General features: G+C 53.7%; 103 protein-coding genes and 2 pseudogenes (1 of these 105 only partly in view). 41 read left to right on the top strand and 64 right to left on the bottom strand.

What is annotated here, in order from left to right; all coding sequences use genetic code 11:
* Positions 1–915 carry the 3' portion of a serine/threonine protein kinase gene (locus tag LK04_RS09275; RefSeq protein WP_059109790.1) on the top strand. It extends 498 nt beyond the left edge of the window, so the window shows 915 of its 1,413 coding nt (coding positions 499–1,413); the start codon falls outside the window, past its left edge; its stop codon occupies positions 913–915.
* A gap of 1 nt (position 916) precedes the next feature.
* Here LK04_RS09275 and LK04_RS09280 read toward each other — a convergent pair whose 3' ends face one another.
* From LK04_RS09280 to LK04_RS09290, 3 genes are all read right to left on the bottom strand, one after another.
* Complete coding sequence (locus LK04_RS09280) at positions 917–1,315, bottom strand: hypothetical protein (protein WP_039334262.1); 399 nt, start codon at positions 1,313–1,315, stop codon at positions 917–919.
* Positions 1,312–2,115, bottom strand: coding sequence for a glycoside hydrolase family protein (locus LK04_RS09285; RefSeq protein WP_039334260.1), 804 nt, complete (start codon positions 2,113–2,115; stop codon positions 1,312–1,314). The genes LK04_RS09280 and LK04_RS09285 overlap by 4 nt, the downstream gene beginning before the upstream one ends.
* 284 nt (positions 2,116–2,399) lie before the next feature.
* Positions 2,400–3,038 carry a hypothetical protein gene (locus LK04_RS09290; protein WP_039334258.1) on the bottom strand — a complete coding sequence of 213 codons (639 nt, stop codon included), beginning with the start codon at positions 3,036–3,038 and terminating at the stop codon, positions 2,400–2,402.
* Positions 3,039–3,147: 109 nt separating this feature from the next.
* On the opposite strand from LK04_RS09290, the gene LK04_RS09295 reads away from it, so the two are divergent.
* A complete protein-coding gene (locus tag LK04_RS09295) occupies positions 3,148–3,780 on the top strand; it encodes a LysE family translocator (RefSeq protein ID WP_039334267.1) in 633 nt (210 codons plus the stop codon).
* Positions 3,777–4,331: an AAA family ATPase gene (locus LK04_RS09300; protein ID WP_231568884.1), complete on the top strand. Its 555-nt coding sequence runs from the start codon at positions 3,777–3,779 to the stop codon at positions 4,329–4,331. The genes LK04_RS09295 and LK04_RS09300 overlap by 4 nt, the downstream gene beginning before the upstream one ends.
* A gap of 340 nt (positions 4,332–4,671) precedes the next feature.
* Here the strand turns inward: LK04_RS09300 and LK04_RS09305 are convergent, their stop codons facing one another.
* Positions 4,672–7,032: a membrane-bound PQQ-dependent dehydrogenase, glucose/quinate/shikimate family gene (locus LK04_RS09305; RefSeq protein ID WP_039329063.1), complete on the bottom strand. Its 2,361-nt coding sequence runs from the start codon at positions 7,030–7,032 to the stop codon at positions 4,672–4,674.
* A gap of 368 nt (positions 7,033–7,400) precedes the next feature.
* Here LK04_RS09305 and LK04_RS09310 point away from each other — a divergent pair, with 368 nt between their 5' ends.
* The 3 genes from LK04_RS09310 (at position 7,401) to LK04_RS09320 (ending at position 10,854) form a co-directional block, all read left to right on the top strand.
* On the top strand, positions 7,401–8,330 hold the full coding sequence (locus LK04_RS09310) for an aliphatic sulfonate ABC transporter substrate-binding protein (RefSeq protein WP_039329065.1): 930 nt from the start codon (positions 7,401–7,403) through the stop codon (positions 8,328–8,330).
* A complete protein-coding gene (locus tag LK04_RS09315) occupies positions 8,327–9,649 on the top strand; it encodes an NtaA/DmoA family FMN-dependent monooxygenase (RefSeq protein ID WP_081998072.1) in 1,323 nt (440 codons plus the stop codon). Before LK04_RS09310 ends, LK04_RS09315 begins: the two co-directional genes overlap by 4 nt.
* 257 nt (positions 9,650–9,906) lie before the next feature.
* The gene (locus LK04_RS09320; RefSeq protein WP_039329067.1) at positions 9,907–10,854 is read left to right on the top strand and encodes a GT-D fold domain-containing glycosyltransferase; all 948 of its coding nucleotides are present in this window, start codon (positions 9,907–9,909) and stop codon (positions 10,852–10,854) included.
* Between the two features lie 54 nt (positions 10,855–10,908).
* On the opposite strand, the gene LK04_RS09325 is transcribed toward LK04_RS09320, so the two are convergent.
* Complete coding sequence (locus LK04_RS09325) at positions 10,909–12,201, bottom strand: Fic family protein (RefSeq protein ID WP_039329068.1); 1,293 nt, start codon at positions 12,199–12,201, stop codon at positions 10,909–10,911.
* A gap of 177 nt (positions 12,202–12,378) precedes the next feature.
* On the bottom strand, positions 12,379–13,011 hold the full coding sequence (locus LK04_RS09330) for a DapH/DapD/GlmU-related protein (protein ID WP_039329070.1): 633 nt from the start codon (positions 13,009–13,011) through the stop codon (positions 12,379–12,381).
* A gap of 135 nt (positions 13,012–13,146) precedes the next feature.
* On the opposite strand from LK04_RS09330, the gene LK04_RS09335 reads away from it, so the two are divergent.
* Entirely contained in the window at positions 13,147–14,049 is a 903-nt protein-coding gene (locus LK04_RS09335) for a ParB/Srx family N-terminal domain-containing protein (RefSeq protein ID WP_039329072.1), read from the top strand.
* Here the strand turns inward: LK04_RS09335 and LK04_RS09340 are convergent.
* A complete protein-coding gene (locus LK04_RS09340) occupies positions 14,039–14,953 on the bottom strand; it encodes a LysR family transcriptional regulator (protein WP_197063310.1) in 915 nt (304 codons plus the stop codon). The two genes, LK04_RS09335 and LK04_RS09340, sit on opposite strands and share 11 nt — an antisense overlap.
* A gap of 75 nt (positions 14,954–15,028) precedes the next feature.
* On the opposite strand from LK04_RS09340, the gene LK04_RS09345 reads away from it, so the two are divergent.
* A complete protein-coding gene (locus tag LK04_RS09345) occupies positions 15,029–16,267 on the top strand; it encodes an MFS transporter (protein WP_039329076.1) in 1,239 nt (412 codons plus the stop codon).
* Positions 16,268–16,453: 186 nt separating this feature from the next.
* Here the strand turns inward: LK04_RS09345 and LK04_RS09350 are convergent, their stop codons facing one another.
* Positions 16,454–17,548 (bottom strand): NADH:flavin oxidoreductase, encoded by a 1,095-nt coding sequence (locus tag LK04_RS09350; RefSeq protein ID WP_039329077.1) that lies wholly within the window; start codon positions 17,546–17,548, stop codon positions 16,454–16,456.
* A gap of 105 nt (positions 17,549–17,653) precedes the next feature.
* On the opposite strand from LK04_RS09350, the gene LK04_RS09355 reads away from it, so the two are divergent.
* On the top strand, positions 17,654–18,535 hold the full coding sequence (locus LK04_RS09355; RefSeq protein ID WP_039329079.1) for a LysR family transcriptional regulator: 882 nt from the start codon (positions 17,654–17,656) through the stop codon (positions 18,533–18,535).
* Between the two features lie 71 nt (positions 18,536–18,606).
* The gene (locus LK04_RS09360) at positions 18,607–19,152 is read left to right on the top strand and encodes an NUDIX domain-containing protein (protein WP_039329081.1); all 546 of its coding nucleotides are present in this window, start codon (positions 18,607–18,609) and stop codon (positions 19,150–19,152) included.
* Positions 19,153–19,359: 207 nt separating this feature from the next.
* Here LK04_RS09360 and LK04_RS09365 read toward each other — a convergent pair whose 3' ends face one another.
* Positions 19,360–21,753 carry a TIM-barrel domain-containing protein gene (locus LK04_RS09365; RefSeq protein ID WP_039329082.1) on the bottom strand — a complete coding sequence of 798 codons (2,394 nt, stop codon included), beginning with the start codon at positions 21,751–21,753 and terminating at the stop codon, positions 19,360–19,362.
* Between the two features lie 15 nt (positions 21,754–21,768).
* Positions 21,769–23,070, bottom strand: a complete 1,302-nt coding sequence (locus LK04_RS09370) for an MFS transporter (RefSeq protein ID WP_039329084.1) — start codon at positions 23,068–23,070, stop codon at positions 21,769–21,771.
* A gap of 377 nt (positions 23,071–23,447) precedes the next feature.
* Between LK04_RS09370 and uxuA the strand changes: the two genes are divergently transcribed.
* The 4 genes from uxuA (at position 23,448) to uxuR (ending at position 28,495) form a co-directional block, all read left to right on the top strand.
* A complete protein-coding gene (gene uxuA, locus LK04_RS09375) occupies positions 23,448–24,626 on the top strand; it encodes a mannonate dehydratase (protein WP_039329086.1) in 1,179 nt (392 codons plus the stop codon).
* A gap of 104 nt (positions 24,627–24,730) precedes the next feature.
* A complete protein-coding gene (locus LK04_RS09380; protein WP_039329088.1) occupies positions 24,731–26,212 on the top strand; it encodes a fructuronate reductase in 1,482 nt (493 codons plus the stop codon).
* Complete coding sequence (gene uxaC / locus LK04_RS09385; RefSeq protein WP_039329090.1) at positions 26,209–27,627, top strand: glucuronate isomerase; 1,419 nt, start codon at positions 26,209–26,211, stop codon at positions 27,625–27,627. Before LK04_RS09380 ends, uxaC begins: the two co-directional genes overlap by 4 nt.
* Positions 27,628–27,712: 85 nt before the next feature.
* On the top strand, positions 27,713–28,495 hold the full coding sequence (uxuR, locus tag LK04_RS09390; RefSeq protein ID WP_039329091.1) for a Uxu operon transcriptional regulator: 783 nt from the start codon (positions 27,713–27,715) through the stop codon (positions 28,493–28,495).
* Here uxuR and LK04_RS09395 read toward each other — a convergent pair whose 3' ends face one another.
* The 3 genes from LK04_RS09395 to LK04_RS09405 form a co-directional block, all read right to left on the bottom strand.
* On the bottom strand, positions 28,496–29,683 hold the full coding sequence (locus tag LK04_RS09395; RefSeq protein ID WP_039329092.1) for a PLP-dependent aminotransferase family protein: 1,188 nt from the start codon (positions 29,681–29,683) through the stop codon (positions 28,496–28,498).
* A 207-nt stretch (positions 29,684–29,890) separates the two neighbouring features.
* The gene (locus LK04_RS09400; RefSeq protein WP_039329095.1) at positions 29,891–30,994 is read right to left on the bottom strand and encodes an NADH:flavin oxidoreductase/NADH oxidase; all 1,104 of its coding nucleotides are present in this window, start codon (positions 30,992–30,994) and stop codon (positions 29,891–29,893) included.
* Positions 30,995–31,754: 760 nt separating this feature from the next.
* The gene (locus tag LK04_RS09405) at positions 31,755–32,870 is read right to left on the bottom strand and encodes an ABC transporter substrate-binding protein (RefSeq protein ID WP_039329096.1); all 1,116 of its coding nucleotides are present in this window, start codon (positions 32,868–32,870) and stop codon (positions 31,755–31,757) included.
* Positions 32,871–33,194: 324 nt separating this feature from the next.
* Here LK04_RS09405 and LK04_RS09410 point away from each other — a divergent pair, with 324 nt between their 5' ends.
* The 6 genes from LK04_RS09410 (at position 33,195) to LK04_RS09435 (ending at position 39,559) form a co-directional block, all read left to right on the top strand.
* Positions 33,195–34,349: a mandelate racemase family protein gene (locus tag LK04_RS09410; protein ID WP_039329098.1), complete on the top strand. Its 1,155-nt coding sequence runs from the start codon at positions 33,195–33,197 to the stop codon at positions 34,347–34,349.
* Between the two features lie 129 nt (positions 34,350–34,478).
* Entirely contained in the window at positions 34,479–36,041 is a 1,563-nt protein-coding gene (locus tag LK04_RS09415; protein WP_231568841.1) for an ABC transporter substrate-binding protein, read from the top strand.
* Positions 36,038–37,063, top strand: a complete 1,026-nt coding sequence (locus tag LK04_RS09420; RefSeq protein ID WP_039329100.1) for an ABC transporter permease — start codon at positions 36,038–36,040, stop codon at positions 37,061–37,063. The genes LK04_RS09415 and LK04_RS09420 overlap by 4 nt, the downstream gene beginning before the upstream one ends.
* 74 nt (positions 37,064–37,137) lie before the next feature.
* A complete protein-coding gene (locus LK04_RS09425) occupies positions 37,138–37,965 on the top strand; it encodes an ABC transporter permease (RefSeq protein WP_418903649.1) in 828 nt (275 codons plus the stop codon).
* Positions 37,937–38,803, top strand: a complete 867-nt coding sequence (locus LK04_RS09430) for an ABC transporter ATP-binding protein (protein ID WP_039329102.1) — start codon at positions 37,937–37,939, stop codon at positions 38,801–38,803. The genes LK04_RS09425 and LK04_RS09430 overlap by 29 nt, the downstream gene beginning before the upstream one ends.
* Positions 38,804–38,821: 18 nt before the next feature.
* Positions 38,822–39,559, top strand: a complete 738-nt coding sequence (locus tag LK04_RS09435; protein WP_039329138.1) for an ABC transporter ATP-binding protein — start codon at positions 38,822–38,824, stop codon at positions 39,557–39,559.
* 59 nt (positions 39,560–39,618) lie between these two features.
* Here the strand turns inward: LK04_RS09435 and LK04_RS09440 are convergent, their stop codons facing one another.
* From LK04_RS09440 to LK04_RS20650, 8 genes are all read right to left on the bottom strand, one after another.
* Positions 39,619–40,254 carry an RpiB/LacA/LacB family sugar-phosphate isomerase gene (locus LK04_RS09440; protein ID WP_039329105.1) on the bottom strand — a complete coding sequence of 212 codons (636 nt, stop codon included), beginning with the start codon at positions 40,252–40,254 and terminating at the stop codon, positions 39,619–39,621.
* 213 nt (positions 40,255–40,467) lie between these two features.
* Positions 40,468–40,971 (bottom strand): protein disulfide oxidoreductase, encoded by a 504-nt coding sequence (locus LK04_RS09445; RefSeq protein WP_039329107.1) that lies wholly within the window; start codon positions 40,969–40,971, stop codon positions 40,468–40,470.
* On the bottom strand, positions 40,968–41,693 hold the full coding sequence (locus LK04_RS09450; RefSeq protein ID WP_039329109.1) for a DsbA family protein: 726 nt from the start codon (positions 41,691–41,693) through the stop codon (positions 40,968–40,970). Before LK04_RS09450 ends, LK04_RS09445 begins: the two co-directional genes overlap by 4 nt.
* A complete protein-coding gene (locus LK04_RS09455) occupies positions 41,690–43,690 on the bottom strand; it encodes a protein-disulfide reductase DsbD family protein (RefSeq protein WP_081998073.1) in 2,001 nt (666 codons plus the stop codon). Before LK04_RS09455 ends, LK04_RS09450 begins: the two co-directional genes overlap by 4 nt.
* Before the next feature lie 48 nt (positions 43,691–43,738).
* Positions 43,739–44,089, bottom strand: a complete 351-nt coding sequence (locus LK04_RS09460; protein ID WP_039329113.1) for a hypothetical protein — start codon at positions 44,087–44,089, stop codon at positions 43,739–43,741.
* A gap of 200 nt (positions 44,090–44,289) precedes the next feature.
* The gene (locus LK04_RS09465; RefSeq protein WP_039329115.1) at positions 44,290–45,084 is read right to left on the bottom strand and encodes an SDR family NAD(P)-dependent oxidoreductase; all 795 of its coding nucleotides are present in this window, start codon (positions 45,082–45,084) and stop codon (positions 44,290–44,292) included.
* A gap of 94 nt (positions 45,085–45,178) precedes the next feature.
* On the bottom strand, positions 45,179–46,348 hold the full coding sequence (locus LK04_RS09470; RefSeq protein ID WP_039329116.1) for an MFS transporter: 1,170 nt from the start codon (positions 46,346–46,348) through the stop codon (positions 45,179–45,181).
* A complete protein-coding gene (locus LK04_RS20650) occupies positions 46,345–46,485 on the bottom strand; it encodes a hypothetical protein (protein WP_156138044.1) in 141 nt (46 codons plus the stop codon). Before LK04_RS20650 ends, LK04_RS09470 begins: the two co-directional genes overlap by 4 nt.
* 111 nt (positions 46,486–46,596) lie before the next feature.
* On the opposite strand from LK04_RS20650, the gene LK04_RS09475 reads away from it, so the two are divergent.
* Together LK04_RS09475 and LK04_RS09480 are read left to right on the top strand one after the other, a co-directional pair.
* Complete coding sequence (locus LK04_RS09475; RefSeq protein WP_039329118.1) at positions 46,597–47,487, top strand: LysR family transcriptional regulator; 891 nt, start codon at positions 46,597–46,599, stop codon at positions 47,485–47,487.
* Between the two features lie 86 nt (positions 47,488–47,573).
* Positions 47,574–48,431 carry an NAD(P)-dependent oxidoreductase gene (locus tag LK04_RS09480; protein ID WP_039329120.1) on the top strand — a complete coding sequence of 286 codons (858 nt, stop codon included), beginning with the start codon at positions 47,574–47,576 and terminating at the stop codon, positions 48,429–48,431.
* Here LK04_RS09480 and LK04_RS09485 read toward each other — a convergent pair.
* The 7 genes from LK04_RS09485 to LK04_RS09515 all read right to left on the bottom strand — a co-directional run bounded on the left by LK04_RS09485 (position 48,404) and on the right by LK04_RS09515 (position 53,260).
* Positions 48,404–48,988, bottom strand: a complete 585-nt coding sequence (locus LK04_RS09485; protein WP_039329122.1) for an AAA family ATPase — start codon at positions 48,986–48,988, stop codon at positions 48,404–48,406. The genes LK04_RS09480 and LK04_RS09485 overlap by 28 nt on opposite strands.
* Entirely contained in the window at positions 48,985–49,422 is a 438-nt protein-coding gene (locus tag LK04_RS09490) for a PTS sugar transporter subunit IIA (RefSeq protein WP_039329123.1), read from the bottom strand. The genes LK04_RS09485 and LK04_RS09490 overlap by 4 nt, the downstream gene beginning before the upstream one ends.
* 9 nt (positions 49,423–49,431) lie before the next feature.
* Positions 49,432–49,701 (bottom strand): hypothetical protein, encoded by a 270-nt coding sequence (locus LK04_RS09495; RefSeq protein ID WP_039329124.1) that lies wholly within the window; start codon positions 49,699–49,701, stop codon positions 49,432–49,434.
* 63 nt (positions 49,702–49,764) lie between these two features.
* Positions 49,765–50,607, bottom strand: coding sequence for a class II fructose-bisphosphate aldolase (locus LK04_RS09500; protein ID WP_039329126.1), 843 nt, complete (start codon positions 50,605–50,607; stop codon positions 49,765–49,767).
* Positions 50,594–51,961, bottom strand: a complete 1,368-nt coding sequence (locus LK04_RS09505) for a PTS sugar transporter subunit IIC (protein WP_039329128.1) — start codon at positions 51,959–51,961, stop codon at positions 50,594–50,596. The genes LK04_RS09500 and LK04_RS09505 overlap by 14 nt, the downstream gene beginning before the upstream one ends.
* On the bottom strand, positions 51,954–52,268 hold the full coding sequence (locus LK04_RS09510; protein ID WP_039329129.1) for a PTS sugar transporter subunit IIB: 315 nt from the start codon (positions 52,266–52,268) through the stop codon (positions 51,954–51,956). The genes LK04_RS09505 and LK04_RS09510 overlap by 8 nt, the downstream gene beginning before the upstream one ends.
* 11 nt (positions 52,269–52,279) lie before the next feature.
* Positions 52,280–53,260, bottom strand: a complete 981-nt coding sequence (locus LK04_RS09515) for a 6-phosphofructokinase (RefSeq protein WP_039329131.1) — start codon at positions 53,258–53,260, stop codon at positions 52,280–52,282.
* Between the two features lie 435 nt (positions 53,261–53,695).
* Here LK04_RS09515 and dld point away from each other — a divergent pair, with 435 nt between their 5' ends.
* Complete coding sequence (gene dld / locus LK04_RS09520; protein ID WP_039329133.1) at positions 53,696–55,390, top strand: D-lactate dehydrogenase; 1,695 nt, start codon at positions 53,696–53,698, stop codon at positions 55,388–55,390.
* Positions 55,391–55,672: 282 nt separating this feature from the next.
* Here dld and LK04_RS09525 read toward each other — a convergent pair whose 3' ends face one another.
* Positions 55,673–56,257, bottom strand: a complete 585-nt coding sequence (locus LK04_RS09525; protein ID WP_039335716.1) for a YceI family protein — start codon at positions 56,255–56,257, stop codon at positions 55,673–55,675.
* Between the two features lie 220 nt (positions 56,258–56,477).
* Between LK04_RS09525 and LK04_RS09530 the strand changes: the two genes are divergently transcribed.
* Together LK04_RS09530 and LK04_RS09535 are read left to right on the top strand one after the other, a co-directional pair.
* Positions 56,478–56,828, top strand: coding sequence for a type II toxin-antitoxin system RelE/ParE family toxin (locus LK04_RS09530; protein ID WP_039335714.1), 351 nt, complete (start codon positions 56,478–56,480; stop codon positions 56,826–56,828).
* Position 56,829: 1 nt separating this feature from the next.
* Complete coding sequence (locus LK04_RS09535; RefSeq protein ID WP_039335712.1) at positions 56,830–57,129, top strand: helix-turn-helix domain-containing protein; 300 nt, start codon at positions 56,830–56,832, stop codon at positions 57,127–57,129.
* Here the strand turns inward: LK04_RS09535 and pqqF are convergent.
* From pqqF to LK04_RS09570, 8 genes are all read right to left on the bottom strand, one after another.
* Positions 57,120–59,438: a pyrroloquinoline quinone biosynthesis protein PqqF gene (gene pqqF / locus LK04_RS09540; RefSeq protein ID WP_039335709.1), complete on the bottom strand. Its 2,319-nt coding sequence runs from the start codon at positions 59,436–59,438 to the stop codon at positions 57,120–57,122. The genes LK04_RS09535 and pqqF overlap by 10 nt on opposite strands.
* Entirely contained in the window at positions 59,438–60,577 is a 1,140-nt protein-coding gene (gene pqqE / locus LK04_RS09545) for a pyrroloquinoline quinone biosynthesis protein PqqE (protein ID WP_039335707.1), read from the bottom strand. Before pqqE ends, pqqF begins: the two co-directional genes overlap by 1 nt.
* On the bottom strand, positions 60,564–60,842 hold the full coding sequence (gene pqqD / locus LK04_RS09550; protein WP_039335705.1) for a pyrroloquinoline quinone biosynthesis peptide chaperone PqqD: 279 nt from the start codon (positions 60,840–60,842) through the stop codon (positions 60,564–60,566). Before pqqD ends, pqqE begins: the two co-directional genes overlap by 14 nt.
* A 4-nt stretch (positions 60,843–60,846) precedes the next feature.
* Positions 60,847–61,602, bottom strand: coding sequence for a pyrroloquinoline-quinone synthase PqqC (gene pqqC / locus LK04_RS09555; RefSeq protein ID WP_039335724.1), 756 nt, complete (start codon positions 61,600–61,602; stop codon positions 60,847–60,849).
* Positions 61,596–62,522: a pyrroloquinoline quinone biosynthesis protein PqqB gene (gene pqqB, locus LK04_RS09560; protein WP_039335703.1), complete on the bottom strand. Its 927-nt coding sequence runs from the start codon at positions 62,520–62,522 to the stop codon at positions 61,596–61,598. The genes pqqC and pqqB overlap by 7 nt, the downstream gene beginning before the upstream one ends.
* A 55-nt stretch (positions 62,523–62,577) precedes the next feature.
* Positions 62,578–62,649, bottom strand: coding sequence for a pyrroloquinoline quinone precursor peptide PqqA (gene pqqA / locus LK04_RS20100; protein WP_010617686.1), 72 nt, complete (start codon positions 62,647–62,649; stop codon positions 62,578–62,580).
* Between the two features lie 150 nt (positions 62,650–62,799).
* Positions 62,800–63,819: a dipeptidase gene (locus tag LK04_RS09565; protein ID WP_231568903.1), complete on the bottom strand. Its 1,020-nt coding sequence runs from the start codon at positions 63,817–63,819 to the stop codon at positions 62,800–62,802.
* Between the two features lie 84 nt (positions 63,820–63,903).
* A complete protein-coding gene (locus tag LK04_RS09570) occupies positions 63,904–64,851 on the bottom strand; it encodes an ABC transporter substrate-binding protein (RefSeq protein ID WP_418903650.1) in 948 nt (315 codons plus the stop codon).
* Between the two features lie 393 nt (positions 64,852–65,244).
* Here LK04_RS09570 and leuA point away from each other — a divergent pair, with 393 nt between their 5' ends.
* Complete coding sequence (gene leuA / locus LK04_RS09580; protein WP_039335695.1) at positions 65,245–66,930, top strand: 2-isopropylmalate synthase; 1,686 nt, start codon at positions 65,245–65,247, stop codon at positions 66,928–66,930.
* Here the strand turns inward: leuA and LK04_RS09585 are convergent.
* Both LK04_RS09585 and LK04_RS09590 read right to left on the bottom strand, forming a co-directional pair.
* Complete coding sequence (locus LK04_RS09585; RefSeq protein ID WP_039335693.1) at positions 66,881–67,663, bottom strand: AraC family transcriptional regulator; 783 nt, start codon at positions 67,661–67,663, stop codon at positions 66,881–66,883. The two genes, leuA and LK04_RS09585, sit on opposite strands and share 50 nt — an antisense overlap.
* Position 67,664: 1 nt before the next feature.
* Positions 67,665–68,528, bottom strand: a complete 864-nt coding sequence (locus LK04_RS09590; RefSeq protein ID WP_039335691.1) for an NAD(P)-dependent oxidoreductase — start codon at positions 68,526–68,528, stop codon at positions 67,665–67,667.
* Between the two features lie 218 nt (positions 68,529–68,746).
* Between LK04_RS09590 and pqqU the strand changes: the two genes are divergently transcribed.
* Positions 68,747–70,858, top strand: coding sequence for a TonB-dependent receptor PqqU (gene pqqU / locus LK04_RS09595; RefSeq protein WP_197063368.1), 2,112 nt, complete (start codon positions 68,747–68,749; stop codon positions 70,856–70,858).
* Positions 70,859–71,206: 348 nt separating this feature from the next.
* On the opposite strand, the gene LK04_RS09600 is transcribed toward pqqU, so the two are convergent.
* The 3 genes from LK04_RS09600 to LK04_RS09610 all read right to left on the bottom strand — a co-directional run bounded on the left by LK04_RS09600 (position 71,207) and on the right by LK04_RS09610 (position 72,962).
* The gene (locus LK04_RS09600) at positions 71,207–71,761 is read right to left on the bottom strand and encodes an isochorismatase family protein (RefSeq protein ID WP_039335689.1); all 555 of its coding nucleotides are present in this window, start codon (positions 71,759–71,761) and stop codon (positions 71,207–71,209) included.
* Positions 71,762–71,778: 17 nt separating this feature from the next.
* Positions 71,779–72,204, bottom strand: a complete 426-nt coding sequence (locus LK04_RS09605; protein ID WP_039335687.1) for a MarR family winged helix-turn-helix transcriptional regulator — start codon at positions 72,202–72,204, stop codon at positions 71,779–71,781.
* Between the two features lie 212 nt (positions 72,205–72,416).
* Positions 72,417–72,962 carry a helix-turn-helix domain-containing protein gene (locus tag LK04_RS09610; RefSeq protein WP_039335685.1) on the bottom strand — a complete coding sequence of 182 codons (546 nt, stop codon included), beginning with the start codon at positions 72,960–72,962 and terminating at the stop codon, positions 72,417–72,419.
* Between the two features lie 98 nt (positions 72,963–73,060).
* Here LK04_RS09610 and LK04_RS09615 point away from each other — a divergent pair, with 98 nt between their 5' ends.
* The 4 genes from LK04_RS09615 to LK04_RS09630 all read left to right on the top strand — a co-directional run bounded on the left by LK04_RS09615 (position 73,061) and on the right by LK04_RS09630 (position 81,217).
* Positions 73,061–74,239, top strand: a complete 1,179-nt coding sequence (locus LK04_RS09615; protein ID WP_081998144.1) for a benzoate/H(+) symporter BenE family transporter — start codon at positions 73,061–73,063, stop codon at positions 74,237–74,239.
* 278 nt (positions 74,240–74,517) lie between these two features.
* Positions 74,518–75,873, top strand: a complete 1,356-nt coding sequence (locus tag LK04_RS09620) for an SrfA family protein (RefSeq protein WP_039336995.1) — start codon at positions 74,518–74,520, stop codon at positions 75,871–75,873.
* Positions 75,874–75,875: 2 nt separating this feature from the next.
* Complete coding sequence (locus tag LK04_RS09625; protein ID WP_039336993.1) at positions 75,876–78,848, top strand: virulence factor SrfB; 2,973 nt, start codon at positions 75,876–75,878, stop codon at positions 78,846–78,848.
* The gene (locus tag LK04_RS09630) at positions 78,845–81,217 is read left to right on the top strand and encodes a virulence factor SrfC family protein (protein ID WP_039336990.1); all 2,373 of its coding nucleotides are present in this window, start codon (positions 78,845–78,847) and stop codon (positions 81,215–81,217) included. The genes LK04_RS09625 and LK04_RS09630 overlap by 4 nt, the downstream gene beginning before the upstream one ends.
* Here the strand turns inward: LK04_RS09630 and LK04_RS09635 are convergent.
* The 3 genes from LK04_RS09635 to LK04_RS09645 form a co-directional block, all read right to left on the bottom strand.
* Positions 81,214–81,480, bottom strand: a complete 267-nt coding sequence (locus tag LK04_RS09635; RefSeq protein ID WP_039336989.1) for a barstar family protein — start codon at positions 81,478–81,480, stop codon at positions 81,214–81,216. The genes LK04_RS09630 and LK04_RS09635 overlap by 4 nt on opposite strands.
* A 2-nt stretch (positions 81,481–81,482) precedes the next feature.
* Complete coding sequence (locus tag LK04_RS09640; RefSeq protein WP_039336987.1) at positions 81,483–81,917, bottom strand: ribonuclease domain-containing protein; 435 nt, start codon at positions 81,915–81,917, stop codon at positions 81,483–81,485.
* An 88-nt stretch (positions 81,918–82,005) separates the two neighbouring features.
* On the bottom strand, positions 82,006–82,353 hold the full coding sequence (locus tag LK04_RS09645) for a helix-turn-helix domain-containing protein (RefSeq protein ID WP_039336985.1): 348 nt from the start codon (positions 82,351–82,353) through the stop codon (positions 82,006–82,008).
* Positions 82,354–82,648: 295 nt separating this feature from the next.
* Here LK04_RS09645 and LK04_RS09650 point away from each other — a divergent pair, with 295 nt between their 5' ends.
* Together LK04_RS09650 and oqxB are read left to right on the top strand one after the other, a co-directional pair.
* Positions 82,649–83,803: an efflux RND transporter periplasmic adaptor subunit gene (locus LK04_RS09650; protein WP_039336983.1), complete on the top strand. Its 1,155-nt coding sequence runs from the start codon at positions 82,649–82,651 to the stop codon at positions 83,801–83,803.
* Positions 83,804–83,821: 18 nt separating this feature from the next.
* Entirely contained in the window at positions 83,822–86,974 is a 3,153-nt protein-coding gene (gene oqxB / locus LK04_RS09655; protein WP_039336981.1) for a multidrug efflux RND transporter permease subunit OqxB, read from the top strand.
* Positions 86,975–87,023: 49 nt separating this feature from the next.
* On the opposite strand, the gene LK04_RS09660 is transcribed toward oqxB, so the two are convergent.
* On the bottom strand, positions 87,024–88,466 hold the full coding sequence (locus LK04_RS09660) for a sensor histidine kinase (RefSeq protein ID WP_039336979.1): 1,443 nt from the start codon (positions 88,464–88,466) through the stop codon (positions 87,024–87,026).
* The gene (locus LK04_RS09665; RefSeq protein WP_039336999.1) at positions 88,466–89,182 is read right to left on the bottom strand and encodes a response regulator transcription factor; all 717 of its coding nucleotides are present in this window, start codon (positions 89,180–89,182) and stop codon (positions 88,466–88,468) included. Before LK04_RS09665 ends, LK04_RS09660 begins: the two co-directional genes overlap by 1 nt.
* 152 nt (positions 89,183–89,334) lie before the next feature.
* Here LK04_RS09665 and LK04_RS09670 point away from each other — a divergent pair, with 152 nt between their 5' ends.
* Genes LK04_RS09670 through LK04_RS09680 form a run of 3 tightly spaced genes read left to right on the top strand, consistent with a single transcriptional unit; the run spans position 89,335 to position 90,995 of the window.
* A complete protein-coding gene (locus LK04_RS09670; protein ID WP_039336976.1) occupies positions 89,335–89,934 on the top strand; it encodes a cytochrome b/b6 domain-containing protein in 600 nt (199 codons plus the stop codon).
* A 2-nt stretch (positions 89,935–89,936) separates the two neighbouring features.
* Positions 89,937–90,725: a molybdopterin-dependent oxidoreductase gene (locus tag LK04_RS09675; RefSeq protein ID WP_039336972.1), complete on the top strand. Its 789-nt coding sequence runs from the start codon at positions 89,937–89,939 to the stop codon at positions 90,723–90,725.
* A gap of 30 nt (positions 90,726–90,755) precedes the next feature.
* A complete protein-coding gene (locus tag LK04_RS09680) occupies positions 90,756–90,995 on the top strand; it encodes a pentapeptide MXKDX repeat protein (RefSeq protein ID WP_039336970.1) in 240 nt (79 codons plus the stop codon).
* Between the two features lie 45 nt (positions 90,996–91,040).
* Here LK04_RS09680 and LK04_RS09685 read toward each other — a convergent pair whose 3' ends face one another.
* Together LK04_RS09685 and LK04_RS09690 are read right to left on the bottom strand one after the other, a co-directional pair.
* Positions 91,041–91,526, bottom strand: a complete 486-nt coding sequence (locus tag LK04_RS09685) for an RrF2 family transcriptional regulator (protein WP_039336968.1) — start codon at positions 91,524–91,526, stop codon at positions 91,041–91,043.
* Positions 91,527–91,700: 174 nt separating this feature from the next.
* A complete protein-coding gene (locus LK04_RS09690; protein ID WP_039336964.1) occupies positions 91,701–92,885 on the bottom strand; it encodes an MFS transporter in 1,185 nt (394 codons plus the stop codon).
* 156 nt (positions 92,886–93,041) lie between these two features.
* Between LK04_RS09690 and tus the strand changes: the two genes are divergently transcribed.
* Complete coding sequence (tus, locus tag LK04_RS09695) at positions 93,042–93,968, top strand: DNA replication terminus site-binding protein (protein WP_039336963.1); 927 nt, start codon at positions 93,042–93,044, stop codon at positions 93,966–93,968.
* Between the two features lie 328 nt (positions 93,969–94,296).
* Here the strand turns inward: tus and fumC are convergent, their stop codons facing one another.
* Entirely contained in the window at positions 94,297–95,694 is a 1,398-nt protein-coding gene (fumC, locus tag LK04_RS09700; protein ID WP_039333599.1) for a class II fumarate hydratase, read from the bottom strand.
* Between the two features lie 197 nt (positions 95,695–95,891).
* On the opposite strand from fumC, the gene manA reads away from it, so the two are divergent.
* Positions 95,892–97,067, top strand: coding sequence for a mannose-6-phosphate isomerase (gene manA / locus LK04_RS09705; RefSeq protein WP_039333597.1), 1,176 nt, complete (start codon positions 95,892–95,894; stop codon positions 97,065–97,067).
* Positions 97,068–97,195: 128 nt separating this feature from the next.
* The gene (locus LK04_RS09710) at positions 97,196–98,695 is read left to right on the top strand and encodes a YdgA family protein (protein ID WP_039333595.1); all 1,500 of its coding nucleotides are present in this window, start codon (positions 97,196–97,198) and stop codon (positions 98,693–98,695) included.
* Positions 98,696–98,821: 126 nt separating this feature from the next.
* Here LK04_RS09710 and malI read toward each other — a convergent pair whose 3' ends face one another.
* The gene (gene malI, locus LK04_RS09715) at positions 98,822–99,847 is read right to left on the bottom strand and encodes a Mal regulon transcriptional regulator MalI (RefSeq protein WP_039333594.1); all 1,026 of its coding nucleotides are present in this window, start codon (positions 99,845–99,847) and stop codon (positions 98,822–98,824) included.
* 179 nt (positions 99,848–100,026) lie between these two features.
* Here malI and LK04_RS09720 point away from each other — a divergent pair.
* Positions 100,027–100,230: pseudogene (locus LK04_RS09720) on the top strand (PTS sugar transporter subunit IIBC); the annotation flags it as partial.
* Between the two features lie 1,671 nt (positions 100,231–101,901).
* Here the strand turns inward: LK04_RS09720 and LK04_RS09725 are convergent.
* The 6 genes and pseudogenes from LK04_RS09725 to LK04_RS20760 all read right to left on the bottom strand — a co-directional run bounded on the left by LK04_RS09725 (position 101,902) and on the right by LK04_RS20760 (position 105,279).
* Complete coding sequence (locus LK04_RS09725; protein WP_039333592.1) at positions 101,902–102,102, bottom strand: hypothetical protein; 201 nt, start codon at positions 102,100–102,102, stop codon at positions 101,902–101,904.
* 511 nt (positions 102,103–102,613) lie between these two features.
* Positions 102,614–102,855: pseudogene (locus LK04_RS20340) on the bottom strand (DUF4113 domain-containing protein); the annotation flags it as partial.
* Between the two features lie 56 nt (positions 102,856–102,911).
* Positions 102,912–103,151 carry a hypothetical protein gene (locus LK04_RS09735; RefSeq protein ID WP_039333606.1) on the bottom strand — a complete coding sequence of 80 codons (240 nt, stop codon included), beginning with the start codon at positions 103,149–103,151 and terminating at the stop codon, positions 102,912–102,914.
* Positions 103,152–103,385: 234 nt separating this feature from the next.
* Entirely contained in the window at positions 103,386–103,568 is a 183-nt protein-coding gene (locus tag LK04_RS20655; protein WP_039333590.1) for a hypothetical protein, read from the bottom strand.
* Positions 103,569–103,873: 305 nt separating this feature from the next.
* Entirely contained in the window at positions 103,874–104,329 is a 456-nt protein-coding gene (locus LK04_RS09745) for a tail fiber assembly protein (protein WP_231568879.1), read from the bottom strand.
* A gap of 2 nt (positions 104,330–104,331) precedes the next feature.
* On the bottom strand, positions 104,332–105,279 hold the full coding sequence (locus LK04_RS20760; protein WP_052206124.1) for a gp53-like domain-containing protein: 948 nt from the start codon (positions 105,277–105,279) through the stop codon (positions 104,332–104,334).
* Between the two features lie 132 nt (positions 105,280–105,411).
* Here LK04_RS20760 and LK04_RS20350 point away from each other — a divergent pair, with 132 nt between their 5' ends.
* A complete protein-coding gene (locus tag LK04_RS20350) occupies positions 105,412–105,666 on the top strand; it encodes a hypothetical protein (RefSeq protein WP_231568878.1) in 255 nt (84 codons plus the stop codon).
* On the opposite strand, the gene LK04_RS20355 is transcribed toward LK04_RS20350, so the two are convergent.
* Genes LK04_RS20355 through LK04_RS09780 form a run of 7 tightly spaced genes read right to left on the bottom strand, consistent with a single transcriptional unit; the run spans position 105,655 to position 115,171 of the window.
* Positions 105,655–106,629, bottom strand: coding sequence for a hypothetical protein (locus LK04_RS20355; protein ID WP_081998113.1), 975 nt, complete (start codon positions 106,627–106,629; stop codon positions 105,655–105,657). The genes LK04_RS20350 and LK04_RS20355 overlap by 12 nt on opposite strands.
* Positions 106,629–109,763: a host specificity protein J gene (locus tag LK04_RS09755; RefSeq protein WP_052206122.1), complete on the bottom strand. Its 3,135-nt coding sequence runs from the start codon at positions 109,761–109,763 to the stop codon at positions 106,629–106,631. The genes LK04_RS20355 and LK04_RS09755 overlap by 1 nt, the downstream gene beginning before the upstream one ends.
* A 9-nt stretch (positions 109,764–109,772) precedes the next feature.
* Positions 109,773–110,297, bottom strand: a complete 525-nt coding sequence (locus LK04_RS09760; protein WP_039333588.1) for a tail assembly protein — start codon at positions 110,295–110,297, stop codon at positions 109,773–109,775.
* Positions 110,240–110,965: a C40 family peptidase gene (locus LK04_RS09765; RefSeq protein WP_059109791.1), complete on the bottom strand. Its 726-nt coding sequence runs from the start codon at positions 110,963–110,965 to the stop codon at positions 110,240–110,242. The genes LK04_RS09760 and LK04_RS09765 overlap by 58 nt, the downstream gene beginning before the upstream one ends.
* Positions 110,965–111,669: a phage minor tail protein L gene (locus tag LK04_RS09770; protein ID WP_039330920.1), complete on the bottom strand. Its 705-nt coding sequence runs from the start codon at positions 111,667–111,669 to the stop codon at positions 110,965–110,967. Before LK04_RS09770 ends, LK04_RS09765 begins: the two co-directional genes overlap by 1 nt.
* Entirely contained in the window at positions 111,666–112,019 is a 354-nt protein-coding gene (locus tag LK04_RS09775; RefSeq protein WP_039330922.1) for a phage tail protein, read from the bottom strand. The genes LK04_RS09770 and LK04_RS09775 overlap by 4 nt, the downstream gene beginning before the upstream one ends.
* 8 nt (positions 112,020–112,027) lie before the next feature.
* Complete coding sequence (locus LK04_RS09780; RefSeq protein ID WP_052206037.1) at positions 112,028–115,171, bottom strand: tape measure protein; 3,144 nt, start codon at positions 115,169–115,171, stop codon at positions 112,028–112,030.
* Between the last annotated feature and the right edge of the window lie 172 nt (positions 115,172–115,343).

Below are 115,343 nucleotides of genomic sequence, written 5' to 3' on the forward strand. Positions count from 1 at the left end.
CCCGATAACATCCTGATCCAGCAAGATGGTGCGCCGGTACTGCTCGACTTTGGCTCCGCCTGTAAGACCATCGGTCACCTGACTGATAAAACCGAGATCATGCTCAAACCAGGCTACGCGCCGATTGAGCAGTACAGCGAAGGGCGCGATGGGGATCAGGGACCCTGGACCGATATCTATGCGTTAGGCGCAGTACTGCACACGTTGATTTGCGGTGAAGCACCGCCGGTCAGCGTGGTGCGGTCGTTGAGTGACAACTACCTGCCGCTGGCAGAGCGGGGTCTGAGTGACTATTCCAGTGGTTTACTGCGCACCATCGACCAGATGCTGGCCTGCGAACCCGATCAACGTCCGCAGTCGATTGCTGAATTGCGTGACAGACTGATAGAAAACGACCGTGGCACTGAGGCTGATGCGCCGCTGCTTACGCCCGCACAAGAAGAGCGATTTTTACCGATGGTGGTGCCAGAGCAGACGGATTCGGTCCCCGCGGCCCTATCACCGCGCAAAAGTCGCACTGTGATCATCGGCGGTGGCATCGCTGCGGCGGCCCTGCTGGTGCTGGTCGCGGTGCATCAGTTCACGGCTGAACGCACACCTGATGTGGCCGTGGTTCCGGTAAAGGCTACAGCCAATAACGTGACACCGTCACCTAAACCCACCCCGGCGCCTGCCCCAGTCACACCGGCTGAAATCTACTTGCGTGCCTCGGATGCAACGCAACTTAGCCAGCTTGAGATCAATGGCAAACCACAGGATACCGTGGATCAGGATGGCATGAAGCGACTCAGTTTAGCGCCCGGAGATTATCAGTTGCAGATTACACGCAAAGAAGGCGGGGTCTGGCAGCACTCACTGCATATTGATGACGGGAGCGGCACCTGGCTGATTAATGTGCCTACCCCCAGTAGTTGATTTACTCGACGACGTTACCATTCTCGCTAAACAGCACCTTGTCACCCTGCGCGTGGTGCTGTGACACCTGTAACGTCCAGATATGGTTATCATCGTTGCCCGCACCGGCCGCCGGTGACAACACGTAGCTGTAGTCACCGTTACGGAAGATGTAGCCACGAAAATCGTGCGAAGGCCCGATGTTCAAGGTCGAGCCTTTCAACGTTAATTCGTGGTGGTTCTTTTTATTGATCGAGTGGTAGACAATCCCATCGCACTCCACGTCGCCTTCCACGCATTTACTGGTATCAAGAAAGACCTGGTAGCTTTTACTGTCGAAAAACGGCTTTTTCGCGGCAGGCGTCTGCGCCATCGCGTGGAGTGAAAAACAGACCAGTGATAAGGCAAGTAGCTTTTTCATAGTTTGATATAAATTCCTTTATGATAAACGTTCAACTCGCTTTTTCTGCGATTCACCAATCCCTTCATACGTACCCCACGCGAATAGACAAACTGCATCCACGCCCGGTCCAAATCTTCGGGTGACTCACCATTAATCACCTTCAAGGCTGTCGAGTAATATAAACCTTTATGATTCAGGTTATCCCGGGTACCAATATTAAACGCCAGCATCACTAAAGCATCAAATTCATTTTGCGTCAGCGACACTTTGACATATTTTCGCACCGCATCGACAAACTTTTTTAAATCCTGCGAAAAGAGTGTTTCCGCTGCCTGCTCAGAGATGCCGTCTTTGAACTGATCAAATTCACTTTGACGGCTAATCCAATGCCCATAGCCAATGGTCGCACCCGCCGTCCAGTTACTGATCGTGGTTGAGGTGTGGTCATCATAAGGCAGTGTATGCAGTTGCTCGTACTGCATCATCAACTTAAGCACCTGATAACTCGGGTACATTGTCATGGGGTTTTTGCGCGCGCCGTTAGGATTACTCCCGGTCGATCCATGCGCACGCGGCAGTCCACTGCGTTGACCGGAGGTTAACTGCGTTAGCGTTTTTTTACCCGGAGACACCAGCCCATCGGGATGCTGATAAAAATGCTTTTGGTAGGTGATAATCGCTTTAGTGGTATTATTTCCGCAAATGCCGTCTATTTGTAATTGTGGAAAACCATTTTGGCTTAATAACTTCTGTACTAATTTGACATCTTGCGGCCGGTTGGTTCCGCGTAATCCAACACTGTCCTGTATCGTTTCCATTATTCGCCTCAAAAATTCTTTTATGAGTAATTTTATTGACGCCTGAATGCACGTAGCAGGTAATTATGCCGCATTAATGCTCAGCCTATTTCATTATTCATGATCAGATTGTTCTTAAAGTCCTGCATGACATTTTCGTGACAACCTATTTAAGAGGAATATATTGCGTAACGCGCAGAAGATAAATATTTCTGTTAATGATCAGCCTAATTCAGGACCAATAATGCGTAGCAGCGAAAGCGATCGCGCCACGCATAAGTGACGGGCGGCCTGAAGGCCAAACCCTACAAAGAAGTAACGGCTTTGAGTGCCAGTTGCGGAATCGTTAAGGGGCGTATTTCTGCGCGCATGCTGTTGGCCGCTGCCGCCATGGAGACCTGTGCTAACGCGACCTGCTGGGCGCCCTTCATGCGTCCCTGCTCTACGGCCTCACCAATCAGCGCATGGTAACGCTGATGGTCACCGGCTTTGAAGGCGGTCCAGGCGTGTGGGATCAGTTCAACCTGTGGCTGTCTCTCTGCCGCTAGTCCAGGTGGGCAGAACAACGCACGGGTCGCCGCCAGCGTGGATTCAGCTGCGCACAGCACCAAAGATGGCCCCGTCATTTGATGTAGATGGTCGGCCAACATCCGGTCGGTGCGATACACCGGGCAGCGATGACTATCCGCTTTAAAGCTGTCGGCAACCGGGCCTAGAGTGGAACAGGTGATGAGAATGGCGTCAAACCACGGCGTCAGGCTGTGCAGCAACCGATCCAAACGCTGCTGCTGTGCGGCCGTCATCCCTCCGCTCAGTTCCGCCTCGGCGAGCAAGTGTGGCATCACAATATGGCTGAGTGCGGTGGCGGGCAATCCCAGTGTCTGTGCAGCTTCATCGAACAGAGCGATATTACTGGCGGCCGTATGCAGGCAGGCGATGGTCATGATAATCCTTTATGTTATTTCATGGGTTTAGGCGAAAGCTTCCGCAACCATATTGCTTTACACCATAATTATATTCAAAATTATTAAACCTTTTTTCGTTGTTAAGCCGATGAATCTGCACCTGCTGGCCTTTATTATTGCGATCCTACCGGTGGCCCTGTCACCGGGGGCGAGTTTTACTCTGGCGATGAATAACACCCTGGTTGCTGGCTCTCGTGGGCTGGCATCGATCATCATCGGTACGGCGCTTGGCATCTATACGCATGCGCTGTTAATCGGCCTTGGCATCAGCGCCCTGCTGTTACGTTCACCGATCATTTTTAATTTGATGAGCGTGGCCGGCGCGGTGTATTTACTGTGGCTGGGTCTTCAGTTGTTGCGGCGCGGGGGCCACATTGCCCGGCCTGTTGCCTCACATCGCAGCACCCGCATCGGAATCAAAGATGCATGGCTGGCAAATGTGCTCAATCCAAAAGCCGTGATGCTTTATCTCACCGTGGTGTCGCAATTTGCCGGTCGTGAACATGCCTTAGCGCACTACCTGCTATTGGCATCCATTCATGTCGCCATTATGAGCCTGTGGCTGATGATTATCTGTTTTACGCTGATGACGTCGGCACGGTTGATCAATATGCGCAAACTCACCATCGCTATTAATCTTGGCGGCGGCATCGTGCTGATTTTCTTCGCCATCAGTAATTTGGTGCAGCTGGCCATGACCTTAAAGGGATTTTCAACATGATTTCATTAAATGAATTGGGCCCACGCATTTGTATTCTTGGACCTTCAAACAGCGGAAAGTCGACACTGGCCCAAGCTATTGCCAGCAAAGTGAAGCGGCCCATCATTCACCTTGATCAGCTTTATCACTTTCCTGATACGCAGTGGCAAGCGCGCGAAGAAGCTGAATTTCGCGAACTACATCTTAACGCTATCTCCGGAGAAAGCTGGGTAATGGACGGGAATTATGTTCGCACCCTTCCCGAACGATTAACCCGTGCCAGCGGCCTTATTCTGCTTGACCTCCCACCCACCCAGCGATTTGTGCGCTACCTGCGTCGCACTTTGTTTGATGCCCAACGCATCGGTGGCGTTGTGCCCGCTAACCAGCGTGAGCATTTGACTTGGGAAATGACGCGCTACCTGCTTCTGACTGCGCGCAGTCATCGTCAACGCAATCAACAGATGTTCAACGAATGGACGCTGCCTAAGCTGCTACTGAGCTCCTCATTGGAGATCACGCGAGCCTATAGATATTGGGAACTTATCGACCCACAGGGTTCATCACGCTGAAATTAACCACCGTTCCTCGCGCAAAACGCTAAACAAAAAAAGGGCGCACTCAGTGTGTAATGCTTGTCAGTTAAGCGACTGGCGATAACGCCGTCTGGAGCCGCATCGGGGCTGGCGTGGGGCAGTTCGCGGCAGACCATGGATGGTCATCCGCGAACGGCCCGTCCGGCACGACGTGGAAGTCGAAGGTACCGCTTTAGCGGCGCGAGGACGGCCCAGAGGGGGCAGTAGTGGCGGCAGAGCCCGCACAGAAAAGAAAGGCCACTTATTAATAAGTGGCCTGAATTCTTAGCTGATGAGCATGACGCACCGGAGTGCGCCCTGGTTCAATGTTGCTTTATTACTTTAGACGGAACGCGACCACGCTGTCACCCGCTTGGGTACCGAGCGAGCCGTGACCACCTGCTGCAATCACCACATACTGCTTACCATCTTTACCCATAAAGGTTGATGGCGTGGCTTGTGCGCCAGCGCTGAGTTCAGTCTGCCACAACAGCTCACCGGTGGTGCTGTCGTAGGCGCGGAAGAAGTTATCCGCGGTAGCGCCATGGAACACCAGATCACCCGCGGTGAGCAGAGGACCACCGTGCGCAACCATGCCCATTGGGAAACCAATTGGGAAACGGCCCGGCAGGAAGCTGGTTTTCAGGTTTTTGGTGACGCCAACACGACGTAACCACTCGGTTTTAGCGGTTTTCAGATCCACACCCACCATACGACCCCAAGGTGGCGCGATGCACGGAATGCCGAGGCCAGAAGCCAACTGCTGAATGTGAATGGCGTAATCACCCTGGAAGTTTTCGTTCCAGTAAGGCTGGCCATCTTTGGTGAACATGCGCTGAGTTTCGGTCTGCGGCGTACGTTTGATCAGGTTGTACTTGTAAGCCAAACGTACCGGTGCAGCAATCAACATCTGGCGCTGCGGATCAACCGCAACTGAACCCCAGTTGAACACACCAATGTTGCCAGGGAAGATCAGCGAACCGGCTTCGGTTGCTGGCGTCCACGGGTTGCCATCATAACGCAGCGAACGGAAGTCCATGCGGCATGACATCTGGTCAAACGGTGTGATGCCCCACATGGATTTCTCAGTCAGCGCATCAGGAATGAAGTTCAGGCTGGACACCGGCTGTGTGGCGGCAAATTTCTCACCGGGTACACCACCTTCAGTCGAAACCTTGACTTGATTCACCGGATACACCGGCTGCCCTGTCAAACGGTTCAGCACAAACAGGTTGCCGGTTTTGGTCGGCAGGATCACCACAGGCTGTTTTTGGCCTTGGTAATCGATATCCAGCAAGGACGGCTGTGATGGGTTATCACGGTCCCACAGATCGTGGTTAGAACTCTGATAACGCCATTTGAAGGCACCGGTTTGCAGATCCAGTGCCACTAAGGCATCACGGAACTTCTCGGTGTTGCTGTTGGCATCACGCTCGATACCCACTTCATCCGGAGACGCGTTACCAAATGGTACATAGACCAGACCATTTTTCAGGTCTGCACTCAGCGTACCCCAGGCAACTGGCGTATCTTGCGGATAGTTCTGTCCTGCCGCAACAGGCGCCGTATTCTCCGGGTTGGCCGGATCGAAGTTCCAGACCAAACGCCCGGTTTCAGCGTCATAAGCACGGATCACGCCCGAAGGGTTACCACTGTTGAAGCCGTTGTCCATCACGGAACCACCGACAATCACCAGCTTACCTGCCACCAGCGGTGCTGCAGTCTGCATCAGCGCATGTGGACGCACTTCACCCATATTGGCATGCAGGTCAACGACACCATTTGCGCCAAAATCAGCGCAAGGCTTGCCAGTATCAGCATCCAGCGCAATCAGCTGTGCATCCGTGGTGGCATTGAAAATACGCTTACGGCAAATTGCCGGTGTCGCAGTGGAATCTTGTGCTGCAACCGGGCTTTGCTCGTAATAGCTCACGCCCCGGCAGGTTTGGTGCTGCTGCAGATAAGAACGATCTTTGTTGGGCGTGTATTTCCACTTCACGGCGCCGGTTTCTGGGTCAAGCGCGTGAACCTCATTGTGCGGGGTGCAGAAATAAAGCATGCCATTGGCTTTCACCGGCGTGGCTTCGAAGGTGTACTCCGTCGCATCCGCATCCTGACGCAGATCGCCCGTGTGATAAGTCCAGGCTACCTCAAGGTCTTTCACGTTGTCTTTAGTGATTTGATTCAGCGAAGAGAAACGCTGGCCATCTGTGGTGCCACCGTATGCGCTCCAGTCATTGGCTGCGCCCTGCTCGCTGGTCTGCTCACGCGCATTCGTGATAGTGCCTGCCTGCGGCAGCGGGTCGTAGAAACAAAGGCCGATCACGACGACAATCATCACGATCACCGTGCCACCCAGGAAGGTGTGGAAACGGCGCTGACCTTGATACAGCGGTTTGACCACCCACGGCATAGCCAGCCACAGGCCGATGACACCAAACAGATCGCCACGCGGGATCCATTGCCATTTATCAAAGCCCACTTCCCAGATAATCCAGGCCAGTGTAATCCACATCAGCACCGCGTACAGTGCCAACGCGCTGCGCTGGTTTCTGAACAGTAAAATCGCGGTAATCAGTAAACCCACCGCCATCAGCGCATAGAACGCACTCCCGCCTAACATCAGCAATTTCCCACCCATATAAAGCAGCGCTAATGCCAGAATCGCAAGCACGATGCTGGTTAGTTTGTTAACCATGCCAATCCCTCAACGTTTTTCATCATTAACCACCCAAAATAAACCTACACAGTTTCAACAAAATTTTAACGTACGTTATCGAACAGTAAAAACCCGTTGCTGAGTGTGTCGTTAGCTTCGCTTATGAATGTAGCCTGGCTTATCACTGACGAATCGCGCTGCGGCCATAGTGTGATTGAAATCACGTTTTATTTTTTGTAGAGAGAATTAATCATTAGTGAGGATAAATCGCATTTTTTGATAACGCCGCACGGTCAGTTTCGCAGCAACCCCGGTTTTTGCGTGTTACGCATATCGATGTGCGGAATTGTTACTACGCCTGCTGTAGTGGAAAACTTACGCTGTTTTCTTTTTCTCAGGGAAACATCATGAAATTTACGTTTATCGCCAGTGCATTGCTTGCCATCACTATGACTGCACATGCCGCCAGTACCGAACTGGTGATCGGTGACCAAAAAGGAAACGCGCGCGCCGTGATGTCTGCAGCAGGCGAACTTAACAACCTGCCTTATGAAATCAAATGGTATGAGTTCCCCAACGCTGCTCCACTGCTGGAGTCGCTGAACTCACAACATCTGGACGCAGGATTGGTCGGTGATGGCCCACTGGCCTTCGCGGTGGCCGCAGGGGCAAAAATTCGCGCGATACAAGCTTCGCAATATTTAGGCAACGGTCTGCTTGTGAAGGCAAACAGTGCAATCCATACCGTTGCCGATTTAAAAGGAAAGAAAGTGGCCACGGTCAAAGGCTCGTCGGGGCAAAATATGGTGCTCAGCGCGCTACATCAGGCGGGATTGCCGGATGACAGTGTGAACTTTGTCTTCACTACCCCAGCAGAAGCCACACTGGCACTGGATAATGGGGCTGTCGATGCCGTCGCAACCTGGGAACCGTACGTCTCCTTTGCCGTGGCGCAATCAGGTGATCGCATCGCCATTGACGGCAAAGATGCGCCCGTGTCGAACTATCTGGTGGCAACCGATAGCGCCATCAACAGTAAGCGTGCCGCATTGGTCGATTTTCGCCAGCGCTTGATTCGTGCACGTGCGTGGGGCGTTGCACATCCGCAAGCCTATGCCAGCGGAATTGCCTCACTGCTGCGTCTGCCAGACGCGGTAGCACTGAGCAAAGTACAACGAGAGAATAATGCGCCGGTGGAAGATTACGCGCTGATTGCACAGCGCCAACAAGCCGCCATAGATACCTTTGCGCGCAGTGGATTGATTAAACCGGGCTTGCAAGCCAGCACCCTGGTTGATGCATCGTTTTTTAATCCACAGGGAGCGGCTCGACCATGATGAACCTGGCGCTGTATCTGGATTCCGGTATTCATCAGGGCGGCTGGCGACATCCGCGCGCAGCCACCACCGGGGGAAGTAACTGGCCGCTGTACCGTAAAATCGCGCAGCGTGCGGAGGCGGCAAAACTCGATATGATTTTTGTTGCCGACAAGCTGGCAATCGATAATGTCTATGGCGGGCATCTGGCGCACACCGTGCAACACCGACAGGTTGGCTGGTCGGAGCCGCTGACACTGTTGGCGGCGTTGGCGGCAGTCACCGATCGCATCGGCCTGGGCGGTACGGTCTCCTCCTCCTATTCCGATCCCTACACTACCGCGCGCCAACTGGCCAATATCGACCACATCAGCGGTGGGCGCGCCGCATGGAATGTAGTGACGTCATTAACGCATGCTGAAGCGCGTAACTTTGGTCGCAGCCAGCATTTTAGCCATGAGGATCGCTACCGCCGTGCGGCAGAGTTCATCGATGTGATGAAAGCGCTGTGGGACAGCTTTGAAGAAGATGCGCTGGTGGTGGAGAAAAACAGTGCACGCTTTGCCGATCCCGCCCGCTTTCATCGTGTCGACCATCGGGGCGAATCCTTTGAGGTACAGGGGCCGCTCAATCTTCCCCGCCCGCCGCAGGGGCATCCGGTGGTGATCCAGGCGGGCGTTTCCGATGCCTTTATTGATTTGGCCGCGCAGCACGCAGAAATGCTGTTTGTGGTGCAACCCAACCGTGAGCGTGCGCAGCAGTTCTATCAAACCCTCAAGCAACGCGCAGAACATTATCAGCGCCAACGCGGTCAACTCCGCATTCTGCCGGGATTAGTGCCGATTGTCGGTTACAACAAAGATGATGCCCGCGATCGTGCTGAGTATCTGAAATCCCTGATCACAGTGGAATCAGGGCTGAGTTTTGTCTCCGCCAGCATGAATATCGATTTATCACAGTATCCAGTCGATGGACCGGTGCCAGACCTACGCGAGCAGATCACTGGCAGCAAAGGCCGTTTCCAGTATGTGATAGCCAGCGCCATTGAGCAGAATCTGACCTTAGGTGAAATGGCTAAACGCTATGCTGAGAGTTTGTCGTTCCCTTCACCGACAGGTACTGCTGATGACATCGCGCAACAGATGATTGACTGGTATCAACAGCAAGCCTGTGATGGCTTCGTTATTCTCCCGACTTACATTGATGAAAACGAAGACCTGTTCCTCAGCGAAGTGGTACCGCGTTTACAGGATGCCGGGGTGTTCAGACAGGATTATTCCGCAGGCACATTGCGCGATCGCTTGGGATTGGCTAAACCCGTCAATCGCTTTCATCAATAAGATCTAATGAAATGATTTAACCTTTTATTAGACCGCCACTGCGATTATTCCTGGCAAAAATCGACGCAGTGGCGCTAATAACGCGCTTTTAATAACCTTTTCATTTCACACCAACAAATTTCACTCCCCTCATATTGATTAGCAGCTTCCAAGTCGATTTATTTTAAGAATTTACCCAGCCTGATATTGCCAATAGAGCGTGATATAAATCACGCGACTGCACTGCGGCAAGGCCGCTAATAACAAGAAGGCTTATTATGATCAGCGCAGAAAATTTTTATCAAAAATTACGCTTCACTTTCAAACTCTCACATGCAGCATTGATGTTTCCAGCCGCCAATGCGCGGGCTAAGCAGTATAAGGTCTTATCCGCGGAACAGACCATTGACCTGCTGCTCAGCAATGACAAACTCTCATTAAGCCGCTATGGTGCAGGGGAACTGGAGATGACGCTATTTAACAGCCAAAGTTATCAGCCCTGGGATGAAAGATTGTCAATTCGCCTAAAAGAGATACTGCGTCGGGCAACGCAACCGAATAATCCTTGTTTAGTTTGTTTACCGGATGCGTTACGTGGTTCAGATAATATTGGCTTCGGTTCGGCCCTGTTTTGGTTTTTCCATAAAGCCTTTTTCTTCCGCCACTATGAAAACTTATTAAAAAAAGAGTACCAATACGGTAATACCTCGGTAACAGGTTCTTATACCCTGCTTAAAGGTCAAGACCAAAACCCGATATTCAATAAGTTTAAAAAGCTATTCAAAAATAAGAAAATACTGATCGTTGAAGGCAAACATTCACATTTGGAACCTGGAAACGAATTACTGGCAGATGCGCTGGAAGTCAAACGCATTACCACGCTGAATCGTCATGCCTTTTCTGTTTATAACGATCTCTATTGTTCCGTGCTATCTCATGCGCGTGATTTCGATATGGTGTTGATGTCACTGGGCCCAACGGCGACAGTATTGGCCTACGATCTCAGCCAGCATGGCATCCGCTGTATCGATATGGGGCAAATGGAGGGTGAGCACGACACGATGCGTCTTTCATCGCTCAATAACCTGACTTACGTGGACAAAAATAGTGATTTAGTGGGGCATCAGGAACCCGACGCACTGTATCGAAGCCAGGTATTGCTGCACGTCGGTTTGCCCGTCGAAGCAGAGCTGAGTGCCCCTATGCTCCAACAGCCTTTGATGTAAATCAGATCGCAAGAAATCTCAAAAATGCATATTTTTGCGATTGCTTGCGTTATCTCAGCGTTTCTTCAGCCACTCTTTGAGTTTTCGCAGTGAAACGGGGGCTTGATACACCGTCCCTTTTCCCTCTTTGATTGGCCTCAACAGCCCTTGCTCGGCGAGACTTTTTAACCGACTGCGCGCTGTGTTATCAGCAATACCTAACCGTGATTTCACCGCCGCCGCACTCAATAACGAACCTGGCGCGTGCAATGCAATCGCCATAATATCCAGTTCGCCCTTGGCCAAGGCTTTGTTTTCTTCTACCCATTTCACCAGCAGAGCACGTTCCTGATGCAGTGTGGTGATTTGCTCAGTAAAGGCCTTAACCGCGCGCATCACCACATCACACTGGAATTGCACAAAATAGGTGAGATCAAGTTCATCCGTTTCGCTGTAAAGGTAGGACATCCCGTATTTAATCGCTGCCGCTTTAAGCAGTTTACTGATCGAGATATAGCGAAAAGCGTGATACCCACGGCGAATGAGATGGTGATAGAACAAGCCGCGCGCGGTACGTCCATTGCCATCATAGAAAGGATGAATGTAACCAATGGCAAAATGCATGATGCAAGCGACCAGCAAGGGATGGGTGCCCTGCTGTTCAAGAAATTCAACTTCAGCACAGAGGGCATGCAGCATGCCATCGACCAAAGAGTAATCCGGTGGTTGATGGATGATTTCACCGTCCCGACCGGCGACAAAAATATCGTTGTTTCTGCGCACCTCCCCAGGCCGATATTTTTCATCATTGATGCCCGCGCACGCGATATGGTGCATGTCCAAAATATCATCGCGCGTTAGCGGCCCATCCCCCATGGCCGTAATGTGCTGCATGAGACGCCAGTTGCCCATGATCATGCTTTCATCTTCATTGCGCGGTTCACGCCCCACCGCCAGCAGTTCCATCGCAACCCGGGAAGTCGTAGCAGCCCCCTCTAGCTGACTGGAGGAGATCGCCTCCTCCATGATTAATTGCGACATTAAGTAGGACGCCGCATCCTCATCCGTAAGCTCTCCGTTGCGTGCAAAGGTCGTGCGATCAACCAACGAGATTGCCGCGTTAATACGCGTGGTGAAATTGACGCTCACTTCCTGAGAGGCAATCACAAAATGGTGAGCCGTACTGCGCCGTTTGAACTTCAACGCACTCCACAGCGCCAGCCGTTCATCCGCATCACTGATACGGCGGTATAACTCATCAAAGTGAAGGTAGCGGGCATCCCACTCGCTGTAACGGCTGAGCAGAGCAGCTATGTCATTGCTGCTCTGTTGATCCATGAGTTGTGTCGGCGGGCGGCGCAGTTTCATCGCAAGAAATCTCAAAAATGACGTTTTTTGAGTTTACTTGAGATTCCGCTGGGTGACAAATCTCAAGGAAAATAATTTAACCATATGAATTTATTGATTTTACATAGAGACTGTAACAGCCAAAAAAAAGCCTGCAGGCCGCTCCCCCTGCGGTGGCGGCACAACAGGCGATGTAAGCTATACCGCGTGCCGCTGGCAGAACGCCGCAATATCGGGTGACTGAAAATCAGCCAGATGCGCCATCAGCTTCTCCAGCGGCCAGTTCCACCACGCAATCGCCTGCAGTTGCAGAGCGATATCCGGCGTAAAACGACCACGAATCACTTTCGCCGGAATACCGCCAACGATGGTATAGGGTGCCACATCTTTTGTGACCACCGCGCCTGCTGCCAGCACCGCGCCATCGCCAATGGTCACGCCGGGTAGCACAATCACGCCGTGGCCGATCCACACATCGTTCCCGATAATGACGCGGTCGGCTCGGCGGTCAGCAAAAAATCCCGCATCCCGTTCCGCCTGGTTGTCGTAATATTCCGGGCAGTAGGTGAAACGGTGCTGGGAAGCGCGGTCCATCGGATGATTAGGCGCACCGATACGCACCTGGTTGGCGATAGCGGTAAAACGGCCAATCTGCGCATCAGCAACACAACAGTGCTCACCGAGGTAGGAAAAATCACCCAGTTCGCTGTATTCCAGATAACTCTCTGCCAGGATTTCACATTGCTGACCAATGTGGGTTTCGCGCATACGCACGCTGGGATCGATAACAGTGTGTTGCAGTTTTGCCGGTTGAACAGCAGTGAGTGCCATAGAGAACTCCAATGTGGTCAGATGTCTGGATAACGGGTTGTACCAGGTCAACCGCGAAGCACAACACTAAAGCGGGAAGATGACAGAAATGCTATCGTAACGCCTCTGATGCAGGCGATGGATAAAGGAAAGGGAATGAGAACACCGTGGTCACTGCTGGCACTGTTGTGGTCAGCCGGGCAGGCAACTGCCGCCCTGCCCGCTGATATTAAAGCGGGCGATATTGTGCAGGTCCAGTTATCACAATTGCATCCCACTCAGGCGGCGATTGGGTATCGGCAGTTGGATTACAAACTGCACCGTTATCAGGCCGATCCCAAAAAGCTGTTTGATGATTTCTGTGAAAGTATGGGACAGAAAGGCGTGGACAAATTCAGCAGTAAATCGCGCATCTCTGACCTCGACAGTTTCACCTGTAAAGCGTCAGTTGGTTCGCATCCTGGCCCGATGAAGACAGCGGTGATTGCACCGGATAATGCGCTCTATCTCACCGATGGTCATCACACCTTCAGTAACTTTGCCGACATTGGCGGTTTGAAAACGCATGTACAGGTGCGCATCACCAATGACTTCCGCAACCTGACCAGCATGAAAGCATTCTGGCAACAGATGGAAGCTGCGCATCTGGTCTGGCTGGATACGCCAAAAGGGAAAATCACACCGGATGATTTACCGAAAGAGTTAGGCCGCAAGCATATGCAGGATGACGAATACCGTTCACTGGTATACTTCGTGCGCGATATTGGCTTCGAGAAAGAAGAGAACCCGCCGCCTTTCCTGGAATTCTACTGGGGACAATGGCTGGAAACCCAGCTACCGCTGACTTCCTTCGATTTGCATGACCGTAAAGGCTATGGCGCCGCCATCACCGCGATTGCCGAGAAAATCACTGATGTGCCGAAAGACACGGTGATTGCCCAGAGCGATGCCGGCCCGCTTACCGCTGAAAAACTGGGTGCCATGAAGAAAGTGAACGAGAAGAAACTCGACAAGCTGATCTCTGCTGAAGGCAAATTAGGCTGGGCGTTTAAACAATAACTTCGCTGGTTTTCACCAGCGCCAGAAAGTTCTGCGCCGTTGCCGTAAACGCATGGTCATTCCATGCCACCGCTAATCCGGTGGTGGGTATCGGCGCTTTAATCTGCTTAAACACCACGCCCGCCAGGCTGAATTGCCGCATCGATTCGGGTACCAGCGACACCCCTAACCCCGCCGCAACCACCGATAGTATCGAGACAATGTGCGGCGCGGGTTGCCCCTCCATCGGCGTAAAACCTTGCTGGCGGCAGGCCAGCAACACTGACTCACGCAAACTGGTGCCACTCTCTTTCGGCGTAAGAATAAAGTGTTCCTCACGCAGTGAAGGCAGGGCAATCTTCCCGCGCAGACGTGCCTGCGGATGGCTAGCAGGCAGTGCAGCCACCAGCGGCTCCTGTAACAATAGTTGCATCGTCACGTTATCGGGGATGGCATTTTCCTGCCGCAACAGCGCAATATCCAGCTGCTGATTCGCCAGCGCCTGCAACAGCACAATCGAGTTGGCTTCCATGACGTTAAGAAACACGTCTGGATGCGCCTGACGAAAGGCGCGAATGCAGCCTGGGATCAGTGGATTCATGCCAGCCGTTCCGGTAAAACCCAAACGCAACGTTCCGGTGTCACCTTGTGCCGCGCGACGAGCCGACGCAATGGCTTCTCCGGCCAGAGCGGGCAGCGGTTGGATCGCTTGTAAAAAAGCGTGCCCGGCTTCAGTGAGTGCTACACCCTGCGCAGTGCGGTTAAACAATGCGTATCCCACTTCAGCCTCCAGATCTTTAATCTGCATGCTGAGCGGGGGTTGTCCGATTCCCAGTCTGGCTGCCGCGCGTGTGAAGTTACGCTCGGTGGCCACCGCGAGAAAATAGCGAATATGGCGCAATTCCATCTGTTTTATAGATACCATTATGCAGTGCTATATATTGGACAGATAATAAGTGGCGCGGTAGCGTTGTGCAATCTTCGTTACGCTGGAATCACCATGAGTCGCTTGTTAGAAACTGCTTTACCCGCCACCTCGGTGCCCCCTGCCACCTGTAGCATTGCCCGCGGCAGCAGCGAATATCGCCGCGCAGGCATCGCCTTTTTCATGCTGGGACTGGCGAGTTTTTCGCTGATCTATTGTGTACAACCGCTGCTGCCCGCATTTACTCACTCGTTTGGTGTGACTCCAGCGCAGAGCTCGCTGGCACTGTCACTCACCACCGGGTTATTGGCGATCTCCATTCTGCTGGCGGGGGCGTTTTCTCAAGCGGTGGGGCGCCGTGGATTGATGTTCACCTCGATGGCGCTGGCCTCGATCTGTAATTTTATCGCGGCAGTGCTGCCAGACTGGCACATGTTGCTGGTGGCACGTGCGGTGGAAGGCGTGGTGTTGGGCGGTGTGCCCGCCGTGGCAATGGCATGGCTTGCTGAAGAGATCGACAAGAAGGACCTCGGTAAAACCATGGGATTGTATGTCGGCGGCACGGCCTTTGGCGCCATGGTTGGGCGAGTCGGCATGGGATTACTGACGGAATTCACCTCCTGGCGCATCGCCATGGGCGTGCTCGGTGTGCTGGGCATGGCCGCAGCGATTGCGTTTGTGCTTTTGCTGCCTGAGTCGCGTAATTTTGAGCGGAAGCCCGGGCTCAATCTTCACTTTCACTTCAGAGCCTGGTTCAGTCACCTCGGCAATAAGGGCTTGATTCGCCTATATGCCACCGGCTTCTTCCTGACCAGCGTGTTTGTCACGCTCTTCAACTACGCCACTTTTCGCCTCTCTGACGCGCCATTTCATTTCAGCCAGACACAAGTCAGCCTGATCTTTTGCGCCTATGCGATTGGCATTGTCTCCTCTTCACTATCCGGCAGTCTGGCGGATCGCTTTGGCCGTAAACCGCTGTTGATTACCGGGTTCCTGCTGTTACTGGCGGGTATCTTACTGACGGTGCCAGACAACCTGCTGTGTTTGATTGGCGGCATTATCCTGATCACCAGCGGTTTCTTTGTCGCGCACGCAGCCGCCAGCGGATCGGTTGGGCCCTTGGCGGGCAACAATCGCGGCCATGCGTCTTCGCTTTATCTGCTGTTCTACTACATGGGTTCCAGCATCACCGGTTCATTCGGCGGTTGGTTCTGGCTGCACGGTGGATGGAATGCGGTGGTGGGTTTGACCGTGGTGATGGCGCTGGCGGGGCTAGCTTTGAGCGGGTTGTCACGGCAGAAAAGCGCAGGATGAAACGGCTATGGTGCATCACCACCTTGGTTTTAATGCCATTCAATGTGAATTTGTATGCAGGTGCGCATCAATGCGCACCCTACGAAAAACAGTATCAATTCTTGTAGAGTCGCCATTCATGGCGACCAACAAATGCTTAACGGACTAACATCACGACCAAAGGGCTATGTAGTTTGCAACGCGAAATTAAGCCAGTTCGCAGTTTTTAACATCTGCCGAAGGCGCCAGCAGATTTTTATCAAACTCACGCAACGGCGCTGCGTCACGGATGCGCATCGGCCAGTCAGGATTCGCCAGCGCGCTTTTACCCAAGGCCACATAATCAGCCCCCTGCTCCAGCGCCTGTGAAGCACTGCGGCTGTCGGAAAGCGAACCGTTGGCGACAATCGTCAGATTGGGTGCGGCTTGCCGGGCAATCTGCACCAGGGAAAACAGAGTGTCAGCGAAAGCGGGCTGCAGCGCGTCGTATTCAGTGAGGTGCAGATAATCAATTCCCGACTCAGCCAGTAAAGCAAACACCTGCCTCGCCCCCGCTTCGCCTTCCTGCCACTGATGGTGGAAATCATTCACTTTGCCTTGAGAGATACGCACGCCCAAGGTCACATCATGACCCACGCGCTGACGTACCGCTCGAATCACCGCCAGCGTTAACGACAAGCGTGCGGCAATATCGCCGCCCCAGCGGTCACTGCGCTGATTGGTGTAATCCGTGAAGAATTGATCGAGCAGATAACCATTAGCCCCGTGGATTTCAATGCCATCAAAACCGGCTACGCCAATGGCGCGCGCGGCAGTCTCAGCAAAGCTTTCAATCACCTGCTGGATCTGCTCCTCACTCATCTCTGCCGGCAATGCATATTTGCCGTGACCATGATAAAAGCCCAATTGTTCTCCGCGCGGTTGCACGGCAGAGGGGGCCAGCGTATCGCTACGGTAGATATTGCCCTGAGAAATCGCGCCAGCATGCATCAATTGCGCGATGATCTTCCCGCCCTGCTGATGCACACCGTCCGTGATGGCTCGCCAGCCAGCAACCTGTTGGCTGTTAACCAATCCGGCCTGAAAGGCATAGGTTTGTGACCAGGCTTCATCAATGTAAAGCCCTTCGGTGATGATGGTGCCAAAGCCACCACGCGCGAAGCGTTCGTAGTAGTGCTTCATCCGCTCACCCGGTACGCCATCCACTGTCGCAGAAATACGCGTCATGGGCGCGACCATGACGCGGTTCTTCAGGGCGAGACGATTTAACGTGCCGCTCTGAAATAAATGTTTATCGGCCATGTGCTACTTAATGTTCCCTGATTAACGTCAGCGCGCATTATAGTGTGGCGTCATAGCAGCAAAAATGACCAAAGTTGATACGTCTGTATAACGGAAATCGTTAAAATGAACTCCAAAGATATTGAGGTCTTCCTGATGGTATCGCAAACGCGCAGTCTGACGCAGGCGGCGCGGCGGCTCAATACCACAACGATGACCGTGTCGCGTCGGCTGGCTTCCCTTGAGGAAGACCTGGGTGTACGCCTGATGCATCGCACCACACGTGCCATCGCGTTAACCGATGAAGGTGAAGAGTTTCTGCCCTTCGCCAAATCGCTGGCGGAAACCGAGCAGAGCGCGCGCAATCTGTTCTCACCTCATCAACAAGGCGCGACAGGACAGCTACGGATCACCGCACCCTCTGGTTTTGGTCGACGGACCATCATTCCGCTGTTACCCGCACTGATGGAGGCCAATCCTGAGCTGCGTATTGAGTTTCAACTCAGCGATGACGTTACTGATTTGGTTGGCTTAGGCTTCGATGTTGCTATTCGTATTGCGCCACTGCGTGATTCCCGCCTGGTGGCACATCGCCTGGCAGATAATCCGCGCATGCTCTGTGCATCACCCGATTATCTGCATCGCTTTGGGACACCTCAGACACTTACCGACCTGCACAAACATAACTGCCTGCGACTCTCCAGCGTGGTGCAGTGGAGTTTTATGGTTGATGGGCATATCTCCAGCCTCAGCGTGGAGGGCCGTTTTAGCGGCAGTAACGTTGAGGGCGTGCGCACCTTGTGTGTTGCCGGCAGCGGTATCGCGCAGCTATCGGAATGGGACATCCGTGAGGAATTGGCGGCGGGTGAACTGGTTGCTATCGAGTTGCTGGATGCGCAACCACAGATGCTCGGCGTCTGGGCACTGTTTCCCACCACGCGTCAGTTGCCCGCGCGAGTCACGGTATTTCTCAATGCCTTAAAGCAGGTGATGGAAAAAAACAGATAAGTTACCTGTTCACGCCAGGGGAATGTACGCTTAAATCAATGACTCACCGATTCGCTTCGTGGAGACCCATTTTGAAACCTGAAATTCATACCCTCGCCTCAACTGAAATCTATCGCAATCGCTGGATGACTTTAAAAGAAGACAAAATTCAACGCGCTGACGGCAGCGAAGGCATCTATTCGGTAATCGAAAAAGACGATTTTGTGGTGGTCCTCCCTGTGGAGCAGGACAGCATTTTTGTTGTGGAACAGTATCGCTATCCCGTGAGTGAACGCACGCTGGAACTGCCACAAGGCAGTTGGGAACTGGACCCTGGCGCCTCACCTGAAGCACTGGCGGCGGGAGAGTTACAAGAAGAAACCGGCCTGGTTGCCGACCGCTGGCAATATGTCGGGTATCAGAAATTAGCCCAGGGGTACTCTTCGCAGGGATATCACATCTATCTCGCCAGCGAGTTGCATTATCAGGGACAGAATCTGGATGCGGAAGAAGTTGGACTGACGGCGCGTAAAGTGAAAATCAGTGAGTTTTTACAGTGGGTGCTGGAAGGGAAAGTAACGGATGCCACCTCAGTGACCGCGTTTTTACTGGCGCGGGCAAAAGGGTTGATTGCGTAATCAGCCCTCTGTCAGAAGGCATATCGACGGCCGCCTCACACTAATGATGCAAAGGTACGCTTTTGGTCGCCATAAATGGCCCCCCTACAACAATCTAGCGCGATTTTCGTAGGGTGCACTTCTGGTCGCTATAAATGACGACCCTACGAGCATATCAGCGGGTTTCGTAGGGTGCGCATTGATGCGCACCTCAACATTGACAGCAGCTTATGCGTGTTTGATGTCCGCCAGCACGGCCTGTGCGCCTGCCGCATCCACCGCGACGCCATCAATATACAACTGACGCGACTCTCCTGCTGGCAAGGCAATCTGCAGCGTTTTCCACGCAGGCTGATAGTCGCCTTTGCGCTGGAAACTCAAGTGAATCGCCTCGGCATCACTGCGCATTTCCCAGTTGAGCCACAGCGCATTGCCCTGCTGATAACCCCAGGATTCGCCGTCATCCTCAAACACCAGTCCATCCGACACACCTTTGCCTTGTAGTGGATACAGTTGCAAGGTGCGGCGATCATCGGCTTGAGCATCCACATGGCGCAGACGCTGGCTCAGCGGCAGTGCGGCACCTGCACGCACCAACATCGGCTGCGTTTCCAGTGGTGCTGGCAGCGTAATCCACTGACCACCGCTGTACCACTGCTGCGTGGCGAAATCGTACCAACCGGTTTGGTTGTCGGGCAGCCACAAACTGCGTTCGCGCTGGCCTGCTTCAACCACGCTGGCCACTAAAATGTCGCGCCCCAGCATAAACTCATCACACTCGGCAAACGTCTGCGCATCCTGCTCATGATCGAGGAAGGTCGGACGCAGCATCGGTTCGTCATCTGCGTGCGCTTGCCACAGCAAGGTGTAGAGATATGGCAACAGGCGATAACGCAGTTCGATAGCCGCACGGATCGCTGGGGTCACTGACGGATACATCCACGGCTCATTCACCGTGTGATCGTCATTCCATGAGTGGATGGTGAAACGCGGATGCATCACGCCGTTCTGCACCCAACGCACAAACAATTCGGCATCGGGTTTATCACCGGAGAAGCCACCGACATCGTGACCGACATTGTAGAGGCCAGACAAGCTCATCCCCAAGCCCATGCGGATGTTATAACGCAGCGAGGTCCAGTTGGTGCGGTTATCACCACTCCAGGTTTGCACATAGCGCTGCATGCCGGCACAGCCTGAACGAGAAATCAGGAACGGACGTTTCTCCGGCGCAAAGCGCTGTTGCGCTTCCATCGAGGCACGCATCATCAGCAACGGCATCACCGGGCGAATGTGCTTGATGGCGATTGGCTGACCAAACCCGTGGCAGCGGGCTTCACCGTCCCACACTTCATATTCGTTGTTGTCATTCCAGGTCGAATCGATGCCTTTCTCCAACAACTGTTTGGTGACATTCTCTTGCCACCAGGCCACCGCCTGCGGATGGGTAAAGTCAAGGTGCGAACCTTCGTCGTCCCAGAACACCGAGCGCTCTGGCGCATCCTCTTCTGAATCGCGGATAAACAGTCCCTGCGCCGCCACTTCTTCATAGCGCGGGTGATCCTGCAACAGGCAAGGCTTGATATTGGCGGCGAGGCGCAGACCGGCGTCATGGAACGCCTGACTCATCACTTCCGGCTGCGGCACTTTGTCGTAGTTCCAGTTGAACACATAGCGCTTGTTGTTGATTGAGGTGTAACCCGATGACAGCTGGAAGGAGTCGCAAGGAATATCATGCTGTTCGCACAGGCGAATGAAGTTCATCAGCTGATTCTGTGCGTCTGGGGCATCGGTGTAGTGCATGGTGGAGCCGCTGTAACCCAGGCTCCATTTCGGGCCAAACAGGGTTTTACCGGTCAGGCGTACAAAGGCTTTAGTGACATCCAATACTTTGCTGCCAATGAACAGGTAGTAGTCGATATCACCGCTTTCAGCCTGCCAACGGCGAAACGGCTGATGGTAGTTATCCAACTCGTTACCGAGATCGAACCAGCTGCTGCTGAGGTTATCGTAATAGAGACCAAAGCTGACATCACTGCGGCGGGTAATGGTGAACGGCACATGCTTGTAGAGCGGATCGGTTGAGGAGGCGTTATAGCCCATCGCATCCAGGTTGCGCATCTCGTAGCGCTTACCGTTACGTTGCAAATCACCCGCTTTTTCACCCAGTCCGTAGTAGGCGTCATCATTCATGCGGCGCTGATAGTGCGCCACACCATCGCCATGGGCGTTGATCAGGTAGGCGCTGGTTGGACGGTCGCAGGTCAGCAGTTGCCACGCACCGGCGCTGTCACGGTACTGCCATTCTAACGCCAGCGGCTGATGGACGATGACACGCAGCACATCCGTGGAGACCACCAGTGTGTCACCTTCTTCTTCCAGCGTGAACCCTGGCAAAGTAAAGCCCGCCAGACTGTCACGTGAACGCCCTTCCCACGGCACATCGCTCTCCGGCGCAATGCTCCAGGTACGGTCCAGCGCATAGCCGCTCTGACGTTGAATGGCTACGCGGAACATGCCGGATTCCAGCACATAAAGGTTCAGCGTGTGTTTGCCATCCACGGTTAACGCAACATGGTGTTGATCAGAATGTGAGAGTGACCAATTCTTTAACGTTTTCATTGTTACCTACTTTATTCAGGCGCGTTGAGCGCGACGTTCAGCAATAAAAGCAATCAGGAAGACCGCACCAATCAGGTCAAAGAAGCCCATAGCGACAAATAAGGGGTTGAAACCAATTTTGTCGGCAGTGACGCCAATGATCAGCGAGAACAGGAAACTGGAGATCCACGCGAAAGAGCCGCGCATACCGTTGACTGTCGCCATCTGGCCTTTATCAAATTTCTCCACCACCAGCGCACTTAACATGCAGGAAATGATCTGGTGACCAAAGCCGCCAATAGAGATGAGCGCGATGGCCACATACGGATTCTTGGTCATCGCCACCAGCGCCAGCGACAACATCAGGAAAGCGCCGGTAACCGAACTGGCCACCACCGAGTTCACCTGTTTGAAGCCAAACAGTTTGGTATAAACACGCGTCAGATAACCGCTGGCCACGCTGCCTAAGTCAGCAGCCAGGAACGGTAACCATGCGAACATAGCGATTTGTTTCAGGTCCATGCCGAGTTCTTTCGCCAGATAAAGCGGCACCCAAAAACTCAATACGCCCCACGCGGGTTCGGCCATAAAGGCGGGAATGGCGATGCCATAAAAGCGCTTATTTTTCGACACGCTTTTTAAGGCCTGAAAGAATGGCAGTTTGACGGCCGCCGGTTCGTTATCCTGACGAATAAACTCCAGTTCCGACGAGGTAAGATTTGGATGACGTTCCGGATCGCGATAGAACAGTGCCCACAGCACCACCCACGCCAGTGCCAGACAGCCGGTAAACAGGAATGCGCCCTGCCAGCCAAATGAGGCATGTGCGAAATAAATAATCGGCGGTGCCAGCATGGCTCCAATCGAAAAACCGACACCGGCCCAGCCAGCCGCGACCGGACGCTCTTTTTTCGGGAACCATTCACCCAGCACTTTGGCGTTGGCTGGGGTTGCAGCTGCTTCTGCGCCGCCCATCACAAAACGCAGGATAGCAAGATGCACCCAGCTCCCCGCGCCTGCATGGAACAGGCAAGCTACCGCCCAGATTGAGGCACAAATCATAAAGCCGACTTTCAGACCGATAACGTCGATCAACCAGCCGCAAAGGGGTTGGAAGAAGGTATACGCCAGCTGAAATGCTCCAACGATCCATGAATATTGTTCGGTCGTAATACCCAGGCTGGTTTTCAGCTCAGGGGCCAAAATGCCTAATGAGTTACGCGTGATGTAGTTGACGGTGACGCCCGCTAAGAACAACACCAATACCCACCAGCGCAAATGACGGAAGGTGCGTTTGCTGCTTGCTGCAGCGATCCCTGGATTCAAACTGCGGTTCATCTGGTTCTCCATTCTTTATTAACATCATGAGCTTACAAGTTCTGCTGTTGATGCACGGGCTACCGATAAACCGGAAATATCGTTGGCTGCCGCCCAGAATTTGTCGCTTGTTGTTGAGGAGCGACTTCAGTGAGTCATCTCTAACCATCCGCCAGGAGTGAAACACAGATGTTTGAAGTGGTCGCCACTCAGATGCCGCATTTGTGATCTGGTTAACCAAAATTAGCAGTGAGGTTGACATCAAGCGCTAAAGAGTCGAATTTTAGCCCCTGAGAGCGCATTTTCTGGTTTTTAACAGTGCGCTAACCGATAAATAGGTCAACCAATATAAGCATTGTCTTGGGATTTATCTTCAGGACCCTAACTGAGGTAACAACATGAAGCAGACCTGGCGCTGGTATGGCCCTAATGACCCCGTTTCTCTCGCCGATGCACGACAAGCTGGCGCAACCGGCATCGTCACGGCTCTGCATCACATCCCAAATGGCGTCGTGTGGTCCGTTGAGGAGATCATGCAGCGCAAAGCTCTCGTGGAAGCAGCAGGACTGGTGTGGTCGGTGGTGGAGAGCGTGCCGATTCATGAAGAAATTAAAACCGGCAGCGGTGAGTATCAGAAGTGGATCAGCAACTATCAGCAGTCACTGCGGAATCTGGCGCAATGCGGCATTAAAACCGTGTGCTACAACTTTATGCCCATCCTCGACTGGACGCGCACCGATCTCGAATATCTGTTACCGGACGGCGCTAAAGCACTGCGTTTCGATCAAATCGAGTTTGCGGTGTTTGAACTGCACATCCTACAGCGCACTGGCGCAGAAAAAGATTATACCGCCACCGAAATTGCTCAAGCGGCCGACCGCTTCGCCACCATGAGTGATGAACATAAAACCCGCCTGACGCGCAATATCATTGCCGGATTGCCGGGTGCTGAAGAGGGTTACACGCTGGATCAGTTCCGTGCGCAACTGGCCCGCTATGACGGTATTGATAAAACAAAGTTACGCGAAAACTTCGCCACATTCTTACGCGCTATCATTCCTGTGGCAGAAGAAGCGGGCATTCGCATGGCGGTGCACCCGGACGATCCACCGCGTGCCATTCTCGGTCTGCCCCGCATTGTTTCCAACGCCGACGATCTGCAGTGGATGATGGATACCGTGCCGAGTGCTGCCAACGGCTTCACCATGTGTACCGGTTCTTATGGCGTGCTGCCAGAAAACGATCTGGCAGGTATGGTGAAACGCTTTGGTCCGCGCATTTATTTCGCCCATTTGCGGTCAACCAAACGTGAAGAGAATCCCAATACCTTCCATGAGGCGGCACATTTGGGCGGCGACGTGGATATGTTCGCGGTAATCAAAGCAATTGCCGAAGAAGAACACCGCCGCAAACTGGCCGGGGAGGAAGATTTAATTCCGATGCGCCCAGACCACGGCCATCAGATGCTGGACGATCTGCACAAAAAAACCAATCCAGGCTATTCCGCGATTGGTCGCCTGAAAGGTTTGGCAGAGATTCGTGGCGTAGAGTTGGCGATTCATCGCGCCTATTTCTAACGGTTGAGCACCCTGGTGGTCACCATAAATAGTGACCCTACAAAAAATGGATGTGGTTTTCGTAGGGTGCGCATTTATGCCCACCAGGTCAAAGCGGAGTTTAAATGGAACACAACCTTGCCAGCGGCGATTTGAACGTCGCCCGCCCTGCCTGGAATCATCAACGGCTGGTGCCACGGATAGTGCATATTGGCTGCGGCGCATTTCATCGCGCCCATCAGGCGCTTTATCTGCATCACTTACTCGCCACCAGCGACTGTGACTGGGGGATTTGTGAGGTCAACCTGATGTCAGCGAGCGGCAAACTGCTGGTGGAACAATTACGCCAACAAGATTTGCTCTATAGCGTGACGGAAAAAGGGGCTGAGCAAAATGACGTTCATATCATTGCGGCCATTAAAGAAGCGCTGCACCCGGCATTGGATGGCCATGCGGCAATTATCGAAGCACTGGCTCGCCCCGAAACGGCTATCGTCTCTTTGACTGTCACCGAAAAAGGTTACTGCACTCAAGGTGCCAATGGCGCACTGGATGCCGACCATCCCCTGATTCAGCACGATGTGGCGCATCCTGACACGCCAAAATCCGCCATTGGCTTTATTGTTGAAGCACTCCGCTTGCGCCACGAACGCGGACTTAAGCCTTTTAGCGTGCTCTCCTGCGACAACCTGCGCGACAACGGTCATGTTGCCCGTGCGGCTGTGGTTGGGCTGGCTCAACTGCGCGATCCATCGCTGGCACAATGGATTGCCGCCAACGTCACTTTCCCCAGCTGCATGGTTGACCGCATTGTTCCCGCGGTGACGGAGGAGACCCAGCAAGAAATTAGCGCACTGCTGGGCGTTAACGATCCTTGCGGCGTGGCCTGTGAGCCGTTCCGCCAATGGGTGATTGAAGACAACTTTGTCAACGGGCGTCCTGACTGGGATCGTGTTGGGGCGCAATTTGTCACTGACGTTGCCCCCTTTGAAATGATGAAGTTGCGTATGCTCAACGGCAGCCATTCGTTTCTTGCCTATCTCGGGTATCTGGGACGCTGCGACACCATTGCCGATACCATGCAGCTACCTGAGTATCGCCAGGCGGCAATCAACCTGATGATGCACGAGCAGGTGCCTACGCTGTCGATGCCAGAAGGCATTGATTTGCAGGCGTATGCGGACCAACTGATCGCGCGTTTTAGTAACCCGGCGTTACGCCACCGCACGCAACAGATCGCCATGGACGGGAGCCAAAAGCTACCACAGCGCTGGCTGGATTCTGTGCGTCATCACCTGCTTCACGGTAGCGATTATCGCCATCTGGCGCTGGGGATTGCCGGATGGATGCGCTATGTGTTGGGTCAGGATGAGCGCGGTGAAGCCTATAATGTGGTTGACCCATTATCCAGCACGCTACAGCAAGTCAATCAGCACTACCCCGAGGGCGATGCACGCGTCACTGCCCTGCTCGCGGTAAAAACCCTCTTTGGTGATGACCTGCCCGCTAATACTGGCTTTGTCGCCACCTTACAACAGAGTTACGCGCAGCTGTGCCAACGTGGTGCCCGCGCTGCCGTTGCATCCCCTAATCAGGAGCCAAAATGAAGCGCTTTATGGATGATGATTTTCTGTTGCAGAGCGACATCGCCCGTCGCCTGTACCATGACTACGCAGCAGAGATGCCAATCTACGATTATCACTGCCATCTCAACCCACAAGAGATCGCCGAAGATCGCCAGTTCGCCAACCTCGGCCAGATTTGGCTGGAGGGCGACCACTACAAATGGCGTGCGCTGCGTGCCGCAGGCGTGGATGAGTCATTGATCACCGGTAAAACCACCAGCGATTATGACAAGTATCTTGCCTGGGCCCACACCGTACCCAAAACCTTGGGCAACCCGCTTTATCACTGGACGCATCTTGAGCTTCGTCGCCCGTTTGGCATCACCGATACGCTGTTCGGGCCGGATACGGCACAGCGCGTGTGGGACGAATGTGCAGAGAAACTGGCAACACCGACGTTTTCTGCACGTGGCATTATGCAGCAGATGAAAGTGCGCATGGTGGGAACCACGGACGATCCGGTGGATTCCTTGCAGTACCACCGTCAGATTGCTGAAGACAGCAGCTTTGATATTGATGTGGCACCCAGTTGGCGCCCGGACAAAGTGTTCAAGATTGAGCTGGCGGGTTTTGTCGAGTATCTGGGCCGCCTGGAAGCCGCCGCGGATGTGGCAATCACCAGTTTTGATACGCTGCGTCAGGCGCTATTGCGTCGTCTCGATCACTTCTCGGCACACGGCTGTCGCGCATCAGACCATGGCATAGAGATTCTGCGCTTTGCACCGGTTCCCGACGATAGCGTGCTGGACCAGATTCTGGCGAAACGTCGCAATGGCGATGCGCTAAGCGAGCTGGAAATTGCACAGTTCAGCAGTGCAGTGTTGGTGTGGCTGGGCGCCGAATATGCACGACGCGATTGGGTGATGCAGTTGCATATCGGGGCGATTCGCAATAACAGCACCCGTCTGTTCCGCTTACTGGGCGCTGACAGCGGTTTCGATTCCATCGGCGATAACAATATCGCCCTGCCGCTGTCACGCCTGCTTGATGCGATGGATCTCAACGACCAACTGCCTAAAACGATTCTGTACTGCCTCAATCCACGTGATAACGAAGTGCTGGCCACCATGGCCGGTAATTTCCAGGGCACAGGCATTGCCGGGAAAGTGCAGTTTGGTTCCGGTTGGTGGTTCAACGACCAGCGCGATGGCATGTTGCGCCAGTTAGAGCAGCTGTCACAGATTGGTTTGCTTAGCCAGTTTGTCGGTATGCTGACCGATTCACGCAGCTTCCTGTCGTATACACGCCATGAATACTTCCGCCGCATTCTGTGTAATTTACTTGGGCAGTGGGTGCAGGATGGCATTGTGCCACACGATGAAACCGTGCTCGGCAGCATGTTGCAGGACATTTGTTTCAACAATGCGCAGCGCTACTTCACCCTCAATCCAAGGTGAAAATCACGCCCTGTGCTATAGTGCAGGGCGCGAAGAATGGCCGCCGCTGTCGTGGTAAATTCCTTAATCAGCAGAAAAGAGCTCTATGAAAACACAAGCTTCAGCACAGCGCCCTTATCAGGAAGTCGGGGAAATGCTGCGTAACATGATTACGCAAAAGCAGTATGTCGTGGGTGAACGACTGCCCCCGGAACGTGAACTGGCTGCGCTGCTGGATGTCACTCGCACGCTGGTGCGTGAAGCCCTGATCATGTTGGAGCTGGAAGGTTTAATTGAGGTACGTCGTGGTGCAGGCATTTATGTGGTAAACGACAGCCCGGCACCCCGCCCCGGTGTGCAAACTACCTGCAATGATGCAGGTCCGTTTGAAATGCTGCAGGCGCGTCAGTTGCTGGAGAGTAATATTGCCGAGTTCGCCGCCTTGCAGGCCACGCGTGAAGACATTATTAAAATGCGTCAGGCGCTGGAGCTGGAAGAGAAAGAGCTGGCATCGGGCGCGGTGAATGAGAGCGAGAACGGCGACCGCAACTTCCATTTAGCCATTGCCGAGGCGACTCACAACAGTATGTTGGTGGAGCTGTTTAAACAATCCTGGCAGTGGCGTGAAGACAATGTGATGTGGAGCCAGCTGCATCGGCATCTGGTGAACACCCACTATCGTAAAGAGTGGCTTGATGATCACAAAAAGATCCTCGCCACGCTAATTAAGAAAGACGCGCGCGCAGCCAAACAGGCGATGTGGCAGCATCTGGAGAATGTGAAACAGCGACTGCTGGAGTTTTCCGATGTCGATGACATCTATTTTGATGGCTACCTGTTTGAATCCTGGCCGCTGGACAGCGCCAACGGCCAGGATCGCGTCAGGTAATTACTGCGGTAAGGACGCTTTCAGACGTTGCGCCGCCAGGACCAGGTTGGTTTCTGAGACTGAAGCATAAGAGATGCGCAGCGTTGAAGTATCCGGATTGTCACAATAGAAAAACTCACCCGGCACGTACACCACGCCATTGCTTAACGTCGTTTTAAGCCATTCGGTGGTGTTGAACGCTTCTTTGAAAGTTGCCCACAGGAACATCCCCCCCAGCGGACGATAGAAGTGCAGGCGATCGCCTAACTCCGTTTCCAGCGCCACACAGAGTGCATCACATTTCTGCTTGTAGGCTGCGCGGATCAATTTAATCTGCTCGGGCAGACGACCGGTATCCAGATAGTGACGCGTCAGGGATTGCGACAACGCGCTGGTGTGCAAATCCGTCGCCTGCTTCAGATTCACCACCGAAGATTTCAACCAACCCGGCATGGTGATCCAGCCCACACGTGCGCCCGGCGCAAGAATTTTCGAGAAGGTCGAAGTATAAATCACCTGATCGCTGGCCCCCATCGCTTGCGCATGAGATTTAAGCGGGCGGAAAGTCTGGCTGGTGAAATTGATTTCGCTATAAGGGTCGTCTTCAAAAATCAGGAAGTCATACTGTTTGGCCAACGCGACCAGCTGCTGACGACGTGCATCAGATAAGGTCACACCGCTTGGATTGCCAAAGGTCGGTACGATATACACCGCTTTGATGGCGGTCTGTTTTACCAACTCTTCCAGCTCATCCACAATCATGCCTTCGCCATCAGTTCCTACTGACTTGAACTGTGCTTCGGCCAACTGGAACACCTGCAGGGCGGCGAGGTAAGTAGGACGCTCAACCACCACCACATCACCCGGATTGATCAATGCACGGGCGATAATGTCCAGTGACTGCTGTGAACCCGAAGTGATGACCACGTCATCCGGCGTGCAATCAATGCCACGGTCAGCGGAAATGCGGCAGATGGCTTCGCGTAACAGCGGATCACCTTCACTCAAGCCATATTGAAAGGCGTTGTGCCCATCCTGGGTTAACGCACGATCCATGGCGATCCGCAGACCTTCAGTGTCAAACAGATCGGGGTTCGGGATTCCACCACCCAGTGAAATCACCCCTTCCATTTTGCTGTGTTTTAATAAATCACGGATTGCAGATGACTGGATGCGCTGAACGCTATTGGATAATTTTTGCGACGACATAAAACCTTACCTGATTATTTTTTTCTAAGGCTAAATTCATAACATAAGTTAGCTAAGCTGATAATCACATTTTCACCCTCTGGCAAAGAGAATGTCGTGAAAGGGAGAATTCAAAGGAATCGGCAATCCTGGAGGGGGAACAATTCAGCCTAAACGGGTAAAAAACAGGCAGCGGGCAGAAAAATAGTTTCTGCCCGAAAGGTATTATCACCGTGAGGTATGTTTCAGGGTTCCTTTGACGCCATGCGGCTCTGAGCGCAAATATTGCGCCGGTGATTCAACCTGCGCATTGAGTGCCGCTGCCGCTTGCCACGGCCAGTGCGGGTTATAGAGCACAGCGCGACCCAGTGCAACCAAATCGGCATCCCCTTCTTGCACGACGGCTTCTGCCTGATGTGCTTCGGTGATCAAACCCACGCCCATCACGGGGATTTTCACCTGCTGGCGAATGGCACGTGCGAAAGGCAACTGATAACCCGCCCCCACCGCGATCGCCTGCAAGGGTGATAAACCGCCACTTGAAACATGCAGGTAATCACAGCCAAGCGCTTCCAGCTGCTGGCTAAACACGATGGACTGTTCAACATCCCAACCGCCGTCGACCCAATCTGTAGCAGAGAGACGCACGCCAACCGGAATGCTGGCTGGTACCGCCGCACGTACCGCCGTAAAGACTTCCAGTGGGAAACGCAGACGGTTTTCCAGTGAACCGCCGTACTGATCCTGACGCTGATTACTCAAGGGGGACAGGAACTGATGCAGCAAATAACCGTGTGCCGCATGCAGTTCAATTAGCTCTATTCCCAGACGCACAGCACGCTGCGCACTGTCGACAAACGCCTGCTTAATCCGTTCCAGGCCTGTCAGATCCAGTGCTGCGGGCGCGTCATCGTTTTCTGCAAATCCCAGTGCGGAAGGCGCGACCGTTTGCCAGCCGCCCTGGCTTTCCGGCACTTGATGGCCACCCTGCCATGGCGCGTTGCACGAGGCTTTACGGCCTGCATGCCCCAGCTGAATGCCGAGGCGAATCGGTGACCATGCACGAATATCAGTCAGGACGCTCTGCAACGCCGCTTCCGTCTTATCGTCCCACAGGCCCAAATCACCGGCAGAAATACGGCCAATCGCTTCCACCGCGGTGGCTTCCAGGATTAACAGCCCCGCCCCCGACAGCGCGAGCGACCCTAAGTGAATGCGGTGCCAGCTAGTGGCTTGCCCCGCTTCGGCAGAATATTGGCACATCGGAGCGATAACAAGGCGGTTTTCCAGTTTCAATCCGCCGATGTGGGTCGCGCTAAATAGTTGGCTCATTTTTATCCCTTAAACTCGGTTATCGATGATTTTTTTTGTCAGTTATGTGTTTAGCAGCGGGCAGTGATGAGGTGCAAACGCTGCGATTAAAAACACATTAAGGCCCTGACCTTAGATAGCCATCATAACCAACTCAAAAATGGCCGTTTAAAACAAAGTGCTGTGGAGAGGATTTCGTCAATCGGTAAGTCAGGTCGAGGCCGGCACAACGTTAACACGGGAATAAATGCGCACGAAAAAAGGCGGAGGGGTAAGCTCCGCCTTGTTTCAAGTTCCGGTCAGTGCACCTGACCGGTCAGTTGCAAAAGGGCAACGATGATTTGCAGGACGACCCGGACCAGGTCCAGGAGCAACCGAACAAGTTCCATCACTTTCCTTCTCCTCTGACAGGAGCGCGCCTTTCAGCCATCGAGGCTTTGACTCCACCCGCCGATGGCCTGAGCACAGCTGTGAGGAGTGCTGAGCGCCACTCATTGTGGAAGCCACAGGCCAGCACCACCTGAAACCTGCCGGGATTTGACTATCCGCGCCCCTGGGAGTCATCAGAAAACAATGAGACTGCGCCCGTCACCCAACACCTGTATAACCATACAGTATTTTAGCTAAACTTGAAATATTACCCCGCACATTTTATGATTTGCCTTGTGAGGAGTGCTGAGCACCCCGTTCGTAGCGCGGTTACCAGCCGGTTTGCGAACATAAAAAAAGGATTTGGCCATTTAGCCAAATCCTTTTTTGTTTTCCGATGTCAGTCGAAACGTTACGACTTATCCGCTGGCAACGTCACCCAGTAGCCTGGCTGATAAGGCAGTGGCAGAAACTTCTCATGAAACGCACGGAAAGTGGCATCAGGATCGAGATCTTTAAACAGATCCGGATGCAGCCACTTCGCTAACGCCTGAATCGCGACAAACTGATAAGGGCTGTCATAGAACTGGTGCCAGATGGCGTGCGCATGACCGTTATGTGCCACCGGCAACGTTTTGAAGGCATTGCGCATCATCAGCAATTTCAGACGTGCCGTGGCCTCTTGCGTATCTGCGCCTGGACCGACGCCCACCCATTTGCCTACCGTGTTGTAATTTTTCCAGTTAGCACCGGTCACCACCACCACATCTGGACGACTGGCAATAATTTGCTCTGGGTTCAAGGTGCCAAAGGTGCCCGGAATCAGGTCTTTCGCGATATTGCTCCCGCCGGCTATCTCGACCATCTGCCCAAAGTTTTCATTACCAAAAGACATACAGCATTCGTCGGTGTATCCGCCAGCACGGTCGATCATCACTTTCGGACGTGTCCCCGAGAAGTTTTTCAGGCGATCGGTGACTTTTGCGATCTCCGCGCGACGGAAAGCGATAATGTCTTCAGCGCGCTGTGGATTGTTAACCAGTTCACCCATAATACGGATGCTTTTCTCTGCGTGCTCCATCGGCTTCTCACGGAAGTCGATAAACACCACCGGCACACCGACTGCTTGCAACTTTTCAATCAGCTTGCCTTCGTCGGTTGCAGCTTTGGACTCTAAATTCATCAGCACCAAGTCAGGTTTCAACGTCAGCGCTTGCTCAACGTTAAAAGTGCCGTCTTTAGCGCCGCCAAATGTCGGCAGTTTTTTGATTTCAGGGTACTTTTTCTCATACGCCATATATCCGTCATAATCAGCTTTTGGGAAGTCATCGCGCCAGCCTACTACGCGCTGGAAAGGCGCAGCGGTATCGAATGCCGCCAGCAGATACATCTGACGCCCTTCGCCCAGAATGATGCGTTTTGACTCCTCTTTGACTTCTACCTGACGGCCTGCAATGTCAGTGATGACTTTTGCCGAAGCGGAACTCGTTACCGCCAGTAACCCCAGTGCTAACAGCCATTTTTTCATTTTGTCTACCCGTACAAATGATAATGATTATTATTAAAATTTCGCGGCGTCACTATTACCTGGCAGACACAAAATGAAAAGCCCCTGAGACACATTTTTTTACATCCATTCACGATTTGCTTCGCTGTGGGATGGCTCACAAAACACTCTCCTTTCGTGAAAATGCTCACAGCACGCCATGCAATTGCCCAATTAATTGACCTCGCTTCCTGCACTTTGGCTAATGCGTAAACAAAATGTGAAGGCTAAATTACGAATTGAAACGCTGTTTTAATTTTTAGTTAACGCTCACATTGAGTATGGAATCGCTCTGGAGGTCTTACCGTGAAGATCAGCGCCATTGATGTCACCCTCTTTACCTATCCAACACACCGTGTGTCCGACAGTGCGGGACACTCCCACCCGGGTGCGGAAACCAACGCCCAAATGGCGTTGCTCACCCTGACAAGTGAAGATGGCGACTGTGGCTACGCTTTTGCCCCCGCTGAAGTGGTTCGTCCGCATGTGGTGAACGCATTCTTTCGCAAAGTACTGATCGGGCAAAACGCCTTTGATCGCGAACGTCTGTGGCAAGATTTAGTGCATTGGCAACGTGGCAGCGCTCATCAACTCACGGAACGTGCGCTTTCCGCGATAGAACAGGCGATGTGGGATTTAATTGGCCGCAAGCTTAAACAACCGGTGCACAAACTACTGGGTGGCTATCGCGAGAAAATAGCGGCTTATGGCAGCACGATGTGCGGTGATGAACTCGCTGGCGGTTTGTCCACGCCCGATGAATACGCGCAGTTTGCGGAAAAGCTGGTGGCGCGTGGCTATCAGGCCATCAAGTTGCATACCTGGATGCCCCCCGTCTCGTTTGCTCCCAGCCCGATGATGGACATTAAAGCCTGTGCCGCAGTGCGTGAAGCCGTGGGGCCCAATGTCGCCCTGATGCTGGACGGCTATCACTGGTACAGCCGCAGCGAGGCGCTGACCATCGGTAAAGCACTAGAAAAACTCAACTTCTCCTGGTTTGAAGAACCCATGGAAGAAGAGAGTATGGCCTCCTACGCCTGGCTGGCAGAAAACCTCAGCATTGACGTTTTAGGTCCAGAGAGCTTGGGGGGCAAACACCACAGTCGTGCTGACTGGGTACGGGCCGGTGCCTGTGACATCCTGCGCGCAGGTGCTAACGGCGTCGGTGGCATCTCTGCGACCCTGAAAGTAGCCAATCTTGCAGAGGCGTTCGGCATGGATTGTGAAGTGCATGGCAATGGCGCAGCCAGTCTCGCGGTGGTCGGAGCGATTCGAAATTGCCGCTGGTATGAGCGCGGTCTGCTGCATCCCTTCCTCGATTATGAACAACCTCCAGCCTATCTCAACAGCCTTATCGACCCGATGGATGATAACGGCTTTGTTCATCTGCCAACACGCCCCGGCTTAGGCGAGGACATCAATTTCAGCTGGATTGAAACGCATACGCTCAACCGTTGGTAAGCGTCGAACACAAGCAGTACGGCAAAAAACAATAAACCTCTGACCTGCTGGACTTTGCTTATGAACATTTCTCGCTGTTGCAGAGCGTGGTGCGCCACGCTGCTGTTGCTCACCTGTAGCCCGTCGCTGATGGCCGCCACGCCAGACGACCAGCTGATTGTGGGCATGAACATGAACAATCTACTTACCCTCGATCCGGCCGCCATGACGGGTAATGAAGTCGTGGGCATTGTGGTCAATCTCTATGATGGATTGGTGGAGTTAGATCCTCGCCAGCTCACTCAGGTACGCCCCGCGCTGGCAGAGCGCTGGGAGATCAGTGCCGATAATCGTCAGCTCACTTTTCATCTGCGTGACGGTGTGCGTTTCCACTCTGGCAATGCGCTCACCAGCAAAGATGCCGTTTGGTCAATGCGCCGCGTGCTGCATCTCAATCTGGCACAGGCTTCGGTGTGGAAATCTTACGGCTTCAGCAAAGATAATGTGGATCAGATGATTAGCGCACCTGATGCGCACACTGTAGTGATCAAACTGCCTAAGCCTAACGATCCGCAACTGGTGCTCTACTCTCTGGCTGCCCTTGGTAGCATGGTGGTGCTGGACAGCAAAACCGTGCAGGCTCATGCGCAAAATAATGACTGGGGCAACCGCTGGCTGACCACGCACGAAGCCGGATCGGGTCCGTTCCGCCTGGATGTGTGGCAGGCTAAAGATGTGCTGCGCATCAGCCGGGAAGAGGACTACTGGCGTGGAGCGCCCAGGCTCACACGCGTGGTGTTCCGCCATTTGCAGGAATCACAAACCCTGCGTTTGATGATGCAGAAAGGGGATATTGATATCGCCAGTAATATGGCGATACCCGATGTACAAGCGCTACGCCATGACCCGGACCTCACCATAGATGCAGTGCAAAAAGGCACAATCTATTATCTGGCGATGAGCATGAAGGATAGCCACTTCGCCAATCCGCAAGTGCGGGAAGCGGTGCGCTATCTGGTGGATTATCAAGGCATTAACGCATCCCTGATGGCTGGTTATGGCACCCTGCATCAGCGTCCAATCCAGTCTGGAATGCCAGAAACGCTGCCCGATCCTGGTTATCACCTCGATGTACCGCGCGCCAAAGCATTGCTCGTAGCGGCCGGCTATCCCAACGGCTTTGACACGACGCTGCGTGTACTGGCGGATCAGCCCTTTCTGAATATCGCTATCGCCATTCAATCCACGCTGATGCAGGCAGGCATTCGCGCCAAAATCATCACCGGAACCGGCAATCAGATTTACGGTGCCATGCGAGAACGCCAGTTCAATTTGCTGGTGGGACGCGGCGGAAGTGGTGTTGAGCCGCATCCCCACTCCAGCCTGCGCGCACTGGTGTACAACCCCAATAACGCTGACAGTGCGCGCCTCACAAATTTCCAGGGCTGGCGTACCGGCTTTTACGATGCGCAGCTCAATCAGATGATCGACCAGGCACTACTGGAAAGAGACACGAATAAACAGCAGCAGGATTACTTCGCCATTCAGCGCCGCTATGACCAGTTAATTCCAGCGCTTATGCCGATTTCACAAATGACCGATTCGGTGGTGGTGAATCATCGGGTGCAAAATTATGTGCCGCACCCTTCTGCCACCACCTTCCTGCGCGATGTGTGGAAAACGCCAGCGAACCTGGCAGGAGGTGATCAATGACCTTAACTCCACGCCACTGGCGGCGCTTGCGTAGCCGCGTATTGCAAGTGGCCGTTACCCTGTTCGGTTTACTGCTGCTGACTTTCTTTATTGGCCGCGTCATGCCGCTCGACCCCGTACTGGCAATTGTCGGGCCGGATGCCGATCACGCCACTTATCAGCAGGTTTATCATCAACTGGGCTTCGATAAGCCACTTTGGGTGCAGTTTTGGATCTATCTACAAGGCCTGCTACACGGCAATCTTGGTATGGCACTGTTAACAGGCCAGCCGGTGGTGAACGATATCCTGCGTGTCTTTCCGGCTACCGTCGAACTCGCCACGCTGGCGATAGTGCTCGGCACCGGACTCGGCGTACCGCTGGGCGTGTGGGCCGCTGCACGTCGAAACAGCCTGGTGGATTATCTGGTGCGTATCATCAGCCTGGCAGGTTACTCAACGCCTATTTTTTGGGTGGGGATGATCGGTTTGCTGCTGTTCTATGCACATCTCGGTTGGGTAGGCGGTGCGGGTCGGGTCGATTTCAGCCTTGATGGTATTGTGCCACGACGCACGGGCTTACTGCTGGTGGATGCACTGCTGGCCGGCAATATCGCGGTGTTCAAGAGTGCACTGAATCACCTGATTCTGCCCGCTTCGTTACTGGGCTTCCATTCGCTGGCCTACATCAGCCGTATGACGCGCAGCTTTATGCTGGCGCAACTGTCACAAGAGTTCATTTTAACCGCGCGAGTGAAAGGACTCACCGAGTGGCAAGTGATCTGGCAACACGCCTTCCGCAATATTCTGGTACAGCTTCTCACCGTGGTCGCGCTGGCTTATGGCGCTTTGCTGGAGGGCGCAGTGCTGATTGAAACCGTTTTCTCGTGGCCCGGTTTTGGCTCTTACCTCACCGGCAGTCTGATGCTGGGCGATATGAATGCCGTAATGGGATGCGTGTTGGTGGTCGGCTTGATCTTCGTGTTGCTGAATCTTCTTTCTGACCTGCTCTATCAGGTATTCGATCCGAGGACCAAAGTATGACCGTCTCTCTCGATCTGTTTCATACCCCTGCGACACGTGAACAGTTGGCACGTTGTCGCCGTACCCTTTCGCGCATGGGCCATTTCCTCTGGCAAATGGCCTGTAATCCGCTGACTGCCATCGGTGGCGGCATTATCTTACTACTGCTGATTGTGGCCATACTTGCCCCCTGGATAGCCCCTTATCATCCACTGATCCAGGATCTGAATAATGCGCTCACTCCGCCCAATGCGCAGCACTGGTTTGGCACCGATGAATTCGGGCGCGATATCTTAAGCCGCCTGGTGTGGGGGGCACGCATCACCTTATACATCGTGCTACTGGTGTCGATCACCGTAGGTCCACTGGGGCTGCTGCTGGGGGTAACCGCAGGGTATTTCGGCGGCAAAGTAGACAGCGTATTGATGCGCGTCACCGATATCTTTATCTCATTCCCGAGCCTGGTGCTGGCGCTGGCGTTTGTTGCAGCACTCGGTCCTGGCCTTGAGCATGTGGTCATTGCCATTACGCTCACTGCCTGGCCGCCGATAGCACGGCTTGCGCGCGCGGAAGCGCTATCACTGCGCCAGGCCGACTTTGTTTCTGCCGTGCGGCTACAGGGCGCGTCCTCACTGCGTATTTTATGGAAACACATTGTACCGCTATGTCTGCCCTCAGTGATTATCCGTATCACCATGAATATGGCGGGCATCATTCTGACCGCAGCGGGATTGGGTTTCCTGGGTTTGGGGGCACAACCGCCCGATCCGGAATGGGGAGCGATGATCGCCAGCGGTCGCACTTACATGCTGGAGTGCTGGTGGGTCGTCACGGTACCCGGTTTGGCAATTTTGGTGAACAGTCTGGCGTTCAACTTTTTAGGAGATGGCTTACGTGACATCCTCGATCCTCGCAGCGAATAACGCTGCACCTTTACTTGATGTAGAGGACTTGCAGGTGAGCTTCGTCAACGGGCGGCAAATTACCCCGGCTGTTCGCGGTATCTCCTTTCAGTTAGGCAAAGAGAAGTTGGCGATTGTTGGTGAATCAGGCTCAGGGAAATCCACGGTGGGCCGTGCACTGCTGCAACTGCATCCGCGGAGTGCGCGCATTACCGCACAACGCATGCAGTTTGCCGATGTTGATCTGTTGCGTGCTTCGCCTGCGCAGATGCGTGCCGTGCGCGGCAAGCGTATTTCAATGATCATGCAGGACCCGAAATATTCGTTGAATCCGGTAGTGCGAGTAGGAGAACAAATCGCTGAAGCCTGGCGGAGCCATCATCCCGGCCAGCGCGACATTGCACGTCAGCGAGCTATGGAGATGCTGGAAGTGGTGCGCATCCGTGAACCGGAAAGGGTTTATCAATGTTACCCGCACGAGATTTCAGGCGGGCAAGGTCAGCGCGTAATGATCGCCATGATGTTAATTACCGATCCTGAACTATTGATCGCCGATGAACCCACCTCCGCCCTGGATGTGTCGGTCCGCCTTCAGGTGTTAACGCTGCTGGATGAGCTGGTGCAACAACGTGGGCTGGGTCTGATTTTTATTAGCCACGATCTGAATCTGGTCAGGCGATTTTGCGATCGGGTATTGGTCATGTATGCAGGTCGCGTCGTTGAATCTTTGCCGGCCAACCAACTCGATCACGCCCAACATCCTTATACCCAAGGATTGCTGGCAGCGTTGCCAGATATGGATGCACGCCGCTCGCGTTTACCGGTGCTGCAACGTCAGACCAGCTGGCTACAACCCTAAGGAGCGTACATGAACGAGATGATTAGCGTGCGTCAACTCAACCTCAGCTTTGGCGAAGATGAGCAGCGTAATCAAGTGCTGTTCGATGTGAACTTGTCAGTGCGCGAGGGGGAGGTTTTTGGTCTGGTTGGTGAATCGGGATCGGGTAAAACCACCGTATTAAAGTGCCTCTCCGGGCTGTTCACTCACTGGGACGGCGAATTGGCTATTGCTGGACACCCTCTGGCGCATCGCATAGCACGCGATCGCTGCCGCCAGGTGCAGATGGTGTTTCAGGACCCTTATGGATCACTGCATCCACGCCACTCTATCGGCGATATTCTTGAAGAACCGCTACATATTCATGGTCTCGGCCAACGCTCACAGCGAGTAATTGCCATGCTGGAAAAGGTGGGACTCAACCGTGCGTGGCAAACCCGCTACCCGCATCAACTCTCTGGCGGGCAGCGTCAACGTGTGGCGATTGCCCGAGCACTGATCCTCGAACCGCGCGTACTGTTGCTGGATGAACCCACCTCTGCACTTGACGTCTCTGTACAGGCTGAAATTCTTAATTTGTTGAGTGATCTGCAACAAGAGGAGAATCTCACCTATTTGATGGTCACGCACGATCTCGGTGTTGTGGCACATCTGTGCCATCGCGTTGCCGTCATGCAGCATGGCAAGGTACTGGAAACGTTGGATGTCGATGCGCTGGTGGGAAATCGCGCTCAGGTCGGATACACCCAGATGCTGGTGGAATCCAGTCGCGCATAGAAGTGAAATGCTGTCGCGGTGCCATTATTCGCGCCGCGACAGCGATTAACATGATGTGGTTACAACAGTTCCCGCACGAAGCGCACGATGTCTTGATTCTGGCCGTGTTCGAACAGGCACTGCTGGAAACGTGACCCGGTTACAGCCACTTTCACCAGTTCAGGGTCCAGCGCGCGCAGGGAATCCAGGTAGTCCTCTTTCAACAGCGTGGCTTTAACTTGATTAAGGATACCCGCATTGCGCACCTGCGGCTCTTTGCGCTCCGGCGGATAACCCAGACCTTTTTCACCGGTGAAGGCTTTCTCAAAGATAAAGCGCAGATTCAACTCCGCCCCCCAGCCAAAGCCTTTGGCGAACGGCAGAGAAAGCGCATTGCCGTTATTTATCTGGGCAAACAAATAGGCATCAGCAGGATCGATACAGTAGCCACAGACCACACCAGGGTGCAGGTTGAGCGACACCAGAGCCCCCTGACCCGTGCCGCAACCGGCCACCACAAAGTCCACGGCTTTGCTGTTCAGCAACAGTCCAGCCATGATACCGAGGTGAATGTATGTCAGATGATGATCTTGCTCGTCGCTCATGCCGACGTTAAACACCTGATGGCCGAGCGGTTGCGCGACAGTTTGCAGTTCATTCCATACGGTTGCGTTCTTGGCGGCCTGGCTATTTTCCATCATCAAAGCGATTTTCATGATCCATCCTCACATTAAATTGAAACACCGTTTCATTTTAATCAAAGCGCGCAGAAATGCAGCCCTGAAATGCCGTTTGTGGTGTGAGAGGTATCACATTTTAATGATGTTATCTAAGCGTAAGGGAACCCGGAGCGCATTCATGCGCACCCTACAGAACCCAAAAATTTTGTAGGGTCGCCATTCATAGCGACCGGTTTTTAAATCAGAGAGTTAGCTGAATTGTCCCGCCCACCACAGACGGAGTTTCAGCCCCCAGCCGCTGCTCCAGCCGGTGGTGGTGCTCACCACTTTCCCCTGCTGTAGCACAATGAAGGTTGGCGTGACATTGATATCCCAGCGTTGGCTGATCGCGCCATTTTCATCGTTTACCGCAATGCCTTGAACCCCCTTCTTATTCAGCCAGGTGGCAACGCGCTGGTCATCCCCGGAACGCAACGCCACACTCACGACCTGCGTGCCTTGCTGGCTCATCGCGGCCACCGTGGGCGTAGTGAGTTTGCACACGCCACACCAGGTCGCCCAGACATACACCAGCACCGGGCGCTCCTGACTCAGTGCGGCCAAATCGACCTCACCCTGTAGTGCAGTCAGTGGCTGGTGGGCCAAATCGGCGGGCAGTTGAGGAGCGCGCAACCAATCCATGCCCCAAATCACTGCACCGGCAATCAACACCAGCCAGAGCGCTTCCCTCAGCCAACGTTTGAGTCGCTTCATGGTTTCGCCTGCAATGCGCCCTTCACTGCCGCTTCCAGCTGCGCGTAAGGCACCGCACCGCTGATTAGCTCATTACCCACCAGCGTGGCAGGCGTGCCCTGTACACCCAGTTGCTGGGCCAATGTCAGGTTCCGGTTGATGGTGTCCAGGCTGGCTTTGCTGGGTTCCTTAAGCCTAATGCCGGTTTTATCCAGCGCCGCTGCGATGCTCGCTTCGTCATGGTTGCCTTTTTTCGCCATCAAACGTTCGTGCAGTTTGAGAAAGTTTTTCGGCTGCTGCTCCCACACGGTCAGGGCCAGACGGGCCGAGGTCAATGATGTCTCAGCGCGATAAGGGAGCGGTTTCAATACTACCGCCACTTGTGGATAGCTTTTCAGCAGCTTCTCGATATCCGCATCGAACTTTTTGCAGAACACACAGTTGTAGTCGGTGAAATACACCAGCGTCAGCGCCGGTTTTTCCGCCCCAATACGCGGTGAACCGGCATCATTAAATAAGGCATCGTGGTTCTTCACCACCATCTGCGCGACAACGTTCTGCTGCTGGCGTGAGGCCTCTTTATCGAACGCATCGGCCGCCTCTGCCAGAATCGCCGGGTTCTGCACCAGGGTTTCACGGATCAGTTCTTTGATGCGCGCCTCCTGCTCAGGGGTAAAAGGAGCCGCCGCCAGCGCGGGAAGAGAAAGGAACATCAGTGACAGTAACAGGGATTTGTTGATCATTTTTTTGCCTCAGAGAGTGTTGAGATCACCGCTTCACGACTCAGCAACGGTGACAAAATTTGGCCATTCGGCAGTGCCGGGCCATAAATTTGGTTAAAGGGAATAGCGACACGATCGCGGCGGCGCAGGAACTCGCCGATGGCCGGATCGGGCTGCGTCCAGTCTCCACGTAGCAGCACCACATCATCGGCCTTCAGCGCGGCGCGCACGTCAGGTTGATTTAAGACGCGGGATTTATTCACTTTGCAGGTGATACACCAGTCGGCGGTCACATCCACAAATACCCGCTTATCCTGCTCCAGCGCCTGATTGATCGCGGCTTCGGTGAGCGGCTGCCAGTAGAGCGTTTCCTCTTCAGGTGCGATGCGCGTCATCAGAAAGATCGCGCCTGCCAGCGTCAGTGTGATAAACACCACTCCCGCTTGTTGCAGTGCGCGACGCCGAACCAACCAAGCGCAAAGTGCGAACAGCAGCACTCCGCCCAGCACCAGCGCGAACGTCTCTCCCCAGTGAGGGATCAATAGGGTGACCAGCCAGAACGTTGCGAGCAGCATAAACAGACCGAGAAGAGTACGCAGGTGCACCATCCAGCGCCCAGGGCGAGGCAGGCATCGCGCCAGTCCCGGCAATGCCGCCACCAGCAGCCAAGGCAGGCTCATACCCACACCCAATGCGGCAAATAACAGCCACAGTTGAGGCAGCGGTGCGGTCAAGGCATAGGCTACGGCGGTGCCGAGGAAAGGCGCACTGCAAGGCGTTGCCAACAAAGTGGCAAATGCCCCCTGTCCAAAGTGTCCGAGCAGCCCCTCATCGCCCTGCGTGGCCAGCCGGGTGTTGAGATTTGACGGCAAACGAAAATGCAGCAGATCAAACAGGCTGGCAGTGAACAGGAACATCACCAAAACCATCGCCAGCAGGAAGCCGCTGCTCTGGAACTGGATGCCCCAACCCAGCGCCTGGCCGCTCAACCGCAAGCCGGTCATTAATGCGGCTAACAGCAGGAATGAGAACAGGATGCCGGCGCTTGAGGCGAGAAACTGCTGTCGCGTCTGACGACGTGTTTGCCCCTGTTGCTGGACCAGGCTACTGAGTTTTATCGCCAGTACCGGCAGTACACAGGGCATCAGATTGAGGATCAAACCACCTAACAACGCCAGTAACAGCACTGACAACAGCGTTTGCAATCCGGTCTCCGTCGCCAGCGGTTGTGATCCAATGGTTAATGCACTCTGCTGGGCAATCCCGCCATCCGCCAGCACTAATGAAAGGGTTTTACCCCGCAGATCGGGGGCCGTTTCACCCCACTCATCCGTGACCGCAACACGTGCAATCAGCGTGTCGCCCTGAACACTGATTTTCGGTGCAGCCAACATGCTGCCTTGCGGGTAGTCGAAGAACAGCGCCGGTTGCGTCCAGCCCTCGTGACGCTGTGCACGGATCTGCAACTCGCCATTCATATAGCTGGCATCCAGTTGATCGGTCAGGCCGCTTTCCGCGGGGATCTGCCCCATCGCTTGGGCGTAGTCACGCGCAAAATCGCCATCAGCCAGTTGCGTGAGATCAAGGCTGAAGGGGAAATCGGTCAGAATACAGACATCGCTACAGGTGGAGAGCGTGAGCGTGCCTGCCAGTTGCTCACCTGACACATTGCTCACCTCAATGGGGAGCGTAATATCGCCCTTGTAGCCTTGCGTGGTGAGACCGCTGACGTCAAAACGTGACGGCGTTGGCCAGTGCCACTGCGCGTTAACGTCGGGCATTTGCCAGCGAATCTCCGGGGCTACGCCGCCTTCGCCAGGCGTGCGCCAATAGGTTTTCCAACCCGGTTGCAGGCGAATATCCAGTAATATTTGTTGTTTGTCGCCCAAATCGGCGCTGCGCAGTCGCACTTCAGCGTGGCTATTTTGCGCATTACGCAGCCAACCCGTATCGGCGGCTTGCACCAGGCTTGCGCAGCACATCAGCAGGAGTATCAAACTCCTGATAAAAATCTTCATCAATGTTTCTCCAGTCAATAACAGGGTTACGCGATCGAACGCGTAGCGTTATTCCCGGAAGACGCAGAAGGTGAGATGCCGTCGTTGAATGGGGGGGAAGTGGGTTTCACGCTGATAGCCTGTCGCCGTTTGGGACGGGAACAGCGTGACGAGTAAGGCCATCACCATCAGCAGGAACGGCATGGTGCTGTCCAGCATGGGTGTCGCGGCGTGGAGTGATTTAGCACTGATCGAACAGAGTTTGTCGCCACCCACATCCTCAACATGATTGATGGATGAGGCACTGATCGCGGTCTGAGGGGCGGAGGGCAAATTGAAGCTTCGCTGGGCGAGACAAAACGCCAGCACCAGACAAAGCAGTGCCAGAATCCATTTTGCGCGTTGTACCGATTTGGTCATGCCATCGCCCCAGAGAGAAGTGCGGGCATTTTATGCATAGGGAGCAGAAACACCAAGCGTTGCTGTGTAAACTTTTGTCTTAATTTCCATGCTGGTGCTGGTTGTCGCGGCACAATTGAATGCGCATCTGTTAGCAAAAGTCATGCTTCCAGGATTTGCGATAAATCGCGCCGCGACGGTAATCTCCGCCTTATTGGTGTTTAAACAATGTCATCTACAACACCGCCATCGACGCGCAGTGCGGCGCCAGAGGTGGCAGAGGCTTGATTAGAACAGATATAAACCACCATATTCGCCACCTCCTCCACCGTGGCGGCACGTTGGATCACCGAACTCGGTCTCTGCGCCATCACAAACTCTTTTGCCAGCACCTCTAAGGACTTACCGGTGCGCTTAACCTCCTCTTCCATCATCGCGGCAAAGCCATCGGAAAGGGTCGGTCCCGGCAACACACTGTTCACCGTCACACCGCTACCCGCCGCAACTTTGGCTAAGCCACGTGCCAGCGACAACTGCGCCGTTTTGGTCACCCCGTAATGCACCATATCTGCAGGAATGTTGCGCGCCGATTCCGAAGAGATAAACACCACGCGACCCCAGCCGCGTTTCACCATGTCGGGCAACAGTGCGCGTGACAAACGCACACCCGACATCACGTTGGTTTGCCAGTAGGCTTCCCAGGTTTCATCATCAGTGGCGTAGAAATCTTGCGGACCGTAGATGCCCGCGTTATTGACCAGAATATCGATCGGCGGCAAGCCATGAAGTAACTGTTTCACACCCTGCGCACTGCCAAGATCGGCAATAAACGTATGGATTTTGGCGCCCACCACTGATCCATTTAGCTTCTCACGCGCGCGGCTCACCGACGCTTCGCTGCGACCATTTAGCACCACCTCTGCGCCACTCTCTGCCAGCCCTTGCGCAATCGCAAAACCAATGCCGCCGCTGGATGCGGTAACCAAGGCCGTTTTACCGTGCAAATCGATTTTCATAATGCTCTCCTGGATGGGTGCCGATTAACCTGTTGAACAGGCTCAAGCCTGGCTTACGCTGCGCAAGATGCCTTGTCGAATCATGCGGTTATTATCACGGCTGGGAAGTAAGACCCTTCCTTACAGGGTGCTGTCTCGCACGCCAGACAATCCACAGCGCCACCGCTAACAGCCCTAAACAGACCGGGGCAAAGCTTGGCACCCCTGGCCCATTCAACAATACGCCGCCCAGCATGCCACCTGCGGCAATCGCCAGATTCCAAACGGTGACCAGCATTGATTGCGCGACATCGACGGCCTGCCCGGCGCGCACCACCATCGCCGTTTGAAACAGAGTGGCAGCCCCACCAAACGCCAGCCCCCAGATAATCACCGCCAGCCAGACTGCCCATCCATAGGTGGGTAAAAGCTGTAGCAGCGTCGCGGCGGCGATAAACATGGCAACGCAGATGCACAGCATTTGCTGTAAATAGCCGTCCACCCACAATCCGGTGATGAAAATGCTGACCAAAGTGCTGATGCCAAACAACAGCAGTACCGCATCGGCTCGCTCAGCCAGCCCGGCAGGCTGTAACAGTGGCACGATATAGGTGTAGAGGACGTTGTGCGCCAGTACGAAGCAGAGCACCAAGACTAAGACGCTGCCTACGCCAGGCAATTTCAGTACATCACGCAATGGCAACCGCTGCCGGGCTGATTGTCCCGGCTGCTCGGGGGCCGTCAGTCGCAATATCAGCATCAATAACAGCGATAAGCCACTCAGTGCGGCAAAGCACAAACGCCAGCCGATCAGGTTGCCAATGAACGTTCCCAAAGGTACGCCGATCGCCAGTGCCAATGGCGTACCCGCCATAGCGATAGCGATCGCTTTGCCCTTGTGCTGCACGGGTGCCATGGCAGCGGCATAACCTGCCAGTAGCGCCCACAGCAAGCCCGCAGCGATACCGGCGATGGCACGTGCCACCAGCATCAGCGGATAACTGCCGATCAGCGCAGTGGCCCCGTTCGCCAGGGTAAATCCTGCCAGCGCACACAGCAGCAAGCGCCTTCGCGGCATACCCTGTAACAGGGACATAAGCGGAATAGCCGCCACGAAAGAGCCCACCGCATACACCGATACGCTTTGCCCGGCCGCCGCCACCGAAACCTGTAAACCCTGTGCCATCGGCGCGAGCAGACCAGCAGGCAGCGCTTCGGTGACGATAGTCACGAATGCCGCCAGGCTCAGCGTAAATAAAGGGATGAAGGGTAAACGCGCGCTCATCGTGCCCCCCGTAAACCCTGATAAACCGCATCACGCAGGTCACTGACAAACTGTCCAGACATCCCTTCGTAGAGCGTGTTGGTAAACGCCACCACACTCAGCGCCTGTTTCATCACCTGCTCAATCAATTTCTGCATTTTTATCGCTCCTGAATAATGACCTCCTAAATTAGTCATTTCACGATTGCGGAAAAACCAGGGTACATTTCAGGACTAACAGGACATTTATGTCCGCAATAATGAGGCGTTATGGACAGTCTTAATGGCTTTATGGTGTTTGTGCAGGTCGCCGAAACCCGGAGTTTTGTTGCCGCTGGGCGTCAACTCGGCATCTCCGCATCAGCGGTGGGCAAAAGCATTGCACGAATGGAAGATAAACTGGGTGTGCGCTTATTTCATCGCAGCACGCGCAGTATCACATTGACCGCAGAAGGTGAGCTGTTTCTGGAGCGCAGTCGGCGCATTTTGGCAGAGATTGAAGCTGCCGAAAGCGAACTGTCGCAGGCGGCACAGCGTCCTACCGGGCGGTTGAAACTGAGCCTGCCGATTGTCAACTCGCTGATTCTGCCTGCACTGGGTGACTTTATGGTGGCCTATCCTGATATTCAGCTTGACCTCGATTTTAGCGACCGCGTGGTCGATGTGATTGCTGAAGGCTATGACGCCGTGATGCGTGGCGGCCCGCCTGGTGATTCTCGCCTTACCGCGCGTAAACTCGGATACGCCTATTCGATTGCCGTTGCCTCTCCCGACTATCTGGCGCGCCACGGTACACCTCAGACACCAGAAGCACTTCAACAGCACGCCTGTCTGCATTATCGATTTAACACCACAGGGAAGCTTGAGCGCTGGGTGCTGCGCGGTTACGAAGACGAACATGAGTTGGTATTGCCCACCACCATGGTGTGTAACAACATTGAGACACGCGTCTGCTTTGCGATGCGCGGATTAGGCATTGCCATGCTCCCCGATTTCTCGGTGCGTGATGCTCTGGCGCAAGGCACACTCTGTGAAGTGCTCAGTGACTACGCCTGCCACCGTAATGTGTTCCATTTGTTGTGGCCAGCCAGTAAACACCCTTCCCCCAAAGTGCGCGCGTTGATTGATTTCCTCAGCACGCGCGTGTTCTCGCAGGCGTAAAACGGTTGTATTTGCTTGCACTTTCCTCAACGCACTCTCTGCCGGGCGTTCCATACTGACATCTTACCGCTTGAGGAGATGCCGTTATGATAACCATCGCGATTGCCGCACCGGGTGCCATGGGAGCCGCCGTGGGCGGCGTGTTGGCGCAGCACGGTGCGCGCGTGATTACCCCGCTGAGCCAGCGATCTGCCGCTTCGCAACAGCGCGCGCATGATGCGCACATCGCTGACGTCAGTATCGAAGCGTTATGTGAAGCCGATATCATCCTGTCGATCCTGCCACCTGAATCCGCGCTAAGTTGGGCGCAGCAGATGGCGCCATTGCTGCAATCCGCCGTGCACAAACCGCTGTATGTGGATTGCAATGCCATCAGCCCGGAAACGCTTAAGCAGGTCGCGCACGTCATCGAGAGCACCGGCACACCCTTTGCCGATGCTGCCATCATTGGTTTACCGCCGGGCGCACAAAATCCACAGGGACCGCGTTTCTGGTTTGCTGGTCCCCATGCGGCGAAGCTGGCGCTTTTAAGCGAAGTCGGATTGCGTGTTCGGGTGATGAGTGCCGAAAACGGCGCGGCATCAGCGCTAAAAATGGCCTACGCCGGGATCAATAAAGGCATCACGTTACTTACCTCGGCGATGCTGATTAATGCCAGCAGAGTGGGCGCTGCCGATGCGCTGCGTGAAGAGATGCAGGATAGCCAACAGGCGTTGTTGCAGAGGATGGCCAAAGCTACCCCAGATATGTTGCCAAAAGCCTGGCGTTGGGCGGCGGAGATGGATGAGATTGCGACGCTCAATCAGGGCGAACTCGCCACCGATCGCTTGTATCAGGCTTTGGGGGAAATTTGCCGCCAGCTGGCTGAAGATCGTCAGCACGATCAACAGTTCAGCGCTCTGCTGGCGGCGTTCTTTCACCCTGACGCCGACAGCGCGGGCTGAGCACTGACCGGTAAACGCAACTGTCGTTGCAGCCAGGCACACGCGGCGGCGATATCCGGATCGCTGGCATCAAGCTGCAGTACTGGCCCGAGCGCCATCGGCTGTGCAGTTTCCGCCAGCTTACGCAATTCGGGAAGGTATTCCGCACCCGGATGGCCCGGCATGCGCTGCGCCAGTCTTGACTGGTAGCGCGCCACCGCTTCATCCGGCGTGATGGCCAGCCACATTTCCAGCACGCGCGTGACGCCGGCCTGCTGCAATCCCTGCTGCAACACCTCTTTCGGCTGGAAGCCAAACCAGGCATCGATCAGGTAGACACAACGCGTCGGTGCCTGCCCAACCACTTTCCATATCGCCTGATAGGCCGCACAGCCCAACTGGCGATTACGCAAACGATCAACCGGCGCAAAACTGGCCATAAACGGTTCTTTCAGGCTATCCAGCGTCAGCACCGGGAAGCCAAACTGCTCTGCCAGCGCACGTGTCAGGGTGCTTTTGCCCGATGCCGGAATACCGTTGACCAGCACCACGCATTTCTCTTCAGTGGGGGAAGTCATAGGATTTCTATCACCTCCGCGACGCTGCTGGCCTTGCGCAGACGCACCAGCGTTTCTTCATCCTCTAACAGTGACACAATGGCGCGAATACCCTCTTCAATGTGAGCGTTGCTGTCGCGCGCACCAAACATGATCACGATGTCGGCTTTGTCACTGCCCTCAAAGGGAATCGGTTCATCCAGCACGATCATGCTGAAACAATCTTTCAGCACCCCGGTTTCCGGGCGCGCATGCGGAATGGCAATCCCTTCCTCAAACACGTAATACGCCCCGTGAGTCAAGGTATTGGCGATCACCGCCTCTGGGTAAGAATCCTTCACGTAACCCCCGTTGACCAGCGGTTGTGCCGCCAGGGCGATAACCTCGCGCCAGTCCGTGGCGGTGATCCCTACCTGAATCGCATTCGCTTCTTGCAGCAGTCGCTTAATACTCATACTGCCTCCTTAAATCGATTTGCGGATGGTATTGCGCAGCTCATCAATTTTGATGAACAGCGGATCAATTTCCTGACGAAAACGGCGGCTTTTTGCAAAGATGCTTAATGCGCGATTGTATTCCAGCATTAATTGTTTTTGCGTGTCGACCGCCTGCGGATTAATAGCGAGCTGTTGTTCCAGCTCGCTTATTTTACCGCTAATTGTTTCTGCCTGAAGATCTATTTCTTGTGAATCCTGGTTCTTATTATCAGAACCTTTTTTCAAGAATCCAAACATAGCGTCTCCTGCCCCGAATGGCGCCAGGGCACCTCAGGTTATTACGTCATGAGAGAGTCGTGATTAGCGGAACAGTGAAATTTTCTCTACCAGCACATTGGTGACGGCATCGTTAGCGGGTACAAGGAAATTACGCACGCTGTCATTCACTTTGCCTTTTTCAAACGTCTGCTTGCAGTTTGCCACCCATTGCACATTCATTTCTGTGCCCACGTTCACTTTCTCGATTCCACTGCGCACAGCCAGACGCATGTCTTCATCACTGACACCGGTACCGCCATGCAGCACCAGAGGGGTTTTGGTGGCATCGGTAATGTCAGCCAGACGTTGATGCTGGATGTGCGCTTTGCCGGTATACAAACCGTGTACGGTCCCGATTGAGATGGCCAGCATATCCACACCGGTTTCATCAACAAAGCGTTTGGCATCATCCACGGTGGTAAATGACGCCGCATTCATCTCCACTTCTTTTCCGTCTTCAGATCCGCCAATCGCCCCCAGTTCCGCTTCAACCGAGACATGCACGGGGCGCGCCATATCAATAACGCGACGGGTGTTGGCAATATTTTCTTCAATCGGTAAATGCGAGCCGTCATACATAACTGAGCTGAAACCGGCATCAATCGCCGTTTGGATCGCATTTAAATCTGAACAGTGATCAAGATGCAAACAGGCCGGTACATTACGACTTTCTGATAATGAGCGAATCGCATCGACTATTAATTTATGCCCTAAATATTTCGCCGTACCGGTGGAAATCTGAATCATCAATGGACTATTGGTTTTTTCTGCCGCAGTAAAGAAAGCCGGTAACATTTCCAGACAGTGTAAATTAAAGGAGCCGAGCGCTTTAAATTCACGTTGTTTAGCCACCTGTAACAGATCGGTAAAGTTATAAAGTTTCATGGAGTTTTTCCTCATGGGATTTAGTGGATTTTCCGTTAACAAACCAGGCGATAAGCGTAATAAAGAGAATAAACAAGGCGACGAACATCCAGTTGCCCTGGAACGCGTGGCCCAAGACCAAGCCAGTACTGATGACGTCGGAATCACTGAAGGTCACGCCGGTAAATCCGTAGCTTTCGAGCATCGGCACCAGAATGGCAGGCAAGAAGGTGATGAACAGGCCATGGACAAAGCCCCCGATCATCGCACCGCGACGTCCGCCCAGCGCGTTACCAAACACCCCTGCGGTGCCACCAGCAAAGAAGTTGGTCAGCAGTCCTGGCAGGATCATCGCCAGGCCAAACATCGGAAACACCAACATGCCGACTACAGAACCCAGCGTCGTGGCCAGGAAGCCAACGATCACCGCATTAGGGGCATAAGGGAACATCACTGGGCAGTCGAGTGCGGGTTTTGCGTCTGGCACCAGTCGCATCGCGATACCACGGAATGCAGGTACCAACTCATTCAGCAGCAAGCGCACGCCGCTATACAGCACGAACACACCAGCGACAAACTGAATCGATTGCATGAATGCATACATCAGATAGTTCATGCCGTTGCTGTACTGACCGATAAATTCCGGGCCCGCCGCGAGCGCAGGGATCAGGTACATCGGCACCATCACCACCGCCATCGACAGATAAGTGTCCTGCAGGAATTTGAAGTTGTCTGGCAGCTTGAGATCTTCGGTCGAGCGTGACCCCTTACCCACGACTTTGGCGACAGCCGCCGTCAGCAAATAACCAATGGTGCAGAAGTGGCCGAGCGCAACGTCATCCGAATCCGTAATGCGACGCACCACGGGTTGTGCCAGAGCCGGCATAACCACCGCCATGACGCCACCAAAGATGCCGCCGGTAAGGATCAGAGGTAAACCTGTCAGCCCCGCTTTATAGCCAATCACCGCACCGATAGTCGCCATCCACAACAGCGCCTGTCCGGTCAGGAAGATGTATTTGAACGGTGTCAGACGCGCGATGATGATGTTGACGATAAAGATCACCAACAGCGTCAGCGCCACTTCTGAACCCAGCTCGCGGCTCGCTAACCCGGCAATGGCAGCCACATCGGTGATGTAGCCCTTCATGCCAAAACCATGTGTGAATATGGTATTCAGGAAGGTCAGAGTACCGACAATAATATTGATACCCGCCATCATAATTAAGAAGCCCAGCAGGGTTTTAAAGGTGCCTTCCATCACCTTTCCTGCGGATTTTTTCTGCAGTAGCAGACCAATCAGGGCAATAAAGGCGATCAAAATAGATGCCTGCCCTAATAAGTCTTTTACCAGGAAGTTGATCGCACTATTCATGGTTAGCAACCTTTAAGTTACGTTCTTTCATAAATGCCACGATTTTCTCTTCAATTTCCGCTTTGTCGGTCAGCCTGTTCAGGATAATCACCCGCTTAATTTGTTCTGGGGTGGCATCCGCGTTCAGGACATCCGCAAAGGCTTTCTGCGTTAAAATCATGTCGGACTTGAAAGCATTGGCTTCCGAAATCGTGGTGTGATCGATATCAGCTTCAATTTCGAGTTTCTTTAATACGGATTTGGCGCTCATTTCAATTGCGAAACTTGAACCCAGACCACATCCACACACACATAGTATTTTCAGCATGGCTTATTTCCTCACAGAATATGCAGTTGTTTAGCAAGTTTATAATGGTGCCCTTCGGTATCCACCAGGCGTTTTTTCATGCTTATGAGATCTATCGGTATCGGTCTATTACTGCCATTAATAATGACCGCCTTATTGCGCATCCCCGATTGAATACAACGCGCGACTTCACTGGCCATAATGGTGCCCTGATAAATTTCTTCACAGGTGGGATCACCACTACGTAAGCCATAACCGATAATCGTTTTACGAATTCGCACCCCTATTAACGGTTCAATTTGTTTAATCAGTGTATCGATCGCCCCCTGAAAACCGGGTGAATATTCACGGGTGTAACCTTCAGAGCAGAGGATCACCACGCTATTCTGCGTCGACAGGCGTTGAGTGATACGCTCTGCCAGCTCTTGCGGCGGAATCTGGCATTCCGGGATTAGCGCGAAATCAGCGTTAGACTTAATCGCTGATTGCAGTGTTAACTCTCCGCAGTAGCCGCCCAGTAATTCAACCATAAATACACGCCCTGTTAAGGCACGTCCGGTATTTCTCAGCTTTGACACTTCTTTTAGGACTTGCTCACAGGCCGTAGAAAAACCGATGGTGTAATCACTGCCGAACACGTCGTTATCAATCGTCATGCCCACGCCGAAACAATTCACGCCGAATTCGCTTAACGTGTGCAAAAATTGTAATGACCCATCACCACCGGCCATAATTAATACATCAATGCGCAGCGATTTAAGATGTTTGGCAATCAATTCGTATTCTGGCCTGATTAATTTTCGCGTGGTTCTTCCTGATTGCATCACGGGAATAGATGTGATGGCATAATCCACCAGATCGCGCTGAGATATTTCCTGATGCCGATTTTCCAGCAAGCCGGGAATACCACCATTAAATAACACCATGTCTGCTTGTGTCATGCGTGATATTTGAAATACAAAGTTATTTATCCCGGTTACATCGCCACCGCTGATCACCATGCCAATTCTCATTGTCATCACTCCCTAAGCTGCGCGTCTGACATTCATTCTTCCGGTGAACGACTTTTCTATTTGCAACGAAGATCACACTTTCACCATGAATTTAATCCCCATCATGATTGACAGCATGGTTAAACACTCTTTTTTTGTGATTTAAATCACATGGCTATTTTTACCACAGGAGTGAAATTAACTTTATAATCATCGAGTTATATTAATTTCACGCAGTAAAATAGTAAGCGTTTTTAATCGGAGTGCAGCCTTAATTTCTTTCGATCTAAATTGTGATTGCCCGCGCATTTTTATCGGTACGCAGGCTTTTTCCCGCGGAGGATAAAGGGATAATGATTCCGTGCGTTATTTCCTTAATAGTGCCGCTGAATGATTGACGCCATGCTGATCAGGTTGTCCAATAACGCGGCAGATAAATGACGAAGAAGAGAAAACATGACCACCCCGCAGGAGATGTTGCGTCAGTTGGCTGACGCAGTGGGCGACAAGCAGGTATTGACCCACGCCGATGATAAAGCCTGGTACACCAAAGGATTTCGTGTTGGTCGCGGTGATGCCTTGGCCGTAGTGCTACCGCAAACCTTGCAGCAGTTGTGGCAAACACTGCAGATTTGTGTGGCTCAGAACGCCATTATTTTGATGCAGGCCTCCAATACCGGCGTCACCGGGGGGGCGACCCCTGATGGCAACGATTACGATCGCGACGTGGTGATTGTAAGTACGCGCCAGCTCAAAGGTGTGCAGGTGATCGATCAGGCTCGCCAGGTGATCGCATTTCCTGGTACCGGCCTGACCGAACTGGAACAAACGCTGCAACCGCTAGGACGTGAACCGCACTCGGTTATCGGTTCAAGCTGCATTGGTGCTTCAGTTGTTGGTGGTATTTGTAATAACTCCGGCGGCTCCTTGATTCGTCGCGGCCCGGCGTTTACCGAAAAGTCGCTGTTTGCCCGTATCCATGACGATGGCCGCCTGGAGATGGTCAATCATCTGGGAATCGATTTGGGTGCCACACCGGAAGTGATGCTGAAAAATTTGACCGAGCAGCAGTATCAAACAGGCGAACAGCCAGACTGGCAGGGCAAAATCTGGGCCGATGACTATGCCGATCGTTTGCGCGACCTCAGCGCTGACTCCCCTGCGCGCTTTAATGGCGACCTGCGCTATCTGCATGAGAGTTCAGGCAGCGCAGGAAAAGTGGTGGTGTTTGCCGTGCGCTTACCTACTTTTGAAGCCAGTACCGGCAGTGACACCTTTTACATTGGCACCAACGATGAGCGTGAACTGGTCGCACTGCGCCGTTTCCTGCTTACCGAGATGAGCGAATTACCGTTGCAGGCTGAATACATTCATCGCAACGCCTTCGATTTAACCGTGCGATACGCAAAACATATGTATCTGGCGATTCGTAAACTCGGCCCGCAGGCGATCCCCAAAATGATGGCCAACAAAGCGAAATGGGATGTACGCGTTGGTCATGTGCCGTTTTTACCGCGCAATTTTGTTGATCGAGCATTGCAATGTTTTAACCAACTGACACCCAGTTTTGTTGCCCCCCGAATCATGAAGTACCGCGATGAATATGAGCACCATTTGATGATCAAAGTGGATGCACAGCAAACCACGGAGCTACAGGGGTTATTGCAGCAATTTTTTGCCGAGCAAAAGGGCGACTTTTTCCACTGCGATCCACGCGAAGCGGCCGATGCCTTCTTAGTGCGTTTTGGCGTGGGCGGTTGCACCATTTCGTACTGTGATGCGCTGGGTTATAACCCGAATGAGCGTCTGGTGGCCTTTGATGTAGCGCTCCGCCGCAATGATGACGCATGGCGCTTAACGCTGCCCGCGAATCTTGCGGCGCAGGTACAAGTGGACTCCTGCTGCGGTCATTTCTTCTGTTATGTGAACCATCAGGATTACGTGTTGAAGGAAGGCGTTGATGCGAAGGCATTCAAGGAAGCGGTGAAAGTCTATCTGGCGCAGCGCGGTGCTAAGTACCCTGCCGAGCATAACGTGGGGCATCTGTATCAAGCTTCCTGCGAACATGTCGCGCACTGGAAGCAGTTGGATCCCACCAACAGTTGTAATCCCGGCGTGGGTAAGACCAGTAAGAAGAAGAATTGGGCATAATCCTGCCCTATTGCAAGTGTGTGCTGGAACCAAATGAACAACACGCACTGAAGCTCAGGAGCAGGCTGGTGCCGCCCTGGGGCTGGCATTCCGCAGCGCTGAACAGAATGAGTATGCCAGGAGAGCCCGCAGGACGCGGGCGAAAGGTGGCGCTGGAACATGGATGTTCCATCGGCACCGGTCCGTAAGGCAGACGAGTGAAGTGAAGGTACCGCTTCAGCGGCGTGAGGACCGCCAGCCTCAGGGCGGCACCAGCCTGCGTCAGCTATCTAACTCACTTGTTTATTTCGCATACGCCTCGGTAGAGATCGTCAGCGTCACATCATCACTGACTGCTGGCACATACTTATCCAGCTTGAAATCCGAACGTTTAATCACGCCAGTGGCATCAAAACCAATCGCCTGTTTCTTGACCATCGGATGCATCCCTTGCTGGTTCAGCGTGGCGTGCAGTGTGATCGGCTTAGTAATGCCTTTCAGGGTCAGATTCCCTTCTACATCAAACTTGTTATCCCCTTTTGCCACCACTTTGGTGCTGTGGAATACCGCTGAAGGATATTTAGCAGTATCAAAATACTCAGCACCGAGAAACTCTTTGGTCAACGCCGGAACGTGGCTATCAATCTGGGTAATTGGCAGGGTCACATCAACACGTGCTTGCTCGGGATGTTCCTTATCAAACACCAGCGAACCTTTGCTGTTGAGGATATCTGCAGTGGGGTGCGAGAAGCCAAAGTGCGTCCAGGTGACAATCACCGAGGTATGGGCTGGGTCGAGGTCGTAATGCATCGCAGCAGCCTGCGAAACAGGCACATAAAGCGCAGCCGCCGCCAGCAATGGCAGCACAACACGGGTAACGTTTTTCACTCAAGGTTCCTTTTAGATCGGGATAATCTATTGAGTGTCGCGGATAACCCGGCTGACGAATAGTGAAGAGATTTGCGCGTCACCTTCAAATATATTCAAAAATATCAAAGGGTAATGGTTAATATGAGTGAAAGTTACGCAGGATTATCGCATACTCCATTGCAATCATAGCCTAAAGGCTATAAATTAAATCATAGCAAATAAGCTATAGGATGGCAATATGTGGGAAATATTAACAACGGAAGTTTTTGATGAGTGGTTTTTCGCACAAAGTGAAGATATGCGTGAAGATGTGTTAGCCATGATGGGTATTTTGGCAGAAATGGGACCTCAACTTGGTCGCCCCTATGTCGATACGCTGAAAGGGTGCAAGCTTACTCATCTAAAAGAATTACGTATCCAGCACCATGGAAATCCTGTTAGGGCGTTTTTCGCCTTTGATCCCGTTCGTCGCGCCATAGTGTTGTGTGCTGGAGATAAAACGGGTGTTAATCAAAAACAATTTTACCGTTCAATGATTCGCATGGCCGAAGCGGAATACCGCAGGCATTTAGTGCAAATGGAGGGATAACATGTCTAATTACAAAGCTTTATTAGAGAAGCAATCACCTGAAAGCCAACAGCGTATCGCTGTTAAAATTGAGAAATTACGCCAGGATATTGCCTTAAGTCAGATACGTGAAGAACTCAATTTTTCGCAAACCGAGTTGGCCCGCACAATGGGAATCTCACAGCCCACGTTAGCCAAAATGGAGAATCCCGATAATGATCCGCGGCTTTCGACATTAAAACGTTATGTTGCGGCACTCGGTGGCGAAGTACGCATTGATGTCACATTACCAAACGGTAAACACATCGCCTTTCAGCTTTGATTCACAATGATTCGCCAGCGGCGGCGTTCACGCATCATTCGCTTGTGGAGCTGCTGCAGGTGAGACAGCGTCAGAGACATCACCGCGTTGCGATTGAGATTGGCTAACCCCTGCTGTTGGCGTAACCCCTGCACGGCTGCATCGGTGTTGTCTTTGGCATCACATTGGTCGAGCAAGGTGGCCTGCCATGCCGCCAGCGTCTGCGGCGTAACCGAATCAACCTCTGCAACCATCTCACGCATAAAGCGTTTACAGTGCCCCAGCAGCGTCTGCCATGGGAGCTGTGGCGATTGCAGTGCCAGTAACAGCCCATCCATATCGGCGACGCGCTGATAGCGAGCGGACACCACATAACCAATCTGTTGATCGACACGCAGCCGCTGGAAGAATCTCGGCTCCAACAGCAATGACAGCGCACGTAATGCGGCTAAGTTGCTGTCATCTGACTGCGGTAACGGAATAAACAGCAGCAGCGCCTGGTCGCTTCCCTGGCAGTTAACCGGCGTGATGCCCCGTTGTAACCGAGGCGGATGGGCATACCTGGCCAAACCTGGAGAAAAGTCGCTGAGCAGATGGGCAACGCGCTGCTGCAGTGCCTGCTGTTTGCCGCTCCAGGCAGCCAGCCAGTCACTATCAGCAACAGGAGAGATTAACTGCACTGGCAATGTCGCCAGTAACTGACGAATCACGATAGTTTGCGGTGTTGCAACGCCCTTCGGCTGCACTTCAGCACTCAAGGCCTTCAGCGCATGATGTACAGTCTGTAAGGCTACAGCATCGCCTGTTGGAAGATTCAGCACCAGCTGCCAGACGCCCTGCTTCTGTTGCCAACTGCCGCTGCCACCGGCATGGCGCAGCTCCGCCAGAACCGGCCGCAGCAAGGCCTGGCGCGCCTGTGCATCCTCATCACTCAGCGTGTGATAAAACGCCGGGCGCAGCAGTAGGGTTTCTACATGTTGCCGGGGCGTAAAATGGGGTAACGCTATGGCTACGGGAGGCAAAGCGGGTGCAATGGCCGCTTGGGAAACAGGATAAAAATGGAAATTTGCAGCGGGGTGAAAAACCGAGCTTTGCGCTAATCCTGTCTTCTGCATCAACGTAAAACCCTGTGTATCCACACGTTGGGCATCGGGCAGGTGTTGCTGCGTCAACATGCGCGTGCAGGCAGCTTGCGGTAACGCCGCGACAAATGCCGTGAAACTTTCGGGCACCCTCTCTGCGGGCGCAAAGCCCAGCGCGCGTCCTCGTAACTGCTCCAACGGCGTCAGACAGGCAAAATCGTGCAACGCCAGTTGCGCATAATGCTGCCGATGTTCAGTGCCGCAGGCACCGATAGCCGCAACATGTTGCCAGAATAGCTGTTCAATACGCTGGGCTTGCTCGACGCTGATCTGTGCCGCCGTAAAACGCAACGCCAGCCAACCGTGCTGCGCATCTTGCCACAGCCACTGCCCGTGCAACGTATCGCACAAGCCGACTTCTCTCAGCGCCGCCAGCAAACTTCCGGGGGCTTCATCTTGCCAAAACACACTGAGTAAAGTGACATTGTCACGCAATGAATCTCCATCCCCGGGTAACATCAACGTAAGCCAGAAATTCTCATCACCCGTTAGCTGTAACTGAAGGTCATGCGTAGCAGGGAGTGGCAGCACACAATGCGGTTTAACCTGGCTTGCAGGAAGGGTCGTAAAAGCGTGCGCAAGCTCGGCCAGTTCGTCCAGAGATTGCGGCCCCTGCAACCACAATTCAATGCCCTTCGCACGGAAATAACTCTGGTGAAACTCACGTAGCGCAGCCTGCAATGAAGTGACATTGTCACCAAATGATTGCTGATTACCCACACGAAAGCGTTGAAAAATCCCGCCCAGAGTATCCACCAATGCCGCTTCACTCAGGGTCTCGACATGATGACGCAACAGCTGATATTCCGCCTCAATCACCGCCACTTCCTGCTGAATCGCCTGCTGGCTGAGCAACGGTGCAGCAAGCATATCGCTTAAGCGTTTAACTCCTTCAGGCAGAGCCGTCGCAGGAAGTTGAAAAAAGAAGGCGCTACTACTGAGTTGTGTGGTGGCATTGACCTGTCCACCTTGCTGCTGCACCCAAGGCATTAAACGCTCGCGGTCTTCAAAGCGCTCACTGCCGCAGAACAGCAGATGCTCCAGTAAATGCGCCAATCCCGGCCAGCGGTCGGGTTCATCAAGACTGCCGGCCTGCACGCGCACCAAGGCAGCGGCATCACGCGCGTCTGGCTGGTGGTACAGATGGCAGCGCAGGCCATTGGCCAGAACAAGATGGCGCGAGGTCATCAGGTGACTCGCTGCTTAAAGATCAGCTCAGAGTTGCTGCGATTTCGGAACTGTAGCTGGGCAATTTTGATATCACTACAGGTCGCTTCACGCCGAGCTTCAAGGATTTTGCCGTGATGCGGTGACTTGCTACATACCGGATCGGTATTGTCAGCATTGCCCGTCAACATATAGGCCTGACAGCGGCAGCCACCGAAATCCTTCTCTTTCTCATCACACGAACGGCACGGCTCCGGCATCCAGTCATAACCCCGATAGCGGTTAAAACCAAACGAGTTGTACCAGATATCCTCCAGTCTTTGATTGAGCACCGATGGGAACTCGACCGGCAACTGACGCGCGCTGTGGCACGGCAATGCGGTGCCTTCTGGCGTGACACTCAGGAAAATCGATCCCCAGCCGCCCATACAAGGTTTCGGACGCTCTTCATAATAGTCCGGCGTAACAAAGAGTAGATTGGCGAGGTTACCGCTTTCACTCATACGTTCACGGTATTGCGCCACTACGGCTTCAGCATTGGCGATTTGTTCGCGTGTCGGTAACAGCCCCTGACGGTTCAGGTGCGCCCAGCCATAAAACTGGCAGGTGGCCAACTCAACGTCGTCGGCTTCCAGTTCGATACAGAGATCGATGATTTTATCGATCTGGTCGATATTGTGGCGATGCAGCACGAAGTTAAGCACCATCGGATAACCGTGCGCTTTTACCGCTTTTGCCATCTCCAGCTTCTGCTGAAAGGCTTTTTTCGAACCGGCTAATGCCGCATTCAGCACCTCATCGCTGGCCTGGAAGCTGATCTGGATATGATCGAGGCCCGCATCGGCAAAAGCATCGAGCTTTTTGGGCGTCAGGCCAATGCCAGAGGTGATCAGGTTGGTGTAGAAGCCCAGATCCCGTGCGGCACGAATCAGCTCGGGCAGATCTTTACGCGTTAATGGCTCTCCACCTGAAAAGCCCATCTGCACACTGCCCATGGCACGCGCCTGGCGGAAAACATCGATCCACTGTTCCGTGGTCAGCTCTTTCTCCTGCTGCGAAAAATCGAGCGGGTTTGAGCAGTAAGGGCACTGCAGTGGACAGCGATAAGTCAGTTCAGCCAGCAGCCAAAGCGGCGGCGTGACAGTTTTATTCAGGTTCACGACACTGGATCCATTTCTGTTCAACGGCGGATTGCAGGAACTCTTTCACATCATCGTCCACGCCGCCTGCTTCCGGGAAGCGCGTATTGAGCGTATGAATGATGGCCGCAACGTCTTGCTTGCCCGTCACCAGCTCCAGAATCGCGGCAGCAGTTTCATTCAGCTTTGCCATCCCTTCCGGATAAAGCACCACATGGCTGTCTTGTGCAGGTTCCCACTGCATGCGATAGCCACGGCGGAAAGCAGGGATCAGATTATCTTTCATGATGTTATACCAGTCTTGTACTGTGCCATGACACCTGATCGGTGACGGTGTGATAAGGCGGGCGCTGTAACGAATACGCCATGGTCATGGCATCCAGCAGCGTCCAGAGAATGTCCAGTTTGAACTGCAGGATCTCCAGCATACGGTTCTGCTGCTCTGCCGTGGTAAACACCTCCAGCGCCAGCGCCAGGCCATGTTCCACATCACGATTTGCCTGGCTAAGACGGCTGCGGAAATAGAAGTAGCCCTCTTCCTTGATCCACGGATAGTGTTGCGGCCAGCTGTCGAGACGTGACTGGTGAATTTGCGGCGCAAAGAGTTCGGTTAACGAACTGCATGCCGCTTCTTGCCAGTTAGCACGACGCGCAAAATTGACGTAGGCATCCACCGCAAAGCGTACCCCTGGCAGCACCAGCTTTTCAGACAGCAGCACCTCACGATCCAGTCCGACGGCTTCACCTAATTGTAGCCAGGCTTCAATACCCCCTTCATGACCGTTGCTGCCGTCATGGTCCAGAATGCGCTGAACCCATTTACGACGCGTAGCTGGATCCGGGCAGTTCGCCATGATCGCTGCATCCTTCAGTGGGATGTTGGTCTGGTAGTAAAAGCGGTTGGCTACCCACCCCTGAATCTGTTCGCGTGTCGCTTCACCGTTGTGCATCGCGATGTGATACGGATGATGAATATGATAAAACGCGCCTTTGGCACGCAGTGCCTGTTCAAACGCTTGCGGCGATAAGGCTTCGGTAATCACGATGCGCTCTCCTGCAAATGAATCGCCATGCCGTCCCAACTCACTTCTATGCCCTGCTGTATCAGATACTGACACTGCGGCGACTGCTCGTTGAGAATCGGATTGGTGTTATTAATGTGAATCAAAATTTTGCGCTTGGCGGGCAACGCAGCCAGCAGCGCCATTAAGCCGTGCTCTTCTGCCAGAGCCAGATGGCCCATAGCTTTGCCGGTATTTTTACCGACGCCAGTCGCCAGCAGTTCATCGTCCTGCCAAACGGTGCCATCAATCAGCAGACAATCGGCTTTTTGCAACCAAGGCATGATCACGGCATCCGGCTCGCCCAGGCCCGGCGCGTACAGTAGCGTCTGTCCGTTGGCCGTGTTCTCAATAAACAATGCCACGTTATGGCCTGGCAGAGGGCGATCGCGGTAGGGAGAATACGGTGGTGCATTGCTGAGAATCGGAATAGCCGTGAACTGCAGATCGCCGCACACATCGACGCGGAAGGGTTCCAGCGGTGTTAACGCGTGATGCTGCAGCCCGCCATTCCAGTGCTGCAACATGGTGAAAATGGGGAAGCCACTGGTGAGGTCAGCATGGACCTCAGGCGTACACCACACCTGATGTGGGCAGCCTTCACGCAGGCTGAGTAACCCGGTGGTGTGATCAATCTGGCTATCAGTCAGGATAATACTGCCGATGGCGGTGCCGCGCAGCACACCTTTTTTAATCAGTTCTGGCGTGTGGGCAATCTGCTGGCTGATATCTGGCGAGGCGTTACACAGCACCCAATCTTCACCGTTGTCACTGACAATAATCGAAGATTGCGTCCGCGCCTGAGCCTGAAGGGTGCCGTTACGCAGGCCGCTGCAATTGGCGCAGTTACAGTTCCACTGCGGAAAGCCGCCACCTGCCGCTGAACCAAGCACTTTAATAAACATGTGAGATGACCAAAAAGAAAAATAAAATGCCCGCGCGAACGGCGGGCAGAAAGTCTTAGCGGTTGGAGATGTACAGAGTCACTTCCAGGCCCAGACGCAGGTCAACAAATTCAGGTTTCTTCCACATAATTTTCTTCCTCTAGACAAATAACGCAGAGCAGGCTCTGCTGGAAATGCTTGCGCCAGAAATACAATATTCAGGCCACAATGCACGACGCGGGCTGATGTTGCGCCAATGTAGCAGGCATATCAACCCTGATTAGGTAAGGGAATTGTGTTAATCCTGCCAAATCTGTTGCAGGACGCGCTGCCAATTACCCCAGGCAACCTGCTCGATCACTGCTTGATCATAGCCGAGCGATGCCAGCAGCGCATGCAGGCGCGGCAGCCCAGAAACATCTTTTAAGGCGTCCGGCACACTGATGCCATCGAAATCTGAACCAAATGCTACGTTTTCTGGTCCCATTATTTCAATTAAATGTTCCAGATGTTTACCAATTTCGATCAATGGCGTGTCGCTGGTGCGCAGACCATCGGCGCGTAAGAAAGCGTTACCAAAATTCACACCTACCACCCCGCCACTGTCACGGATCGCCCGTAGTTGATCATCAGTGAGATTGCGTGGTTGCGCACAGAGTGCGTGGGCGTTTGAGTGACTTGCCACCAGCGGCGCGTTCGAAAGGCGCGCAGTGTCCCAGAACGCTTTTTCATTCATATGCGATACGTCGATCATCATGCGATGACGATTGGCCGCTGCAATCAGCTGCTCACCGGCACGCGTCAGGCCCGGTCCAGTATCCGGAGTGTGTGGAAACGAGCCATTCACCCCTTCGCCAAAAAGATTCGGTAAGTTCCAGAAAGGACCAATGCTGCGTACGCCCGCCTGATAAAACTCGGCCAGCGCCTCGCCATCAGCGTCGAATCCGTCGGCACCTTCAATATGCGCCACCATCGCCAGCACGTCATCACGGCGACAGGCAGCGATGTCATTGGCCGTCAGGCACAGTCGCGCGCGCCCCGCCGATTCGGCCACCAGCGTTTTCAGGATATCCAGTTGCTGCCAGAGGATCTCCAGCGGTTGCCACTGCTCCTGCGCACGTTCAGGTGCCACTTCATTGATGTAGCGCTGCGGCGGGACAAACATCGCAAACAACCCGCCCGCAAAACCGCCCTGCTGCATACGTGGAAAATCAAGGTGCCCTTTCTCAATCCCCGAGAAGAAGGCGTCTGCAGGCGCATCGCGATGATGTAACCACAGATTAAGCAGCAGGTCGTTATGACCATCGAAGGTTTTGATTAACATAGATGATAAAGATGAAGGCAAGATGGGCGCTATGCTACGCGCCCCATGGAGTTTAGCCAAACGTTGGGGCACAAAGGGTTACTTCTGTGCAACGGTTAAGCCATGATAAAAGGTCGGTTTGACGTCGAGGTGTTGCTGAATCAATCCATATTTCTGGTAAAAATCGGCGGTCTCCTGCTGCTGGGCAATGGTGGCGTCATCAATGCTTTGCCAGTGCGACTGGCGCCGTGAGAAGGATTTTGCCGCAGCCTCTTTGGGAAAACCGATGATTTTCGCCAACGTGGTGGAGTATTCATCGACATGGCTGTTCGCCCAACGATCCGCCGCCGCCAGTCGATTGACGTAATCCTGTAGGGCGGCCCGTTTTCCGGCATCATTGATCGCCGCATCGGTGGCCGCGAGGAAGCTGTTGCCACTGGAAAGCCCCACGCCGTTAATCAGCACACGCCCGGTATGGGTTACTTCCGCCAGCGCCGTGTAAGGGTCCCAGGTTGACCATGCATCCACTGAACCGTTGGCCAAGGCAATACGCGCATCGGCCGGTGTCAGGAAGCGCCATTTAACGTCTTTGTCACTGATACCCGCTTTTTCCAGCGCTTTTAACGCCTCGAAGTGGCCAATCGATCCACGACCGGTGGCGATATTTTTCCCTTTCAAATCCGCCACGGTTTTAATCGGTGAATCAGGGCTGACCAGCACCGCCAAACCTTCAGGCACCGATTTGCTCACCGCCACGGCTTTCACCTGTGAACCCGCAGCAAGGGAGAAAAGCAGCGGCGCATCGCCAATAATACCGGCATCCACCGCACCAGCATTTAACGCTTCCGCCAGCGGTGCCGCCGCCGGGAACTCTGCCCATTCGATTTTATAGCTGAGATTGTTTAACTGCTGCGCCGCTTCCATCTCGGCGTGCATATTGCCCTTCTGGTCAGCGATACGCAGCGTAACGGTTTCCGCACTGACCGCCCCACTGGCTAGCATGACAAAAATGGCTAAAGCTGCTCTTTTCATTGTGTTTTCTCTTATCGCGCAAAACCCCAGACTACCCTGCCGCGAAGCAAGCCGAGATGCTGATTTCATCTGAGGAATGCCGTCTGGCGCATAAGCTTTGGCACGCCGAGCCCGCAACGGGCGGAGAGAATACCGATGCCATCACGGACAACAGCAACGATCATGCTTAAAGCTCCATAAACGCTAGCCCGAAGAGCAAAGCGTCCGCCGCAGGGAGCGGCGGCCGATCTGCATGGATGCGTGATTTCTTTGCGATCGGGCTGGCCTTTATGGGACCGTGCACAAAATTCACAGCGACCCTAGCCAAACCCGACAAATTGTCAGTTATGCAGTCAGTGTTGTCAGTTATGCGTGAGCAGAGCGCGGCGGTGTGGTCCAGACTGATCACAGACCCATAAGGAGAACCTCATGCTGAACCAACCTGCTGAAAAATACCGCCCCTACCCGGTGATTGATTTGCCCGATCGTCAGTGGCCCTCGCGCCAGTTGACGCAGGCACCCCGCTGGCTCTCAACCGACCTGCGTGATGGCAACCAGGCGCTGGCCACACCGATGGACAGCGCGCGCAAGCTGGAGTTTTGGCAACTGTTACTGCGCTGCGGTTTTAAGGAAATTGAAGTGGCGTTTCCCGCCGCATCGCAAACCGACTTCGATTTTGTCCGTTTGCTGATCGAGAAGAATCATATCCCGTCCGACGTGGCCATTCAGGTACTCACCCAGGCACGCAGCGATTTGATTGATCGTACCTTTGACGCCCTGCGCGGTGCGCCGCAAGCCATCATCCACATGTATAACGCCACTGCGCCACTGTTCCGTGAGCGCGTATTCCGCCAGAGCAAAGCGGAAATCGTTGAATTGGCCTGTGCCGGTGCGCGCCAAATTCGCGCTCGCTGTGAAGCACAAACGGATACCGCCTGGACATTCCAGTATTCACCTGAAACCTTCTGCTTTACCGAACCCGACTTCGCGCTGGAAATTTGTGAAGCCGTTGCCGCGATCTGGCAACCAGGCCCAGAGCGCCCGATGATCATCAACCTGCCCGCCACGGTCGAAGTGAACACCCCGAACGTCTATGCCGACCAGATTGAGTATTTCTGCCGCCACTTCAGCCAGCGAGCGCAGGTGGCGATTTGCGTCCATCCGCATAACGATCGTGGCACCGGCGTGGCCTGCGCTGAACTGGCCATCCTGGCCGGGGCTGATCGCGTTGAAGGTTGCCTGTTTGGTAACGGTGAACGTACCGGCAATGTCGATATCATCACGCTGGCACTCAATTTATATACGCAAGGCGTGGCGCCTGAACTCGATTTCAGCGACATCCAACAAGTGCTGGAAGTGGTGACACGCTGCAACCAACTGCCGGTTCATCCGCGTCATCCTTATGCCGGTGAATTAGTCTTCACTGCCTTCTCCGGCTCGCATCAGGATGCCATCCGCAAAGGGTTTGCCGAACGCAGCGAGCGTCAGGAAGCGATCTGGCAAATGCCCTACCTGCCGCTTGATCCGCTCGATATCGGTTGCAGCTATGAAGCGGTGATTCGCGTAAACAGCCAGTCCGGCAAAGGGGGCGCAGCCTGGTTGCTGGAGCAGAATCACGGCCTGCAGTTACCGCGCGGATTGCAGCAGGATTTCAGTCGCATCGTACAGCAACAAACCGATGGTCATGGCCAAGAGATGACCCACCACGCCCTGTGGCAACTGTTTTGTCAGCACTACGGTTTAACCCAACCCTCACGTCGCTTGCTGGAAGCGGAAAGCCACAGTGATGAAAAAGGCGAGACGCGTTTTAAAGCCCGCGTGCAAGACGGCGCGCAGCCGGTGACGCTGGAAGGGAAAGGTAACGGATTGCTGTCAGCCGCTGTAGCCGCGCTGCGCAAGCGTTATGATCTCGCTATCACTATCGAGGATTATCATGAACATACGCTGGGGAAACGCAGTGACAGCCGTTCAGTCACCTATATCAGCTGTCTGAATGCGCGTGGTGAACGCGCCTGGGGAGTAGGGATTGATAACGATGTGGCGCGCGCGTCGTTGCAGGCACTGCTCAACGCGGCCCATGCTTTTCTGCCGCAGGAAAGTAATTCGCTGGCGTAACGCCCAGCACACGGCGAAACATCGCACTGAAGGCGCTCGGGCTCTCGTAGCCAAGATCGAGCGCCACCGTCAGCACCGTCTCGCCCTGCGCCAGGCGGGCTAATGCCACACTCAAACGCGCTCGGCGCACCCAGTCGCTAAACTGCAGACCGGTTTCGCGATTGAAATGACGCGCCAGGGTGCGTTCTGCCACACAGAGTTCGTTGGCCGCACGCGCCAGCGTCCAGTTTTCACCGGGTGACAGCTGTATCTGCTGACAGAGCGCGCGCAATCGATCGCTCTCTGGCCACGCCAGACCAAACGGCAGTACATCCATCACGCGGATTTCGTCCAGCATCAGTTCGTAAATGCGCTCGGTGCGACTGCCAGAACCGTACTGCTCTGGCAACGTCAGTGCGCTGACAATCAACTCACGCAGCAACGGCGAAATCTGCACCACCTGACAACTGGCGGGCAAATCAGCGCGCGCCAGCGGATCGACAAACAGCGTGCGAGCCGCCACCGTGCCCACAATAGACAGCGCATGGCGTGTGCCTGCGGGCAACCAAACGCCTCGACTTGGCGGCACAACCCAGCTGCCGTGCCGGGTCTCCACTTTGACCACACCGCTTAAGGTGTGGATCAGCTGTGCACAGTCATGATGGTGCCACGGCTCCTCGTCACCATGCGCATAATCGTGCGCATAAGGCACCACTGGCCGATGACTAAAATCGAAGTTGAGCCGTTGACTCATCTCAGAGTTTCAGAAACTGGTAAACCGCCGCCAGATCCTGCTCACCATATCCGGCGTCCACCGCTTGCTGCCAGACATCCACAATGTTCTCCAGTGCCGGCAGTTTGCTGTCACCGGCCGCATCCAGCGCCAGTTTGGCATCCTTCAATGCCCAGACCAGATGCATCTGCGGCGTGTAATCACCGCTGGCGATCATACCCAGCTTCATTTTGGCGTACGGTGCCGCCAACGGGCCGCCATCCAACACCTTCCACAGATCGTCGGTGCTGAAACCAAACTGCTCCGCCAGTCGCGTACTCTCCGCCAGGCTTTGCATCAGACCGATCAACCAACTGTTGACCACCAACTTCATACGCGAACTGGCACCGGCTTCACCCAGCCACTGTGTTCCTTTGCCAATCGCGGCAAACACCTGTTCTGCGGCCTGCGCTTTGCTTTGATCACCGCTGGCCATCACCAGAATCTGGGCATTTTCTGCAGGTGCTTTGGTGCCTGAAACGGGTGCATCAATAAACAGCACGTCCGGGCGCACCTGTTGCAGATCGGCGATCACCCCATCTGTGGCTTCGACCCCAATGGTGCCCATCTGGCATACCGTTGCGCCCTGCTTCAGTGCGCTTGCGGCCTCACGCAGCGCCTGACGCGTGGTGTCACCGTCTGACAGCATGGCAATCACCACGTCAGCACCCTGCACCGCCTGCGCCGCGCTGTCACTGAGTTGCAGTCCGGCGCTCAGTAAATCTTCGCCTTTGGCACGCGTACGGTTCCAGCCATGCACCACGAACCCTTTTTTCAGTAAGTTGGCAGCAAATGCATGCCCCATTGCGCCTAATCCCAATACCGCCACAACCGGTTGCTGACTCATAGTGACTCCTTTATATGCTTTAAGACAAAACCGCCAGACTGACAGAAAATCCCATACACAGCCAGGCGAGAGATGCGACCACCCACATTTTTTCACGCAACCGCAGGCAATAATCAGTCATACTATTAACGCTTTTGAAAAAAGTGAAAAAACTATTAACATATGCGCGATTAATGTTCCGTTTGGTTCATTCCACACCTTCTTTACGGTCTTTCATAATGAAAATTGCTTTACTGCGACAGGCACCGTTGCTGATGCTGCCTGCATTATTCCCCCTGCAACTGATGGCCGCGGATAATGCCAGCAATACCATGGTGGTGAGCGCCGCGCCTGCGGGTTCCGGGTTGTCAGAATTAGATACACCAGCCGCCGTCAGCGTGGTGTCAGGTGACGACATGCGTCACGCCGCACCGCGCGTCAACCTTTCCGAAAACCTCACCAGCGTGCCCGGGTTACAGATTCAAAACCGTCAGAACTATGCGCAGGATCTGCAAATTTCGGTGCGTGGCTTTGGATCGCGTTCAACTTTCGGCCTGCGCGGCATCCGCATGTACGTGGATGGTATTCCTGCCACCATGCCTGATGGACAAGGGCAAACCTCGAATATCGATATCGGTTCCATCGATCATATCGAGGTACTTCGCGGTCCATTTTCAGCGCTGTACGGTAACTCATCGGGTGGTGTGATCAACGTCGAAACCCAGACCGGTCAGCAACCCACGACGCTGGAAGCCAGCACCTGGTTCGGCAGTTTCGGCAGCTGGCGCAACAGCGTTAAAGCCAGCGGCGCAACCGGTGACGGTACGCAGGCGGGGGATGTAAATTACACCGTTTCTGCCTCGCGTTTCACTACCCACGGCTACCGCGATCACAGTTCGGCACAGAAGAACCTGGGCAATGCCAAGCTGGGTGTGCGCATTGATGACGTCAGCACGCTGACGCTGCTATTTAACAGCGTGCATGTGGATGCACAAGATCCCGGTGGTTTGACCGAAGCACAGTGGAAAGATAACCCACGCCAGGTAGCCAGCAACGTCACGCTGTACAACGCCCGCAAAACAGTCGATCAAACCCAGGCTGGCCTGCACTATCAGCGCCAGATGAGTGAAAACGACGACCTCAGCGTCATGCTATATGCCGGCGAGCGTGAAACCACGCAGTATCAATCGATCCCGCGCGCCACTCAGCTTCAGGCGGGCTACCCTGGCGGTGTGATTTCTCTGTCACGCCACTATCAGGGCATTGATACCCGCTGGACACACCGCGATACCCTGTTCACCCTTCCCGTGACGGTCACGGGCGGACTGGACTATGAAACCATGACCGAAAAGCGCAAAGGCTATCAAAACTTTGTCGGTAATGACCTGGGTGTGCAGGGCGATATGCGTCGTAACGAACGCAATCTGATGTGGAATCTTGATCCTTACCTGCAAACGGCGTGGCAGTTCACGGATAAGTGGTCACTGGATGCGGGCGTGCGTTTGAGTACCGTCAATTTCGACTCTAATGACTATTACGTTACCGCCACCGATCCGGATGACAGCGGCAATCGTCGCTACCATCGCTGGCTACCTGCCGCGTCACTGAAGTATGCGATTGATAACAGCTGGAATGCCTATGTTTCTGCCGGTCGTGGCTTTGAAACGCCCACTCTGAATGAGCTTTCATACCGATCAGCCGCGCAGACCGGTCTCAATATGAACCTGAAACCGGCCACCAGCGATACCGTTGAACTCGGCACCAAGAAACGCATTGGCAATGGCCTGATTACGGCAGCACTGTTCCAGACCGATACCCAAAACGAGATCGTCTCCGACAGCAGCTATGAAGGCCGCACCAGTTATAAAAACGCCGGCGAAACGCGCCGTCGCGGACTGGAACTGGGCCTCGACCAGCAATTCGGTGAGAACTGGCAGTTCAAGGCGGCCTGGACGCTGCTCGACGCCCGTTATCGCTCCAACGCTTGTGGCACTGACAGCTGCGATGGTAACCGTATTCCGGGCATTGCGCGCAACATGGCCTATGCCGGACTGGCATACGCGCCGGAACAAGGCTGGTATGCCGGTGGCGATGTGCGCTATATGAGTGATATCGCCGCGGATGACGAAAACGACGTTAAAGCCCCGGCTTACACCGTGGTGGGCGTGAATTCAGGTTATAAGTGGCTGGTGCAGAACTGGACGCTGGATCTGTTTGGACGTGTTGATAATCTGTTTGACCGCAACTATGTCGGCTCCGTGATCGTCAACGAAAGCAACGGCCGTTACTACGAACCGGCACCGGGCCGTAACTATAGCGTAGGTTTGACGGTGAGTTATGCGTTTCAGTAAATAACCCGCTTTAGAATGAGAAATGCCCTGCAGGAGGTGTCTGGATTGCAGGGCATTTTTTTGCTCAAGAGTGTTAATCGAATTCGCCTGGCGTACGCTTGCCATCGACAGCAACGTGGCTCGGCGCTGAGCGCAATTACACGTCCCCGATGCACGCCCCCATACAGATGCCCTTATCGCGGCGACTGCGCTTGAACATGATCTGATTTTGGTTACGCGCAATGCCAGAGACTTTGAAGGTTCAGGCGTGGTGTTGCTGAATCCATGGGACGAAGAATAACCTACGTCCTTTATAAATTATGCTGAGGCCACCCCAAGGCACACCCCAGCATAAAGCTTAACTCGCGATTACTTCAGCAGCGCCAGCACATCAGCGGTTGAGCCGGTCTCACCCAAGCGCGGGAAAATACGCTCAATGCTGTTTTTATGCGTTTCGGCATTCAGGCAGGTCATGGCATCAGTTGCCAACGTGACATTGTAACCTAACTCATACGCCTGACGTGCCGTGGATTCCACTCCAATCGAGGTCGCGATACCGCATACTACCACTTGAGTCACACCGCGCTGTTGCAGTTGTGCATGTAAGTCGGTGTTGTGGAAGCCGCCCCAGGTGGTTTTGGTCGCCGCGATTTCACCCGCTTTTAGCGTCATTTCTGGCACCAGCACTGCCCAGTCTGCTGGCAACTCACCGCTGTGGCGTGCCTGCTCGTTACGGCCTGGTGCGCCACCTGCCACATTCACTTTCACAACCGGCAGATCTTTTGCGTGGAACGCGTCAACCAACTGTGCGCAGCGCTCAACAACAACGTCTGCAGCCAAAGGCGCGACAGGGAGACGGACAATCCCGTGCTGCAGGTCAATCACAATCAGGGCGGTTTTTGCATCTAACGTGGTTAAAGCCATGTTGATTCCTCTCAGGATTATTGGTCGGCAATACGTTGCAGTAAGGGGATGGCCGCGAGTAATGTCTTCTGCTCGGCTGGCGTGAGTGAGGTCGCCATATTCCGCAGTAACCAGTCATCACGTTGCGCACGATTAGCGGCGATCAATTGCAGGCAGCTTTCAGTGGGATGATAGCGGGTTTTACGGCCATCATGCGGATCAGCCTCCCCCTGAATTAAGCCCTGCGCCTGCAAACTGGCCACGGTCGCGCCCATCGACTGGCTGCGAACCCCCTCCTGCGCCGCTAACTCGGTCACCGTCATCGCGCCGTCCCGTACCAGGAATCCGAGTACCGACACTTGTGACCAAGTGAGATCGGCGGGTGGCGCTGACTCTCGCAAGCGCCGTGCCAGCTTGCCATTGATGCTGCGTAAGGCCGCAGCCGCGCTATTCAGGTCGCTCATGGCACCCTCTCCTTACTGATGAAGCGCGAGTATATAAATACGAAGGCAAACTGTGTAGTTTACCTTCGTATCAATTTGTAATTGTTGCCATGGTGATTGGCCGTAGCGGCGCGATTTATCGCGCGTCCTGAAGCAACGATACTGCTTAAATTCGCGCGATAAATCGCGCCGCTACAAGATGCGAGTGATACGAATAAGCCAAACCCTTCGGTTTAAACCCGCTGCAAGTAATGGATCAAACTGTGAAAACGCAGGGGTGTGCTGAGAGGATTGCGGTAACTGTGCGGGGTATCCGCCGCGAACTGACTGGCTTCACCCGCTTGCAACCGGCGCCAGGTACCTTCGACATTCAGCAGCAGTTCCCCTTCCAGCACCACCACTTGCTCAATCACGCCGATTTCATGAGCTGAGGAATCACTTTGCGCGCCGCCAGCCAGGGTCACTTCAAGCAGATCAAAACGCAGCTTAGCGTCATAAGGCAGCAGCGGTTTAACCTGCATTTGCGCGTTGGGTTGCTGAAAGGTTGCGGTGACACCGGGCGCCTGATCGCTGCCCTGAACAAAGAAAGAAAAAGGCACATTAAAGCCGGTGGCAATTTTCCACAGCGTTGCCACCGTGGGACTCGACTCACCGCGCTCGATCTGACCGAGCATCGCCTTGCTGACGCCGGTGTGATCGGCTGCCAGCGTCAGGCTCCAGCCGTTGGCCTGGCGCAACTGTTTCAGCGCCTGACTTAAATGTTGATGAAGATTTTCCATGTTCACTCCTGACAAATTCGCGCGCAGTGTACCACTTGTGCGTTATAACACACTCGTGCAATAGTGTGCGCTATAACGCACAAGCAGGAAAATAACCCATGATGACTGCCACTTCGCGCAGTGCTTTCTCCTTCCCGATGCTGATTTCCGGGTTTATAGCCGTACTGGTGGGCTACAGCAGTAGCGCGGCATTGATATTTCAGGCGGCACAAGCGGCGGGTGCATCGCCCGCGCAAATTGGCGGCTGGCTGTCGATGTTAGGCGTGGGCATGGGGTTAGCCTCTTTTGGTTTATCCGTCTGGACGCGCATGCCGATTCTGGCCGCCTGGTCTACGCCGGGCGCTGCCTTACTGGCCACCAGTGTGCAGGGGTTAACACTCAATGAAGTGGTTGGCGTATTCGTCGCCACCAATGCCCTGATCGTGCTCAGTGGCGTAACCGGATTGTTCGCGCGCCTGATGAACCACATCCCCCAGTCACTGGCTGCAGCGATGCTGGCAGGCATTTTACTGCGCTTTGGCATGGGAACCTTTAGCGGACTACAGAGTAACTTTGCCCTGTGCGGCAGCATGTGTCTGGTCTGGCTGATAAGTCGCCGTTGGCTGCCGCGTTACGCTATTATTCTCGCGTTGATCGCTGGCGTGCTGGTGGCGTTAGGTCAGCAGGCGATTCATTTTCCCGCGCACGCTCTCACGCTCAGCGTGCCGGAATTTATCATGCCGCACTTCAATCTGGCGGCCTTGATTGGAGTGGGATTACCCTATTTTCTGGTGACCATGGCATCGCAAAATGCCCCCGGTATTGCCACCTTGCAGGCGCACGGTTATCAGCCGCCGGTCTCTGCATTAACCGGCTGGACCGGATTTATTGCGCTGATCCTGTCCCCCTTTGGCGGATTTTCCGTGTGTATCGCTGCCATCACCGCCGCGATTTGCATGGGTGAGGATGTGGACGCCGATCCCAGGCGTCGCTGGATGGCTTCGGCCATTGCGGGTGTCTTCTATCTACTCACCGGACTGACCGGCGCGCTGATTGCCATCCTGTTAAGTGCCCTGCCCACTGTGCTGATCGCCACTCTGGCGGGGCTGGCGCTGCTCGCCACGCTGTCAGGCAGCCTGCAACGTGCGCTGTCGGAGCCTGAGCACCGAGACAGCGCTATTGTGGCGTTTCTCATCACTGCCAGTGGTATTTCATTGTTAGGTATCGGTTCTGCTTTCTGGGGATTGGTTGGCGGTTTGATCACTCATTTAGTCCTTAGCCAACGCACTCGCGCTTAAATTTTCAGCAACTCCACCCTGCAGCGGGGAAAAACGCCCTGTTTTTCCCCCTTTATTAGCCGTTTGATTCTCCTGCATTTGGCTTAAGATCACTACGATACCCTTCATACTTCAAGTTGCAGGTGCGTTGGCTACGTGTATTCACCTCAGTCACTTACTCCAGTAAGCTCCTGAGGATTCATACACTTGCCGCCTTCCTGAAACTCGAATTATTTTGGGTATATCGCCAAATACACATGGTGTTCTGCCTCAGACAACCACCGATAAGGGCCCAACGAGTGGCAAAAACTTTTCTGCGCAGCGGCAATCTGGACACGGTACTGGCACTGGGTGAAAACGGCCAGCCGGTCTGGGCTTCTGCCCTGCAAATCCGCGAAACGCTGCGTCTGCGTCGCCAGACAACTCTGGCTAACTGCCTCGCCATTCCGCAAGCCAATGAACGCGGTGATCGCCTCGACTGGTATGCGCCATTCAACGGCAAAGTAAAATCCTGGCTGGCAGCCAGCGATCATGAGCGGCAAAAAGCGCTGGAGCTATTGACGCTCAACCAGCAGGATTTGCTGGCCGCCAGCCTGCGCGCGCGTGATGCCGAAAATCCAGCCATGCGACTGTTCGGTGCCTTACTGAGCAAAACACTCCAGTTTCCCGATCAGCAGTACGTCTATCTGGTGGATGGCAAACCCGTGATCACCTTCTGGGGCTTTGTCGATCCTCAGGCTCGCTCACGAGATGACGCGCTCGCCTGCCTGCGCGACAGCCTGGAAGAGGCATTACCACCACTGTTGCCTGAGCCACCTGCTGCCATCGTGGCGCCCGTGGTTGTCGCGCCGGTGATTGCCCCGCTGATTGAGGTCCCGCCGGTCGCAGCGGCCCCTGTTACCGAGCCAACGCCTGAAGTGATCGAAACCGTGCCGGAAGTCGAACTGGCAGAACCGGAACCTGAACCTGTACCCGCCCCAGCACCAGCACGTCGCCCTTCAGTATGGCGTCCTGTCGCCTTAATGTTGCCGGTGGCGGTGGTTGCGGCGGCGGCCGTGGCTTTCTGGCTACACAGTTCTACTCCGCAGGCGGCACCTGAGATAGCGGTTGCAGATGTCCCTGCCCCGGTGTTCACACCGCCAGCGGTGGTCGTTAAAGCCGAGAAACTGGCGGCGACACTGCCGCAGAAGAGCGCCTCCGTGGCAGCAGCACCGGAGCCAGCCGCCCCACCGGCACCGCCGGAAGTGGTGGCTGAACATACTGAACCAGCCAAGGCTGATGACCTGGTGATGACCACCGAAGATGCACGCGTCGGATCGGTGAAGTTTATCAATGGCACCTGGCGCGTGACCTTGCGTCAAACCAATTTACCCACCGGTAAACCGCCGAGCCTGCGCTATCAGCTGCGCAATGGCAAAGGCGTCGCCACCATTTCTCAAGGCGATAACATCCGCTGTAAAGCCGATGTCACCGCTGCCATGACCACCGCCGGCACCATGGTGGTGCGCAGCCGCTATACTGCCAGCTGCAGCGATAAGTCGCGTTACCGCATGCCTGAGTTGGTGTGTAAAGCCGGTGATGGCATTGCCAGCTGTACTGCGCAATATGGCGCAGATCAGGTCTTCCCGTTGACGATTAAGCGTGAGAGTAAGTAACCATGTTGGCTCCCCTCATCGATGACAAACAAAAAATCACGCTGATTGAAGATAGCGGTGTGCAGTTTCTCGATTTTGGCCTGCGTCTGCCTGCTTTACAGGCCCGTCGCCAGTTTGTAAGACAGACCGCCAATGGCCCGCTGCTGCGGCTCAACGTTGACGGCAACAGCGGAAAATTCCTGCTCTATCCCGAAGATGGCAGCGCAGCGGAAGTGGTTCGCCCTGAGTCAGATATTGCGCTGGCCGATTCGTTAAAGTTGTTAGCACACCAGTGGCTGCCACTGCCGGTGCTGCGTTGCACCAGCGGACGTCGTTTTATCGGTGGTCCGGATAACTGGGCGCGCTTGCACCTGGCCCCGCTGAGCCAGCCCGATGCGGCCGGTAACACCCATCGCATTACGCTGGCCTTCGATACCCGTATCGTGCCGGAACAAGACGGTGGCGAGCAGCACGGTCTAAGCAAAGCCGATGCCCAAAACGGCGTCAGCTTTGCGCTGGCCTGGCACAATTATGAGCTGGGTGAATTTCTCGATCACACCTGGGTTGATGGCTGGCTACGTGAAACCTTTGCCCAACAGGTTAATGCGCTGGAATCCCGTCGAGAGCAGGAACTCAACCAGGCGCTGCGTGAGTTTGAGTATCAGGCACACTATCTCAACTTGCTGGAGCTGCTGGGCGAGCAACTCGACCTCGCGGAGATCTACATCCAGGCTGCGTCGCTGCAAACGCCGGCCGTCAACGTCGATATCATTCTGGATGTCGGCAACTCACACACCTGCGGTATTTTGGTAGAAGATCATGCCGAAGAGAGCAGTGGCCTGCGTCAAACTTACGAGCTGCAACTGCGCGATCTCTCCGAACCGCATCAGGTGTACAACGAACTGTTCGACAGCCGCCTGGAATTTGCGGAAACCCGCTTCGGTAAAGCCAACTTCTCGCTGGAGAGTGGCCGAGAAAACGCCTTTATGTGGCCTTCCCTGACCCGTGTTGGACGAGAGGCCAGCCGCCTCGCGCTGCTGCGTGCCGGCACCGAAGGCAGCACCGGGTTATCCAGCCCACGCCGCTATTTATGGGATGAAGCACGCTATCAGCCAGGCTGGCGCTTTAACGCTAACGGCAGCAGTGACGAGCCGCAGGCCACCGCGCTGCCTTTCACCTTGCTGTTGAATGATGAAGGCCAGCCGCTGCATGCGCTGGACGAAGATGAGCGTCTGCCGGTGTTCTCTGCCAGTTACAGCCGCAGTTCGCTGATGACATTTATGCTTTGTGAACTACTGGCCCAGGCGATGATGCAGATGAACAGCGTGGCACAGCGTCAGCGCATGCCACAAAGCCAGGCTCCTCGCCAACTGCGTCATGTGATCCTGACCTTACCGTCGGCGATGCCTAAACCTGAGCGCGAGATTTTCCGTCGTCGCATGCAGGAAGCCATTGCGCTGGTGTGGAAAGCCGAAGGCTGGCATCCGGCCGAAGAGGATTTCAGTGCGGAAAGCCAGGCAAAAAGTCTGCGTCCGGTACCGGATGTGCAGATGGAGTGGGATGAAGCAACCTGCGGTCAGATGGTATGGCTGTTCAACGAAACCCAGGTCAACTTTGCGGGCCGCGCTGAAGATTTCTTTAGCAGCATGGCGCGCCCTGACCGCCCACGTGAAGTGGACGAACTGCCGGGTAAAAGCTTGCGCATTGCGTCCATCGATATTGGCGGCGGCACCACCGACCTGGCGATCACGCAATATCGCCTCGATGATGGCCAGGGCAACAACGTCAAAATTACCCCGCGCCTGCTGTTCCGCGAGGGCTTTAAAGTCGCGGGTGACGATATCCTGTTGGATGTCATTCAATTGTGGGTCCTGCCTGCACTGCAGCAGAGCCTGCAAAAAGCCGGATTGACGCTGGCTGAACCGCTGATGAACAAACTGTTTGGTCACGACAGCCGCATGGACGGGCAAGCCACGTTGCGTCAGCAGGTCACTCTGCAGCTGTTTATTCCGCTGGCGCAGGCAGTACTGGAGCGCTACGAAAACTGGGACCCGCTGGATAGCCACAGTGAGATCAATGCGCTGTTTGGCGAACTGGTGCCGCAAAAACCAGCCAGCAGCGTGTTGGCGTTTGTTAACGGCGAGATCCAGCGCACGCTGGGCGGGGACAGTCGCTTTGATCTGCTCGACGTACCTTTAGTCGTGAGCATGGCGCAACTGCACGCTGAGTTCCTGCAACACCGTATGGCCATCATTCCGGCACTGCGCGCGATGTGCGAAGTGGTCTCGCTTTATCAGTGTGATGTGCTACTGCTGACGGGCCGCCCTTCGCGCTTCCCTGGCATTCAGGCGCTGGTGCGCCATCTGCAACCGTTGCCGGGCAGCCGCATTTTGTCGCTGGAAGGCTATCACACCAGCGACTGGTATCCGTTTAACAAACTGGGGCGCATTGATAACCCGAAATCCACGGCTGCGGTGGGCGCGATGCTGTGCCTGCTGGCGCTGGATTTGCGCCTCAGCAGTTTCTGGTTCCGCGCCGGTGATTTTGAACCCTACTCCACCATCCGCTATCTGGGCGTACTGGATGAGAATGCCACGCTGAGCGATGACAATCTCTGTTACAGCGAGATCGACCTCGACAGCAGCCATTTCGCGCTGGATCGCAAAAGCAGCTTCCGCATTCGCGGCAACGTGTGCCTCGGCTTCCGCCAGCTGGAGAACGATCGCTGGCCCGCTTCCCCGCTGTACAGCCTGAGCATTACCGACCCGCAGCTGGCGCGTAAAGTGGCCGGTGAGAGCGTGTTGCGTATCAAGCTGGCGGTTCAGCCTGGTCCCGACGACTTTGGACCAGAACGTCTGGTGCTGAGCGATGCACGAATGGATGACGGTACGCGTGTGCCGCTGGAACAATTGAGTCTGAAACTGAATACGCTGTCTGCGACCGGCAATGCCAACGCGCAGTATTGGATTGACAGCGGGAGCGTCTGCAAACGATGAGAACAGCTAAGAAAACCACGTCAGTCACGCCAGCCAAACGTCTCAGCCTGATGCAGGAGACGCTCGACGGTGCGCTGAACTGGATCGATACCCATCAGGCTCAGGCGCCACGCCTGGCCATGGAAGCCGATACGCTGCAACTGCAACTGCGCCGTGCCCGCGTCGAGAGCCATGCCCTGGCGCGCCAGTTAGCGCGCCCGGTGACGCTGGCGCTGTTTGGCCAGTCACAGGCGGGTAAAGCCTGGTTGCTGAGTGAAATGGTCGGTGATGCCCAGGGCCAGCTGATTGCGCGCCTTGGCGATAGAGTGGTTAATCACTTCCAGAACATCAATCCAGGCAATATCGATTTCGCCATCGCCACCCGTTTCAGCCACCAGCGTGAAGCCCAGTCCAGCGCCTGGCCGCTGGAAATGACGTTGTTAAGCGATGCCGAGCTGATTCGTCTGATACTGGCGTGCGCCAAAACCGAAGAACAGCCCGATACCGCCGTGATTGACGCCGCGCTGCAGCGCTTGCAGCGCCATCGTCAGGATGAACCTGAACCCGGCCTCGACAGCGATGCGCTGATCACCTTGTGGGCGTGGAGTCGTCGCCAGCATCGTCACGCGGAAGTGTTGGATCGTCACTTTTGGCCGCAGGCGATTGAACTGGCCCCATGGCTCAACGTGGATGACCGCGTGCAGCTGTTTGCGCTGTTATGGCCTAATCAGGTTGCGCTCAACGAACAGTTGCGCAGCCTGATGCATTTACGCCATCAACTGCGCCAGGCACCGCGCCTGCTGGCACCGCTCAGCCTGCTGACCGATGACGCCGCTCTACCGGCGGAAAAACTGATCGGCAACGACGCCGATTTGCAGGAGATGATTGAGGTCTGCCCGATTATCGCCAATCGTGTAGGCAAAGCGCAGCAGGTACCGCTGGGTTTGCTGGCGCTGCTGACGCTGGAGATCACCATTCCCCTCAGTTCCACGCCGCGTCAGGCGTTGTACGATGAAGCCGATATGCTGGAATTGCCTGCACCGGGCCAGCCTGCCGATCGCGGGCAGCAAGAGGATTTAGCGCAGTTGCGTAAGCGCGACGCACTGCGTGCCACTTTACTGGAGCAGAAACGGGCACTGCTGCCGGGCTTATACGCCGCCCGTCAGGGCATCGATTTAATGTTGATTTGTACCGCGGCCAGCCAGCGTCAGGATGCCGATATGGCCGCCAGCGCACTGCGCGAATGGCATATCCACCAAACCGTGGCCGCCAGCGGTGAGAAACCGCGTCTGATTTGGGCAATAACTCCACACGATGCGCGTTATCAACAGCAGCAGATTAATGTTGATGAAGCGGTACAACGTCAAATTGGCCAACCAGGGCAAAGCTGGGGATCGATGCTGGCGCTGGATCGCGCGGGCGTTGACCGCATGGGCAGTTGGTTGCAGGACGAAATGCAGCCAGAAGCAAGACGCGATCGTCTGGCGCAGCAGTTAACCAGTTTGCAGCAGAAACTGGTAGAGCGTCTGCAGCCATGGACCGAATCCACGGCGACCCCAGAACAGGCCGCACGTAAACAAGCGATTTCCGACACCCTGCTGAAATGCCTGCAACACCGTACCGGGTTGCACGGTGAACTGCTGGAGCGTTTGCAGCCTTCGCGTGAAGCGGTTCGCCAGCTGTGGCTGAGCCAGCGCAGTGCTAACGTTGCGCAGCACAGTGCCAAAACGGCGGCTGCCGATCAGAGCTATTTTGGCATCGGCTTTGAGTTTGACCTGTTCAAAGATGAGCCGGTTGCCCAGGCAGAACCACGCAACAGTGGCGGCCAGCGCGATCAGCAGTTCCCGCAGCAGGTGTTTGCGTTGTGGCTGGAGCATCTGCGTCAGTTGCCCGAGAGTCGCAGCCTGCTGACGTTACTCAATGTCGATAAACTAACGCTGGAGATGCTGGTGGAGGAGTTAATTACCGCCAGCTTCCGCCTGAACGTACTGAGCAAGTTGCAAAGCGCGCTTAACGAACCGGATGCACAGGCCAGCGCCCACGAAGCGCGTACCGATCGTCAGGTGTCCCGCGCGATGACGGTGTTGGGTGATTTTGTTGCCTGGTTAGGCTTTTTACAGCGCCCTGAAAACGAACGTCCAGAGAGCCGTGTGAATCGTGGGCAAACTATCTTTGCTCGCCCACCTGCGCCCAGCGTCAGCTTCTCGTCGGGGCAACGTTTAACGCGCTTATCCGTGGCACCGGCCAATCATACGGCGTATTACATCTATGACTGGCTGGTGGGGTTAAATTCGGTGATCGTAGAAAACAATGGCTACACCGGCGGCGGTGATTTACCGGCCAACGCCCGCCAGACGCTGGCATTCCTGCTGCTGCCGTTGCACGCTTAACGCGTCAGGCGCAGCTCGCCTTGCAGCTGCTGCGCCGCTTCTTCCAACAGCGCCAGAACCGGGGCAAATTCAGCCTGTTCACTGGCGCTTTCTACGTGCTTGAGATGGATGGTGGCGGGCAGCGCCATACCGCCGGTCAGCCAGTCCCACATCGCATCCAGATTGTTGCCGAACGCCAGCGTGCAGTGGCTCTGCGCCACCAAGGCGCGGTAAAACGCCTGACGGTTATCTAACTGCTGAAAATCAAAAGTGAGCGTCAACATGGTTAATTCACCTGTTTGAAGCTGCGGTAGTGATCGGTGGTGAGAAAGATCAGGCCATCTGAAGAGTAAAGCAGACGATCGGCATCGCGGTGTCCACAATCGTAATTCACATCCGCTTCATACCACTGCCGTCCGGCTTGCATCGGCAGGCGCTGCTCGCGGTTGCTAAAACGATCGCCCCCAATTGCTCGACCAGGCAACACGTTGCACAGATCGCCTTTGCTCGGGTTCCAGCCCTGGCGACGCGCTTCACTTTTGGTGAGATAGAGGTCCGGCAGTTTGTGATGCTGCTGCAACCAGCGCGCGACCGTATTGGCATCGGTGAGTTGTGCGATGTCCGTGTGGCTTGATGCCGTTTTATTGCTTAAATGGGGTTTCAGCCCGGCCCAGGTGGCGGCCAGCGCGAAGATTAATCCGATCCAGAGTTTCTTTGACATAGTGACATCCTGATTGACAGGAAGCCGATGATAGCAGGATTACAACGAAGAGGAACGCGGGCCAGCGAAGCTGGCCCTGGCGGAGGTGTTACTGCATGGCACTCGCGGTTGGCACGGCATGACGACGCCATGCACCTGGCGCGACGCCATACTGACGTTTGAAGCTCCGGTTGAACGACTGCTGCGAATCAAACCCCAGTGAAATCGCCACATTAAGGATCGGTTCGTTGGTGGTCGTTAAACGGTCCGCCGATTTTTTCAGTTTTTTATTCCGGATGTACTCACCCAGCGGATAGCCGGTGTGTTCTTTGAACATACGCTGCAGGTGCCACTTCGAATAACCGGCGCGCCCCGCTACGGTGTCCAGATCCAGACGTGCTTCAATGTTGTTATCAATCCAGTCGATCAGATCGTGAATAAATGCGTCGCTCATCATCCCATTTTCTCCCGTCGCCTTGACGAACAGTATCAGTATCAGTTGCAATTACATTTTAAGGGTGACTGACTATGACATTTAATGCAAGTTTTATTATTGCATTAAATGCCGCACTCGCTGTAGGGGCTTTCCCCCTCTGAAACGAATTGATCAAAACAGCACATAAAGTGTATCAGATATTCTTGCAGATGCAGTTTGCAGCAGCCTACACTCATCGCGTTTTAATGCAATCTTAAAAGTTGCAGATTTTTCGTACATGTCCTTTCTTTTTTCACATCAAAGCGGAATAACAACAATGCATCTGCAAACATATGGGGTTCGTCGGGCGGTAAGCCTGTCAGGAGTGATGTTGCTGGGAAGCCTGCTGGCCGGTTGCGATCGCGGAGTGGCGCAAAACGCCCCACCCCCGCCGCCCGAAGTGAGTGTCGCGCAGGTGGTTCAACAACAGGTTAGCCAGTGGGATAGCTTCAACGGACGTTTTGAAGCGGTGCAGAGTGTGCAGCTGCGACCGCGCGTCTCGGGCTATATCGATCAGGTTAACTATCGCGAAGGCGATGACGTGAAAAAAGGCCAGGTGCTGTTCACCATTGACGATCGCACCTATCGCGCCACGCTGGAACAGGCACAGGCTGAATTAGCCACCGCACGCAGCCAGGCATCGCTGGCGCGCAGTGAGTCGGCGCGTACCGATAAGCTGATTGGTACCAACGTGGTGTCACGCGAAGAGTGGGAACAACGTCGCTCTGCGGCTAACCAGGCGCAGGCCAATGTGCTGTCCGCGCAGGCCGCCGTGGATATGGCGCAGCTGAATCTCGACTTCACCCGCGTGACCGCACCGATTGATGGTCGTGCCAGCCGCGCGATGATCACCACCGGTAACCTGGTCACCGCCGGGGACAGCGCCAGCGTGCTGACCACGCTGGTGTCACAGGATCGCATTTACGTCTATTTCGATGTGGATGAAGCGACCTATCTGCAATATCAGACCTTAGCGCGTCAGGGGCAAAATCGCGGCGCACTGCCGGTGGAGATTGCGCTGACCGGTGAGCAAGGGTATCCCCATCGCGGCACCGTTGATTTCCTTGATAACCAGCTGACCGCCAGCACCGGCACCATTCGTATGCGCGCCACGCTGGATAACCACGAACATCAGTTTACGCCAGGTTTGTTTGCCCGCGTGCGTTTGCCAGGCAGTGCCGCGTTTAACGCGCTGCTGGTGGACGATAAAGCGGTGCTGACCGATCAGGATCGTAAATACGTCTATGTGGTTGATGCACAGGGTAAAGCCCAGCGTCGCGACATTCAGGCTGGCGAGATGGCGAATGGCCTGCGCATTGTGCAATCCGGATTACAGCCGGGTGACAAGGTGATCGTAAATGGTCTGCAGAAAGTCTTCATGCCTGGCATGCCGGTGAAAGCTCAACCGGTGGCAATGCGCTCCGCTCAATAACAATCGAGACTGCCTGTTATGGATTTCTCCCGCTTTTTTATCGACCGACCGATCTTCGCGGCGGTGCTGTCGATTTTGATCTTTACCACCGGACTGATCGCCATACCGCTGTTGCCGATCAGTGAATATCCCAACGTGGTGCCACCCAGCGTGCAGGTGCGCGCGGAATACCCAGGTGCCAACCCCAAAGTGATTGCAGATTCCGTGGCGACGCCGCTGGAAGAGGCCATCAACGGGGTTGAGAACATGATGTACATGAAGTCGGTTGCCGGTTCCGATGGCGTGCTGGTCACCACCGTGACTTTCCGTCCAGGTACCGATCCCGATCAAGCGCAGGTCCAGGTGCAGAACCGTGTGGCGCAGGCGGAAGCCCGTTTGCCCGAAGAGGTGCGTCAACTCGGCCTGACCACACAGAAGATGTCACCCACGCTGACGCTGGTGGTGCATATGTTCTCGCCTCACGGTAAGTACGATTCACTCTATCTGCGTAACTACGCCACCTTAAAGGTCAAAGATGAACTGGCGCGCTTGCCTGGCGTGGGACAGATTCAGATCTTCGGTGCCGGTGAGTACGCGATGCGCGTCTGGCTCGACCCCAACAAAGTGGCGGCGCGTGGTATGACCGCTTCTGATGTGGTCAGCGCGATGCAGGAGCAGAACGTGCAGGTGTCTGCTGGTCAACTCGGTGCAGAGCCGACCAAAAAGGCCAGCGATTTCCTGCTGTCCATCAACACGCAGGGCCGCCTGGAGAGTGAAGAGCAGTTCGGCAATATCATTCTGAAGACCGCTGACGATGGTACGCTGGTGCGCCTGCGTGACGTGGCACGAATTGAGATGGGTTCAGGCAGCTATGCCCTGCGCTCTCAGTTGAATAACAAAGATGCCGTCGGTATCGGTATCTTCCAGGCGCCAGGCGCCAACGCCATCGATCTGTCTAATGCCGTGCGTGCCAAAATGGCCGAACTGGCGACTCGCTTCCCGGATGATGTGCAGTGGGCGGCACCTTACGATCCAACCGTGTTCGTGCGTGACTCGATCCGTGCCGTGGTGCAAACGCTGTTTGAGGCGATTGTGCTGGTGGTATTGGTGGTGATCCTGTTCCTGCAAACCTGGCGTGCCTCCATCATTCCGTTGCTGGCGGTGCCGGTTTCGGTGGTAGGTACTTTCAGCGTGCTCTATCTGTTGGGCTTCTCGCTGAACACGCTCAGTCTGTTTGGTCTGGTGCTGGCGATAGGTATCGTGGTCGATGACGCCATCGTGGTGGTGGAAAACGTCGAACGTAATATCGCCATGGGCCTGTCCCCCACCGCGGCGGCGCATCAGGCGATGCGTGAAGTGTCGGGACCGATTATCGCCATTGCCTTGGTGCTGTGTGCCGTATTCGTGCCGATGGCGTTCCTCTCCGGCGTGACGGGGCAATTCTATAAGCAGTTTGCGGTGACCATTGCTATTTCGACGGTGATTTCGGCGATCAACTCGCTGACCTTATCGCCAGCGCTGGCGGCGAAACTGTTGAAGGCACACGATGCGCCGAAGGATATGCCAACACGTCTGATTGATCGTCTGCTTGGCTGGTTATTCCGTCCGTTCAATCGCTTCTTCCAGCGCAGTTCGGATGGCTATGAGTCAATGGTGGGCAAAACCCTGCGTCGTCGCGGTGCGGTGTTCGGCGTCTACGTGCTGTTGCTGGCCGGTGCAGGCTTTATGTTCCACACCGTACCCGGCGGGTTTATCCCCACTCAGGACAAGCTCTACCTGATTGGCGGCGTGAAGATGCCTGAGGGTTCATCGCTGGCGCGTACCGATGAAGTGATTCGTAAGATGAGCGAGATCGGCATGAACACCGAAGGTGTGGCCTATTCGGTCGCCTTCCCCGGCCTGAACGCCCTGCAGTTCACCAACACGCCGAACACCGGTACCGTGTTCTTTGGCCTGAAACCATTTAGTGAACGTACACGTAGCGCAGCGGAGATCAATGCCGAGATCAACGCCAAGATCGCCAAAATCCAGCAAGGCTTCGGCTTCTCGATCATGCCACCGCCGATTCTCGGGTTAGGTCAAGGTTCGGGTTATTCGCTGTATGTGCAGGATCGTGCAGGTTTGGGCTACGGTGCGTTACAAACTGCCATCAACACCCTGTCCGGTGCGGTGATGCAGACCCCAGGCATGATGTTCCCGATCTCCTCTTACCAGGCAAACGTCCCGCAATTGGATGTGCAGGTGGATCGTGATAAAGCCAAGGCGCAAGGAGTGTCACTCACCGATCTGTTCAGCACCTTGCAAATCTATCTGGGTTCGTCTTACGTCAATGATTTCAACAAGTTTGGACGTACCTGGCGTGTGATGGCGCAGGCAGACGGCGATTTCCGCGATACCGTGCAGGATATCGCTAATCTGCGTACCCGTAATAACCAGGGTGAGATGGTACCGATTGGCAGTATGGTCAACATCACCACAACTTACGGTCCTGACCCGGTGATCCGTTACAACGGTTATCCAGCAGCCGACCTGATTGGTGACGCCGATCCGCGCGTGCTCTCCTCAGCCCAGGCGATGGAGAAGCTGGAAGCGATGTCGAGCCAGGTGCTGCCGAACGGTATGAACATCGAATGGACCGATCTGAGCTATCAGCAGGCAACCCAAGGTAACACCGCGTTTATCGTTTTCCCGGTGGCGGTACTGTTAGCCTTCCTGGTGTTGGCGGCGCTGTATGAGAGCTGGACCTTGCCGTTGGCGGTGATCCTGATTGTGCCAGTGACCATGCTGTCAGCGCTGGTCGGCGTGTGGCTGACTGGTGGCGATAACAACGTGTTTGTCCAGGTGGGCCTGGTGGTGCTGATGGGGCTGGCGTGTAAGAACGCGATTTTGATTGTCGAGTTTGCGCGTGAGCTGGAGATGCAGGGCAAAGGAATTGTCGAATCCGCGCTCGAAGCCTGTCGTCTCCGTCTGCGCCCGATCGTGATGACCTCTATCGCCTTTATCGCCGGTACCGTACCGCTGATTCTTGGTGAAGGTGCCGGTGCGGAAGTGCGTGGTGTCACAGGGATTACCGTGTTCTCCGGCATGCTGGGCGTGACGCTGTTTGGTCTGTTCCTGACGCCGGTGTTCTACGTGACATTGCGTAAGCTGGTGACGCGTAAGCAGCCCGCCGCAGAGGTACAGACGGTTTAAAATCGTTTACTGTTAGCATGGGCGGTCGGTCCAGCGTGGCCGCCCTTTTTTATAGCGGGACGAAAAGCTGGAAGCAGGCACCGGTGGCGGGTTTTAGCGCAATGTCTCCGCGATGCAATTGCAACATACGCCGGACAATCACCAGCCCTAATCCCCCATTGTCACGGCGATTCGGATCGATGATGGAGGGCCGTTCAAACAGCGTCTGGCTGACTTCCGGGGAAATGCCGGGGCCGTTATCTTCCAGCTCCATCATCACTTTTTGATCCTCGAGCCATAGACGCAGAATGATTTTCCCACCCGACGGCGTATGGCGGATCGCGTTATCGACCAGATTAGTCAGGACACGCTCAATCATCGACATATCCGCGTCAACCAAAGGCAAACCCGTCTCAATATCCACAGTTAAATGAAGACTGGATTTCTCTAACGCCAGCTCAAATTTCTGGATCACATCCTGAACCAGGTCCGGTAACGAAAAGCGTTCATATTGTGGCGTGACAACGCCATGTTCAAGGCGGGCTAACTCAAACAGCTGCTGGGCCAGCATGCCGACTTTTTCGCTCTGGGTGAGCGCGATTTGCAGGTATCGACTGCGTTCCGCCTCGGTTAAGCTGCTGGCTTTCACTGAAAGCGTCTCCAGATAGCCCTGAATCGACATCAGCGGTGTACGTAAGTCATGCGAAATGTTGGCGACAAATTCACGACGCTGCTGATCTTTCAGCTCCAGCTTCTCGACTTGTAAAGCAATACGCTTAGCCATATCAATGAACGCATTGTGTAATTGAGCGACTTCATCATGCTGTGGTGAATGGGGTTCTGCGGCAAGAAGGTGTAGCGCACCTTCACCCGCAGTCACTTTTTGTGTGAGTTTTCGCACCGGTCTCGTCACCCAATAGTAGGCAACCGCTCCAGCCACCAATCCCAGCAGGACGATCACCACCACTGACCAAAGCATCGCGCTGCGCAGTACAGATAATTTCACCCCTTGCTGAAGAGATTGATAATTTTCCCCCTGCAAAATCACATACAGATAACCCTCTGTGCTGTTGCCATTAAGGATTGGCGCGACGCTGAACACTTTATGGGTGGATGTGGAACGAGGATCGTCACCATAGACGGGCAGCGGCCCCCCATCCAGCAACTTTTGCAGGGGCTGGACGTCAACACGATCACGGTGCACATGCCCTGCTGGCGCATCATTGGCCAGGATACGCCCCTGTGCATCCAAAAGATAAACTTCAACGCTGGGGTTATAGGACATCATCTGGCCAAAGAGCTGTTTCAGGGCCGGGCCATCGGTATTCCCGGCATTCATCAACACACTGCTTTTGGCGATGGACGCCGCCAGATCTCGCGACAAGTTCTGGATCATCGCGTCGCTATACTGCTGGCGATTATTGTCTTGAATCAACAGGATAAGCGCGCTGCTGATTAGCAGCATCAGCGCGAAGACCAGCGTTAATCGTTGGGTGAGCGACAGGCGCTTCATCAAGCATTGCCTCCCTCATCGGGCACCATAAACTTGTAGCCCTGTCCCCAAACGGTGAGTATCCAGCGTGGTTCCGCCGGGGTGGCTTCAATTTTCAGGCGCAAGCGATTGATATGCGTATTCACCGTGTGTTCATAGCCTTCATGCTGATAGCCCCACACCAGATTCAACAAGCTGAGTCGTGAGAAGACCTTCCCCGGATGACGGGCAAAATGGTAAAGCAACTCGAACTCGCGCGGCGTTAACTCAATCGGCGTCTGTGCTAATTTGACTTCACGCGCGACGGGATCAATGCTCAGGCTTCCAAGGCGAAGATTCCCTGCGTCCTGACGGAGATTCTGGCTCATCGCTTCCTGGCGACGGAACAGCGCTTTAACCCGCGCCACCAGTTCCAGCATGGAGAAAGGCTTCGTCAGATAGTCATCCGCGCCCAGTTCAAGACCCAGTACTCGATGCACCTCACTGGCTCGCGCGCTGATCATCACAATCGGTGTGTAATGCGGCAAGTTACGCGCACGGCGACAGAGTTCCAGCCCATCTACACCGGGCAACATAATGTCAAAAATCAGCGCATCCCAGCGCTGGCTCTCCAGCAGTTGACTGCCTTTGTCGCCATCCGCTGCATGAGTAATATCAAAGCCTTCATCGCGCAGGTGAATGTGCAACAGCTCTGCGATATTCCCATCATCTTCAACAATTAAGATTTTCTTAGCCATGTTTGCCGCCTCAATGAACATCCTTTTCATCTTATACAGATTCGACTTCGCGAGTTATCACATTTTGTTTAACTCTGCGTGAGGACTCTGTGATCAATCGCGACGCAAAATCTCTCCATTCCAAACGGCATAGCGGTAGAAGGAGAAAAATAATGAAAAGCCACAACCGTAAAAATATTCATCCACTTTGGCTAAGAGCCACTCACTGGATAAATGCCGTTGCGATGGTGCTAATGATTCTTAGCGGCTGGCGAATTTATAATGCTTCACCGTTATTTCCGTTTTCCTTCCCAAATGAATACACCTTGGGTGGTTGGTTGGGTGGCGCGTTACAGTGGCATTTCGCTGCAATGTGGCTGTTTGCCGCCAATGGCATTCTCTATCTCACGTTGAATATCATCAGCGGGCGTTTTCGCCAACGATTCATGCCATTAAGCCTCCCCCAATTATGGCAGGATGGAATATCTGCATTGCGAGGACATCTCAGCCATCACGATTTAAGCCAATATAATATGGTGCAGAAGTTCGGCTATTTATTAGTCGTCATTGACGGCATGCTATTAGCGGTATCAGGCTTGGTGCTGTGGAAGTCAGTGCAGTTTCCTTTCCTGCGAGACATATTAGGTGGTTATGACACCGCACGCTTCATCCACTTTTTTGCCATGGCCTTTTTATGCGCATTTGTTGTTATTCATATAGTCATGGTAGCGCTGGTGCCTAAAACGTTATTACTGATGACGCGTGGACGTTAAAAATGACAAATAAAAATATTCAGCCTTCAGCCAGTGATAAAGAAGCTTTGGTTAAGGAAGCCACCACCCTGCTGGCAAAACAATTGTCAGGGCATTCACGACGCCATTTTCTGCGTATGGGCTTAACCGTGGGCGGCGTAGCCATGCTGAGCGGGTGTGACATTGATAATAATCCAGATGTCGAAAATGTGTTAAGTCGGATGTCGCGTCTTAATGATCGTATTCAGGGATGGCTTTTCAGCGGTTATAAAATGGCACCTGAATATACACTGCAGGATATCACCCGTCCTTTTCCGTTTAATGCTTTTTACGGCGAAGAGGATATCCCGCAAATTAACGGTGATGATTATCAGTTGCAGATTGGTGGACTGGTACGTGATAAGCGCAGTTGGCGACTGCCAGAGTTATATCAATTATCACAACATGAACAAATCACGCGCCATATTTGCGTCGAAGGATGGAGTGCCATTGGCCGCTGGGGCGGCGTACGCTTCAGTGACTTCCTGCAATTAATTGGTGCAGACACCAAAGCAAAATATGTCAGTTTCCGTTGTGCGGATGACTATTACACCAGCATTGATATGGCATCGGCGCTCCATCCGCAAACGTTATTGGCTTTAACCTGGGATGGCCGCTTATTGCCGCCAAAATATGGTTATCCCATGAAACTGCGTATCCCAACCAAACTGGGCTACAAAAATCCGAAACACATTATTTCAATAGAAATCACCAACCGCTTTACCGGTGGCTACTGGGAAGACCAGGGCTACAACTGGTTTGGCGGCAGTTAATCTCCCCTAAAACCTTGTAAGGAAATGAAGATGAAAAAGATTATTGCAACGCTGTTCACTGGCGCACTGTTGATGGCTGCTTCAGGTGCTTATGCCGCTGACACTATGGCGAAAGATGGCATGCAAAATGAAAGCGCGATGTCCCACGACGGCATGAAGAAAGACAGCATGAAAAAGCCGATGAAAAAACATGACGGGATGAAGAAAGACAGCATGGGAAAAGACGGTATGGCAAAAGATGAAATGTCTAAGGATGGGATGTCAAAATAAGTAACTGGGTTACCGGGTTTATGCCCGGTAACCGTTTGGTTAACCTCAGCGAGATTTTTTGCAGAGATCTTCGATTTCAAGATCGGGCAGTTCTTCGCAGCTGCTGGTGTCATGTTTCTTCAGTTCAGCCAGTGCATCTGCCACTGTGCGCGTTTCCAGCACTTTCAGTGAGGCCTCTTCCGCCTCTTCCGCAATCGATTTGAAGTACCAGCACAAGTTAGCACTGACCAGGCAACGGGGTGCCACATCGGGACGCGAAGCCCAGAGCTTTTTATCTTCAATGACCGAGGTATAGATATCACGCAGCGTGATCTCCGCAGCAGGGCGACCGAGATGAATCGAACCGGTACGGCCAAGCGTAGAGACGATGATGCCATCGCGCGTTAACGGAACCATAAGTTTCCGAATGAAACTGGGGTTCGCTTCAAGACCATAAGCCAGTATGGCACTGGTCGAGCGTTTACCCAGTTGCTCCGCCATCGCTACGCTCAAAACCATCTGCAAAGCTGTCGGGAAGCGGTAATCTAGCATTTCTGTATCCTGAGTTGCGGTCTATCTTATTGTTTTTATGCCGCGGCAGTGAGTAATCAATGAGCAATAAATATAACAAACACTGTTGCTTTTTAGAAGCCAGCGACTGTGATCAAGGCACGTATTCATCATTTGATCAGGCAGAAGCGCACAGGCTGCTTAGTTTACGGCTCGCTATGATGCTTGCGGGTCAAGCGGGGGCAATTTGTGCTTCAGCACCCAGACTAACAGCACATTCGTCAACGCCAACAGGCACAGCAACCAGAGTGTCGCGTTCGCCCCGAATTGCTGAAAAATGTAACCGCCTACCAACGGCGTTAACGCCTGGCCAATCAGTGCTGGACGCGCCATGCGCCCTACCACAATCGCGTAAGCCTCTGGTTTGACCATTACCAGCGGTAAAGTTCCGCGCACAATCGCACGTAAACCATTTCCCGCGCCGTAAAGCACCATACTCACCAGCGCAAACTGTGGATAGCACGTCAGTAATATCAACCCTATCGCCACTAATCCCACGGAAAAAAACGTTGTCCAGATAGGATGCCCGCGTTTGAAAGCGATATCGACAATGCGCGACCCAACCTGGCACGGGCCCAAAATGGCGCTGATCGCTAACGCGGCCGTCAGCGAATGACCGCTAGCCTGCAACAGGCTGATCAACTGCACCGAAATGGCCGTCATGATCACCGAAGCGAGGGTGAAAATGCTGCATAGCAACCAAAACAGCGCGGGCGCCAGTTCATCTCGCCCGGCACCTTTATTCGCGGCTGTTGTCATGGTGGATCGCGTGGGCGCGGGCAGCGCATAGAAATAGGCCGGTAATACGGCGAGACACAACAATCCGGCAATGGCAAAACACGCGCCGCGCCAGTCCAGCCAGTGAATCAGCAACGCAGTACCCGGCCACACCAGCGAGGTACAAAAACCGGAAATCAGCGTAATACCGGTGATCGCCCCTCGCGCCTGCCCGCCATACAACGTACCGAGGGTAGCAAACAGCGAATCATACAGGCCCATCGCCATCCCGATACCGATAATCAGCCAGGCAAAGAGAAACAGCAGCAGATGGTGGCTCAACCCCATGATCACCAGCCCTATCGCCATCACCGCCCCGCTGGATGCCAGCAACACCCGCCCATAAGAGCCTGAAATCAGTCTGCCGCTCAACGGTGCCAGCAAGCCCGATACCAAAATACCCAGCGACAGCGCGCCGTAGACCCACTGCTGCGACCAGCCGGTTTCTGCCACAATCGGGTTGGCCATCACGGCCATCAGGTAAAATGAACCGCCCCACGACAGGATTTGCACCAGTCCCAGAGTGACAATGGCAGATACAGCAGGCTTAGGGTGATGCTCCACGACTTTTTTCCGTTAGCAGGCAAAGCGTTGTTATAACACGTTCATCCTACTGGAAAAATGTCTGTGTGCCCTGCTTCGCGAAATCCGGTTTTTCAGCTGGCAGATCGGCACCAATTGGTTTAACGTGAATGGTATGTTGTAACTATGGAGTGTAGCATGAGCCGCTATGACTTAGTCGCCGATTTGCATGAGTGCGTCAATACCCTGGAATTGAGTCTCAGTTCCCTGCGCCAGCAGGTGGAACAGCAACCGCTGTTGATCGCGCGCGCGTTTAGCCTGCCTGAAATTGAGAAAGGCCATGAGAATGATGAGATTGATCGAATTGCAGTGACACAGCATCTCGGCCAGAAAGCGCGTGACATGGCGCTTACCCATTATTGCCGTCTGTTTATGCAGGATCAGTCGGAGAAACTCAGTACCAAATCCGCTGTGCGTTTGCCAGGTGCGATCTGCATTGAAGCAGATGAAGCCACCAGCGAACACATCAGCCAGCAGGTGGCGGATATCAATGCCCTGAAACTGCGCCTTGAGCACTTGATTACCGTCGAGTCTGGCCTACCGAGCGAAGCGCGCTTTGAGTTTGTTCACCAGCATCTGCGCGGTTTAATTACCTTGAATGCCTATCGTAGCGTCACCTTGCTGCATGCACCGGACAGTCTGCGTTTTGGTTGGGCGAATAAGAATATCATCAAAAACCTCACGCGCGAGGCGGTGGTAGAGCAACTGGAACGCAGTCTCAAAGCCAACCGCGCCCAAGCCCCGTGGACACGCGAGCAGTGGGCCGAGAAAGTGCAGCAGGAGCTGGAGATGATCCTGTCCTTGCCTGCTGGCGCTAAGCTAAAAATTAAACGACCGGTCAAAGTCCAACCCATCGCTCGTGTCTGGCGCGCCAGTAATAAAAAGCAGGTGCAACTCGCCTGCCCTTCACCGCTGCTGGTGCTGTGTCGCGATAAGACGCAGGTGCCGATTTTGGGGGAATTACTGGATTACGATGCTGAAAACGTCGCACATCGCTATAAACCGCTGGCGCAACCGCTGCATTTGGTGATCCCACGGCTGCATTTATGGAGCGACCGGCTGTAAGTTGGAAATTACAGTGTGAATGCATGCGTAATGCTTGTCGGTTAAACGACTGAAGATAACGCAGTCTGGAGTCACATGGTGGCTGGCGGTCCTCACGCCGCTAACGCGGTACCTTCACTTCACTCGTCTGCCTTACGGACCGGTGCCGATGGAACATCCATGTTCCAACGCCACCTTTCGCCCGCGTCCTGCGGGCTCTCCTGGCATACTCACGCCGTTCAGCGCTGCGGATGCCTGCCTCCATGCGCCCCCAGCCTGCTCATCGGCTTGGGTGTGTGTTGTCAAAAAGGGCACATTATCTAAGGCCAGCCTTGCGCTGGCATACACATTATTGCTTCATGCTGCCAACCATCTCTTCCGGCCGCACCCACTCGTCGAACTGCTCTTCGGTCAGATAGCCGAGTTTCAGGGCAGAGCCTTTCAGCGTCAGCCCCTCTTTGTGCGCTTTCTTGGCGATTTCTGCCGCTTTGTCATAGCCGATATGGGTATTCAGCGCGGTCACCAGCATCAGTGATTCATTGAGTAGCTGATCGATGCGCTCACGCACCGGTTCGATACCCACGGCGCAATGGTGATTGAAGCTGTCCATACCATCAGCCAACAGGCGAATCGATTGCAGGAAATTGTGGATCACCATCGGGCGGAACACGTTCAATTCAAAGTTACCGGACGCGCCACCAATGTTCACCGCCACATCATTACCCATTACCTGGCAGCACAACATGGTCAGGGCTTCACACTGCGTCGGGTTTACCTTACCCGGCATGATTGAGCTACCCGGTTCGTTCTCGGGGATAGCCAGTTCGCCAATGCCGCAACGTGGACCCGAGGCTAACCAACGGACGTCATTAGCAATTTTCATCAATGACGCGGCCAGACCTTTCAGCGCACCGTGCGCATGCACCAGCGCATCACAGGTCGCTAAGGCTTCAAACTTGTTGGGTGCCGTCACGAAAGGCTGCTGAGTCAGGTCGGCCAAGGCTTTCGCCACGCGCACAGCATATTCTGGATGAGTATTGAGTCCAGTACCCACGGCAGTGCCGCCCAGCGCCAGTTCAGCCACGTGAGGAATGCTGTGTTCGATGTGCTTGAGGTTGTGTTCCAGCATCGCTACCCAGCCAGAAATCTCCTGGCCCAGTGTTAATGGTGTGGCGTCTTGCAGGTGGGTACGACCAATTTTGACGATGTCTTTAAAGGCTTCAGACTTCTCGCTCAGGGTCTTTTTCAGCACATGAATCTGCGGAATCAGCTGCTCCCGCACGGCGATGACCGCGGCCACGTGCATGGCGGTGGGGAACACGTCATTGGAGCTTTGGCTCTTGTTGACGTCATCGTTTGGATGCACCAAACGTGACATGCCACGCTCGCCGCCAAGAATTTCACTGGCGCGGTTGGCCAGCACTTCATTCATGTTCATGTTGGTCTGGGTACCGGAACCGGTCTGCCAGATCGCCAGCGGAAACTCTTCACTGTGTTTATCGGCTAACACTTCGTCAGCAGCTTTCAAAATCGCGTCTGCACGTTCCGCTGGTAGCAGGCCGAGATCGCGGTTAACCTGCGCCGCCGCGCGCTTGGTCAACGCCAGTGCGTGCACCAGCGCGACCGGCATTTTCTCGGTGGAAATACGGAAATGCTCCAGCGATCGCTGGGTTTGTGCGCCCCATAACTTATCTGCCGGTACTTCGATCGGTCCCATTGAATCTTTTTCAATGCGATTAGCTGCCATGACTACGTCTCCTTAGCTCAGATTTTGAGGTTTCCGCTCAGGTCGTCTTCCCGCGACGCCAATGAGCGAGCAAGATTGTCACATACAAGAAATTAACATTATGCGAGCCTGTCGCGCTTATTGCACTTGTTGATGTATTTTCTATGGCACTTTCTGCTTTAATAAGCCTATTTACTTACGGTTATTAAGGGTAAACGATGCAAAAATTGAACAATTCGCTGCAAAATTACGCTTGGGGCAGCAAAACTGCACTGACCGAACTTTATGGCATTGCCAATCCGCAAGGATTGCCGATGGCGGAACTGTGGATGGGTGCCCATCCGAAAAGCCCTTCGACAGTTGAAATCAACGGAGCAACCCGTTCCCTGCCCGATGTCATCAATGACGATCAGGCGAGCGTGCTGGGTAAAGCGGTGGCGGATCGCTTTGGCGAGTTACCCTTTCTGTTTAAAGTATTGTGCGCCGATCAAGCCCTCTCCATTCAGGTTCACCCGAGTAAATCCGCCGCAGAAGCAGGCTTTGCTCGTGAAAATGCCGCCGGAATTCCACTCAGCGCCGCCGAGCGCAACTACAAAGACGCCAACCATAAACCTGAACTGGTCTATGCCCTGACACCGTTTCAGGCGATGAACGGCTTCCGTGAAATGCATGAGTTGGTTTCATTGCTGGAGCCTGTTGCGGGCGCGCATCCGCAGATTGCCCATTTCCTGGAAAATGCCAATGAAGACACCCTCGCGAAGCTATTTGCTACGCTGCTGTCACTGAAAGGTGACGCGAAGTCACTGGCCTTAGGGGTGTTAAAATCGGCGCTGAATTCACGCGAAGGCGAGCCGTGGCAGACCATCAAATTGATCGCGCATGATTACCCGGACGACACCGGCCTGTTCTCCCCGCTGTTGTTGAATGTGATTACCCTGCAACCGGGCCAGGCGATGTTTCTGTTTGCCGAAACGCCGCATGCTTATCTCAAAGGCGTTGCGCTGGAAGTGATGGCGAACTCCGATAACGTGCTGCGTGCAGGTTTGACGCCGAAATTTATCGATATTCCCGAATTGATGGCGAATCTGAAGTTTGAGGCCAAACCGGCTGCGACGCTGCTGACGCAACCGCAGCAACAGGGGGATACCCTCAACTTCCCGATCCCGGTCGACGATTTTGCCTTTGCCATCCACGCACTTTCCGCCACGCCACAATCTCTGGCGCAACAGAGTGCTGCCCTGCTGTTCTGTATTGAGGGTCAGGCAGTGGTAGAGAAAGCAGGGGAGCGGCTGGTATTAAAACCGGGTGAATCTTGCTTTATCGCCGCGAGCGAGTCACCGGTTAACGTCGCGGGCACCGGACGTCTGGCGCGCGTCTTCAACGCGCTCCACTGATCCGGCTGACGCTGCCAGCATTAACTGCTATTCTTTCAAACTATTAATTTAAAACGCCTGCGGGCGTTTTTCTTCACTCGGCGCCCCTCATAGCGGCGTGCGGACCCAAGGATAAGGACGACTCAGCGATGAAAAAGACCAAGGTAGCCGTAGGTGTGATTGTAGCGCTCGGCGTGATCTGGACAGGTGCTTCCTGGTTTACCGGCAAGCAGTTGGAAAGCCACATGGATCAGATGTTACAAAACGCCATTACGCAGTTGAATGCCTATGCACCGAACAGCCGCCTGACGCTCAGCTATCAGGACTATCAACGCGGTGTCTTTAGCAGCAAAACCAAGCTGGTGATTCAGGCCAGCTCGCAAACGGAAGATAATCCGCTGCTGAAGCCGGGTCAAAGCATCGTGCTGAATGAAACCATCGATCACGGCCCCTTCCCGTTTGCCCAACTGAAGCGTGGCAGCCTGATCCCCAGCATGGCATCGGTTCATACCGAGCTGGAAAACACCGATGCAGTGAAGAAACTGTTTGAACTGACTAACGGCAAATCACTGGTCACCGCCGATACGCGTGTCGGCTACAGCGGCGCAACGGATACCGCGCTGGATTTGCTGGCCGTAGACTACAACAACGCGCAGACTGGCGATCGCCTTGCCACCAATGGCGGCACGCTGGAGATCAGTGCAGACAGCAAAGGTGACAAAGTCAGCCTGAATGGCGACTTCTCCAGCATTGCCGTCACCAGCAAAAATCAGGTTGAGCAGCCGGTCCTGTTCACCCTCAACGGCCTGAAGTTGAATGGCGATACCCATCTTAGCCCGGAAGGTGTGCGCGTCGGCGATCAGTCCATCAGTCTGGATAAACTCAACGCCAGCATCAACGGCCAGGAAGGTTTGTCACTGGAGAAGCTGGATACCAAGTCATCCTTTGATAACAAAGACGGCAAGATCGGCGGCAATCTGGATGTGAATGTCGGCAACATCAGCCTGCAAAAACAGCCGTTTGGCGAAGCGAAACTGGCGATGAAGTTTTCGCAGTTTGACGCGCAGGCAGTGAAAACCTTCTCGGATAACTACAACGCGCAGATGCAGGCATTACTGAATCAGCCTGGCGTGACGGAAGATCCGGTGCGCTATCAGGCCAGTGTACAAAACATACTGAAAGCGAACCTGCCGACCCTGTTAAAAGGCTCGCCAAATATCAGCATTGCGCCACTGAGCTGGAAAAATGACAAAGGGGAAAGCACCTTCAACCTCACTGTCGGTTTCAACGATCCAGCCACTGTGACCGGTGAGGCCCAGAACCTCGGTGCCGCCGTTGACCGCGTATTGAAATCGCTGGATGGCAAACTGAACATCAATATGCCAATGGCAACCGAAACCATGCGCCATGTCGGCCTGGCAGAAGGTTATCAGGGTGATGATGCGCAGAAACTGGCGGATCAGCAGGTGAAAGGGCTCGCGGCAATGGGACAGATGTTCCGTCTGACACAGCAGCAGGATGACAACATCACCACCAGCCTGCAGTATGGCAACGGCCAGGTGACGATGAACGGTGACAAGATGTCGCTGGAGCAGTTCCTGTCACGCTATATGCTGGGCGCACAGACCAGTGAAGGCATGCCGGAGTAAGATGCGCTTTCCAGGTGCGCATGAATGCGCACCTGACGAAAAACGCGCACGATCGTCGAAGGGTCACCATCAATGGTGACCCTCATGCGATTAAGTGACAGTCACTTCACCATCAATTTCGCCGCCTCACCCTCCGCGCACTAACAGCGGCGGCACAATCAAAGTTTGCACGTCCTCTTCCGGATGCAACAAGCGCTGCAATATTCGTTCAGCCGCACGACGGCCGACTTCCCTCGCCTCGCTACTGACAAAGGTTAAAGAGGCATCACAGGATTCGCGTTGCGGATCATCATTGAAGCCCACCAGCGCCATCTTTTGCGTGAAATAACTGTCGACCGCGTCTTCCCCCAACGAGCGACCACTGTGCAACGCGCCAAAATAGCAACCAAGCGTGGTGCTGGCATTATGGGCAATGATGGCAGTGATGCGCGGATGGTGATGCAGCAGGTCCTGTGTCAACGTCGAGACACTCTGTTGGCGTTCGTCACACTCGATGATCCAGTCGGCACGAAACGGCAATCCGTATTGCACTAAGGTGGCACAATAGCCGCCAATCCTCTCGGCGCGGGTTAAGGATGAACCCAATCCCCCCACCCACGCGATGCGCTGATGGCCCTGACGAATCAGATATTCAGTCGCGATACGTGCAGCCTGGCTGTTGTCCGGACGCAGTGAATCCACCTTATCCAGGCTGCTGGCACGGGCCGCGCAGATCAAAGCAATGTTCTGCTCCCGTGCCTGCACAATTAACGTCTCCGCCTGCGCCACCGCGCCGCCAAGCACAATGCCATCGGCACCCTGCGCCGCCAGGGAATCGAAACAGCGCTGCAGATTTTGCCCGTGCTGACCACTTTGCGTCAGCACTAACACTTTACCCTGCGCCTCAAGGACCTCACTCAGACCGGCGGTCATCGCGGCATAAAAGGGTTGGCTGAGATCGCGTACGATCAGGCCAATCACCCCGCTCTCCCCACCGCGCAAAATCGACGCTGAACGGTTACGCACATAGCCGAGTTGCTCAATCGCCTGGTTCACCCGCTCCGCCGTCGCCGACGAGATGCGCCCTTTACCTGAGAGCACCAGAGAGACAGTAGAGACCGATACCCCGGCAGCCTGTGCGACATCGTGGATAGTGGTTTTTTGCTGGGACATCGCGTTCCGTTTCCAACAACTGATGAAGAAACAAAGAGGTAAAACGTTACACTGATTTCTGGAAAAATAAAGCCCAGCATTAGTCATGCTTTGTGACTATAAACACGAAAACGCATGGTAAAACGTTTTATCATTGTTTACCTAATTGATTACTTACCCCCTTTTTGCCAGGAGAGACTATGTCCGCCAGCCGACCCAAAATGTCACTTTGGGAATTTTTCCAGAGTCTGGGTAAAACCTTTATGTTGCCTGTTGCCCTGCTGTCGTTCTGCGGCATCCTGCTGGGAATAGGCAGCTCACTCAGCAGCCATGATGTGCTGACGCTGATCCCGATGCTCGATCAGCCACTGCTGCAGTATCTGTTTATCTGGAGAGAGGGGATTAGGAAACGGAAGTCGACTGAAGTCGCAACGTATCACGGTTTTTGTCAGAGCCTTACCGCAAAATGATTCACTACATAGCACGTAGTAACATCGTTTTGCGGTAATTTTTTGCCCCATACATGCCCCACTCAAATGTTCGTCCCGCTCTTACCATAAAGCTAAAAAACCTCTGCCGCTTCGCTAGATTTTGTTTAGGACCATCCTAATATCTAATTGTCACTTCGATTTCTTTTGATGTTGACCACTAGCTCATTGGAAATGTTAGACACAGTATTGTGTCTGGCCCGGATGACCGGACTCATCCGGGCTTTTTATTTACTTTGGGGTGGTGTGCCTTGAGTCCTTGTACATCGTCAGCATTCACACATTCAGAACATCTTTCACTTTCATCACTCACCCTCAGAACTTGATACCGATTAAAAATGCTCGCCGCTTCGCTAGCTATTAATTGATGCCATCCTAAAATTAGGGTGTCGCTTCTACTTACCTGTACTAACGACAAACTCCGATTGATCATGATTCGCACCTTTTGTGCAGCCCGTAGGCCATCTGTGACGGGCTTTTTATTTTTGTAACTATCACTTCCGAAACGGCACCAAATCCCCTAATCATCTCAGCAAATTCTTATCATGGAACTTTTCGGAACGTTCAAGAAACTATTGCTATAATAGCGACGTATTCATATACACACAGCAACCGTTATGCGTACGAAAAGAGAATTTCTCATTGAACGAATTTTTACCCGCCTCTGTGCGGGTTTTTTTGTGTTTAAAGACTGGATTATCCAAGGACGATCGTTATCATAAAGGCGTTCCAGTTCTCCTCGGAACTACCAACACTCCATTGATATGTCAGGCATTTAATTATTGCCGCCCGGACTCCATTGCTCCGGGCTTTTTTTGTGCCAAAAACGGTTACACCTGTATTCAGGCTTACCGGAGATTAATTGACTTCAGCCTTCCTAATATTTCTAATTACATTCCAGAATTAACACTTTACTTACAAAGGTTAATTTTTGTTCCTAATTTTCAGACTATTACACTGTAATCAGATAATTTAACGAACCAAATTTTGTTGTAAGAGTGTTACATTTTCCATTCAACATTAGTGATGTGATGTTGTACGTTACAAACTCCAATTTAACGCCCGCTCCATTTTGGAAGCGGGTTTTTTTCGTCTAAGCGGCTCAGATCACAATAATCAACGTAGGAAAGAGCATGATGAATACAAACCAGAAGGTACGATAGTTTCCCCCCAAAGGTTGCCCGCGCTTAATCTCACTAGGATCGCGGGCTTTTTTTGTGTAAGTAGACTAGATTTAAACTGGTACAGTCGGAAACGTGGAGGCGAGAATGCGATATCTTTTGCTGCCAGGTATTACTACGATTTTGCTAGTAGTTGTTGTGTTTCTGATGCAAGCACACTGGAGTCCCATGCTGTGATGACCGACCCCATCACAGCAGGCCAATAAGAACTATAAAAGATTACGCTGAACTCTCCGCACAGGGTGAACTCAAGGCACCCTGTGCTTTTTTTTATAGGCATCCTAGCAAATTAAAAGCCTCATGCTATTTTTACACTGTCCCGTTCCAAACGGTATGACATCAGTTGCAGGCATAATATTTGCCGCCCGGATTACTTTGCTCCGGGCCTTTTTTGCACAGAAGTGATTCAACGGTTGTGCTGACGCAGCAAGTCCAAGACAACATCTACAGCTAAGTGGTAGTCATCTCCTTCAAAATTTTGCTTTACAACTTCTGTCAGAGAATCCTTAGTAAGCTCTTTTTGCTCTTCAAGAATGCACATGAGGGCCCCGCCTAATACCCCAATTACACGTGAGTGAAGATTTTCAAAATACTTTGCATCCTTCATGGCGCACTCCGAGAATGAGAATTGTCTTAATCATTCTATATCATCCTGTAAAGAGTGAATTTTTGATTGGTCTCATCAGCAAAAAATAAAAGGCATACTAATATTCTTAAGTCCTGACTGCTTCCCCGTAGTTGAGGTCATGCTCTTACTCTTAATGGAAATGTTTGGCATAAACTGATGCCGCCCGGGTGACTGATGTTTCCCGGGCTTTTTATTTTTAGGCATTAAATTGGTGACCCATCCTGTTCGTGTATTGCGGTAACCTCGTGCGTTACCACTCCTACCACGGCCACATCCTCGAGTTGATCATCATCCAGAGTCAGTCCGTCATCGGTGATAATACGACTGGGATGTAGAAAGGCATGCCCCCATTCGTAATTTCCTGAGAGGTCCAGCAGAACAGCGTCACCATTCTGCGGTCGCCGCTTCTCGTCTACGATGCAACTTCGCCCATTCCACTCCACCAGGTAACAGGTACTGCTGGTTGTCATCAATTTCTGAACCGGGAGAGTCACCTCGCAACCGGCAGATCCGAATATCGAGTAGTGTAAGCCGGGGACAACATTTCCCTCTTCATTGCCCACGCTTTCTGAGTACTCTGCCCTGCGAACCATATTTCCCCCTTCCCGCTCTGCTTAAGGCCGTCTACTAAACGCCAAACTTCTGGCTTGTGGTTTGTGGTCGTCTAAGAGATTGAGCTGTGAAATGCCTTGGCTAAAAGTCGCCGAGCATTGCGCCTGCTTTCGTATAGCGCCGGATGAACGATGCGCTGAAGACATAGCACGAGTCCACATCAACCGGCGCGAAAATCACATCCCACCATTGGGATTGAAAACCTGAAACACGCGCTCTTCACCGTTTCTAGGGGAAATGTCGCGGAACGTCGTTGTGTTGGTTTCAATCCACTTATTTGCTTCACTCAGGGAATACTCCCATTTGTAACGTTTAAGCACTGCAACAAAGTCGACTGTACTTATTGTTAAACGGCCCTCTACATCACGTTTAAGCGCCTGCCTGAAAGCCATCTTGATTTCATAGTCACGAGGCATTGTCATTACCATTCAATAGGACTGTATGTGCATACAGTATTATTTGTAAAAAGGAGTCTTTCAAGATCGTTAAGGTGAGGTTTTCGTAAAGCCTTTGGCGCATAACGAGATTTATTTTTTTTAATTGCTCCGTTTTGACAAATCATTTTGGAAACCTAAGCTTTATTAGCAACATACCGTTGCTTTCATGGACTGGGGAAATTATGAAGAAGTTTTTAAGCGGATTAATCATTATTACAGGCCTTGTGACGCTGGCAGGATGCCATCATGAAAGCCCTGCTGTAGGCCATGATGGTCGACCACATGCACCAAGCGGCGAATCAGTACCTGGCGGCCCGCTGGGCAAAGGCCCGGCTGGTCAACCACAGAGTTAGTCAGTGCCCGGCCACTGTGCCGGGCTTTTTTATGCTCCAGCACAGAACAATCCTAACCTCACTTTTGTAAGACCATTCCCACATCACTGCACTTCACACAGTTTTAGCCTAATAGAGCTACACGCATACAGGATGTTGCGCGTTAGCGTACGAGTTTGCAGGTTAACCCTGCCATGAAACACTTTGCCCGCCGCTGAGCGGGCTTTTTTATACGTGTTGCATGTAAAGGACGGCGGTAAAGAATTTTAAGTGGAGAGGATTGGAGTGAGCGACTAACCTTTGATCACCCACCCCGTAGTCTGCTTTAAGACGGGCGCGGTACATATCTGCCCCGTCGCCGGGGCTTTTTTACGCAGTTGGCTTTATCGGCCACTGAATATTAGGTGCATCACTGATGTTGGTATCGTTCAGAACGTCAATGTAATCCATCCATGCATTAAGTGATTCAGTCTCAGCATCGCTAAGTTTGCGGCCCATCAAAAGCTTGGTCTGCCATACAGTGATGGCTTGAGTGGCTTCATCAAGTAAGCTCTTCCGTTCAGACGTGGCAATCGCCTGATAATCAGGAGGAGGTATTAGCTCAAGCCGAGGTCCCTTTTCGTCAAAAATCTGATAATATCCAGCAGGGCAATTCCAAAAATTTCGGTACTCTTCGATGTTCATTTCAACCAAATCATCAGGTTTTTCTAGGTATGTATCCATTGCGGAAGCCAAATAAAAACCGCCTTTTTCGATGCTGAAATAATACATTTCGACAAACTCAGATTCTGCATTGCTCTCGTTAAATTCCTTCGCTTCTGCCATTTTCAATATCCAATTGCAATAAAGTTTATACGACAAGCACTACTAACCTGATCTTTAACGTGAATGTCAAAGCTTGTATTACGAGTGGTCGAGTAGTTTATTATCCAGCAACTTGTTGCACCCGTACTGTCCCCAAGCACCGGGATACACACCATACAAGCCGTTGGGAACGCAGCTGGATAAGTAATAGTCGTTTCGCCAGAAGTGTTCAATGTAACAACAGCTGAGTGAACGAGAACTATATAATTTCGAGTGCTTGTTGCAACAACGAATCGGTTTGTGGCCGGTGATGTGAAGCCCATGTTACTCAATGTTGAGTTCAGTAAGGCTGCTGTAGCGAATGATAATGAACCTAAGCCTGTAATGTTGTTACCACCCATGGCGAGAGCTCCAGATATAGTGCCACCGGATTTCTGAAGCGCCCCCGTTATTCTAGAATCATCGCCTGCAGCCACAGTACCAGAGGCTGTCCCAACATCCTTTGATGACGAATTACCAAGATCACTTTTATTGGCTTTCTCGTCTAGAGAGGACTGAAAACCATTAAATTGGTCCGCAATATAACCCCAGCTTGGACCAGTAAACTTTGTCAGGTCTGGCAATGTTACGGTGACAGAAGTATCGCTGCTGAAAACCTTCTGCCAGTTCACCTTATCAAAGTTAAATCCTCGTATTGCCTTAGCCACATCAGCCGCGACCTGAGCCGTGATTCCGACGAGAGCTGCATTGGGAAGGGCCGTCCAAGCTAATCCTGAAGTAGTTGGTCCATCGTAGGCAGTGGTTAGCGTCAATGCTGTAGCCGAACCAACAGCCTGGACACCAAGTGTATAAGTCACCCCACCAACAACGGCGACCACTAGGTCATTTACTTTTAATTCTGTAGCAAAGTTAGTGCCTGTACCAGTAACGTCGGTTGAACCACTGGTGAGCGTAATAGTACCTGCTGGCATCGTTTCCTCCGGGCAATAAGAAAACCCAGCGCTCAAGCCGGGCTATGTACTCATTTCTGCTCAAATCAAGTAAATAAATCGATCGATAAGATCTAAATCATTCACTTCAATCGAACTGGCTGAGGTGATTTCATGCTGTATACAAAAGAGGAAGGTATTTATATGAAGATGACATTCACTATCTCTGTAGCGTTATTAGCTTTGTCAGGTTGCGCATCTAATACGCCACCAATCTGCTTTAACAAAGCGAAAATCACCAATCGCATATATGACGTTGCTGTATTTAAAATTGAAAACGGTAAATACCTTGCTGGAAATCCATTTCATACATGGGCGGATAAGTCGCAATTTGTCGACACTTCAGAATGCGACAAATTAAACCCCTAATGCCTGCCTGTAATAAGTGTCATAGATAGCTGTCTGTATGACCCCCGGCGGCCCAATGCCCATTCCGGGCGGAGGGCTGTTTCCTGCCGGAACCTGATAGTTTGATTGTCTGTACAAATCCGTCCCATCAGCAGAATACAATCCATTCGACTGAAAGCCTGCGCTGTATAAGTTGTAACGCGTATAGCCAACTTCTGGGTAACCGGGATCGGCAGGGATACTGACCAGTACAGAAGGACCACTTGTGATTGCCATAGGAACTGAATAGGAGCTCACCCCGCCAACTGACATCGCTAATGGGAGGCAGTTTTGGTGCCAGACTATTGTTCCGTTGTCATACATGAAAAAGCCAGACTGAGGTATATTCACCATTACTTTGGAGAAAACATAAATCCGCGTAGCGGTCATAGGTAATGAACCGCCTAGGTTTGACCTGAACTGAAGTGCCACGAATCCATTTTGAGTTGTTTCAGTCCACATAACATGGTCAAAACCTGAAGAGGATATGCTTCTGTGGAACGCTATAAATGGCTGACCAGCAGGCACATTGGTTTGCAGAATCTGGTCGTATGTAGGCGTAAGGTCAACTACCTGACACAAATTAAAAGGAGTAAAGTTAGGTGCAATTTTAAATTTTGGTGGTGATGTGCTGTAGTCATTAAGAACAAATCCAGCGTAATTTAAAATAGATGTCGGTGATGCTGTGACAACCATTTTCACCTGCCCTTCAATTCCAGACCATGACGCTGTCTGGCCTGACATGGAAACTACCGATGTCTTTTGTGTTGTTCCGCTTGATAATGTTCCCCCTATGAGAGAAGCACTGAGCGTAAAGTTAGGGTAACTGTAAGATTTACTGCCTGAACCACTTATAGAAACAATATCGACGATAAAGTTAAAGCCCATGCTATTAAGGACGTCATATGACGTCCCGTTAATAAAAGCAGTGAATCCATTTGCCATTAGCGAGAGGCTCCCATTGAGCAAACAAGCTGACCGCTGGCGTTATACCAGGCCGCGCCCCGGTTATCCACGACAAACCGGCCTTGGCCGGAAACGGGTCCATTTAGCTCGAAAGAGCCATCAGACTTCATAATTGTTCCCATCATTCCCGCCACATAGTTGGCGGAATACCAGGAGCCAATCTTCGCAAGCGTAATTCCGGCGTAATTTATGAAAGCATCATTGATGAACACCTGGCCGTTAACCGCGGCAAATGCCATCTGATAGTTACCCGCCTCACTACCGGTATAGATACCGAACTGATCCGCATTGAAGGCAATGGTGGATTTGTAGGTGCTACCTGATGGCTCAATGCCGATCGCCATACCCGAACTGTAGAACTGGTCGTCACGCTCGATGCCAACCTGCAGCGTATAGAATGCCTTGGCTGTGCCATCGTCCTGAACAACAGCTGTAAGCTTCTCATTAACAGCTGCAGTAAGGTCACCCATCTGGGCCTGTACTTGGGTTTCAAGCTCGGCCATTGCCAGAGATACTGTAGCGATAGTTGTTTTCACTACAATCACGTCAGCGCGAACTTCACCATTAATGGCGAACTGATGGTCAACGATTGAGTTGTTATTGAGGGCGTTCTGCAGCATGCCTTCAATATTGGTGCTGATGTTTCCGGTGAGGTTTTCGAACGCCTCAGAGTTACGGATTCCTTCGTCAATCAGTTCAATCATGCCGGGAATGTCAGATGAAGCCTGCCCTGACACCTGAACGAATGGTGATACACCAAATGCATTTTTGGTGCGCACATACATGTAATACGTATGGTCGGCTTTTAAGCCATGCAGCGTCCACTGAGATGCGCGCCCGAGAAACTGTGCTTCATCATCTACCGCGCCAATGCTGCTGGCCGGTACCTCTCCGGTGTACCAGAACTCGAATGATGTGTCGGTAGTCGCCGTGACATTCATCACCGGAACGATGTCAGCGGAGAAGATTCCAGGCGTCCACTGAATGAACGATGGTGCACCCGGCGCGCCGATCACCAGACTTACCTGTGTCTCAGCACCCTTCATGCCATTCTCATTACGACCGCGCACGCCCAGCGTGTAACTGCCAGCATCCAGCCCGTAAAAGTCATAGCGGAACTGGTCACTTTCATACTGCGCTACAACCTTGCCCTCTGTGCTGTACACATAAAGCTCGAACACGATTTTCTTGGTTAGCGTCGCCGTTTCCCACGTTGCCGTTACCTGCACAGTTTCGGTGTTGGTGTTGATGATCCGTAAGTTTTCGATGTTCGGCACGCGATAGCCATTCAGGGTATCGTTTGGCATTTCGAATACTGCGCCATCATCAACAATCGCCTGCTTGTTCGGGTCGTGCAGAGTGGCAGAGATGCTGTAGACCGAGTTGTTATCGTCTTCTGAAATACCCATGATGCGGAACAGACGCGGCGCCACTTCACCAGTGCTGATCACGAATACAGTGCCGTCTCGTACCCAAGAGGGAGCCGTTTTTAGCGTAATCACGCGCCCCGCAACACTGGCAATCTCGTACTTAACAAATCTCCCGTTAGAGCCCATTAGCGACATTGAATCACCGCCGCCGGCTAACGTTGAAACATCAGCATCCACAGTGATGGTTTTGGCGGCGTGAGAGATGATTCGACCGCCCAAGCGCGTGGCCGCATAGTTGTTATCCATCACCTCAATGATATCTCCGGGAATGAAGCGGATCGCTTCACGCGCCATTTTGAAGGTGATCTTCTTGGTCTCTCGCTTGGCAGTCTCCAGCATCCATTTTCCGGTGCGGTAAGCCTGCCCGCGAGAAGTGCAACCGAAAGCCTCCATCGTGGTTTCGTTGTAGCCGTAGCGGTCGATCATCTCGTCGTCGGAGACGTATTCCTTAACCTGTTCCCAGCCGTTGTTCGGGTCAGTCCAGGAAACCACCACCGCGTTGTAACGTTCTGAGCGCTTCATCGAACTGTAGGTAAACAGGCCGTCTACCACGTTGGCATTGGTGATGGAAGCGACAGGGTCTTGCGGGTTGTCCAACATCACAGAGAAGCGCATGCCGTCCCACAGCGCGATGCCACGGAACATACCGGCAATGTCATCCAACAGGTCGCGGGCGCTCTTCTGCTCAGTGATGTAGGCGTTTAGCGTGAAACGAGGCTCCTGCCCGCCGTAACCGTCATCAACGAGCTGATCGCAGAATTGTGAGAGAATGTACAGGCTGCCGTCATCCACATCGACATAGCCAGCGCGGCGCGCCAGACCGTAGCGGTTGTTCTTCACCAGCGCGCGGAATATCCATGCCGGGTTGTTCGTCCAGGCTGACTTAAATCCACCAAGCCAGATTCCGGTATGAGTGCGGGCGATCGGGTCGTAGTTATCCGGCACATCGACAATCAGGCCGCGCAGGTGGTACGTGCGCGTTGGCGTGTCGGTGTACTGGTCACGGTCAACCACGCATCCAGCAACGGCCGCATATGGGTATGACAGATTGTCATCGGTGATTTCGGTAAAGCTGTTCCATACCGTGCCGTTGTTCAACAGGTCGCTGCTGCTGTCGGCGGTGACGCGGCGCAGGCGAATATCAAAGGGCTTAGTCTCTGGCGCATCAAACAGGTGCGCTTCAAGATATTCTCCTGACTGCTTTCCGCTGATTGTCACCGTCTTCTGTGTCTGCCAGGCACCGTTACCAACACGGGTTTCGATTACCATGGTGACAGCCGTCTCCAGCTGGTTTCCCTTCGTATCCTGCTGAACCAGACCAGATACACCAATGTTCATGCGCACGCGGTCAACATCGGTGTCGGTAACTGTACGCACCAGCGGCGTTCCCTGAGTCACATCGGTATTGACCACCGTTGTCGCTTCAATGGAGTTGAAACCGTTGATCGGTATCTGTGTTGCAGTTCCCGGCCGCCATGCCACGCTCACGCCGTTGATAGTCGCGTTACCTGCAGAATCTGTCACAGGCGTTTTGTTCAGCATGAATGATGAGAGGTGACTTTGATCTACGGGTCCGTATATTGGACCTTCACTGATGAGGTCGAGAACGCGGAGGAATTGCTTTGATTTGAGGTTGTCGTCGATTAGTTTCGGAGTGCTGCCACCACCGCCGCCTGAGCCCATGCTGTCACCTTAGCTGATAGAGATATTCCAGTCCTGATTGTTCGTGGTATCGATACCCAGGCTGATAACATTTGAGCCAACCACCATTTCACCGAGAAGTAGCGGCACCGGCCGCCCCTGTCCGATGCGGTTTTCCGCGCTGGTGAATGAGTTATTCGTGATGGAGTTGGCGTCCTGATCCGCTGATGTCTTCGTCTTCATATGCGAGGTCATGTAGAGCGAATACGCCACTGAGGCAACCGCCACGGCAACCATGATCCATGCTGCGGCCACAGCCGAAATTGAACCCTCCACCACGGGAACGATAAGCACGCGTGCACCGTCTTTAACGTGGCGGTTCATGTGAAATTCGAGGTTGTCGCCGCAGACGTCGCTGCCATCGATGCGCATGCGGATCCGGGTGTTGTAGAAATCGCGTTTGAATGCGGGACACTGCGCCAGCAGAAGGCGTAACCCTTGTGCTGGCGTGTCGACGTTCATTGTGATCTGGCGGAAATGTCGTCGTAAATTCCCCGCAAATCCAAAAGTGAGCATTTTTCGTGTCTCCAGATGGAGTGAATTAGAGGGACGTGAATCTGTCGCAGCGGCTCGCGGCGGCTGAGCTTGCCGTGAACTTCGTGGTGGAGAATGATGTTGTCACCCAGCCAGATCATTGCGTGGCACGGGTCGCATTCAGGGAATGCGCGCCGGATGATTACATCGCCTGGCTGAATGGCGTCGAAGCCAACCTGATGAAATCCGTTGGCCGCGATGTTTTTCAGATAGAGATTTTCACCGCGTACCCACCAACCGTTGGTTCGCTCGAAGTCCGGAAGGTCAATGCCGCAGAGGTGATAGGCATCGCGGAACAGCGTGTAGCAGTCCGTTTCACCGTGCACGAACCGGCGACCAAGCAGATGCGGCACCGGGCGAAACTTACGCAGCCGCCCGCTACTCGCCAGCCACCAATCAATCCCGGTTGCCAACTGCGCTACACGGTCAGCGCCGGATAGCACCAGCTTTGGTTCAGGATGAGAATGAAAAACGGCGGTGATTTCTCCCGCCGCTTCTGCTTCCAGCCACTCTCTGTCATCGATCCGGAAATTGCTCGCCGGATCAGGATGCGAGTTGCAACATCGCCACAGGCGATTGCCATTGATAATCAGCCCGCAAACCTCGTCACCCGATGAGGCGACATAGTTCAGGCATTCAGATTCAAGCATCAGGACACCTTGGCAGAACCGGGATAGCCGCCGTATGGCAGCGCGGAGGGTTTGGCGAATCGTAAACGGCACCCGCTGCGGTGCTTTGAGCACTTATCGCGGGACAGGTCAGATGTTGGATTGTCCTTCTCATCGGCCACCGCGCCGCCGGAATAGCCGCAGCCATCGCCGCGATACACCCACTGGCACACGTCAGCCAGGATGGTGCGCGCCGGGATAATGGCGTTATCACAGTCCACTGGCGTGGCGAGGTTGTAGGTGACAGTCTCGAACGTCTCTTCTGCCATCTCTTCGATGACATAGCGGGAGACAGCTTCCATCGTCGAATCTGCATCAGCATTACCGTTCGGGAAATTCACTGCGTCCAGATGCTTTACCAGTACCTGCCGGCGCGTCACCACGGCGCCCAGCGCATCATCGAAATCGTGGTTGATGCCGGTAATCAGACCGGTGATGTTCGCTACCTTCATCGTCGGGCGCGAATATGTCCCCTCCGATTTAACCTCGAAGCCTTCAACGTCGATCGGATAGGCCGAGTAAGCGCGCCCCTGCCAGATGACATCGTTGTAATAGCCGTTTGTGCCCGCGTGAAAGCGGATAACATCGCCGCCGAACGACTGCAGATCGACTTCAAACAGGTCGAGCATCGCGCCGACATCGGCATCAACGCTTTCAATGATGAGTTCTGCTGGTATGTCTCTCATCGCGGCACCTGCTCAAACGTTCCGGTTAGCGTGTAAACACCTTTGTTCTTCTGCATCGACCAGGATCGGCATACATACAGCCCCTGAATGCCGGTATCAGGTGGCGTCCAGTAGAACGATTCAACAGCCATGCGAGCGACAAGGAAGGCTCGAACTTCCTTTGCCAAGTTTGGCCGTGAGCACTTGTCATCGTCATAGCCAATGAAGGTCAGCGGGTATTTACCCATGAGCGGATTGATACCATTTACCTGTCGCTGTTCGTAACGATCGCCCAACTTCACGACTGTGACATCAGGCGTGTCTTCGCCCGTAAAGCCCGATTGCGGGCTCCATGTGAAAGTTTTTGGCATGGGATGTCCTATTTCTTGCGGGATTGAAGCATGCCACCCGGGCGAGTGCTTTGGTCTTTGATTTGATAAAGCGCCACCTGCTTCATCATGCCTGCCATCTTCTGCATTGTTGCGTCGTCAATGCCGTTGGTCGTCTGGATATGGAAATGCACTTCCTGCTGAATACCGCCGCCGCCATCACTTCCGCCGCCAATATCCTTATTACTGATCACCGACCCGTTATCGCCGGGGATCATGTACTGGTTTCCATTGCTGGCCTTGAAGATTTCAGGCTTACCGCCTTCACCTACCCGGTAGATGCTGTTTCCGTCAACGGGCCCACCTTTTTCTCGGCCGCCGCCGTAGGAAATACTGCTAATTGCGCTGACCATCTGCCCCCCAGCTGCAACTGCCTGAGCAATCGCGGGAATGTTTGCAGGGTATGGAAGCGCCATTGCATTGCCTATGGCGGTTTGTAAGTTAAGTGCTGCCTGAGCAACTGCGAATCCTTTGCTTATGGCGAACATGGCTTGGTAAGCAGCGCTAGACTTACCGGCAGCCTGCCCAATGGCATCTGCGACTGCACCGACAGAGTCAGATGTGGCGCCAAGCAAATTGCTCATGTTCTGTTGGTAGGTCTGCCTTTCAGTTATCGCAATTTGCTCGCGAGCATTGGCAGCCTGTTGCTGAATAGAAGTTTTCGCATCTTCATACAATTGAGCATTTTGAAGGTCAATTGCTTGATAGTTTGCGAGTGCTGCGAGTTTTTTCTGTTCTTGCTGGTCAATCTGAGCAACAGGATCAACAGCTTCGCCAGTAAGCGGGTTAACTGATGCCTTACCAGCTGCCACCTCCTGATTTGCAAAGTTTTGACCCTGTTTGATCTGTGCCTGTTGCTTGAGGGCGTTATTCTGGTCCCATATCTTGGCCGCATACTCTCCTGCCTGAAGAATCTGAGCATCGGTAGCGCTTTTGCTTAGGGATTGTTGTGCCTGGAGAATGGCTTGCGAACGAGAAAGCTCTTTAGCTGAGTCCGCAACCTGATCAGACTTCTGACGAAGTACCTCCAACTTTTGCGCATCTGATTCAGCCTGCGATGAAGCTTTTTTTCCTCCCGCTGCTGAGGATTTTCGCGCGCTGGTATTCTTTTCTGTCGCGGCATATTCGTCTTGAAGTGCCTTAATGCGCTTGCTGTCTGTGATACCAGCATCTTCCGCATCATATTGCGCCTGCAGTCTTGCGCGTGCTTCGCCCTCTAACCTGGATAACTCCAGTTTTCGCTTCGTGGACTTTTCAAGTTTGCTTAGTTCGTCTGCGGCCCCTGCACCAGCTATCTTTATCGGTTGGTTACTTGCCGAAGCATTGGCTTTTGAGATTGCTGCCAAATCTCCTACAAGCGCTGCAGCCTTATTACTGACTGCGTTGATTCCCTCTGCCTGTGCTGCCCAGCCATCGAGACCAAGAAACGAGTAAGTTCTGGCGCGGCGGGCAAACATGTCAGCCGTGCTGTTCAGGTCTGAAATCTGCTGGGTCGCGCTTGGAACCTTTCCAGCAAGCCTGTCGATTGCCGCAGTTATGGAGTCGATAACATGAACCATTCCGGTGCTTGCGCCAGTGGTGTCATTTATCTGCTTCACTAACTCCTGGAATGAAATCGTCAGGCTGTTTGTTGCCTGATCCACGGTGCGCGGTAGCTTTGAGAACTCCTGATTTACCAAACCTGTCTGCGTAATGATGGCATTCAGCGCATCCTCTGCTGATAACTTGCCCTCAAGCATGCGTTTGCGCAGCTCACCAACTGAAATGCCAAGGCCTGCCGCCATCTGGCGCGCTAACTCAGGCATCTGCTCGATGATGGAGTTAAATTCCTCCGCGCGTACCGTTCCGCCTGCAATTGACTGCCCAAACTGGCGTAAAGCGTTAGCCATCTCTTCAGTAGATGAGCCACCAATGCGCCCAATTTTCTGAAGGGTATCTGTCAGTGTGAGGATCTGCGCGTTGCTTGCTCCAGCGCTCTTCAGGGATGAGGTAAGTGTTTCCCAAAGCTTCTCTGTGTCCTTCAGACTGGAACCTGATGCAGACGCGATAGCTGAAAGCGCCTGAAACGTCTCTGCGCCCTCTTTCGCGCTTGAAGACAGTCGATCAATGCGCGCCTGCAGCTGCGTCATTGTGTCTGCAATTTCAAGGAACTGTTTGCCGTACTGAATCAACTGAGAGATAGCGATAGCAGACGCTATTGCTGTCAGCCCGGTTTTCAGCCCGCCCATAATGCCGGTAGATTTCTGCTGAACAACATTAGCTTGGTCTTGGGCCTGCTTCAGGTCATAAAGTTTTCCGGCCAACTCCCCGATTTCTTTACGCTGTGTCGCTGTAGCTGTGGAACCGGCCTGTAAACGTGCCGCCAGCATCGCCGCGCTTCGTGCACCATTCTTTTGTTCTTCAGTGAGAATAGCGATCTGCTGAGTCAGGCTGGAAGAAAGAGAGCGTAGTTTTGCCGCATCATTAGCCTGCTGTGCCGCCTGCTTGGATGCGAGCATAGTGGCGCGCGCTGACGCATCCTGGGCTGCCTTCATGTCGTAAAGCTTGCCGGTTAGTTCGCTAATGCGATTCTTTTGGTCCTGCGTTGCGCCTTCGCCCGCTTTTAACTGTGCTGCAAGGATAGCCGCGCTACGTGATCCTGACTCCATCTCAGTGCTAAACACCGATACGTCGCTTTCCAGTGATGCTATGGCTGACTGAGCGCGCTGCATTGCCGCCGTATTTGCAGCAACTGACTTCGCTGACTCTGCAGCTGCTTCTTTAACGTCGAAAAGCTTACCGGCAAGATTACCAATTTCTTTTGTCTGCGCTTCAGATGCATCACCTGCTGCTATCAATTGTGCAGCCAGGACAGTGGCGCTGCGCGCTCCATTCTGGCTGGCCTCTTCTAGCACCGCGATTTCATTACCTAGGCGCTCCATAATCTTCGCCGCTTGGCTGGCATCGTCAGCGGCGCGGGCCACGGCTTTGCCGGTTTTTGATGCGGAACGCTCAAGCCCATCCATGTTACCTGATGCTTTGTCAGCACCTTTTCCCATGGCATCAAGCGCGGCGTTGGCCTGTGATGATCCCTGCAGAAGCGGGGCAATATCAGCGCCAACCTCGTAGTAAATGTCTCCGACTTTTTCTGACATCACGATCTCCGGGCAATAAAAAACCCGCTCGAGGCGGGTCAGTCACTTTTAGCTTGGGGTTATTATCCCCTGATTGCAGCTATGACTTGGGGGCGCTGTAATTGTTCGATGAGGCTATAGGTTGTGCCCATTAGTCCCAGGACATGCTGTGATAAATACTTGTACCGCGTAG

The sequence above is a fragment of the Pantoea vagans genome (assembly GCF_001506165.1).
Taxonomy (GTDB): domain Bacteria; phylum Pseudomonadota; class Gammaproteobacteria; order Enterobacterales; family Enterobacteriaceae; genus Pantoea; species Pantoea vagans_C.

What these genes read in the sequence shown, in the direction of transcription:
- LK04_RS09645 (WP_039336985.1), bottom strand. Translation starts at nt 82,353, where the DNA reads ATGATGAGCGACGCATTTATTCACGATCTGATCGACTGGATTGATAAC.
- LK04_RS09300 (WP_231568884.1), top strand. Translation starts at nt 3,777, where the DNA reads ATGATTTCATTAAATGAATTGGGCCCACGCATTTGTATTCTTGGACCT.
- LK04_RS09710 (WP_039333595.1), top strand. Translation starts at nt 97,196, where the DNA reads ATGAAAAAGACCAAGGTAGCCGTAGGTGTGATTGTAGCGCTCGGCGTG.
- LK04_RS09680 (WP_039336970.1), top strand. Translation starts at nt 90,756, where the DNA reads ATGAAAAAGATTATTGCAACGCTGTTCACTGGCGCACTGTTGATGGCT.
- LK04_RS09765 (WP_059109791.1), bottom strand. Translation starts at nt 110,965, where the DNA reads ATGCTTGAATCTGAATGCCTGAACTATGTCGCCTCATCGGGTGACGAG.
- LK04_RS09490 (WP_039329123.1), bottom strand. Translation starts at nt 49,422, where the DNA reads ATGAGTATTAAGCGACTGCTGCAAGAAGCGAATGCGATTCAGGTAGGG.
- LK04_RS09650 (WP_039336983.1), top strand. Translation starts at nt 82,649, where the DNA reads ATGCATCTGCAAACATATGGGGTTCGTCGGGCGGTAAGCCTGTCAGGA.
- LK04_RS09670 (WP_039336976.1), top strand. Translation starts at nt 89,335, where the DNA reads ATGAAAAGCCACAACCGTAAAAATATTCATCCACTTTGGCTAAGAGCC.
- LK04_RS09345 (WP_039329076.1), top strand. Translation starts at nt 15,029, where the DNA reads ATGAGTCGCTTGTTAGAAACTGCTTTACCCGCCACCTCGGTGCCCCCT.
- uxaC (WP_039329090.1), top strand. Translation starts at nt 26,209, where the DNA reads ATGAAGCGCTTTATGGATGATGATTTTCTGTTGCAGAGCGACATCGCC.
- LK04_RS09365 (WP_039329082.1), bottom strand. Translation starts at nt 21,753, where the DNA reads ATGAAAACGTTAAAGAATTGGTCACTCTCACATTCTGATCAACACCAT.
- LK04_RS09480 (WP_039329120.1), top strand. Translation starts at nt 47,574, where the DNA reads ATGATAACCATCGCGATTGCCGCACCGGGTGCCATGGGAGCCGCCGTG.
- LK04_RS09665 (WP_039336999.1), bottom strand. Translation starts at nt 89,182, where the DNA reads ATGGCTAAGAAAATCTTAATTGTTGAAGATGATGGGAATATCGCAGAG.
- LK04_RS09615 (WP_081998144.1), top strand. Translation starts at nt 73,061, where the DNA reads ATGATGACTGCCACTTCGCGCAGTGCTTTCTCCTTCCCGATGCTGATT.
- LK04_RS09725 (WP_039333592.1), bottom strand. Translation starts at nt 102,102, where the DNA reads ATGAAGGATGCAAAGTATTTTGAAAATCTTCACTCACGTGTAATTGGG.
- LK04_RS09610 (WP_039335685.1), bottom strand. Translation starts at nt 72,962, where the DNA reads ATGGAAAATCTTCATCAACATTTAAGTCAGGCGCTGAAACAGTTGCGC.
- leuA (WP_039335695.1), top strand. Translation starts at nt 65,245, where the DNA reads ATGCTGAACCAACCTGCTGAAAAATACCGCCCCTACCCGGTGATTGAT.
- LK04_RS09350 (WP_039329077.1), bottom strand. Translation starts at nt 17,548, where the DNA reads ATGGCCGATAAACATTTATTTCAGAGCGGCACGTTAAATCGTCTCGCC.
- LK04_RS20760 (WP_052206124.1), bottom strand. Translation starts at nt 105,279, where the DNA reads ATGCCAGCAGGTACTATTACGCTCACCAGTGGTTCAACCGACGTTACT.
- LK04_RS09590 (WP_039335691.1), bottom strand. Translation starts at nt 68,528, where the DNA reads ATGAGTCAGCAACCGGTTGTGGCGGTATTGGGATTAGGCGCAATGGGG.
- LK04_RS09685 (WP_039336968.1), bottom strand. Translation starts at nt 91,526, where the DNA reads ATGCTAGATTACCGCTTCCCGACAGCTTTGCAGATGGTTTTGAGCGTA.
- fumC (WP_039333599.1), bottom strand. Translation starts at nt 95,694, where the DNA reads ATGGCAGCTAATCGCATTGAAAAAGATTCAATGGGACCGATCGAAGTA.
- LK04_RS09315 (WP_081998072.1), top strand. Translation starts at nt 8,327, where the DNA reads ATGATGAACCTGGCGCTGTATCTGGATTCCGGTATTCATCAGGGCGGC.
- LK04_RS09440 (WP_039329105.1), bottom strand. Translation starts at nt 40,254, where the DNA reads ATGAAAATCGCTTTGATGATGGAAAATAGCCAGGCCGCCAAGAACGCA.
- LK04_RS09660 (WP_039336979.1), bottom strand. Translation starts at nt 88,466, where the DNA reads ATGAAGCGCCTGTCGCTCACCCAACGATTAACGCTGGTCTTCGCGCTG.
- LK04_RS09485 (WP_039329122.1), bottom strand. Translation starts at nt 48,988, where the DNA reads ATGACTTCCCCCACTGAAGAGAAATGCGTGGTGCTGGTCAACGGTATT.
- LK04_RS09635 (WP_039336989.1), bottom strand. Translation starts at nt 81,480, where the DNA reads ATGTTGACGCTCACTTTTGATTTTCAGCAGTTAGATAACCGTCAGGCG.
- LK04_RS09535 (WP_039335712.1), top strand. Translation starts at nt 56,830, where the DNA reads ATGTCTAATTACAAAGCTTTATTAGAGAAGCAATCACCTGAAAGCCAA.
- pqqB (WP_039335703.1), bottom strand. Translation starts at nt 62,522, where the DNA reads ATGTTTATTAAAGTGCTTGGTTCAGCGGCAGGTGGCGGCTTTCCGCAG.
- LK04_RS09625 (WP_039336993.1), top strand. Translation starts at nt 75,876, where the DNA reads ATGTTGGCTCCCCTCATCGATGACAAACAAAAAATCACGCTGATTGAA.
- LK04_RS09735 (WP_039333606.1), bottom strand. Translation starts at nt 103,151, where the DNA reads ATGCCTCGTGACTATGAAATCAAGATGGCTTTCAGGCAGGCGCTTAAA.
- LK04_RS20355 (WP_081998113.1), bottom strand. Translation starts at nt 106,629, where the DNA reads ATGGCAAATGGATTCACTGCTTTTATTAACGGGACGTCATATGACGTC.
- LK04_RS09640 (WP_039336987.1), bottom strand. Translation starts at nt 81,917, where the DNA reads ATGTCAAAGAAACTCTGGATCGGATTAATCTTCGCGCTGGCCGCCACC.
- LK04_RS09320 (WP_039329067.1), top strand. Translation starts at nt 9,907, where the DNA reads ATGATCAGCGCAGAAAATTTTTATCAAAAATTACGCTTCACTTTCAAA.
- LK04_RS09370 (WP_039329084.1), bottom strand. Translation starts at nt 23,070, where the DNA reads ATGAACCGCAGTTTGAATCCAGGGATCGCTGCAGCAAGCAGCAAACGC.
- LK04_RS09420 (WP_039329100.1), top strand. Translation starts at nt 36,038, where the DNA reads ATGACCTTAACTCCACGCCACTGGCGGCGCTTGCGTAGCCGCGTATTG.
- pqqD (WP_039335705.1), bottom strand. Translation starts at nt 60,842, where the DNA reads ATGAAAGATAATCTGATCCCTGCTTTCCGCCGTGGCTATCGCATGCAG.
- LK04_RS09675 (WP_039336972.1), top strand. Translation starts at nt 89,937, where the DNA reads ATGACAAATAAAAATATTCAGCCTTCAGCCAGTGATAAAGAAGCTTTG.
- dld (WP_039329133.1), top strand. Translation starts at nt 53,696, where the DNA reads ATGACCACCCCGCAGGAGATGTTGCGTCAGTTGGCTGACGCAGTGGGC.
- LK04_RS09605 (WP_039335687.1), bottom strand. Translation starts at nt 72,204, where the DNA reads ATGAGCGACCTGAATAGCGCGGCTGCGGCCTTACGCAGCATCAATGGC.
- LK04_RS09305 (WP_039329063.1), bottom strand. Translation starts at nt 7,032, where the DNA reads ATGGTTAACAAACTAACCAGCATCGTGCTTGCGATTCTGGCATTAGCG.
- LK04_RS09745 (WP_231568879.1), bottom strand. Translation starts at nt 104,329, where the DNA reads ATGGCAGAAGCGAAGGAATTTAACGAGAGCAATGCAGAATCTGAGTTT.
- LK04_RS09295 (WP_039334267.1), top strand. Translation starts at nt 3,148, where the DNA reads ATGAATCTGCACCTGCTGGCCTTTATTATTGCGATCCTACCGGTGGCC.
- LK04_RS09465 (WP_039329115.1), bottom strand. Translation starts at nt 45,084, where the DNA reads ATGAAAATCGATTTGCACGGTAAAACGGCCTTGGTTACCGCATCCAGC.
- LK04_RS09460 (WP_039329113.1), bottom strand. Translation starts at nt 44,089, where the DNA reads ATGACCAAATCGGTACAACGCGCAAAATGGATTCTGGCACTGCTTTGT.
- LK04_RS09470 (WP_039329116.1), bottom strand. Translation starts at nt 46,348, where the DNA reads ATGAGCGCGCGTTTACCCTTCATCCCTTTATTTACGCTGAGCCTGGCG.
- LK04_RS09775 (WP_039330922.1), bottom strand. Translation starts at nt 112,019, where the DNA reads ATGCCAAAAACTTTCACATGGAGCCCGCAATCGGGCTTTACGGGCGAA.
- uxuA (WP_039329086.1), top strand. Translation starts at nt 23,448, where the DNA reads ATGAAGCAGACCTGGCGCTGGTATGGCCCTAATGACCCCGTTTCTCTC.
- LK04_RS09455 (WP_081998073.1), bottom strand. Translation starts at nt 43,690, where the DNA reads ATGAAGATTTTTATCAGGAGTTTGATACTCCTGCTGATGTGCTGCGCA.
- LK04_RS09495 (WP_039329124.1), bottom strand. Translation starts at nt 49,701, where the DNA reads ATGTTTGGATTCTTGAAAAAAGGTTCTGATAATAAGAACCAGGATTCA.
- LK04_RS09770 (WP_039330920.1), bottom strand. Translation starts at nt 111,669, where the DNA reads ATGAGAGACATACCAGCAGAACTCATCATTGAAAGCGTTGATGCCGAT.
- pqqU (WP_197063368.1), top strand. Translation starts at nt 68,747, where the DNA reads ATGAAAATTGCTTTACTGCGACAGGCACCGTTGCTGATGCTGCCTGCA.
- LK04_RS09500 (WP_039329126.1), bottom strand. Translation starts at nt 50,607, where the DNA reads ATGAAACTTTATAACTTTACCGATCTGTTACAGGTGGCTAAACAACGT.
- pqqF (WP_039335709.1), bottom strand. Translation starts at nt 59,438, where the DNA reads ATGACCTCGCGCCATCTTGTTCTGGCCAATGGCCTGCGCTGCCATCTG.
- LK04_RS09355 (WP_039329079.1), top strand. Translation starts at nt 17,654, where the DNA reads ATGAACTCCAAAGATATTGAGGTCTTCCTGATGGTATCGCAAACGCGC.
- manA (WP_039333597.1), top strand. Translation starts at nt 95,892, where the DNA reads ATGCAAAAATTGAACAATTCGCTGCAAAATTACGCTTGGGGCAGCAAA.
- oqxB (WP_039336981.1), top strand. Translation starts at nt 83,822, where the DNA reads ATGGATTTCTCCCGCTTTTTTATCGACCGACCGATCTTCGCGGCGGTG.
- LK04_RS09505 (WP_039329128.1), bottom strand. Translation starts at nt 51,961, where the DNA reads ATGAATAGTGCGATCAACTTCCTGGTAAAAGACTTATTAGGGCAGGCA.
- LK04_RS09425 (WP_418903649.1), top strand. Translation starts at nt 37,138, where the DNA reads ATGGGCCATTTCCTCTGGCAAATGGCCTGTAATCCGCTGACTGCCATC.
- LK04_RS20350 (WP_231568878.1), top strand. Translation starts at nt 105,412, where the DNA reads ATGCTGTATACAAAAGAGGAAGGTATTTATATGAAGATGACATTCACT.
- LK04_RS09380 (WP_039329088.1), top strand. Translation starts at nt 24,731, where the DNA reads ATGGAACACAACCTTGCCAGCGGCGATTTGAACGTCGCCCGCCCTGCC.
- LK04_RS09290 (WP_039334258.1), bottom strand. Translation starts at nt 3,038, where the DNA reads ATGACCATCGCCTGCCTGCATACGGCCGCCAGTAATATCGCTCTGTTC.
- LK04_RS09450 (WP_039329109.1), bottom strand. Translation starts at nt 41,693, where the DNA reads ATGATCAACAAATCCCTGTTACTGTCACTGATGTTCCTTTCTCTTCCC.
- LK04_RS09780 (WP_052206037.1), bottom strand. Translation starts at nt 115,171, where the DNA reads ATGTCAGAAAAAGTCGGAGACATTTACTACGAGGTTGGCGCTGATATT.
- LK04_RS09310 (WP_039329065.1), top strand. Translation starts at nt 7,401, where the DNA reads ATGAAATTTACGTTTATCGCCAGTGCATTGCTTGCCATCACTATGACT.
- LK04_RS09445 (WP_039329107.1), bottom strand. Translation starts at nt 40,971, where the DNA reads ATGAAGCGACTCAAACGTTGGCTGAGGGAAGCGCTCTGGCTGGTGTTG.
- LK04_RS09280 (WP_039334262.1), bottom strand. Translation starts at nt 1,315, where the DNA reads ATGAAAAAGCTACTTGCCTTATCACTGGTCTGTTTTTCACTCCACGCG.
- malI (WP_039333594.1), bottom strand. Translation starts at nt 99,847, where the DNA reads ATGTCCCAGCAAAAAACCACTATCCACGATGTCGCACAGGCTGCCGGG.
- LK04_RS09325 (WP_039329068.1), bottom strand. Translation starts at nt 12,201, where the DNA reads ATGAAACTGCGCCGCCCGCCGACACAACTCATGGATCAACAGAGCAGC.
- LK04_RS09330 (WP_039329070.1), bottom strand. Translation starts at nt 13,011, where the DNA reads ATGGCACTCACTGCTGTTCAACCGGCAAAACTGCAACACACTGTTATC.
- LK04_RS09435 (WP_039329138.1), top strand. Translation starts at nt 38,822, where the DNA reads ATGATTAGCGTGCGTCAACTCAACCTCAGCTTTGGCGAAGATGAGCAG.
- LK04_RS09755 (WP_052206122.1), bottom strand. Translation starts at nt 109,763, where the DNA reads ATGGGCTCAGGCGGCGGTGGTGGCAGCACTCCGAAACTAATCGACGAC.
- LK04_RS09600 (WP_039335689.1), bottom strand. Translation starts at nt 71,761, where the DNA reads ATGGCTTTAACCACGTTAGATGCAAAAACCGCCCTGATTGTGATTGAC.
- LK04_RS09395 (WP_039329092.1), bottom strand. Translation starts at nt 29,683, where the DNA reads ATGTCGTCGCAAAAATTATCCAATAGCGTTCAGCGCATCCAGTCATCT.
- LK04_RS09530 (WP_039335714.1), top strand. Translation starts at nt 56,478, where the DNA reads ATGTGGGAAATATTAACAACGGAAGTTTTTGATGAGTGGTTTTTCGCA.
- LK04_RS09510 (WP_039329129.1), bottom strand. Translation starts at nt 52,268, where the DNA reads ATGCTGAAAATACTATGTGTGTGTGGATGTGGTCTGGGTTCAAGTTTC.
- LK04_RS20650 (WP_156138044.1), bottom strand. Translation starts at nt 46,485, where the DNA reads ATGCAGAAATTGATTGAGCAGGTGATGAAACAGGCGCTGAGTGTGGTG.
- LK04_RS09405 (WP_039329096.1), bottom strand. Translation starts at nt 32,870, where the DNA reads ATGAAAAAATGGCTGTTAGCACTGGGGTTACTGGCGGTAACGAGTTCC.
- tus (WP_039336963.1), top strand. Translation starts at nt 93,042, where the DNA reads ATGAGCCGCTATGACTTAGTCGCCGATTTGCATGAGTGCGTCAATACC.
- LK04_RS09760 (WP_039333588.1), bottom strand. Translation starts at nt 110,297, where the DNA reads ATGCTCACTTTTGGATTTGCGGGGAATTTACGACGACATTTCCGCCAG.
- LK04_RS09285 (WP_039334260.1), bottom strand. Translation starts at nt 2,115, where the DNA reads ATGGAAACGATACAGGACAGTGTTGGATTACGCGGAACCAACCGGCCG.
- LK04_RS09475 (WP_039329118.1), top strand. Translation starts at nt 46,597, where the DNA reads ATGGACAGTCTTAATGGCTTTATGGTGTTTGTGCAGGTCGCCGAAACC.
- LK04_RS09585 (WP_039335693.1), bottom strand. Translation starts at nt 67,663, where the DNA reads ATGAGTCAACGGCTCAACTTCGATTTTAGTCATCGGCCAGTGGTGCCT.
- LK04_RS09340 (WP_197063310.1), bottom strand. Translation starts at nt 14,953, where the DNA reads ATGGTATCTATAAAACAGATGGAATTGCGCCATATTCGCTATTTTCTC.
- LK04_RS09515 (WP_039329131.1), bottom strand. Translation starts at nt 53,260, where the DNA reads ATGAGAATTGGCATGGTGATCAGCGGTGGCGATGTAACCGGGATAAAT.
- uxuR (WP_039329091.1), top strand. Translation starts at nt 27,713, where the DNA reads ATGAAAACACAAGCTTCAGCACAGCGCCCTTATCAGGAAGTCGGGGAA.
- LK04_RS09630 (WP_039336990.1), top strand. Translation starts at nt 78,845, where the DNA reads ATGAGAACAGCTAAGAAAACCACGTCAGTCACGCCAGCCAAACGTCTC.
- LK04_RS09335 (WP_039329072.1), top strand. Translation starts at nt 13,147, where the DNA reads ATGAGAACACCGTGGTCACTGCTGGCACTGTTGTGGTCAGCCGGGCAG.
- LK04_RS09415 (WP_231568841.1), top strand. Translation starts at nt 34,479, where the DNA reads ATGGCCGCCACGCCAGACGACCAGCTGATTGTGGGCATGAACATGAAC.
- LK04_RS09400 (WP_039329095.1), bottom strand. Translation starts at nt 30,994, where the DNA reads ATGAGCCAACTATTTAGCGCGACCCACATCGGCGGATTGAAACTGGAA.